Below are 115,343 nucleotides of genomic sequence, written 5' to 3'. Positions count from 1 at the left end.
CGATCGCCCGCGCCTTCGCCACCGGCAGCCCCCTGCTGCTGATGGACGAGCCGCTGGGCGCCCTGGACGCCCAGACCCGCATGCTGATGCAGGAGGAGCTGGTCACGCTGTGGGAGCAGGAGCGCAAGACGGTCCTGATGGTCACCCACGACATCGACGAGGCACTCATCCTGGGGGACCGGGTGATCGTGATGACCCCCCGCCCCGGCCGCCTCAAGGAGGACATCGAGGTGCCGTTCGCCCGCCCCCGCTCGATCGGCGTGGAGTCCACCCCTGAGTTCACCCGCCTGCGCTCCCACATCTGGGAGTCGCTGCGTGAGGACGCCCTGGCCGGCGGCGCCGGTGCGAAGGAGGCCACCGCATGAGTTCCCTGAGTCAACCTCTAGGCCGCGAGAGCGGTGATGTGGTCCGTTTTCTCGGTTCTGCGCCGTTCGTGGGCGGCAGGGTCGTAGCAGGTTCCGTCGCGCCAGCAGGCGTAGATGATCCGCAGCCAGGAACGGGCGAGGATCCGCACGGCGTGGGGGTGTCGTTTGCCTTGTTCGCGGGCGGTGTCGTAGATGTTCCTCGCCCAGGGCGAGGCGTGGCGGGAGTTATCGGCCCAGCGGACGAGGGCTTGGCGAGCTCGCCGGTTGGTGGCGTAGCGGAACAGGCCCGCGCGGGGCTTGCCCGGGGCGGGGGTGGCGGGCACGACGCCGGCCGCGGCGGCGAGCTGGTCCGCGCTGGCGGTGTGCTCCAGCAGGGGGCCGATCTCACCGATGAGCTGGGCGAGGTTGACGGTCCCGACTCGGGGCAAGTCCTTGATCAGCGCTGCCCAGGGATGGGCGGCCAGGGCCGTGTCGATCTGGGCCTCGAGCTCGTCGATCGCGGTCTTCAGGGCGCGGATGACCGCGACCTGAGCACGGACCAGCGCGGTGTTCGTCTCCTCGCCGAGCCTGGAGGCAGGTGCGGGAGCGTCGCGGAGCTTGGCCACCAAAACTGTCGGGTCGTTGCGTCCGGAGTAGTGCTGGCGGGCCAGCCAGTCCCGCATTCTCGCCGGTGCCAGTCGTCTGGCCGTCGCAGGGGCGGGGAAGCGGTCGCAGAACGCCAGGGCGATATCGGAGTCCAGGCGGGCGAAGACCATCCCGGCGCCGGGCCAGTGCTCGGCCAGCAGCGCGGCGAGCTGGTTGGTCGCCGTCACGCGGGCGGTGACCTGGTCCTCACGGGCACGAACGAGTGCCTGCAGCTCAAGAGTGACCTGCTCGGTGGGGCGCAGGGTCCGCAGGCGACGACCGTCGGTGCGGAGGTAGTCGGCGAGCTTGAACGCGTCGCCGGGATCGTCCTTCGCGCGGGCCGCGCCCCAGCGGGGACGAACGGCGTTGAACGCATTGGGGTGGACGGCCACGACTGGATGCCCGGCCGCCAGAATCCGGTCCACGACCAGCCCGCGCGTGGTCTCGATCGCTACCGGCAGCTCAGCTGGCGCGCCGTGGCCCGCGAGGCGAGCGAACGTGGCGCGCAGCCCGTCCTCGCTATGGGGGCAGAGCCAACGGTCGACCGTCTGGCCCTGGCCGTCGATGACAGCGACCGCGTGGGTGGTGTTGCCCCAGTCCCATCCGACAAACATGCATGCACTCCAGGTCTCTCGAAGGAGCACCACTTGGTAGAGGACACCTGCCGGAAGCTCACTGCTCGGCCCTCGAAGGGGCATGTTCCTGATGCCGTTCAGATGGCCTCGGCCCGGCAGGGCTGGCAGAACTCATGCTGGCCGTCGAACGGCACGCACCATAGGCCATGCACCCACCGGGACCGAGTGGTCACGACCCTACCGAACAAGGCCGCACTAAGGATGGTCCCCCAGTGAGCGCCTCCCACGAGCAGGCCCCTGCCCGCACTTCGCAGGCCGATGCCGCCGACGCGACTCTCAGTCGGCGCGAGGAGCGCACGCTGGAGGCCGCGCAGGCCCAGCGCAGGCATGCCCGAGCGCTCAGCACCCGCGATCTCGTCCTGTCCATCAGCGCCCCCATCGTGCTGGTGCTGCTGTGGGAGATCAGTGCCCGTGCCCTCATCATCGACCCGCGCTTCTTCCCGCCCCCCAGCCGGATCCTCACCGCCGGCATCGAGATGGCCCGCAGCGGCGAGCTGTGGATGCACACCGGCCCCACCCTGATGCGCCTGCTGGTGGGCGGGGGACTGGGTGCGATCAGCGGCATCGCCGTCGGACTGCTCATGGGCTCCTCCCGCGCCCTGAACGCAGCGCTGGGGCCGCTGTTCTCCGCGCTGTACCCGCTGCCCAAGATCGCGATCTTCCCGATCCTGCTGATGATCTTCGGTCCCACCGAGCTGCCCAAGATCATCGCCGTGTTCATCACGACGTTCTTCGTCATGCAGATCGCCGCGGTCTCCGGCGTGTGGGCGATCGACAAGAAGCTGCTGGAGGCCGGCACGGCCTACGGCGCCACCGGCTTCGACCGGTTCCGCTTCGTGGTGCTGCCCGGCGCGATGCCCTTCGTGTTCTCCGGGCTGCGCACAGCGACCGGCACCGCCGTGGTGGTGGTGACCGCCGTCGAGTTCACCGGAGCTTCCACCACCGGCCTGGGCTACCTGATCTGGAACTCCTGGCAGCTGTTCCTGCCGGAGAAGCTGTACGTGGGCCTGGTGGTGATCGGCATCATCGGCGCCGTGCTCACCTCGCTCATCGTCCACTCCGAGAAGCTGCTGCTGCCCTGGCGCCGCAGTCACTGACCCCGACCTATCCGCGCACTGCCGCACCCCCATTCCCCGCCCCGATGAAGGAGCACCCCATGCGACGCCGCACCATCCTCTCCCTCCTGCCCGCCGGAGCCGCGGGCCTCACCCTGGCCGCCTGCGGCCGCCGTCACCGGGGACTCCGGCAACGGCGGCGGCAACGGGGGCTCCGACGATGGTGGTGGCGGCGGTGCCGGCGGCACCGTGCGCGTGGGCCACCTGCCCTCGGCCCTGTTCACGCCGCTGTACGTGGCCGACGCCAAGGGCTTCTTCGAGGAGGAGGGCATCACCCTGGAGCTGGTGCCGCTGAAGTCCGGCCAGGACGGCATCCCCATGCTGTCCAACGACCAGCTCGACGTGATGGTCGCCGGCTTCAGCGCCGGCATGTTCAATGCCCTCAACCAGGGCCTGCAGTTCAAGATCGTGGGCTCCATGGGCATCTCCCCGGGCGATCCGAAGAACTCGCCCACCGCTCTGGAGGTGCGCCAGGAGCTGATCGACGACGGCTCCGTCAGCTCCGTCGCGGACCTCGAGGGCCGCAAGATCGCGGTGGCCGGCGGCCCCGGCGCCACCGGCGGCTACCTGCTCGCGGCGATGCTCGAGGAGGGCGGCCTCACCCTGAACGACGTGGAGGTCGTGAACCTCTCCACCCCCGACCAGGAGCCGGCCCTGACCAACGGCTCGGTCGACGCCGCCACCCCGTCGGCCCCCTTCTCCACCTCCATCGAGGAGGCCGGAGTGGGATCCCCGCTCGCTGTGCCCGCGAAGGGCGTGACCGGCACCGGTGTCACCTATTCCGAGACCTTCATCGGATCGGACCTCGCCCAGCCCTTCTTCACCGCTCTCACCAAGGGCGCGCAGGAGCTCTCCGACGACGGCCAGCAGTCCGACGAGGTCTACCAGATCCTCGCCGACACCCTGGGGCAGGACATCGAGGTGCTGAAGGCCTCCCCGATGTACTCCTACCTGCCGGACCTCGCGCCGCAGCCCGACCAGCTGGAGAACATGCAGCAGGTGTGGATCGAGGCCGGGCAGATCACCTCCAGCGAGCCGCTGGACGTGTCCACCATCGTCGATGCGAGCTTCGCCGAGGGCAGCGGCGCCTGAGCGCACCCCCGCTGCTGTGTGAGCTGCGACATCACCGCGAGGCTCGCCGGCCGCGAATATGTCGCTGGATGAACGCGCGCTACCGGCCGGGGAGCACCCGATGATTCACTACCGTGGTGATCACTCTGGACGGCCTCACCAAGGTCTTCCCCGCGCCCAGCGGGGGAGACCCCGTCGTCGCGCTGGGCGGGATCGACCTGCACATCGGGAAGGGATCGATCCACGGCATCGTGGGTCGCTCAGGGGCCGGGAAGTCCACCCTGATCCGCTGCCTGACCGGACTGGAGAAGCCCACCTCGGGCCGCGTGGAGATCGACGGCACGGACATCGCTGCGCTGGAAGGGGCCGCCCTGCGCGCGGCTCGACGCGAAATCGGCATGGTGTTCCAGCAGGCCAACCTGCTGGACTCCCGCACCGCCGCCAAGAACATCGCGCACCCGCTGGAGATCATCGGGATGCCCGCCGCGCGCCGTGCCGAGCGCGTCGCCGAGCTGGTCTCCCTGGTGGGCCTGGAGGGCCGCGAGAACAATCACCCCGCCCAGCTCTCCGGCGGGCAGATCCAGCGGGTGGGCATCGCCCGCGGCCTCGCCGCCGAGCCCAAGGTGCTGCTGTGCGATGAGCCCACCAGCGCCCTGGACCCCTCGACCACCCGGCAGATCCTCCAGCTGATCCGCGACCTGCGCTCACGGCTGGGCATCACGGTCGTGATCATCACGCACGAGATGAGCGTGGTGCGGGAGGTGTGCGACGAGGTGACGCTGCTGGAGAACGGCACGGTGGCGCAGTCCGGGAGCCTGCTGGAGGTGGCCAGCGACCCCACCGGCCCGCTGGCCCCGGAGCTGATCCCCCTGCCTCCGGCCCCCACCGGTGTGGACGACGTGATGGTGGACTGCGACTACGGGGGCAACTCCCGGATGCGCACCACGCAGGACCTCATCGACCTTGCCGCCACCTACGGCACCCGCGCCACCATCGTGGCCGGCACCATCGAGACCATCGCCGGCGTGCAGGTGGGGCGCGTGCAGCTGGCCCTGCACAACCACGACGGCACACCGATCACCAGGCCCGGGCTGCAGCAGTTCCTGACCGATCTGCGCGAGGCCGGCGTGGTGGCGACGGAGGCACGCCGATGACCGAGATACTCACCAACCCGGTGTTCACCACCTGGGACCCGAACTTCAGCCTGTGGTCCAACACCCTGATCACCCTGTACATGACCGCCGGGACGATGCTGCTGAGCGCCCTGGTGGGGGTACCGCTGGGGGTCGCCCTGTTCGAGACCTCCCGCTCGCCCCACGGCCTCACCCGCTGGATCAACCGCGTGGTGGGCTTCGCCGTGAACGTGGGCCGCTCCTTCCCGTTCATCATCCTGATCATCGCCCTGATCCCCGTGACGCGCTTCGTGGTGGGCCGCGTGACCGGCCCCAACGCCGCCATGTTCGCCCTGACCATCTCGGCGATCCCGTTCCTTGCCCGGCTGATCGAGATCAACCTGCAGGAGGTCGCCGCCGGGAAGATCGAGGCGGTGCGGATGATGGGCGCCACCCGCTTCCAGGTGATCCGCCAGGTGCTGCTGCCCGAGGCGTTGCCCGGCATCATCGGGTCCCTCACCACCACCGCGATCGCCGTGATCGGCTACACCGCCATGGCCGGCGCCGTCGGCGGGAAGGGCCTGGGCGACCTCGCCATACGCATGGGCTACCAGAGCTACGACAACGTGGTGATGATCGCGACCGTGGTGATTCTGGTGCTGATCGTGATCGCCCTGCAGAGCGCGGGCACGGCGCTGGCGCGCGCCGTCGACCACCGTGCCGTGAGCCGGTGACGACATGACGGTGCCGACATGAAGCGGTGACCCGACAGGGCCCTGCCCCGCCCGCCCGACCCGCACGCCCCGCCCCCGCACGCTCCGCCCGACCCGCACGCCCTGAGCGCTCCGCTCCTCGAGCAGAGCGCACCCCGACCCCGACACACCCCACACAGGAGGACCCCATGACCCGCATCGACCGCCGTACCCTGTTTGCCTCCTCGGCCGGCCTGGCAGCGCTGACCCTCTCCGCCTGCGGGGCGGGAGGCACCAGCGCCGACGGACCCACGGAGGAGGGCGGCGTCACCACCATCACCATCGGCGCCTCCCCGAAGCCCCACGCCGAGATCCTCCAGTACGTCCAGGACAACCTGGCCGCTGATGCCGGGCTCGAGCTGTCCATCACCCCGTACACCGACTACCAGATCCCCAACCAGGCCCTGAACGACGGCGAGATCGACGCCAACTTCTACCAGACCCCCAACTTCCTCGAGCAGCAGGTCGAGGAGAAGGGCTACGAGTTCCACGCCTTCAAGGGCGTGCACATCGAGCCGATGGGCCTGTACTCCGAGTCGCTGAGCTCGCTGGACGACATCTCCGACGGCGCCGAGGTGGCCGTGGCCAACGACCCCGCCAACACCGGCCGCGGCCTGGCCCTGTTCGAGTCCGCCGGGCTGATCACCCTGACCGAGGGCGTGGACATCGTCTCCGCCACCCCCGCCGACATCGCCGAGAACCCCAAGAACCTGCGCTTCACCACCCTGGAGGCGGCACAGATCCCCCGCTCCCTGGGTGACTTCGCCGTCGGTGCCGTCAACGGCAACTACGCCCTGGAGGCCGGGCTCAACCCGAAGGAGGAGGCCCTGTTCCTCGAGCCGGGGGAGGACAGCCCCTACGCGAACCTCGTGGTGGTGCGCGAGGCCGACAAGGACAACGAGGCCCTGGTGAAGCTCGATGAGCTGCTGCACTCCGAGGAGGTCAAGCAGTTCATCCTGGACACCTACACCGACGGCTCCGTCATCCCCGCCTTCTGACCCGGCCGGACCGGCCTTGACAGCCTGAGCGGCCCGGGCGGGGGAGGGATCCCCGGCCCGGGCCGCTCGTGCTGTGCTCGGATCAGCGCTGCGCTCAGATCAGCGCTGTGCTCAGATCAGCTCACTGGCCCCGATCTGGTCCAGCAGCCACGCGAGCTCGCCGGCCCGCTGCTCGAACTTGCGGTACCGGCCCGAGCGCCCGCCGTGGCCGGCCACCATCTCGCAGCGGAAGACGATCGGCCGTTCAGCCTGGTCGGAGGTGACCGTCTCCCGCAGTCGCGCCACCCACTTGGCGGGCTCCACGAAGAACACCCGGGTGTCGTTCAGCGAGGTGGTGGCGAAGATCGCCGGGTACTGCTCGGCGCGCACGTTCTCGTACGGGGTGTACTCCTTCATGTAGCGGTACACCTCCTCGCTGTCCACCGGGTTGCCCCACTCCTCCCACTCGCCCACCGTCAGCGGCAGCGAGGGGTCCAGGATCGTGGTGAGCGCATCGACGAAGGGAACCCCGGCCAGCACCGCCCGGAAGCGGTGCGGGGCCAGGTTCGCGATCGCACCCATCAGCAGGCCGCCGGCGCTGCGGCCCTCGGCCGCCAGTCGGTCCTCGGCCACCCAGCCCTCGGCCACCAGGTGATCGGCCACGGCCACGAAGTCGGAGAAGGTGTTCTTCTTCTCCAGCAGCTTGCCGTGCTCGTACCAGGCGCGACCCATCTCGCCACCGCCGCGGATGTGGGCGATCGCGATCGCCACCCCGCGGTCCAGCATCGACAGTCGGCTCGCCACGAACGACGGATCCACGCTGGTCTCGTAGCTGCCGTAGCCGTACAGATAGCCGGGGTTCGTGCCGTCCGCGCTCACCTCACGGCGCGCCACCAGGGAGACGGGGATCTGCGTGCCGTCAGCGGCGGTCGCCCACAGGCGCTTCTCCACGTACAGCTCGGGGTCGTAGTTCGGCACCGGGGTGCGGTGCAGGATCGTCGGCTCGGGCTCGTCGTCGGTGCCCACCTCGACCTGCGCGATGGTGACGGGGGTCAGCAGGCTGCCCAGCTCGTAGCGCAGCGTGGTCTGCTCCCAGTCCGGGTTGGCGCTCAGCTCCACCGTGTCCAGCTCGCCGCCGTGCGTGATGGTGCGCGCCGCACCCAGGTCCAGGTCGCCATCGGCACCGCGCGGGATCACCCGCACCCCGGCCAGGCCCTCGCTGCGCAGCTCGAGCGCCACGAACGATGCGAAGGCGTCCGCAGCCAGGATCCGCTCGCCCTCGGCGGCCTCCAGCACGTTCTCCCAGGCCGACGGCTCCTCCAGCGAGGCCACCGCCAGGGCGAACCCCTGGATGCCGTCGTTGTGCACCACCAGCAGGCGGTCCCCGGCATGCTCGATCGAGTAGTCCACGCCGTCGCGGCGACCGGCCGTGGGCCGCGGAGCGGAGGTGGGGTCGTGCAGGTCCAGCAGCCACACCTCCGAGGTGGTGGTGGAGCCCGCCTGGATCACCAGGGTGGAGCCGTCCCGGGAGCGGCCGAAGCCGATCGAGAAGCGCTCGTCGGTCTCCTCGATCACCAGCTCGTCCTGCTCAGCGGGGGTGCCGATGCGGTGGCGCCAGATCTGGTGCTGGCGCCAGGCATCGTCCACCCGGGCGTAGAACAGCCACTTCTGATCGGCGGAGAACGCCAGCCCGTAGCCCACACCGGTCACCGACTCGTCAAGGATCGCGCCGTCGCCCAGGTCCTTGATCCGCACCGTGTACCGCTCGTCGCCGGCGGTGTCCACTGCGTAGGCCAGCAGGTCGTGCTCGGGGGAGGGGACGAAACCGCCCAGCTGGTAGAACTCGGCGCCCTCGGCCTCGGACTGGGCGTCCAGCAGCACCTGCTCGCCCTCGAGCGCGACACCGGGCTCGATCGCGGGCACGCCCCCGGCGCCGCGCGGCAGGTCCGGGTGCTCGGCCACCCGCGTGAAGGCCGGGTAGTCGTGACCGGCGGTGGTGCGGGTGATGTACCACCAGTTGCCGCGGCGCACCGGCACCGACAGGTCCGTCTCCTGCAGATGGCCCACGAACTCCTGGACCAGGGTGCTGCGCAGGCCGTCCAGGTGGGCGGTGCGGGCATCGGCGTAGGCGTTCTCGGCCTCGAGGTGGGCGATCACCTCGGGATCGTTCTTGTCCCGCATCCACTCGTAGGGATCCACCACGGTGTCACCGTGGAAGACACGCTCGGTGGGGCGCTGGGGCGGGCGGGTGCAGCAGGGTCTGGGTGGTCATGGCGCGAGCCTATCCAGCGGATTGCGTCCCCGCCCAACCGATTCCGGAGGGGTGGGAGCACGACGCCGACACGGTGGGACGTGAGCTGACTCGCGCCCGCTGCCATTGCGTTTGAACGGGTGCTGTACCGGCGGTTACGATCGTCGGCGGTAGCGTGTCCGAGCGGCCGAAGGTGCATCACTCGAAATGATGTGTACGGTGACCCCGTACCGCGGGTTCAAATCCCGCCGCTACCGCTCTTGTCCTTAGGACATGAACGCCCCTGGATCTGTGGTCCGGGGGCGTTCTGCATGGTCCTTCCATGGTCCCGTTGCTCACGGCAGGCCGTCGGCGCATGCGGGCCACCATGCGGACGAATGCCGGCCCAGGCCGTCACCGGAAGCCGCCCACCACGCCGGGACTGTCGTAGCCGGACATCCCCGGGGGCAGCGACTGCGGCCCGGTCAGCCCCAGGTGCTCACGGCCGGTGTCGGTGATCTCGAACCAGGCGATCGTGTCCGGGCCCGGTGCGCGGCCGCCGATCGCCGTCCACACGCTTTCGATGTGCTCGATGACCTCGGGCAGGCTCAGCTGCCAGGGGGAGAACCTGCCGTCGGTGACGAACCCGGCCCGCATCTCACCGCGCGCCAGCATGCGTGAGAGCAGGATGGGGCCGCGGCGCTCGAACTCCTCGTCCTCGAGCGCCCCGGCATTGGCCAGCAGCTCCACCACGTGGCCCGGGTGCAGCCAGGTGCCCTCGGCGATCTTCAGCAGGCGCTGCTCGATGCCGCTGGGCTCGGAAGCGGAGAACTCGGCCACCGCCTCCGGGGTCGCGAACACCGGCGGTCCGGGTGGAGCGGCGCAGAGGTGCCCCTTCTCGTCGGCCTCCAGCAGTGCCCGCTGCGGGCCCTCCAGTCGCCAGGGCGTCGCGGTGGTGAGGCGACTCGGCGCCCGTGCCGGCTGAGGACCGGCGCCGCCGCCCTGCAGTGCCAGGCTCAGCGTGCCGTCGGGCAGCATCTCAGCGGTGGCGATCCGCGCACCGATCAGGCGCGGATCGCGCAGGCCGACCGCGTCCTGGTCGAGCAGCTGGATGCGGGAGTGCAGCACCCAGCCGCGGGCGGTCACCGTCCAGGTGCCGCGCGCGGCCACGCGGGTGTGCACGATCGTCTGCCCCGCCAGCACCTCGAGCAGGGGATGGCCCTGGGGTCCAGACCTGCCGGCCATGAAGGGGAGCATGGATCGATTGTGCCGCACCGTGGACAACGCTTCATCCGGGCACGGGCCCGCGGGGCCCACCCCCGCCGACGCTCCCGCGCTCAGCTCTCCCGCACCAGGCGCAGCAGCACCCGCGCCCCGAACCGCACAGCGTCCACGGGGACCCGCTCGTCCACGCCGTGGAACAGCGGCGCGAAGTCCAGATCCGCGGGCAGCTGCAGCGGGGTGAAGCCGTACCCGTCGATGCCCAGCTCCTTGAGCTGCTTGTTGTCCGTACCCGCGCTCAGGCAGTAGGGGAGCACCCGGCAGCCCGGGTCCTCGGCCTCCAGGGAGCGGGTCATCGCATCGATCAGGGGGGACTGGCGCGGGGCGTCCAGGGAGATGCCCACGTGATCGAAGATCACCTCCACGTGCTCCCCGGCCAGCTCCTCCAGCAGCTGCTTGAGGCTGTCCTGGTGGCCGGGCAGGAAGCGGCAGTCGATCGAGGCCTCCGCCACCTGGGGGACCACGTTGCCCTTGTAGCCGGCGTCCAGCATCGTCACGTTGGTGGTGTCCGCGAGGGTGCCGGAGACGAACTGCCTCGCCCCGCCCATCATCGGCAGGAAGGCCCGCAGGTCCTCCTCGTCCCAGCCGATGCCGGTGATCTCGGTGACCCCGTCGTACAGGGCCTGCACCGCTGCGGTCATCTCATCGGGGAACTCGTGCTCGTCGATCGCCACGATCGCGCGGGCCAGGCGCACGATGGGGTTCTCGTCATTGGGCACCGAACCGTGACCTGCACGACCGGTCGCGCGCAGACGACCCCAGGCCAGGCCCTTCTCGGCGGTCTGCACCAGGTAGGCGCGCACGTCCTCACCGCTCGCCTTCTCCGGCAGAGTGATCGAGTACCCGCCCACCTCGCTGATCGACTCGGTGCAGCCCTCGAACAGCTCGGGATGGTGGGCCACCACCCAGCGGCTGCCGTAGACCCCGCCGGCCTCCTCGTCGGCGAAGAAGGCGAACACCAGGTCGCGCGGGGGCTGCTGGCCGGTGCGGGCCAGGTGCCGCGCCAACGCCAGCATCATCCCCACCATGTCCTTCATGTCCACCGCGCCGCGACCGTAGATCATGCCGTCCCGGATCTCGGCGGCGAAGGGATCGACCGACCAGTCCTCCGCGTTGGCCGGCACCACGTCGAGGTGACCGTGGATCACCAGGCCACCGCGCTCCCGGTCCTCCCCGGGCAGGCGCACGAACACGTTGGGGCGGCCCGGGGCGGACTCGTGCACCACCGGCTCCAGGCCCACCTCGCGCAACAGCGCGACCGCGTACTCGGCGGCCTCGGTCTCGCCCTTGCCCCAGGTGGCCGGATCGCCCGTGCCGAAGTTCGTGGTGTCGATGCGGATCAGTTCACGGGTGAAGCGCACCGCCTCGTCCTGCAGGGTGGTCAGCTCGTCAGCGGTGGGTTCGGCGATAGACATGCAGGCATTGTCTCAGGTGAAGGACGCCGTTCCAGGTGAGGGACGACGACGGCGCGGCAACCGCCCCGGGGCAGCTGCCGCGCCGTGCGCGCCGCGGTACGTCGACCAGGTCGATCCGGCCGACAGTGGGCACTGGCCGATCAGGCCTGGGAACCCTCGAAGTGAGCGCGCACGAACCACTGGAACTTCTCCAGCTCGGCCGTCTGGCCGATCAGGAGGTCCTCGGTGATCGGGTCCAGCTCGCCGGCCAGCGTGATGGCCTTGCGGTTGGAGGCGATCACGCCGTCGTACACCGCGTCGATGGCCTTCAGGTGCTCCTGGGTGTCGGCCTTGCCCAGCTCGTAGTCGGACCAGCTGCGGTCCGAGACCAGGCGACCGGGGGTGCCGACGGGGCTGGCGCCCAGCTGGGCGATGCGCTCGGCGAGCTCGTCGGCGTAGCCGCGCACCAGTTCGACCTGCGGGTCCAGCATCTCGTGGACCGCGATGAAGCGGGGGCCCACCACGTTCCAGTGGGCGTGCTTGAGGGTGAGGTGCAGATCGTTCATCGCGTGCAGGCGGTCCTGCAGGGACTCCACCAGGCGCTGGGAGTCCTCGGTGCCGAGACCGGGAACGGTGTATGCGAGGTCGGCCATGTCATCTCCTTGAAGGTCGTCGAACAGGGCTTGCTCGTTGGTGCAACGCTGATCGACCGCGCGATGTTCCTCGCCCGTACCATGGCGCTGTTCTGACGACCACGGGGAGGTTCACGGATGTCCAAGCTCGATGCACTGCGCGGGAAGCTCCCGCGCCGCTCGCCAGGCACCCCGAAGCGCTCCGACCAGGAGCGACGCCCAGCCCGCCGCCGCAATGACCCGGCGGTGCTCGCCGCAGGGGAGGCGCTGGCCGACGCCCGCGAGGTGTTCGGTGACGTGCCGCGCGGAGCCGATGCGGACCAGCTGGTCCGTCGGGCCCGCCGCCTGATGCGCCAGGCCGCGCTGGACGAGTTCGCCCGCGAGGGCGTGAGCCTGGTGCAGCTGCCGCAGCAGTGGGGCCGCGCCGAGCTGCGTCGCGCTGACGTACCCGGCGATGCCGCCTTCCAGTCCTTCGTCAGTGAGGTGCTGGCCGCGATCGACATCGCTCCCAGCCTGCTGGAGCGCGACGACGCCATCGAGCTCACGCGCGCGCCCTCCTCCGCCGACGCCTACGGGCTCTCCCTCGAGGTGGCCGCCGACCTCGCCTCGTTCCTGCTCACTCGGGCCTGGCGGATGGAGCGGGGCGCCCACGCCGCACAGGCCGCCACGGAGCAGGGGGTCGGCTTCGAGGCTGAGCGCGACCGGTCCCTGCCCGGCGAGGAGGAGTACGTCACCGAGCAGGCCGGCCGGATCCGGGAGGAGGTGCGCACCGCGCTCGTGCGCGTGGTGACCGTGCCGCTCGAGCTCAAGGAGGCCGACGACAAGCACCGGCGCATCGAGGAGCGTCGCACCGGCAGGGCCGAGGCGGACGACAGCACCGGAACGCGCCCCCGGGTGAGCGCGGGCACCGGTGGTGGACGCACCTCCACCGGGAAGGCCTGGACCGCAGCGACCTCGAGTGCCGGCGAGGGCTCGACGGGGCCCGCGGACGATGACGGCGGCACCGAGGACGGTGCGCCGCGCCGGGGCATCGCCGAACAGGTCGCCGCACTGAACGGCTTCGCCACCTCCGACACGGGGCGCAAGACCTTCGAGGTCATGCGGACGGTGGGGGAGCGTGCCTTCGACATGTACCAGCAGCGCGAGGCCTCCCGCGAGGACGGCGGCGGCAGCGGGGCCGGCGGCAGCGGTCGGACGAGGAAGCGCCCGCCCAGCAGCTGAGTCGCCGGGCCCCGGTCGTGGGCCGACGCCGTGCGCCGTCAGGCCCCGGACTTCTCCCGCAGCTGCCGCTTGATGCGACCCAGCATCCCGCTCATGCCGCGCAGGCGCAGCGGGCTGACCACTTCGGCCAGGCCCAGCTCGGCGGTGACCTCATCGGGGGTGTCCAGCACCTCGCCCACCGAGCGGCCGTCGAGCGCCTCTGCGAGGATCCCGGCGAACCCGCGCGTGGTGGGGGCCTCCGGTGGGGCGGAGAAGAACAGGTGCGCGGTGGCCTCGCGGCCTGTGCCCTCCACCTCGGTGATCAGGAAGATCGGGGACTGGCACTCCGGTACGGGCTCGAGCAGCTCGGGATGGTCCGCATAGCGCTCCGGCAGCTCCGGCAGGCCCTGGGAGAACTCCAGCAGCAGCTGCAGGCGATCCCGCTCGCCGAGGGCGTGGAAGTCCTCGGCGATCTCGCGGAAGCTCTCGGGGAGGGCATCGGGCCCGGTCGCGGTGGCGTCGGCGCTCATCGGCGCGCGTCCTTCGCGGCAGGCACCTCACCGGGCTCGGTGCCCTGGGCGATCGGCAGGCGCACGCTGTTGCCCCACTCGGTCCAGGAGCCGTCGTAGTTGCGCACGTTCCCGAAGCCCAGCAGGTAGGTGAGCACGAACCAGGTGTGACTGGAGCGCTCACCGATGCGGCAGTAGGCGATCACCGGCTCCGCGTCGTCGAAGGCCAGCTCCTGACGGTAGATCGCCTCGAGCTCCTCGCGGGACTTGAAGCGGCCGTCCTCCTGGGCGGCGCGGGCCCACGGCACCGATCGCGCGGTGGGGATGTGGCCGCCGCGCAGAGTGCCCTCCTGCGGGTAGTCCGGCATGTGGGTGCGCTCGCCGGTGTACTCCTGCGGGGAGCGGACGTCGATCAGCTGCCCGCCCAGGAAGTCCAGCACGTCCTCGCGGTAGGCGCGGATGGGGGCATCATCCCGGTCGACCACGGGATAGCCCTGGCCGTCTGCCGGGGGAGTGATCTCCGGGCGGTCCAGGGTCATCTCGCGGCCCTCGGCCTCCCAGGCGGCGCGGCCGCCGTCCAGCAGGCGCACGTCGGGGTGGCCGAACAGCTCGAACACCCACAGGGCGTAGGCGGCCCACCAGTTGGACTTGTCGCCGTAGACCACCACGGTGGTGTCGCGGGAGATGCCGGAGGCGTCCATCAGCCTCGCGAAACCCTCGCCGTCCACGTAGTCGCGGGTGACGGGGTCGTTGAGATCCAGGTGCCAGTCCACCTTCACGGCGCCGGGGATGTGCCCGGTCTCGTACAGCAGCACGTCCTCGTCGGACTCCACCACCACCAGTTCGCTCGTGCCGACCTTGTCGAGGTTCTCGGTCAGCCAGTCGGTGGTCACCAGCTTCTCCGGGTGGGCGTACTGCTGCAGGGCGGGCGACGGATCAACGGGAACAGTCATGGGGAGCACCTCTCAGGACGGGATCGGATGCCTCCAGTGTGTCACCCGGTGCGGGGGAGGGGGCCAGGCTGTTCGCGCAGCGCGTGAGCAGGTGCGGTCCGTCCCTCGGTGGATCGTTCGCGCGGTACAGCCTCAGTACGCGTAGGCCTCGAAGGTGCGGCGCACCCGGTCCTGCTGGGCCCCGGATGCCAGCAGCACCTGCAGCAGCAGGCGGGCCTTCTGGGGCGGCAGGGCCCCCGCCATCACCGCCCCGTTGGCGATCAGGTCCACCTCGGATCCGGGGTAGTCGTAGTGCCGGGTGGAGGTTCCTCCCGTGGCCACGCGGGTCGCCACCACCACCGGCACTCCGGCGTCGGTGAGGGCTCGCACCCGCGGCACCGCATCGGCGGAGACGTGGCCCATGCCGGCGCCCGCGATCACCAGACCGTCGATCGCCCCGGGGGTCAGACTGTCGAGCAGCGCCAGGTCCTCGCCGATGCCGGAGACGAGGCTCGGCACGCGCGGGAGCGTGGCGGGCAGGGCCCCGCCGATCAGGGCGGTGCGGTCCAGCGGCCGGTACACCAGGCGCAGATCCTCCTCGTCCACCAGGGCCATCGGCCCTGAGGGCTCGGAGGCGAAGGCGTCCACTGAGCGGGAGGAGGTCTTGGTGACCCGGTCTGCCAGGTGCACCATCGCATCGAACACGGCCAGCACGCCCAGGCCGCGGGCCGATGGCGCGGCCGCCGTGCGCACGGCGTCGCGCAGGTTCGCGGGCCCGTCGGCCCCGGGGGCGTTCGCCGGTCGCATCGCACCGGTGAGCACCAGCGGTGCCTCCCGGTCCCAGTAGCGGTTCAGCACGAAGGCCGACTCCTCCAGGGTGTCGGTGCCGTGGGTGAGCACCACCCCGGCCGCGCCGCCGTCGACCGCGGCTCGCGCCAGCTCCAGCACCTCGCGCAGGTGAGCCGCGGTCACCGAGGGTGAGCCGACGTTGGCAACCTCGGTATGCCCCACGGCCACACCGTCGATCAGGGTGCGGGCGAGGTCCGCACCGGTGGAGGCATCAGGCGCGGCCCGCAGGCCGGTGAGGTCCTGGGTCATGAAGATGGTGCCGCCCAGGGACAGCAGCGCCACCCGTGCCCGCGGTGCGGCGGGCGCCGACATCCCCTGGTCGGGCCCTGGTGCCGATGCCCCACCATCGTGGCCCGGCCAGGCTGCCGCGAGCTCGGAGGCGGGGTCGGTGGGGATTCCTGGATCGGGGGACTGCGCGGTCATGCGGCATCCCCGCCGTTCGGGCCCTCGCCGCGGTAGAAGGCCGCAGTGCGCGCGGCGGCCTCGTGCGCCTGATGAGGATCCGCTCCGGCGGCCAGATGGGCCTGCTGCCACAGCTCGCAGGGGGCGGTGACGAACTCGCGGCCCTCGGAGGAGGTCTCGAACCCGGCCATCTCCTGGGTCCAGGAGGTGGCGGGCTGCTGCAGATGGCGGGCCAGTCCCAGCAGAGCGCCGTCCCAGCCGCAGCCGGTGGCGGCGGGGCCGTAGGTGTCCCAGTGCTCGTCGGCCGGCACGTGGTGGCGCAGGGTGAACAGGGACTCGGTGCCGTCGGCCGACGGGGCGATGCGCAGCTCCACGCTGCTGGCATGCGCCTCGAACCCCCAGGCGAGGCGGAGCAGCTCCCGCTCGTGCACCGTGAGGACGGGCCCGTGGACCCCCATCATCGGGATCCGGAACTCCCCGCCCTCGCGCAGCTCACCGTTGACCTCCCCGAAGTACCGCAAGATGCGGGCGGGCTCGGTGAGGGCGGCCCACACCTCGGCGGGTGGGGCATCGAAGGCCTGCGCGAGGATCACGGCGAAGCCCGGGCCGTCCTGCTCGACGGTGCGGGTGACGTCCCTCAGCTGGGTGTCGGTGGTGGCGAGCATGGGGCCACTGTGCCAGGTCCGGCGGGGCTCGTCAGTGGATCCTGTGCAGCATCACGATCACCTCGGCATGCTCCGTGTGCGGGAACATGTCCACATAGCGCGCTGCCACGATCCTCAGCGAGGGCATCACCGCCAGATCTGTGGCCAGGGTGGCCGGATTGCAGCTGGAGTAGACCACCTGCGGGACAGGCGATTCCTGCAGCCAGGACGCGAGCTCCGCACCGATCCCTCGACGGGGCGGGTTCACGATCACCACGTCGGGTGCCCCTGAGTCCGGCACGGCGCCGTTCCCGCCACCGAGGCCCCCCGGGGACGGTTTGGGCCTGCCGTCGGTGCTGCAGCCCGGTGCGCTCTGTCGGCGCGCCCACGCGGTGGCGTCCTCCGCGAGGAACCGCACCTCCAACCCCTCCGCCTGTGCGGCCTCCCGTGCCCCCTCAATGGCCTGTGCGGAGGCCTCCACGCCCGTGACCTCGGCCGAGGGCACGGCGCGTGCCACATGCAGCGCGAAACCGCCCAGCCCGCAGTACAGGTCCCACACCCGCAGGTCATGCGCGGCGTCCGTCGCCGCCTGGGCCCGGCGCGTGGCAGCCTGGGCTCTGCCCGCGGCAGCCCGTTCGTGGCCGACACCGGCGTCCGCGATCCAGGCCGCCGCCTGTCGGTACAGCTCACCGGCCACCTCCGTGTTGGTCTGCAGGAACGACTGCGGTCGGGCCTGCAGCTCCACGTCCCCGGTGCGCACACCGATCGAGGTGCTGCCGGCCAGATGGATCTCCTGCTCGCCCTCGACTGCGGTGGTGTGCGCGGGATGGATGTTGGCACTGACCCCCACCACCGAGGGGTGCGCCTCCAGCAGACGCGGAAGGTGCTCACGGATCCGCGCCCGGGCCTTCTCGCTGCGCAGCACCAAGCGCAGGTAGTGCTCCGCCTCAGGTGTGACGGTGACCAGCACGTTCTTGATCTCGCCGCGTCGACGTGCGACGTCGTACGGCGGGACCTGCGCTCGACGGATCAGCTGCTTCGCGCCCTCCAGCACCTCCTCGACGCCCGGCGGGTACAGCGGGCAGTCCGAGAGGTCCGCAGTGGTGGGCTGGCCGGGCAGCCCCAGAACGGGGGCGGCGGCGGTGCCGGCCACGGCCATCTTGCCGCGGGACCGGAACCCGGCCTCCGGGCCCAGGATCGGTGGTGCCCACGGATCCGCCACCTCGGTGTGCACGAAGGGAGCGAGCAGTTCGCGGATCCGGGCGCTCGCTGTCGCGACCTGACGCTCACGCGGGATGTCCAGGAGCGTGCAGGAGCGGCACTCCCCGGCGTCGAAATGATGGCACTGCACGCGCTGGAGTCTACGGGCGGCCCCGGCTCCTCCCGGGCGAGGCCGGGTCGCCCGGGTGGCCCGGGCGGCCCGGGTGGCCCGGGCGAGGCCAGGAGGTTGGCCTCCTGGGGTCGGGCTGGCCGTCGCCGAGCCGCGTGGTCCTTCTTTCGGGACTGAGAGCCGGGCGCATCTGAGAACCAGAAATGGTTCTGAGGTGCGCCCCGCTCTTAGAGCCAGCACAGGCCACCGGGCAGGCGTCCCGTTTCGCGCCGGGCGGGAGTCGTGCGCCGCACCGGGTGCTTCTGTCGACCATCGGCGGATGCGCAACGGCGCGGAAGATCCACCCCGTCTGCCGGGTGCTGCGACGGCTGATCGACGAGCAGACCGCCGCTGTGGCGGCGGTCTGACGTGGTGGCGGTCCGACGTCGTGGCGTGGTGGCGGGGTGACGGGCTGACCTGGTGGCGGCGTGAAGGTCGGCGCAGCGTCGTCAGGCCGATCAGGACCGCTCTCGTGCGGCGCGCGTGGTGCGGGCCGTGGCCTGCGCGGTCCACGGGTCCTCCGGCCACGGGTGCTTCGGGTAGCGGCCGCGCATCTCCTTGCGCACCTCGCGGTACGGCCCGTCCCAGAAGGACCGCAGGTCATCGGTGACCGCGAGCGGTCTGCGGGCCGGGGACAGCAGGTGGAACAGCACCGGCACCCGATCGCCCGCCAGACGCGGGGTGTCCCCCAGACCGAACAGCTCCTGCAGCTTGACCGCCACCACGGGCCTGCCCGCCTCGTCGTCCGGATCGGGGTAGTCGATCAGTGCGGTGGAGCCCGAGGGCACCGCCAGCCTCTCCGGCGCCAGCTCCTCCAGGCGCGAGGCCTCCGGCCACGGCAGCAGGCCGCGCAGCGCCGCCACCAGGTCGATGCGGTCCAGGGCGCCGCGGGCGGCAGGCAGATGAGGGGCCAGCCACTGCTCCACACCCTCCAGCAGCGATGCCGCATCCATGGCGGGCCAGGGCGCGCCCAGTTCCCGGTGCAGCAGGCCCAGCCGAGCCCGCAGGGCCGTTGCCGCAGGTGTCCACGGCAGCACGTCCAGGCCCTGTCGGCGCACATGGTCCAGCAATGCGGGAGCAGCGTCCTCAGGCGTGGCCGACACCGGGGTGCTCATCAGGGTGATCGCTCCCAGACGACGCTCCTGTCGCACCCGCACGGCGCCGTCCTCGAGGCGGGCGGTGCGCTGCTTGACCAGCAGGGGCTCGCCGATCTTCAGGGCGTCCTCCTCGTCGAGGGGAGCAGCGGTGCGGATCACCGCGCCGGTGCCGTCAGCCGCCCTGCCCTGTGCCCGCTGCACCTCCCACACCGCGATCCACTCGTGCCCCAGCAGACCGCTGCCCTCCGGCAGAGCGGCCCGGGTCCCCGAGGCCAGCAGGTACGACCGTGAGGTGCCCCCGGCGCCGTTGGCTGATCGCTTGGGACCCGTTCCCGTGTGTTGCGCTCCCGTTCCCGTGTGCTGCGCTCCCGCTCCCACGCGGCGGGCGATCCGCTCAGGCCTGCCCAGGGCCAGCACCGCACCGATCAGCCCGGCCTCGTCGGCAGCGGCGAGCAGCGGTGCCGCCTCGCGCCCGTCCCCGCCGCCTCCGGTGTCCCCGCGTGCGATCCGGGACAGACGGTCCGCCTCGCGGCGCCAGCGCCCCGCACCATCGCCGCGGCCCGACCGCAGCTCGCGCAGCAGGCGCGGCAGGTCGGCGCCCACGGGCCGATGATCGTCCGAGACCGCTGCGACCACCTCGGCGACGAACCGGGGCCCGTCGGACCCGGGCAGCACACGCGCGGTGCCCGACCGGGGCTGTGCCTGGCCCCGAAGCGTCCGGGCCCCGTCCAGCAGCGCCCGGGCCTCCCGCACCCCCACGGGCATGCCGGCCACCCGGGTCCCGGAGGCCGTGGGGTGGCCGTCAGCATCCACCAGCCCGAGGGAGAACAGGGTCTGCTCGGCCTGCGCGATCTCCCGCTCCGGGGGTGGGGTCAGCAGCGGCAGACCCTCCCCGCGCGGGGTTCCCCAGCAGGCCAGCCACAGGGCCGCATCGGTGAGGTCGGCGGCGGTGATCTCGGCAGGGGAGTGCGCTGGCATCCGCCCCAGATCGGCCTCCGCATAGGCCCGGACCGCGCGGCCCGGCCCCAGTCGCGCGGCGCGGCCGGCGCGCTGCTGCACCGACGCCTGCGAGGCGCTCACCGTCACCAGGCCCGCCATGTCCCGTTCGCGGTCCCGGCGCACCTCGCGGGAGAGGCCCGCATCGATCACCAGGTGCACGCCCGGTACGGTCAGGGCGCTCTCCGCCACCGCGGTGGAGACCACGATCCGCGGAGGATCCCCCGGGTCACGACCGGAGGTGGCGCGGTCCTGCACCCGGGCGGGCAGACGCCCGTGCAGCGGCAGCACCTCCACCCCGTCCACCAGCGCGCCCAGGCGGGCCACCACCTCGTCCACCTCCCGGGCGCCGGGCAGGAACACCAGGGCGTCGGTGCCCGAAACACGCTGCTGCGCGGCGGCGGTGCGGGCCACGTGGTCCAGGAACTCCCGCGTCACCCCGCGTACGTCCAGGCGGGGCGACGGCGACGGCGCGTAGGCCACGTCCAGCGGGTGCAGCACGCCGGGCACCTCCACCACCGGGGCGCCGCCCAGCAGGGCCGCGACCGCCTGGGCGTCCACGGTGGCCGACATCGCCCCCACCAGCAGGTCCTCCCGCAGCTGGCGCACCTCGGCCAGCATGCCCAGCAGCAGGTCCGTCTCCAGGGACCGCTCGTGCACCTCGTCCAGCACCACCGCCGCCACCCCGGGCAGCTCCGGGTCGGCCAGCAGGCGGCGCAGCAGCACCCCGGGGGTGAGCATCTCGATCCGGGTGTCGGCCGAGACCTGACGCTCGCCGCGCACGGTGAAGCCGACCGGGCCGCCCACGGCCGAGCCGTCCAAGGAGGCGATCCGACGAGCGGCCGCGCGCACTGCGATCCGGCGCGGCTGCGTGACCAGGGTGAGGCCCGGAGTCCCGGTCTCATCGGCAGCGGCGATCACCTCTGCGACCAGTGCCGGCACCAACGTGGTCTTGCCGGTGCCGGGTGGGGCGGTCACCACCAGCGCCCCGCCGCGCGCAGCCTCCACGATGTCGCGGCGGCTGGCGGAGACCGGCGGCCCGGCGCCGATGGCGTCGAGGTCGAAGCGGTGCACAGGGGTCATGCCGGGCCCGAGGCGGCAGGGGCGACGGGCCGCGCGGGGGGTGGGTTCACGGGGCGGCCGTCCGCAGCCACACGGATGCTCGGCGCAGCGGGTCAGTCGATCAGGTCGAACTCGACCTGATCCTGATCGCTGCACACGCTGGTGATGGAGATGGTCCACAGGTCCAGGCCGATGGTCTCCCCGATCGCGGCGTCCTCGACGGGGCGCGGCTCACCCTCACCGATCGTGACCGTCAGCTGCGCCTTGTCGCCCTCGATACCCGTCAGTTCGATGACGGGGACGTCCCCGCCGCGCTCGGGAAGCTCCGGGGTGGCCGGTGCATCGGCGCTCACCAGGTGTGCACCCTCGTGAGTGCACGGCGCGGGGGGCTCGAAGCCCTCCGGGGCCGGGGTCACCTCGATCGGCTCGACCGGTACGGCTGCCGCCGTGCGGCCCCCGCCGTCCGATGGCTCCGTGGCATCCCCGGCACCGCCCTGATCGGGGGCGTCCGCGCCGCCGTCGTCGGAGGCCACTGTGCCGTCGGTCGACGTCGGATCGGGATCCTCGCCGGTGCAGCCGGCAGCCAGCAGGGACACCGCCAGCAGGGCGCCCGCGAGGCGGACGGGTCGGGTGCTTAGGGGGCGGCGCAGGAGTGCCATGGACGGGGACCTCTCGGACGGGGACTGCCTCGCGCGACCGCGAGGAAGGCCAGCGGTGGCGAGTGAGCGGCTCGGGCGAGCGATCGACTCGCACCGCCTACGCTACTGGAAGGCCCGCCGGATCCGACTCCAGGGAATCGAGGTGCACGCCCATGCCGCCACGTCATGAGGGCCCTGGCCCCCGCCCGCCCGGACCTGGCGCCCGCGCATCGGGTCCAGCATCCGGTGCGCCCGGGGCCACGCCCCGTGCGCTCGCCGGGCGCTCCGCACCGGCCTCCCGTGTGCGGCCGGTGGACTACACCGCGGTGCCCGGCCGGCGCCCGCCGGCCGAGCTTGACGCCGCGCCCGGATCCCCGCCGGCCGAGCCGGACGCCGCGCCCGGATCCCCGCCGGCCCCACTGCCGGCATCCCGCACGCGCCCCCGCACCATCGAGCTGCCCCGGCCCCTGCCGGGCCCGCCGCCGGAGGCCGTGCACACCCTGGACGCCGCCGACGAGCGTCCCCTGCGCAGGCCGCTGCGCATCCGGGAGGAGCTGATCCGCACGGTCGGACCGACAGATCTGGACGTCGAGCAGATCGTGCTGGCCGTCGCCGACCCGGAGGAGGCCTGGACCGCCGACGCCGGCACCAGCGACCACTTCCGGCGGGGCGACGCGGTGGTGCAGGTGCGCCGGGCCGACAACACCGTGATCGGCGTGTTCCCCCTGCGCTACGCCCTTGCGGTGCGGCCGCCGGAGTACGAGCCCGCAGCGGACATCGCCGAGGACGCCGCCGGCCCCAGTGCTCGCGGGGGCCGCGGCACCCGACACCCCACCTCGCACCGGGAGCTGATGGCGCGGATGCGGGAGGCCGGCTTCGTGATCGCCCCCGGCTCCACCCACTACAGGGTCTCCCACCCGGACCATCCGGGCCTGTTCGTCCCCCTGGCCTCCACGCCCTCGGACCGCCGGTACACGCGCCACGCGGTCACGCAGATCCGGCGGGTGTTCGGCATCGACCTGCGGCGCTGACGGGCTGCTGGATCAGGGCAAAAAGGTGCCCCGGCTCGTCCCCACGAGCCGGGGCCATCCCTTTCCCCCGCGTCACGGATAGGCGCTGCCCGCCTCCTCCTCAGTCAGCGGTGCGCTCCGGTGACGCGATGGGGAACAGTAGACGCCTCGATCCAGGAAAACCTCTGAGGCGTTGCTGTCCGTTGTCTGGGAGGGACGATGGGGGCGTTTCTCCTGCAGTCCGTGGCCCCCTCACCCCAGCGGCCCGTGGCCTCACTCCCGCGGCGGGCGGTCCTCCATGACGCTCAGCGAGGTGTGCCCGAGCGCCCGCAGCAGCTGCACCAGGCGGTCATAGGCAACCGAGCCCGCGATCGCCCGCATCACCAGGACGTCGTTCGAGGGGCCGGGATCGGGGCCTGGATCGCGGCCGGCCTGTTCGGGTGCCTGAGGCGTGATCTTCATCGCCCTGGGGCGCTTCGGTCGGGTGAAGCTGGGGCCGGACGACGCACCGCCGGAGCACTCCGGCCCGGCCTGGTTCGCGATGCTGTTCGCCGCGGGCATCGGCTCGATCCTCATGTTCTGGGGCGTCGCCGAGCCGGTGAGCCACTTCGGCGACCCGCCGCGCGGCGAGGCGCTGGGCATCGAGCCCGGCACCTGGGAGGCGGCGCGCGAGGCCATGAACTTCACGTACTACCACTTCACCCTGCACACCTGGACGATCTTCGCCCTGCCCGCCCTGTGCTTCGCCTACTTCATCCACAAGCGCAACCTGCCGCCGCGGGTGAGCTCGATCTTCCAGCCCATCCTCGGCAACCGCATCCACGGCCCGATCGGCCAGTTCATCGACGTAGTCGCGATCGTGGGCACCGTGTTCGGCGTCGCTGTCTCGATCGGCCTGGGCACCCTGCAGATCAACGGCGGCCTGAACCAGCTGTGGGGCGTGCCCGAGAGCGCCGGCTGGCAGCTGATCATCATCGGCGTGGTGGTCGGCATCGCCCTGATCTCCGTGAGCCTGGGCCTGGAGAAGGGCATCAAGGTGCTCTCCAACTTCAACATCGCCACCGCCGTGGCGCTGATGATCTTCGTGCTGGTCGCCGGAGGCTCCACGCTGTTCATCCTCAAGGGCACCATCCAGTCATTCGGCAGCTACCTGATGAACCTGCCCGAGCTCGCCCTGTGGAACGACACCTTCGCCGACACCGGCTGGCAGAACACCTGGACCGTCTTCTACTGGGCCTGGACCATCACCTGGTCACCCTTCGTGGGCATCTTCATCGCCCGCATCTCCAAGGGCCGCACCATCCGCCAGTTCGTCTCCGGCGTGCTCGCCGTCCCGGCCGGCTTCTCCGTGATCTGGTTCGGTGTGTTCGGCCTGGCCAGCATCGACATCGAGCTGAACGGCGAGGGCGGCCTGGTCGAGAGGGTGGTCGAGGACGGTGACGTGCCCGGGGCACTGTTCGCGTTCCTGGAGCACTACCCGGCCGCCGGGGCGCTCTCCGTGATCGCGATCATCCTGGTGGCCATCTTCTTCGTGACCTCGGTGGACTCCGCCGCGCTGGTCACCGACACCATGGCCAACGGCCACGAGGACTTCAACCCGCTGGGCCAGCGCATCTTCTGGGCCCTGGCCATCGGCCTGGTCACCGCCACCCTGCTGGTGTTCTCCGGCACCGGTGGGCTGGAAGCGCTGGAGTCCACCATCATCCTGGTGGGCCTGCCCTTCTTCGTCATGGGCTTCTTCCAGATGTACGCCCTGTATCGGGCGCTGCAGGAGGACGCCGGTGAGCTGCCGCAGATGCGCACCCGCGAGTGGAAGAAGGTGCTGCCGCCCGAGGAGTACGAGCGCCGCCAGGACGAGGACGAGCACGACACCACCGCCGTGGTGGTCGAGCCCGAGGCCGCTGGGGACACCCCGACGATGCGGGACCCGTACCTCGAGCACGGCGATCCCAAGAAGCCGCAGGCCGGCACGCTCCCGGCCCGCACCGGCAGCTCCAAGCCTCGCCCCCCCCGCCCCGCCGGACGCTGAGGGCCCGCTCAGGGCCTGCTGGACACCGAACTGCGCTGACCAGCGGGCCCGCCGTGGCGGGCAGCCGAGGAGGGGGTGCGGGGATCGTTCACGCGCGAACCCTACGACCCTAGGCTCATCATGTGAGACTCCGTCTCACAAACTGGTCTCCGGCGCGCTCAGTCCTGCGAGGCGCGCTGCCGGGCGGGCACCGGCCACTCGTGCACGGGCATGCCGGAGTCCACGCCCTCGCGGTACAGCCGCGTCATCGATGCCAGTGCCTCTGCGCGATCAGCCCCGCGCACCTCCAGGGAGGTCACCGTGTCGATCTGCCAGCGGGCACCGTTGCGGCCGGTGCGGGCACGGCCCCGCAGCACCTCGCCGTAGCGCTCCACCACCTCGGCGTCGGCCCCCAGGTCCTGCAGGCCCTCCACCGCCTGGGGGATCAGCTGCTCCAGCAGAAGGTCCGCCACCCGCACCCGGCCGATGCGCGGCCACTTCACGCGGGCCTCCAGGCCCCACCGGGCGCACTGCTGGAACGACTCGTCGGCCTGTTCGAAGCTCATCCGCGACCACAGCGGGCGCCGCTCGTGCATCAGGGTGTGGATCAGTCCGTAGAAGAACGCCGCGTTGGCAGCCATGTCGATCGGCGTCGGTCCCGCGGGCAGCAGGCGGTTCTCCAGCCGCAGGTGCGGCACCTCCGTGCCCGGGTCGTAGATGGGCCGGTTCCAGCGCCACACCGTGCCGTTGTGCAGCATCAGCTCGTGCAGGCGAGGGGAGGCGCCCGCGGTCAGCAACGGCTCCTCGGCCATCGTGCGGGACTCCGGGATCAGTGCCGGGAACAGCCGCACGTTTTCCTCGAACAGGTCGAACATCGAGGTGATCCAGCGCTCCCCGAACCACACCCGCGGTCGCACTCCCTGCGCCGCGTATTCCGGAGGACGGCTGTCCAGGGCCTGCGTGAACGTGGGCACCCGGGTCTCGTGCCACAGGCGCCTGCCCATCAGGTACGGGGAGTTCGCGGCCAGAGCCAGCTGGGGCCCGGCCATCGCCTGGGCGGCGTTCCACCCAGCGGCGAACTGCTCCGGCGGCACCTGCAGGTGCAGCTGCAGCGAGGTGCAGGCGGCCTCCGCGCCGATCGAGTCGAAGGTGGCGTCCAGGCCCTTGCCCTCGCCGTCGATCCGCAGCTGGATCTCCTCGCCGCGGGCCTGCATCACGCTGTTCTCCAGCGCCTCGTAGCGCGCACCCGGAGAGCGCCACTGCGAGTCGGAGAACAGGTCCTCGGTGATGGTGGGCAGGTGGCCGATGGGGATCACCCGCGCGCCGTGCTGCTGCGCGGTGGCATCCGCCCGGGCCAGCAGGGCGGTGAGGTTGTGCTCCAGCTCCCGCAGGCCGCTGCCCACGGGATGGGTGACCGGCAGGTTCACCTCGAGGTTGAAGCGGCCGATCTCATGGACGTACTGCTCGTCGTCGAGATCCTCCAGGATCTCGTCCACCAGCAGGGCCGGGCTCATGTCGGTGATGGAGGCCAGGTTCATCTCCAGCTCCACGCCCACGGTCCCCTCGTCCACGAACTCCGCCGTGTCCAGGAAGGTCTCGAACAGGTCCAGGTTGCGGCGCAGCTCCCGGCGGTACCGGGTGCGCTGGGAGCGGGTGTACTCCTTGGCGGCGATCTCTTGGCCCATGGCTGGTTCCTCCCGCGGTTCAAGGGGGCGGCCCGACGCAGAGCGCCGACCCGCTGCGCACCGAGTCTATGCGTCGACCAGGGCGGGGCGGAGGGCCGAGGCGACCGATCGGACAGCGGTGCGGGCCGCCGGGGCGGGGCCCTGCAGCCAGGGGCTTCCCGCCCGTCGCGGTCCTCCGAACTATGCTTCCGGCGTGGACACGACGACCCTGAACGCCGACGCCGCCTCCACGGACCCCTCAGCGAGCATCCCGCCCACCAAGGCGGTCATCCTCGCGCGTGGGCTCGGGACCAGGATGCGCCGGGCCGACGACAGCGCCCAGCTCGATGAGAAGCAGGCGCAGATGGCCGCCAGCGGGGTCAAGGCGCTGATCGACGTGGGGCGTCCCTTCCTGGACTACGTGATCTCCGTGCTGGCCGATGCCGGCATCACCGAGGTGTGCCTGGTGATCGGCCCCGAGCACGATGCGCTGCGGGAGTACGCGGCCGCCATCAGCGGAGGGCGCGTGCAGGTCACCACCGCCGTGCAGGAGGAGCCGCGCGGCACCGCCGACGCCGTGGCCGCCGCCCGCGAGTTCGCCGGCGCCGACCGCGTGGTGGTGCTGAACTCCGACAACTACTACCCGCTGGAGTCGCTGCGCGCCCTGGTCGCAGCCCCCGGCAACGCCCTGGTCGGCTTCGACCGAGCCGCCTTGGTGGAGCGGTCCAACATCCCCGCCGATCGCATCGCCGCCTTCGCGCTGGTGGCCACCGACGAGGCCGGCCACCTCACCGACATCGTGGAGAAGCCCGACGCGGCCACCCTCACCGCCTACGGGCAGGATGCCCCGGTGTCCATGAACGCCTGGCTGTTCACCCCCGCCGTCTTCGACGCCTGCGACCGGGTGCAGCCCTCCTCCCGCGGCGAGCTGGAGATCATCGACGCGGTGCGCACGCTGGCCTCCGAGGGTCACCCCGTCACCGTGGTGCCCGCCGCCGTGGGCGTGCTGGACATGTCCTCCCGCGGGGACGTGGCCGCCGTGCAGCAGGCCCTGGCCGGTGTCGAGGTCGTGCTGTGAGCGCAGCGCCCGGAACTGCCGGGCTTAGCCACCACGGCCCCGTCGGCGACCCGCAGCCCGCCCGTATCGAACCTGCTGAGCGGGAGGGGGGCGTGCACGACCTGCTGTCCTCCCGGGCTGAGCCCCGCCAGCAGACGGCCTGGTTCGTGCCCGGTCGCATCGAGGTGCTGGGCAAGCACACCGACTACGCGGGCGGCCGCTCCCTGCTGGCCGCCGTGGACCGTGGCCACACCGTCACCGCCCGCCGCCGCGAGGACCGCCTGATCGTCGTGACCTCCGGCGCCGCCGAGGACGAGGTGGTGCTGGACCTGGACGATCCCGGATCGCGACGCGAGGACGACGGCTCCGGGCACTGGGGCGGGTACGTGCGCACCGTGGTGGAGCGACTGGATGCCAACTTCCCCGGGCGACTGGTGGGGGCGGACATCTCCATCCCCTCCACCCTGCCGCTGGCGGCCGGCATGTCCAGCTCCTCGGCCCTGGTGGTGGGGCTGGCCCTGGCCCTGATCGACCTCACCGGCATCGCCGCCGACCCCGCGTTCCGCGCCGCGATCACCACCCCCGAGCAGCTCGGCGAGTACCTGGGCACCGTGGAGAACGGACAGACCTACGGCAGCCTGGGCGGGCATCGCGGCGTGGGCACCTTCGGCGGCAGCGAGGACCACACCGCCATGCTGTGCGGCCGCGCCGACGCGCTGGTGCAGTACTCCTTCTGCCCCGTGCGCCACGAGCGCACCGTCCCGTTCCCGCAGGACCTCGCCCTGGTCGTGGCGGTCTCCGGTGTCGACGCCGCGAAGACCGGCGCCGCCCGCGACGCCTACAACCGGGTGTCCCTGGCCGCCTGGGAGCTGATCGACCGCTGGCGCGTGGACACCGGTCGTCGCGACGACCGGGTGCTGGCCGACGCCCTCGCCTCCGGCCCGGCCGCCCGTGGGCGACTGGTCGAGTACGCGGGAGATGACGCGTACCTGCGCGGTCGCCTCGAGCAGTTCATCGCCGAGTCCGAGCGCCTGGTGCCTGCCGCCGCGATCGCCCTGGAGGAGGGCGACCTGGAGGAGCTGGGCCGCCTGGTGGACGAGTCCCAGCGCGGCGCCGAGGACGGACTGGGCAACCAGGTCCCCGAGACGGTCGACCTCCAGCGCACCGCCCGAGAGCTGGGCGCCCACGCCGCCAGCGCCTTCGGTGCCGGGTTCGGCGGCAGCGTGTGGGCCCTGGTGCCCACCGAGACGGCCGAGCAGTTCGCCCAGCAGTGGCTGGACCTGTACCGCACCCGCCACCCGCATGCCGCCGGCCGCGCCTCCGTGCTGGTCACCCGCCCCGGCTCCTGCGCGCACCGGGTCGACGTGCAGGCCGGCTGAGCCCGCGCAGGGATCGGAATCGAGCGCGGGTGTGCCAGCATGACGGCATGACCTCTCCTGTGCCGCCCTCGTCCCTGTCCTGGCCCACCGGCGCCGCCGTGCTCCCCGTCTCACAGGTGCGCCCCGTGCTGGAACGCCTGGAGTCCCTGGCCCGCACCAACCCGCGCGACCTCACCTGGATCCCGGGCCTGGCGCAGGAGGACGGCGAGATCTCCGCCGATCCGCCCCCCGCCCTCGAGCAGATCGTTGATGAGTTCGGCGGGATCGCGGTGCACGGCCGGCGAGACCTGGACCTGCTGATCGACGAGCGTGGTGACATCGGCCCGTACACGATGCTGGGTGAGGCGACCAGCTACTACCCCCTGTACGAGGGATCGGACGTGGCGGTCGTGCTGACCCTCGATGAGGATGGCGCCCCCGGTGCCGTGTACGGCATCGGCGAGGACCTCGCCCTGCGCCTGGCCGCGCGGGACCTCCCCTCCTACCTGCAGCGCTACGCCGACGCCCTGGAGGCAGCGGTCTCGGGGATCGACGCGCGGCTGCGGGAGCTGTACGACGAGGACGCCCTGGATGATGAGGAGCTGCGGGCCGATGTGGGCGAGCAGCTGCTGGATGCGCAGCTGTACGCCGCGATCCTCGGCATGGGCGAGCAGGACGATGCGGCTGCGGTGCCGCTGCGGCCCCTCGGAGGCGATGCTGCGGCCGATCCGCTGCCAGCCGGCGGCCCCGCGGCCGACGGCTCGGGGGCGGCCGATGGCCATCCTGGCTCAGCCTCCGAGAACGCCCCCGCGGGTGCCGTCGCCGTCGCCGATCTGCGCGGCGCGGCCCCCGGCGCCATGGTGGACGTGATGGACGCCGATCTGCCCGGAGACCCGCTGGGGCAGCAGGTGGAGTGGCGCGACGGCGGCCTGTTGGTCTACGTCGTCGCCGAGTAGCCCCCGCCGCCCGTCCGCTCCCACAGGGCGCGCAGCAGCCTCTCGTCCAGGTCGTCCAGCCGTGAGCGCTCCTCGCGCTCCGGGTGAGGGCCGTGCACCTCGCGGTGCAGCTGCTCCATGCGGCGGTCCAGCTGATCGGCCACGGCGGCCGCATCGGCCAGGCTCTGGGCCAGATGGTCCGGCACCTGCCCGTCGTACTTGTAGTAGATCTTGTGCTCGAGGCTGGCCCAGAAGTCCATCGCGATGGTGCGGATCTGCACCTCCACCGTGGTGGGCACCGGCCCGGTGCTCAAAAACACCGGGATCCGGATGATCGCGTGCAGCGACTTGTACCCGTTGGGCTTGGGCTGGGCGATGTAGTCCTTCACCGTGACCAGCTCGATGTCCGTCTGTGAGACCAGATGCTCCAGCACCGTAAAGGTGTCGGCGATGAAGCTGCAGGTGATCCGCACCCCGCCGATGTCGGTGATCCCCTGCCGGATCGCCTCGGGGGTGAGGTCGATTCCGCGGCGCATCGCCTTGTCCAGAATGCTGGCCGGGGACTTCACCCGTGAGGTCACGTGCTCGATCGGGTTGTAGCGGTGCAGGTGCAGGAACTCCTGCCGGAGGATCTCGATCTTGGTGAGCACCTCGTCCACAGCGAACCCGTACTCCATCTGCATGCGAACGAACTGCTCGCGCAGGCGCTGCAAGCGCGCCAGCGTCTCGGGATCCGGCATGCCGCGGCGCTGGGCGAGAGATGGCGACTGCTGCGGGGTGGACACGGGGCGAACTCCTGGTGACGGCGAGGGCAAGACTTCGCTGACGATGCTCGGGGAATACCTCAGTCTCCCAGCCCCGACCGTGTGTGAGCAGGGCTTTTCATGGACGCCACCTTAGTGTTCGGGTGCGCCATGGGGAGAACTACCCATGGCCGGGCCTTCCCCGGATCCTTACGGTGGAGGCGTCGTTGACAGCGGGCTTGAGGGGACGTGCGATGAGCGGATTTCAGGGTGCTGATACCCAGGCTTTGCAGCGCATGGGCTCGCTGCTCGAGGACCGCTCCTCTTCCCTGGAGGACATGACCGCCCGCCTGGGGGCGCTGATCAACGCGGTGCCGTGGGTGGGCCCGGATGCCATGGCCCTGCGTGCCGATTGGTCCTTCCGCATCCGGCCCCGCCTGATGGACTGCCAGATGCGTCTGCGCGAGGAGGGGCGTTCCCTCCGCGACCATGCCGAGGAACAGGACCGGGCGTCGGACCCGGCCGGTGACGTGGCAGACGGGGGCAGCGGGGCCGATGGTGGTCGATGGGCCGACAGTGGGCGCGGCAATGGCGGCGTGGGTGGACCGGACGGCCTGCTGCGCGCCGCCTCGACCCCGCAGATCACCCTGGCAGCCCTCAGCGTCCCGCTGGATGCTGCATCGCAGGGGGTAGTCCGTGTCGCGGGCGCCATCGGGGACGCCCTCGGCACGGCCGCCGAATCGGCGGTGGAGGGCACCGGCCTGATCACCGGCGCCGTCGGCCGGGCGCGCGCCGTCGCTCAGCAGGTCAGTGACGCCATCGGCACGGACTCCCCGCTGGCCTTCGACGGCACCGGGCTGGTGCTGGAGCCGCCCCGTACCTCGGGCACGATCACCGTGGACGCCGATCACGAGCTGGCACCGGGAAGCGCCGCGAAGCCCTTCGGCCTGGATGCGGACGGCGCCCCGATCGAGCTGGCCCCGAACACGAGGTACGAGGTGGGCGACCACGGCACGTACTACACCGACGGCGACGGCCGCGTGGTGTACGTCGAGGCCACCGGCGGCGGGGGCGCGATGAACCCCAACCTGCGCGAGGTGTTCCCCGATGCGAACTACCACGTCAACGAGAACGTCTTCTACAGCACCGATGAGCTGGGCCGCCTGGACCACATGTACGTGCCCGAGGTGGAGCTGCACCCGGACACCTCCCGCAGCCAGTCCATCCAGTCCAAGATCGCCGAGCGCTTCGACATGACCGCCGACGGCGACACCGAGAGCATCGAGTTCAACGCCGGGCACGCCCTGGCCCGCCAGTTCGGCGGGGTGCGCGAGGAGATCAACTACACCCGCCAGTGGGACGAGGTGAACCAGGCCCGCAGCGGAGTGGACGACAACATCTACGCCTACGAGAGCCTGATGGCCGACGGCATCGAGAAGCACGGCCACCAGTACTCCTATGAGACCCGCTTCAACTGGGGCGATGAGCAGCCACCCGGTGTGGGCCCCGACCAGGGCAGTGCACCCTGGGAGTACGTGCCCGAGAGCTACGACGTGCGCATCACGGAGAACGGCGACGTGATCGCCGATAACACCCTGCCCAACTACCCTGACGGTGCCACCTTCGACGACTGAGCCGAGCCCGTCGGCCACGTCGAACGGACCATGAGTCGATCGGAGACCGAGCCGGTCGCACCGCGAGTCGATCGCACCACGAAGCGAGAGGATCCCGATGACCCAGCCCCAGAACGACTCCTCCCCGATGGAGCGGCAGGGCGAGCTGCTGCGGGATCTCGCGCGCGTGATGCTGACCTCGGTGGACCTCACCGAGCAGTGGCAGCAGCTCACCGTCGCCTTCATCCCGGACGGCGAGGCATGGGCCGGCCGCATCGTGGTCACCGACGCGGACGGCTCCAGCAGCGGCGGCGACGCCCGCTTCGGAACCGATTCGCAGGTGAGCCTGCTGCTGGACGCACTGCAGCAGGCCGCCGCCGATCAGCGCCAGCCCTTCGTCTCCCTGCGCCTGGATGCCGAGCGCACCGGGGAGGACCGCAGCCGGATCGCCCTGGGCTCGAAGCTCAACTACGACACCGATCCGGGCAGCTTCGACGGCCTGGGCGGGGTGGACGAGCAGGTGGCCCGCCACATGGCCGAGCGCTTCGGTGACGACCGCCTGCCCGCATGGGTGCAGGAGAAGCTCCCTCGCCCGTGAGTGCGAGGTCCGCCCCAGCTCGCACGGTCGGCGGGCGGACAGCCATGGGGAGTCCTCCCCATGGCGCAGGTGACCGGCGGGTCCTACGGTGGGACACGTCGTCAGGGGCAGGACAGCGGAGAGATTCAGAGGGGGCAGGCAATGGCAGGGTTCCAGGGGGCGGACACCGAGGCCCTGCGCACGATGGCGCAGATGGTGGTCCGCCGCTCGGATCTGCTGGAGGACCTCTACGGCGGCCTCAAGGTGCTGGTCGAGGACGTCGAATGGGTGGGTGAGGACGCCGACCGCTTCCGTGGCCAGTGGGCCGGCGTCGTGCGCCCCGGCCTGGAGGACTGCTCCCTCGATCTGCGGCGTCGGGCCCGCCTGCTGATCCAGCACGCCGATGAGCAGGACGCGGCCTCCACGATCGACTTCTTCAGCGCCTCCCACGCGTTCCAGGCCGGTGTGGCCGCAGGCGCGGGTCTCGCCGCTGCCCTGGGCGGAGCCCTGGCCGGGGGTGCGGCCGGGGGCCTTGCCGCAGCGCTCTCCGGGGCGGCCCAGGCCCTTCGCGATGCCCTGCTGGGTGACGGCTCCACTCCCGAGCAGCGCGCGCTGGCTGCCCTGCTGGACTCCCCGATGGGCCGCCTCGGCCTGCTCGCCGGGCTGGTCGGAGGCATGATCGGCGGTCCCGTCGGCGCCATGATCGGAAACCTGCTGGCCGGTGCGATGCTCGCCGAGCAGCTGCTGAGCCTGCTGGGGGGCGGGCGTGAGATCGGCGGCATGCTCGGCCTGGAGCCGTTGGACGACATGATGGGCCATGCGGGCCTTGGTGCGGGCGCCCTCGCGGGCATCGGCACCGGGGCGGGCACTGCCGGGGGTGCGGCTGCCGGTGCCGTGGGGGCATCGATCGGCGAGGCCGACGCCGCTGGTGCCGACGGGGCTGCCGGTGGCGGTGAAGGATCCGGGGGCGGCGACTCCGCGGGTTCCGGTGGCGGCTCGGGAGCAGGGGCCTCCGCGGGCGGCTCCGGCGGCGGGTCCGGGTCCGGCGGCGGGTCGGGCTCCGGCGGCGGATCCGAGGCCGGGAGCGGCGGGGCGGATGCCGGTGCCGGTGCGGCCGGGGGCGCTGCCGATGCCGGTGCGGCGGTCGGCGCAGGAACCTTCCTCCATCTCAGCTCGGCGGACGGTGCGGGAGCCTCCGCCGGCTCGATGGTCACCGATCGGATCGGTGCTGCCGTGGGATCGGTGGACGAGCCCGGTTCCCTGTGGGACCAGCTGATGGCCCTGCTGGGCTCCGCGTTCGACTCCGGGGCCGTGCCCGGCTCCCAGGCCGGGGAGGCCATCGGCACCGAGCACCTGGACCGCTGACGCGGGTGGATGACCCTCTCCCCGCGCACCGGTGCGGTTAGCCTGGGGCCAGGCCGCGCCCAGGTCGCGGCCCCCGCCGTGAGCACCACGGAGGGAACCCGACGCGGAGGCCCCCATGACACAGCCCAGCACGCCCGCCCACAGCCCCGTCCTCGTGTGGGTGATGGGAGCGGCCGGGGCGCCGGCCGACGGCTCCGAGCCCTTCCGCCTCGGGAAGGCCGACGAGCCGCAGCTGCTGGTGACGGACCTGGTGGCCACTCGCGGGGACGGCGTGTTCGAGACCATCGGCGTGTTCGACGGCACCCCCGTGAACCTGGACCCCCACCTGCGCCGACTGGCTCGCAGTGCCGAACTGGTGGAGCTGCCCGCCCTGGATCTCACGGTGCTGGCGCAGGCCGTGCAGGCGGCGATCGACGCCCATGCCCCCGTGCCCGAGCTGACGGTGCGGGTGATGGTCACCCGCGGCGTGGAGGGCTCTGGCACTCCCACCGCCTGGATACATGCCCGCACCGCCGAGGACTGGTCCCGCTGCCGTGAGGGCATCGCCGTGGTCACCCTGGACCGGGGGCTGTCCACCCCCGTGCCTCGCCCCAGCCCCTGGCTGCTGCCGGGCGCCAAGACCCTCAGCTACGCCGTCAACATGGCCGCCACCCGTGAGGCGGTGCGCCGCGGCGCCGACGACGTGCTGTTCGTGAGCACCGACGGCTACTGCCTGGAGGGTCCCACCTCCACTCTGCTCGTGCAGCACGGCGACACCTGGACCACCACCCCCGCCGACGCCGGAGTGCTGCCGGGCACCAGCATCGCCTCCGTGTTCGAGGTGCTGCGGGCCGAGGGAGCCACCGTGCGCGAGGAGCTGATGACCCCCGATCAGGTGGCCTCGGCCGACGCTGCCTGGCTGCTGTCCTCCAGTCGTCTGGCCGCGCCCATCGCCCGCCTCGATGACACCCGGCTCACCGTGGATGCCCATCGCACCGCCCAGCTGATCTCCGTGCTGAAGGGGCAGTACCCGGGCTCTCGCTGACAGTGCGGTGCCCGGGTTCTCGCTGACAGTGCGGTGCCCGGGTTCTCGCTGACAGGCCTGCGCCCGGGCTCGGCTCCACCCTCGCCCATGTCGAGCGGCGATGCCCCTGGGGGAGGGGGTCGGGCTCAGGTGGAGGCCAGCAGCTCGCGCGCCAGGTCCACGTCCACCACGGCGGTGTCGATGGTGCCGCTGCGCAGCACCCCGGCCACGCCCGGGGCCTTCTCCGCGCCTGCGGCCACCCCCACCACCTCGGGGATGCGCAGCAGCTCGGAGAACGTCACCGCGAGCACCCGCTGGTCCGTCGGCGCCCCTACCGGGACCCCGTGGGCGTCCACGAACCTGCCGCACACGTCCCCCACGGGCTCCTGCGCGAGGAACGCGGCATGCTCCTGCTCGCTCAGCCCCATCTGCTCCACGATGTGCGGGGAGGAGTGCATGCCCATGGAGCCCATGCCCACCAGTGCCAGCTCCACCTGCGCGGCGGCCTCCAGCACCGAGGCGATGCTCGACTCGCGCCGCAGCGTGCTCACCGTGGTGGCCGCCTCCAGCACCGCCGGCGCGTAGAGCATCTCGGCGCGAGCACCGAACCGGGAGGCCATCACCCGCAGCACTGACTCGCCGGACTCGAACTGGTCCAGCGTGGAGTGCCCGCCCACCAGCGGCAGCACTCGCGGCGCCGGCCGCAGTCGCACCGGTTCCAGCTGCTCGACCACCCGCTGGACCGTCTGTCCCCAGGACAGACCGATCGAGCGCACCTGGGCGGCCCGCTCCGTGATCAGGGCCGACGCCTGCCTGGCCACGGCCTCCAGGCCCGGGGTGCGAGGGGCGGAGACCACGTGGGCCTCACGCAGCGAGTACCGGGCGCTCAGCGCTGCCTCGACCGCGGGATGGTGGCGCGGGGGGCCGTCCGGATCGTTGATGGAGATCTCCACGATGCCGCGCTCGCGTGCCTGGGTGAGGATCCGAGAGACGTTCGAGCGGGACAGCCCCAGCTCCTGCGCCACCTCCGTCTGCGAACGGCCCTGCTCGTAGTAGAGCCGCGCAGCGCGCACGACCAGTGCGGTGTCGCGGGGTGCCGGCATCGGTGCTCCTTCGGGCGAACGGGACTCCAGTATCCCCGTCGGCCCCGCGCGGGTGCCAGAATCGTGCCATCGACCCGGGAGGCCCCATGACCGAGCATCAGCGCCCCAGCGAGAACGCGGATCCGCTGGAGGCCGTGCCCATCCGTGCCGTGCTGCACGCAGTCCAGGGCGAGGACGCGAAGGAGGTCCTCGGGACCATCGCCCGCCACCTGCTGGCCGAGGGCCTGGTGGAGGAGAGCTTCCCGGCAGCGCTGTGGGAGCGCGAGCAGCGCTTCCCCACCGGGCTGCCCACCCGGATCCCCACCGCGATTCCGCACTCCGATGCCGAGCACGTGCGCGTGCGCTGCCTGGCGGTCGCCACCCTGGCCCGGCCCGTGCGTTTCGGCGAGATGGGCGGCCGCGCCGCGGACACCGTCGAGACGCAGCTGCTGGTGCTCCCGCTGGTCACGGATCCCGAGGCGATGGTGCCGGCGCTGCAGCGGATGATGGGCATGCTCACCGACGAGCAGGCCGTCGCGGCGCTGCTCGGCGCAGCCGACGAGGCCGAGCTGCTGCGCCTGGCCGAGCAGCACCTGACCGGACACCCCATCGCATGACGGGCTCCGCCGCGGGAGCACCGGCTCCTCGTCCCGCGCCTGGTTCCGGGCCACGTTCCGGGCCAGGCTCCGCCGCCGGCTCCGGCCCCCGGGTGGCTGTCAAGGCGCTCATCGTGCGGGACGGGCACGTGCTGATGAACCGTGTGGTCACCCCGGACGGAACCGTGCTGCACGGCCCGCCCGGCGGCGGGCAGGAGCACGGCGAGGACCAGGTCGCCGCCCTGGTCCGCGAGTGCCGCGAGGAGATCGGCGCGGAGGTCGAGGTGCACCAGGTCGCCTGCGTGTACGAGGTGCAGTCCGTGAGCCGACTGCGCGACGGTGTGCCCATCCCTCCGTTCCACCAGGTCAACGTGGCCTACTGGTGCGGTCTGGCCGACGGTCAGGAGCCGGGTCCGGGCAGCGACCCGGATCCCGGGCAGGATGGCACGGACTGGCTGCCCATCGGGCACCTCGCCGAGCATGAGGTGCACCCGCCGGGGCTCGCGCAGTGGCTGGAGGCGGACCCGAGCAGCAGGCCCATCGGCCTGGGGGTGCTGCCGCTGTGACCACCGGCGCGGGGCGTGCTCGGTAGTGTGGTGAGTCCCCGGTGCACGTGCCGACCCGATCGACGAGCCCGTCCCCGCTAAGGAGCATCATGACCGCGCAGCCCACCATCGAGTTCCACGACGGCCGCTCCATCCCCCAGCTCGGCTATGGGGTGTGGCAGGTCTCCGACGACACCGCCACCGACGTGGTGCTGAAGGCGATCGAGGCCGGCTACCGCCACATCGACACCGCCCGCGGCTAGGAGAACGAAGCCGGCGTGGGCCGTGCCCTGGCCCGCACCGAGGTGGGCCGCGAGGACCTGTTCATCACCTCCAAGGTCCCCAACCAGGACCAGGGGCGCGAGCAGACGCTGCGCTCCTTCGACGCCACCATGGCCGACCTGGGCCTGGAGGAGCTGGACCTGTACCTCATCCACTGGCCGGCCCCCGCCAGGGGCGAGGCGCTGAACACGTGGAAGGCACTGGTGGAGCTGAAGGAGCAGGGCCGCATCCGCTCCATCGGTGTCTCCAACTTCCGGGTGGAGGACCTCGAGCAGCTGGAGCAGGAGACCGGCGTGGTCCCCGTGCTGAACCAGATCGAGCTGCACCCCTACTTCGCCCAGCTCGAGCTGCGCGAGTACCACGCCTCCAAGAGCATCGCCACCGAGTCCTGGTCGCCGCTGGGCCAGGGCGGCGGTGAGCTGGAGGACCCGGTGATCACCGGCATCGCCGAGGCCCACGGCGCCGAGGTGGGCCAGGTGATGCTGGCCTGGAACCTCGCCCAGGGCAACGTGGTGATCTCCAAGTCCGAGACCCCCGAGCGGATCGTCTCGAACTTCGCCTCCCTCCAGCTGGAGCTCACCCCCGAGGAGGTCGCTGCGATCAACGCCCTGGACAAGGGCGAGCAGGGCCGCCGCGGCGGCCACCCCGCGGAGTTCTCCGGCCACCAGGGGGCCTGAGGCTCGCGGCCGCGCAGGACCCGCACGGGCGCGGGAGGGCGCCCCATCTGCCGGACGGCGGCCGGGGCGCCCGAGGCTCACTCCAGGGTGTCGCCGGTGATGGCGTCGACCGCCCGGATCAGCCCCAGGTTGACATGGCTGATCCCAGTGAGCGAGCGGCAGCGGGTGGTGCGCTTCCGGTACCGGGTGGTGCGCTTCCGGTACCGGGTGGTGCGCTTCCAGTTTGTGGAACGTACCCACCCGTAACCCCGGGAGTGGGGCCGGGGACGACGCTCAGGGGCGACCGGGGTCGACTAGCGCGGCCGTGCCCCTAGCCGATGTGTCCCTCGCCGTGGCCGACAGGTGCGTGCTCGACGCCGCCCACGAACTCCGCCAGGTGCTGGGACATCGCCCGGCGGCTGGGCTCGTGGCAGTACATCATGTCCCCTGCCTCGTAGTACTCCACCCGGATCCGTTCGGCGTAGTCCTGTTGCGGGATCGGCAAGTGGGCCAGCACGTGCTCACTGGCGTGGAACGGGGTGGCGGCGTCGTGGTACCCGTGTGCCACGTACACCCGGGTGTGGGGGGACGTGCGCAGCAGGCGCGCCAGGTCCGAGGCGACCTCCACCGAGCGGCCCTCGAACTCCTTGTAGCTCCACGGGTGAACGCGGCCGCTCATGATCTCGTACACGATGTCGCTGGAGTAACCCAGCTCGGTGCGCAGGTACTGGTTGATGGTGGCGGTGTACGCGGGGGCGAGCTGGTCGATCGACGGATCGGTCTCCGTCGTCGGCGCGTTGCCCGCACCCATGGGGGAGGTGAAGCGGCCGTCGATGCGCCCCGCGATCAGACCCTCCTCGCGCAGCAGCTCCGCCAGGAACGCCATGTGCTCGATGCGAAGGTTTGCCCGCTCCACCCACGCCGGGTCCACCCCGATCAGGGCGCCGATGCGGGCGGCCGCCTCCTGCTTCTGCTCGGGGGAGAGCCTTAGCCCAGCGGCCAGCAGCGCCGGGTACTCCTGCTCGGCGAAGGCCTCGGCCTCATCCACCACGTCCTGCAGCAGACGTCCTTCGTGCTTGCCATGGGCGTGGGCGATCGCCGCGTAGGTAGGCAGGTAGTGCAGGTAGGGGCGGTCGTTGGCGGGATCGAAGCTGATGGTGCCGAAGTCCAGCACCGGGGAGATCAGCGAGACACCCTCCACCGCCACGTAGTAGCGGTCCATCAGCCGGGCCGCCACGGCGGAGGCCCGGGTGGTGCCGTAGGACTCCCCGGCCAGGTGGATGGGGGAGGTCCAGCGGTCGTTGCGGGTCAGCCAGTCCACGACGAAGGAGGCGATCAGGTCGCGGTCCTCGGTCAGGCCGTGGTGGCGGTCCGGCTTCGAGCCGGGGGCGGGCCGCGAGTAGCCGGTGGTCATCGCATCGACCATCACCAGGTCCGCATGGCGCAGCAGCGTCTCGGTGTTGTCCAGCAGGCGGTACGGGGGCGCCACGGGAGCGCCCGCATCGGCCGTGTCCACACGGCGCGGGCCGAACAGGCCCAGGTGCAGCCACACCGTGGAGGCGCCGGGGCCGCCGTTGAAGGCGAACAGCACCGGGCGGGCGGGATCCTGCTCGGTGGCGACATAGCTGACGGAGAACAGCTCCGCATACGCCTTGGCCCGCCCGTACTCGGTGCCCTCCGGCTCCTCACGCAGCACCACGGTGCCGGTGGTGGCGGTGTAGGAGAGGGGGCCGTCCGGCAGCTCGAGTATGTGGGCCGTGGTCACCAGGCGGTCCTCGGGCGCGGTGTCCTTCTGCCCTGCCTCCGCGGTGCCGGCGGACGGGCCGGTACCGCTGCCGGTGAACGTGCTGCCCTCGGCGGCGTCGAGGTCCTCGGGCGTGCTGGGGATGGGCTGGGCGTTCACGCGTGCTCCTTCGCGATGGGGTCTGGGCTCGTTGTCGAGCTTAAGCTCCGGGTCCGGACGTGGGGCCTGCCTCGTGGGCGGAGAGGAAGCGATGAGCGCCACCGACGCCTCCAAGAACGCGCTGGCCGCCGGCAAGGCGACCGGCACCCTCGAGACCGACCGCCCGGGCTCTGGTGCCGCCGGCGCAGGCACGCCCAGGCGCCGCGCCGGTGGGGCCGGCAAGCGCGGGGCCGACGAGCGCTCCGGGGCCCGCGCGGCGGGTCGCAGCCCCGCCACCACGATCATCGTCACCGCGGTGCTGACGATCGTGGCGATCTACTTCCTGGTGCCGGTGTACTGGGTGGTCGTCAACGCCACCAAGACCACCGAGGACCTGTTCGGCACCAGCGGATTCTGGTTCGGCAACGAGTTCCGCCTGGTGGAGAACATCAGCGCGGTGCTCTCTGCCAACGGCGGCATCTTCCCGCGCTGGGCGCTGAACTCCCTGCTGTACTCCGGGGTGGGCTCGCTGCTGGCCACGTACTTCGCGGTCGCCGCCGGGTACGCCCTGGCCAAGTACAGCTTCCCGGGCCGGAAGTTCGTGTACGCCTTCGTGCTGGGCGGGTTGCTGGTGCCCGGCACCGCCACCGCGCTGCCGCTGTTCTTCCTGTTCTCCAGCATGGGGCTGACCAACACCTACTGGTCGGTGCTGATCCCCTCCCTGGTGAGCCCCTTCGGTCTGTTCCTGGCCGCCATCTACGCCGGCGCCGCGGTGCCGGACTCCATGCTGGAGGCCGGTCGGCTCGACGGCGTCAGCGAGATCGGGCTGTTCCACCGGCTGGCGCTGCCGCAGCTCACCCCGGCCGTGGTCACCATCCTGCTGTTCCAGTTCGTGGCCATCTGGAACAACTACTTCCTGCCGCTGGTGATGCTGGCCGACGAGCGCCTCTACCCGATCACCCTGGGTCTGGACAGCTGGAGGGCGCAGACGGACCGCTTGCCGGAGTTCTTCCAGCTCACCACCGGTGGTGCTCTGCTATCGGTGGTCCCGCTGGCGATACTGATCCTGGTGCTGCAGCGCTTCTGGCGCGGCGGCCTCACGGAGGGCTCGGTCAAGGGCTGAGAGCCTGCGGCGCCGATCCGCCAGGGCCGTCACCGAACGTGACCGGCTTGCGACCTGGCAAGGGTGGCGCTGGGCCTGCCCTCCTGCGGCATGCTCGGAGGTTCCGACGGGCCCGGTGAGGTGGGGGAGCCGGACGTGCGCGCCGAGGTGGAGCGTGCCGAGCCCGGGCCCGCCGAGGGCACGGGGCGGGCGGCCGTGCCCTTCACCGCCCGGATGCTGGGCGGGATCGACCGGTCCGAGGTCAACACCGTGTGCTCCCCGCTGTCGGCCCAGATCGTGCTGACCATGGCCGGGATGGGCGCCGCCGGGGACACCCGCGCCCAGATGGAGCAGGTGCTCGGCGGCAGCATGGACGAACTGGCCGAGGCGGCCAACACCCTCTCCTCCGTGCTCGCTGTCGTCGGCGACGAGGAGCGGGAGGCCGACGCGGAGGACGCTCCCGAACCGGCCGTGGCCTCCCTCGTGATCGGGGTGTGGGCGAAGGAGGGCATGGAACTGGAGCAGGCCTATCTCGAGGACCTCACCACAGCACTTACGGCCGGGGTCTCGCCCTGGCCCTGGTGCAGCCCGTGGACGACGTCGGCACTGTGCTCGATGCCTGGGCCGAGGCGGCAGACGGCGTTGGAGCGGACGCTGGTCTCGGAGCAGTGCTGGAGGGCCTGCAGGGACCGGACGTGGTCGACCTGAGCCTCCCTGCCTTCGACATCGAATGGCAGACCTCCCTGGCCGTGCTGCTGCAGGGCCTGGGGATGGAGCTGGCCTTCACCGACGGGGCCGACTTCTCGGGGATCCCCACGCGGGGGCAGCTGCTGATCAGCGACGTGGTGCACAAGGCTGTGATCCCCGTGGACGCGGAGGGCATGGAGGCTGCTGCCGCCACCGCCGTGGGGATGGAGGAGGCCGCCGCTCCGGAGGATCCCAAGAAGCTGGTGCTCGACTCCCCGTTCCTGTTCATCGCCTACGATACCTCGACGCTGGCACCACTGGTGCTGGGTTGGATCGGGGATCCTTCGCAGACCAGGTGAGAACAGAGCATCCCGGCGACTGATCGGACTTCCCGCGCCCGATGGGACCTGCCAGACTGGACCGCGTTATTCGTTTCACAGCGAGGGAGACCACCGATGACCGCCCTGCTCGAACCCACCGCCGACGGCTTCCTGCGCGGAGGTGAGAAGCACCTGGTGATCTCCGGTGCGATCCACTACTTCCGCGTGCACCCCGAGCAGTGGCGCGACCGCCTGCGCCGCCTGGTCGCCATGGGCTGCAACACGGTGGAGACCTACGTGGCCTGGAACCTGCACCAGCCTGATCCGGAGACCACCACCTTCACCGGCATCGCGGACCTGGGCCGCTTTCTGGACATCGCCGGGGAGGAGGGGCTGGATGCGATTGTGCGGCCGGGCCCCTACATCTGCGCCGAGTGGGAGAACGGCGGGTTCCCCGGCTGGATCCTGCGCGACCGCAACCTGCGCCTGCGGGTCAGCGATCCCGACTACCTGGCGCTGGTGGACGCCTGGTTCGACATGCTTATCCCCGTGATCGCCTCCCGGCAGGCCTCCCGCGGAGGCAACGTGGTGATGGTGCAGGTGGAGAACGAGTACGGCAGCTACGGCGACGACCGGCAGTACCTGGCGCACCTGCGCGACGGCCTGCGTGAGCGCGGCATCGACGAACTGCTGGTGACCTCCGACGGGCCCGCCCGCATGTGGCTCACCGGCGGCACCGTCGAGGGAGCGCTGGCCACCGTGAACTTCGGCTCTCGCACCCTGCAGGTGCTGGAGATGGCCGAGCGTGAGCTGCCGGGCCAGCCCCAGATGTGCATGGAGTTCTGGAACGGCTGGTTCGACCACTGGGGCGAGGAGCACCACACCCGCACCGGTGAGACCGCTGCCTCGGAGCTGGCCGACATGCTGGACAACGGCATGAGCGTCAACTTCTACATGGCCCATGGCGGCACCAACTTCGGGATGTCGGCCGGGGCCAACCACCACGGCACCTACGGCCCCACCACCACCAGCTACGACTACGACGCCCCGATCGCCGAGAACGGCCGGCTCACCGAGAAGTTCCGCGCCTTCCGCGAGGTCATCGCGCAGCACCGCCAGCTGCCCGCGCTCGAGGAGCACCTGGCCCAGCTGGGTCTGGACGCCGAGCCCGCGGCCCTGCCCGCCGGCGAGGTCACGATCGACAGGACGGTGGCCCTGCGCGGCACCGAGCGCTTCACCCGCAGTGCCGAGGTGCACCCGAAGCCGCCGTCCTTCGAGGACCTGGGGCTGGAGCGAGGCCTGCTGCGCCTGTCCCGCAAGATCGAGATCACCCGCAACGACGGCGAGGACGGCCCCTCGATCGCGCCGCTGCACCTGTACGACCTGCACGACCGTGCCTGGGTGTACGTGGACGGCATCTACGCCGGCGCCGCCGGTGCCGATGCCGTGCTCGGTGCGGAGGCCGACAAGCAGTTCCCCGCCACCGTGGAGCTCGCCCATCTGGCCGAGCGCCTGCTGCCCGAGGGCGGCCACCGCACCGTGCGGGTGGAGATCCTGGTGGAGAACCTGGGCCGCATCAACTTCGGCCCCAGCCTGGGGGAGCGCAAGGGCATCCTGGGCGGCGTCTGGCAGATCATCCGCTTCCTGAACCACTGGGAAGCGGATCCATGGCCTCTGGAGGACATGGCCGAGGAGCTCGCTGCGCTGGCCTCGGGTGCCGCCGCGGTCGAGCCCGGCGCCGAGGACGACGTGACGCTGCCCGTCCTGGTGCAGGCATCCTTCGAGGCGAGCGAGCAGAAGGACGCCTTCCTGGACGTCTCCGATGCCGGCCACGGCGTCGCCTACGTCAACGGGTTCTGCGTGGGCCGGTACTGGAACGTGGGCCCGCAGCAGTCGCTGTACGTGCCCGCCCCGGTCATCCGCGAGGGGCGCAACGAGGTGCTGCTGCTGGATCTCGAGAAGCAGCCCACGCGCTTGGCGCTGGTCGAGGAGCACATCTTCGGCGGCCGCACGACGGGAAGGTGACCACCGTGAACGACACAGAGCACTCGCACGACCTACGCATCGGCGTCATCGGCTACGGAGCGCGTTCCACGCTCGCAACTCACGCCCACAAGCCAGGCGAGGGTTCCCGCGTGACCGTGGTCGCCGAGCCCACCCAGCGCGGGAAGGACCTCGCCCGCGAGCGCCACGGCGGGGACGTGACGCTGGTGGACGACGTGGACCAGCTGCTGGCCGAGCACGAGGTCGACGCAGTGATGATCCTGGCGCCGGACTACGCGCACGCCGAGATCGCCCTGAAGACCCTGGGGGCCGGCATCGCCACCTTCTCGGAGAAGCCGATGGCGATCCGGGTCGAGGACACCGACGCGATGCTGGTGATGGCCAAGCAGAAGCGGGCCCGCCTGTACGTGGGGCACAACATGCGCCACATGCCGGTGATCCGGCAGATGAAGAAGATCGTGGATTCGGGCCGCATCGGCCGGGTGCGCGCCATCTGGTGCCGCCACTTCGTCGGCGCCGGTGGCGACTTCTACTTCAAGGACTGGCATGCCGAGCGGGCCAAGGCCACCAGCCTGCTGCTGCAGAAGGGCGCGCACGACATCGACGTGATCCACTGGCTGGCCGGCGGCTACACCCGCCGGGTCTCCGGGATCGGCGACCTGGCCGTGTACGGCGACATCACCGATCGCCGCGACAACACCGACCGCCGCATGTGGGACTGGTACGACGCCGAGAACTGGCCGCCCACCGCTCAGAAGGAGATGAACCCCGTCATCGACGTGGAGGACATCTCGATGATCAACATGACCCTGGACAACGGCGTGCTGGCCTCCTACGAGCAGTGCCACTTCACCCCCGACTACTGGCGCAACTACACCGTGATCGGGGACGCCGGCCGCATCGAGAACATGGGCGACGGCGGCGGGGACCAGATCCACATCTGGGAGTCGCGCTACTCCGGCGCCGGCCGGCCTGACGCGGTGGAGGTCATCGACCGCGGCGACGGCGGCCACGGCGGGGCGGATCCGAACCTGGTGGCGGAGTTCCTGCGGTTCGTGCGCGAGGGCGGCGCCACCGACGTCTCCGCGGTCGCGGCCCGCGAGGCCGTGGCCACGGGCGTGCTGGGCGCCGAGTCGATCCGCAACGGCGGCGTGCCCTACGACGTGCCGGCCATCCCGGAGGACGTGCGCGGCTACTTCGACAGCGGGCAGGCCTGAGGCGCGATGCGACCGGTCGGTCCCGTTCCGACCGGATCGTTGCCTTCTCCGGGCGGTTCTGATCGGCTGGTGGACCGCGGCGGTCCCCCAAGGACGGCCGTCACCGATCAGGGCGGAGGCTCCCGATGTCCCACTCGCCGACCAAGCCGACGATGCGATCGCTGTGGCTGGACTCCCATGACCCCCACCGCATCCGCACCGCAGAACTGCCCGCAGACCCGTCCTTCGACGTCGTGGTGGTCGGAGCCGGACTGACCGGCCTGGCCACCGCGCTCATGCTCGCCCACCAGGGCCTGCAGGTCGCCGTGCTGGAGGCCCGCAGCGTGGGCGCGCTCGCCACCGGCAACACCACGGCCAAGCTGTCCCTGCTGCAGGGCACCGTGCTCAGCCAGATCCGCTCCCAGCACGGGCCTGGCGTCACGCGGGCGTACGTGGAGGCTTCACGGGACGGTCAGTCGTGGCTGCTGGACTTCTGCCGCGCACACGACGTCCCGGTCCAGTACCGCCCCGCCACCACGTACGCCACCACGAAGTCCGGGCTGTCCTCCGTGCACTCGGAGCTGGAGGCGGCGCAGGAGGCCGGCCTGGACGCCCGCTTCGAAGGCGGCCTGGAGCTGCCCTTCGAGGTGGCCGGTGCCGCGGTCCTGGAGGACCAGGCCCAGTTCGACCCGATGGACGTGCTGAGCGCGCTCGCCGCCGAGTTCGTCCAGCTGGGCGGCACCCTGGTGGAGGGCGTGCGCGTCACCTCCGTTCCCCGCCGCGGCCCCTTCACCCTGGAGACCACAGCTGGCCAGGTGCGTGCCGGGAAGCTGGTGCTGGCCACTGGTGTGCCCTTCACCGAGCGAGGCGGGTACTCGGTGCGCATGCAGGCCCGCCGCTCCTACGCCCTCACCTTCGAGGTGGGCGACGGCTTCCGTCCCCACGGCATGCACATCAGCGCCGACGACCCGGTGCGCACCCTGCGCTCCGTGCCCCACGATGGCCGCGAGCTGCTGCTGGTGGGCGGCAACGACCACGTCACCGGCCGCACGAGCTCCCCCGCCCAGCAGGTCCTGGACCTGGAGCGATGGACGGAGCAGCACGTGCCCGGTGCCCGCCGCACTCACGCCTGGGCCGCCCAGGACTACCATCCCGCCGGCCACCTGCCCCTGATCGGCCCCCTGCCCGGTTCGGATTCCACCGCGTACGTCGGCACCGGGTACAGCAAGTGGGGGATGACCGGCGCGGTCGCCGCGGCGCTCGCCATCTCGGGCCTGGAGGCCGGGCAGGCGCCGGCCTGGCTGGAACCGCTCGACGGTGCCCGGCCCGGCGTGAAGAGCCTCGGCACGGGCGCGGCCCGCAACGCATCCGTCGGCGCCCACATGGCCTCCGGCTGGGCGCGCGGGGAGCTGCGCGAACTGCCCGAGGTGGAGCCTGCCGACGGCTCCGGGATCGTGGGCCGAAGCGGTGGCAGGCCCGTCGCCCAGTCCACGATCGACGGCGTCACCTGCCGGGTCTCCGGCATCTGCACGCACCTGGGCGGCGTGCTGGCCTGGAACGATGCCGAGAAATCCTGGGACTGCCCCCTGCACGGCTCCCGCTTCGCCCCCGACGGCCAGATCCTCGAAGGGCCCGCCACCAGGCCCCTGGCACCCGTCGATGACGAGCCCGCCTGAGCGCGGGGCTCAAGAAGCCCCTCTACGCTGAGCACATGGCGACTTTGAACACCGTGCGTGCGATTCTCGGCGAGCGACCGCTGCGACGGGTGGCGGCGATCGGCGCAGCTGTCACCGCAGTCCCGCCCCTGACCGCGGCGGCCGCCCTGATCGCCGTGGACGGCGTCAAGAGCCGCTCCCGCAAGGAGCGCGAGGCCCCGCGCCCGGGCACCTTCGAGGCGCAGGTGCAGGACTCCCGGATCACCCTGTACACCTCCGGCTCTGAGGTGTACAACGACATGATCGAGGCGATCGACGGGGCCCGCGAGAGCGTGCTGCTGGAGACCTTCATCTGGAAGGGCGACGAGGTCGGCCAGCGCTTCATCGACGCCATGAACCGCGCCGCCGACCGCGGGGTGGACGTGCGCGTGCTGTACGACGGCTTCGGCAACCTGGTGGTGCCGCGCCGGTTCTACGCAGGCTTCTCGGACAAGGTGCGCGTCAAGCGGCTGCCTGCCATCGCACGCCCGTACTGGAAGGGCCTGCTGCGCCACACCGGCTTCAACCATTCCAAGATCCTGGTGGTCGATGACCACACCGGCTTCATCGGCGGCTACAACATCGGTGACCTCTACGCGCGGCAGTGGCGCGACACCCACATCCGTGAGCAGGGGCCGGCCGTATGGGGGCTGCGCAACTCCATCAAGCGAGCGTGGAACGAGCACGCCGAGGAGGACGACAAGATCCTCTGGATCCCGCCGGACAGCTGGGATCCGGAGGTGCGGGTGGCGGCGAACCTGCCGGTGCAGCTGGTGTACCCCATCCGGCAGCTGTACCTGGCGGCCATCGAGCGGGCCAGCGACCACATCTACATCACCACCCCGTACTTCATCCCCGACCAGCAGATCCTTCACGCCCTCACCCAGGCCGCCCGTCGCGGGGTGGACGTACGTGTGATGGTGCCCGGGAAGTCCAACCACATCGTGGCTGACTTCGCCTCGCGCGGCTTCTACGGGCAGATGCTCGAGGCCGGGGTGACGATCCTGCTGTACGACGCCGCGATGATCCACGCCAAGACGGCCACCATCGACGGCATCTGGTCCACCGTGGGCACCGCCAACATCGACCGCTTGTCCCTCTCGTTCAACTACGAGACCAACGTGGAGATCATCGACGAGGACTTCGCCGCGAACATGGAGACGGTGTTCGAGCGGGACTCCGAGCACTGCGAAGTGCTCACCTCTCCGCGATGGCGCGATCGCCACCGCATGGCGCGCCTGGCCGAGACCGCGCTGATCCCGCTGCGTCCGTTCCTCTGACCCGACGGGGCGGGCAGCGCCTACCGTTCACTGGCCCGTCAGTCATCCGGGTGGCTCATCAGGTGCCGGCCTGGCCATCGGGCAGCCGGGTGATCCGCTAGTTCCGTGCCGCCAGCTTCCAGATCCTGGAAGGTACTCGCCCGTAACCGGGGACAGTCGGGCGCCTCACGTTCCCGCAGGAACGTCAGGTGAGCGCATCCGTCAGAACAGCTCCTGTCGCGTCGGGTCAGACCGAGGCCGCGCCGCCACCGGCTCGCGTGCGGCCCTGCGCTTGGCAACGCCGTCAGCAGGTCGCGGGCCGCCGAGCGCGAGGCCGCCCTGCGCTTGGCAACGCCATCAGCAGGTCGCGTGCCGCCGAGCGCCAGGCCGCCCTGCGCTTGGCAACGCCGTCAGCAGGTCGCGGGCCGCCGAGCGCGAGGCCGCCCTGCGCTTGGCAACGCCGTCAGCAGGTCGCGTGCCGCCGAGCGCCGGGCCGCCCCGTGCATGGCCGCCCCGTCAGCTGGTCGCGTGCCGCCCCGTGCGTGCCAGCACCTGCACCTGACGGGACGCATCTGTGCCCACCTCGACCGGTGGGCCGAAGATTCCCGGCATGTAGGCGTGCTCACCGAAGCCGTCCACAGCGTCGTCGATCGCAGCGAGCTCCTCGTCGCTGAGGTCGACCCGGAGGCCCTGGGAGGTGCCGATGTCCCAGCGGTGCACCAGCAGGTCGAAGCAGTAGAAGCGGGCCCACGTATCCCCGATGGTGGTGGGGCCGACGAAGCCGTCGAAGCGCTCGTCGGCGATCGAGTCGTCGGCCAGCAGCGCATCGACCGCAGCGGCGTGGGCGAGCCACCTCTGGGACGGTTCCTGGTCCACGGCGGAGCCGCTGCTGCCGGCGAGTGCGCCGTCGGGCAGGGGATGGCCGTGGTCCCGCAGGAAGTCGCGCTCGGTGTCGATCACATGGGCGAGCACGTCGCGGGCGGCCCATCCCTCGCAGGGGCTGGGCGCGTCCCAGTCACGCACCTGGGTGATCACGGCCGTGAACGGCTTCTCGTGCTCGCGCCAGGTCTGCTGGATCGAGGTCGGTGGTGCCTGTCCCATGGTGTCCTCCGTGGTTGTGCGGTGACCGGAGCGCAGGTGCCCCGGGGCGTTGCCGCGACTGTAGGCGGGGCCGACGGCGGAGGTCTTGAACTTTTCCGACGGCACCGTCTCGGGGCGGCCTCTATCGTGTGCCCATGGCCAGGCCCGAGGACGACGTGGAGCGGGCGCACCTGCGCGATCCCGCCGATCGCACCTTCGCCATCACCCGGTACGCGCCCGCGCCGCAGCTCACGCCGTGGATCCGCCGGTACTGGGTGCCGGTGTGGGAGGTGCCGGAGGGCGATGCGGCCGTGCAGAAGGTGCTGCAGTACCCGATCTGCCTGGCCATCACCACCCCGGCCTACTCCCGCTTCGCCGGGCCCACGCGCGGCCTGTCCGTGACGGAGCTGCGGGGCCGAGGCTGGGGTTTCGGAGTGATGTTCGCGCCGGCCGCCGGGGCGCGCCTGCTCGACGGGCCGGTCTCCGCCCTCACCGACAGCTGGTGCGGTCTCGACGATGTGGAAGCGCTGCGGGGACTGACCGCCGAGATCACGGCGCTGATGGCAGCGGACCCGTCGGACCCGGAGATCCACGCACGCTGCCAGGAGCAGCTGGAGTCCAGGGTGGCGTCCCTGGGTGCACCCGATGAGGAGTCCCTGCTGGTGAACGCCCTGGTGGAGACGGTGGAGAGCGATCCTGCCGTGGTCTCCGTGGGGCAGCTGTGCGAGAGGTTCGGCATCGGGCAGCGCGCGCTGCAGCGGCTCACCGCACGTCGCCTGGGCCTCAGCCCTGCCTGGCTGATTCGGCGCCGGCGCCTGCACGAGGCGGCCGGCCGCCTGCGTGAGAGGGAAGGGCGCCTGGCCGATGTCGCAGCGGAGCTGGGGTACGCCGACCAGGCCCATTTCTCCCGCGACTTCCGCACCACCACCGGGATGACCCCGGCGCAGTTCGCCGGTCGATTCCGGGATGTGTGAGGCCGGCTCGCCCGGTGGCGACAGGACCGGCCGCTGCGTGGACAGTGCGACGTCGGCGCACCAGTTCGATCGCCGCGCCGATGCTCAGCGCCAGACCGGCACCGATGGCCACGCCCGCCGGCACGCTAGGGAGCGGCGGGCCGGGCGCGGTGCGGGGTTGGCCCTGGGATGCACCGGGGGATGTCCGGAGCCCTCAAGCGGGGGATCAGGCCCGGATGGGCAGCACCCGGTCGATGCCGTCGCGCTTGAACCCGGGCACATCAGGACGGGGATCGCTGCCTTCGACGGCGGTGCTGCTGTGGTCCGCGCCGACTGCGCTGCTGCGGTCCGCCACCTCTGCGCTGGGGCGGTTACCTCCGGATCCGCTCGCGTCCCCACCGCCGACGCGCTCCACGTTGGAGGCCAGGGGGATCTGGTGGGAGGCGCTCTCCAGGATGTGCATCAGGTACCCGGCGGTGTTGGGCAGGGCGATCACATCGCCCACGGCCACACCCTGCGGGAACGCCATGCGCCGACGCAGGATCAGCTCGGCCTCGATGCAGTAGGCGCCCACCAGGAACCCCTCGAACGGGCCCGAGCGCTTCCGGCCGCCGTCCTCGCCGGTGCGCACCAGGATCGGGTCCACCAGGAAGTCGTCGGAGGTGGAGCGGCACTGGGTGCGGTTCATCTCCAGCCCCACCAGGGGCACGCCGTCGCTGGCACTGGTGCGCTGGATGACCCTCGCGAGCGTCATGCCGCAACCGTCCATCATGGAGCGGCCCGGCTCGCAGCGCAACTGCACCCCGCGCTCTCGCAGGGCCTGCCCAGCAGTGACACCCGGGCGGATCTCGTGGCCCAGGAGCCGCTCCAGCCAGGGCCCGCGGATCACCTGCTGGTGGTAGGGGTACACCTGCCGCAGCGGCTCCCCGCGCCAGGTGGGCGGGGCGGTGGGGGCGCCCCCGCCGGCGTCGGGGGCAGCCGCGGGCCGGTCATCGTCGGCCGCGCGAGCACCCCCGCCGGGGCCCGACGCCGAGGCCTGCCGGTCGTGGGCCTGCCAGAAGGCGTCCCACTGCCCGGCATCGTCCAGGTAGCTCATCGGGATGCCGCCGCCGATGTCCACGAACGCGCCGTCCTGGGCCAGGCCGCGCTCGCGCAGCGCGTCGATCAGCTCCAGCGCCTCCCCGAGGGCGGTGGCGCGCGCGATCGGGTCATAGCCGTGCAGGTGGAAGTGCACACCGTCCACCCTCAGCAGGTCGCCCAGGCCGCCGGAGTCGATCAGCTCGAGCCAGCTGCGGGCCGACTCCCCGAAGCGGGTGGGCGGGATCAGATCGCTGGGCTTGGGCGCGAGGCGCAGCGCCACGGGGAACGGCTCGGGGGCATCGGAGGCCCGGTCCGCGGGGCGACCTGGTTCCGCGCTCCGGGCGCCGGTGACCTGCTCGGCGACCCTCCGGGAGGCGGCCACCTCGTCGAGGTTGTCCAGCACCAGCAGTGAGCGGGACTCCAGGGCCAGGCGCAGCACCGGATCGGGCTTGATGGCCGCGGTGACCACCACGTCATGCGGTGGCACACCGGCCTCGAGCACCTGGGCCAGCTCGCGCTCGCTGCCCACGTCGACCCCCAGCCCGGCGCGATGCGCGGCCCGCACCATGCCGAGGGTCTTGTTGGCCTTGCGGGCCACGAAGATCCGCAGGTCCACCCCGGAGGCCCCGGCCACCTCCGTGAGCTCTGCGGCGTTGCGCGGCAGCGCGGAGAAGTCGTGCACGTTCAGCGGGCTCCCGTAGCGCTCCAGCAGCGAACTGCAGGTCGCAGGGTCCGCCAGCAGCTCCTGCATCCACGGCTCCAGACGGGCCGACAGCGGCGGGGTTCCCTGGCATGCCTCGCGCAGGGTGGGTTCCTCGGTCACGGCAGGTCCTCTCACTCGGGGGCGACGGCGGGGGCGGGGGCGGCAGGAGCAGATCCTTCTGCCGGTATGGCAGGAGCAGATCCGTCCGCCGGTACGGCTGGGGAGGCCGCTACGGCGGGAGTGGCCGTTACGGCGGGAGCGGCGTCGTCAGCGCCCGTGATGCGCTCCGCGATCCGCCGGGCCCAGCATCGACCCTCGTGGTGCAGGTGGCGGTTCAGCGAGTCGTGGCCGATGACATGGTCCTCTGTGGGCCGCCCGATCAGCGCGAGCCCGGCCACGGTCCGACCGTCGGGGGCGACCAGTGGCGCGTCATCGCGGCCGACGGGGGAGCCGTCCTCGTCGATCATCGCCCCCCGCCTGCCCGGCCGCACCTGCACCAGGCCGCGGTGCAGCAGCGACCCCGCCAGCTCGTCGGTGAGGTTCAGCAGACCGGGCGGGGTGAGCACCGCGTCGATCACCACGTCGACATCGCCGCCCGACGGTGCGTCGTCGTGCCGGCCGGTGGCAGTGGCGTCATCGTGCCGGGCGGTGGCAGTGGCGTCGGAGCTGTCGGCCACCGGCGCCTCATGGATGCCGGCGCCGTCGATGCCAACCTCACCGTCCATCCAGGACAGGTCCACCGCGCCGGAGTCGATCATCGCCAGCAGCTTGCGGGCGTTGACCAGCGGAGGGCCGAAGGCGAACCGCTCCAGCACCTGGGCGGCCTGCCGGAAGCGCGCCCACTCCTCCTCGGGGGCGTCGCTGCCGCGCAGGCCGGCGGAGATCTGGGAGTAGAGGGTCTGCCACACGCGGCCCAGCGCCCAGGCCGGACCGGGCGAGCGGTGGCCCTGGGCCGTCTCGATGCTGCGACGCAGCGCCGCCTCAGCCCGCCCCGGGCCGCGGGGCAGATCGGGTTCCGCACCGGTGCTCAGCGTGTGTTCGACGGCCGCGCGAGAACCGGCGACGGTGTCGCGCGCATCCCGTCCCGAGGTACTGGCGTGCTTCTTGGGCGCGGATGTCCCCTCGAGCATGGCGGTGGCGGCATTGACCACGATCGCCAGCACCGCGTCCGGCCCCATGCCCTGGCCGGAGGTGAATCGGGCGCGGGCCTGCTCGACGGCGCGCTCGCCGGCCTCGGTCAGGGGTGTTCCCGGGTTCGGCTTCGCATCCAGCAGCAGACCCTGCCGGGTGATCGGCCGGATCACGGTCGGCTCGTGCGGCCCGCGATGGTGCACCAGGCGGGCTGGGACGGCCGCCTCGGTGCCGCCGCTCGCGTCGACCTCGGTGCTCTCGGTGAAGGTGCCGCCGCGGCCCTCGGTGAGGGTCAGGCAGGCGTCGATGAAGGTCAGCGCCCCGCCGCGCACCGCGACCCGGGAACCGGGCGGGACCTGCTCGGCGCTGAGCATCCGCTCAGCGGGCAGCACCGCCGGGACCAGGGGGAGGGGTGAACTCCAGTGGTGCACCAGGGCGCCCCGGTGGCCGGCGGCGTGACCGGTGGCGATCAGCACCTCGTCCACCGGACCGACGTCCGCGGGAGCAGTGTCGGTGGTCAGATGCCAGGCGCTGCCCTCGCGCCGCAGGTCAGTCACCCGGGCCCGGGCGTGCTCCACGCGGGCATGGCGGGAGAGACCGTGGATCATCTGCTGCCAGCGCTGGGCGAGGTACTCGCCGACCACCGCGCGCGGCGGGTACGGCTCGTCGGCCAGCTGCGGGTACGGGCCCTGCACCCAGCTGGGGTACGCGGGGAAGTCGCCGGTGACGGGCTCATCCAGGATCGCCGCGGTCACGTTCAGCCGCAGGTGGTGCGGCTGGCCGGGGTGGTAGGCGGCGCCCGTGCCCGGCACGGTGACAGGATCGATCACCGTCACGGTCAGGCCGGATGCTGCTGACGATTCGGAGGCCGCAGCTCCCGCGTCGTCGGCGGTGGCCGTGGCGGAGCGCGCAGCATTCAGCAGCGCGGTCAGCTCCTCCAGCGCGTACAGCGCCTTCGGTCCGGCACCGACGACGGCGATCCGCAGCGGCGCATCGGCGGCCGGGCGAAGCGGTGTGCCAGCGGCTGCCATGGGCGGTGCAGTGCGGTCGTCGCGAATCGGGCGGGCAGCACCGTCGCTGCGGGCCGGATGGGCGGTGCCGGTCGGGACGGAGGGCTGCTCAGTCACGGCGGGCGGTCCTGCGCAGCTGCTCGATCCCCTCCGCGATCGCGTCCGTGTCGGCGTCGAGGTTCTCCCGCACCCACTGGTCGTCGTACACGGTCTCCAGGTACGGCACACCGCCGTCGTGCACCACGAACACCACGCGGGTGCCGGGCTCGAGGCTGGGGATCAGCCCGCCCAGGGCGTGCACGATGCCGCCGGTGGAGCCCCCGGCCAGGATGCCCTCGCTGCGGGCCAGGTGCCGGGCGCCCACCACGCAGTCCAGGCCCTCCACGCGGATCACCTGATCGGGTTCGACCTGGCGGGACAGCTCGGTGACCACTCCCGCACCCATGCCGGGCAGGGGGCGGGGCGCGGCGGTGCCGCCGAAGAGCACCGAGCCCACCGCGTCGACCGCGATCGCGCGGGTGGTCATGTCGTGGTCGCGGATGTACGCGGAGCAGCCGCCGATGGTTCCGGTGGTGGACACCGCCGCCATCAGCACGTCCACCTGGTGCCCGGTGGCCTCGGCGATCTCCCGCATGGTGCCGTCGTAGTGGGCACGGGGATTGGCGGGATTGCCGTACTGGTACAGGTTCACCGCATCGGGGATCTCCTCCAGCAGCTCCTTGACCCGGTTGAAGCGGGCGGTGAGCAGGTCGCCGGTGGCTGGATCGGGCTCGGAGACCAGGTCGATCTCCCCGCCGAGCGCCTGGATGGTGCGCACGGTGGTGGCGTTGGTACGGGCGTCGACCACGCACACGAACCGCACGTCGTGGGCGTTGCAGGCACGGGCCAGGGCCACGCCCAGGTTCCCGGAGGAGGACTCCACCACGGTGCCGCCGGGGGCCAGTCGCCCGGTCTGCAGGGCGTCGCGCACCATGCCCATCGCCGGCCGGTCCTTGGTGGAGCCGCCCGGGTTCACCGACTCCAGCTTCGCCAGGATCTCCACCCCGGAGTCGGGGAACAGGGAGTCCAGACGGATCAGGGGAGTGTTCCCGATGGCCTCGCTGATCCCGGCCACGATCGCGGGCACTGGGGCCGCGAACCCCGCCGCGGAGACGCCCGGGCCCTCCGGGGCGTTGTCGAGGCCGACGGGGATGTCGGGTCCGCTGGTGGCCGCCTCGGTGGGGGCGGCGGGCGGCCGGTCATCCTCGGGCGTGCTGCTGGTGTGCTCCCGCTGTGGGGAGCCGGTGGTGTGCTCCCGCTGCGGGGAGCCGGAGGTGTGGGTCACCTGGCCACGCTACGACATGCAGGCCCCATGAACGGACGGCCTGCTGTGACCGAATGGTCGAGGGGGCGTGGCACCCGCATCCGGTCCCGAAGGGTGCTGGTGGCCGCCGGAGTGCGCGACGAGCTGCCTGGCATCCCGGGACCGATCGGTCGGGTTCCTGGGTGCCCGTCGCAGGTGCGGAGCCTACGGTCGACGCATCACCGGGCGCGGCCGCCCGACGTCGGCGCGCCCGCTCATCCAGGTGTGGCCCAGGGGCCCGCACCCCGTTCGACCACCCGCTCGACCCGATGGAGGAACCGTGAGCACCGACCAGGACTTCACCCAGCAGGACGTCGTCGAGAAGCTGCGCGGCACCAGCATTGTCATGCTGACCACCGCCCGCGCCGACGGCAAGCTGCTGTCCCATCCCATGACCGTCCAGGACGTCACCGACGATGCCGATGTGTGGCTGTTCGTGGGCCTGCAGGGCGATCAGGCCGACGCCCTGCGCCAGGGCCCCGAGGTGAACCTCAACGTCTCCGAGGCCGGATCCTGGCTGTCCGTGGCCGGCAAGGCCACGTTCGTCGAGGACCGCGCCAAGATCGCCGAGCTGTGGGACGACTCCGCCAAGAGCTACTTCCCCGACGGCGTGGACGATCCGAACCTGGCCCTGGTGCTGGTCACCAGTGAGTCCGCACAGTACTGGGGCCTGCCCGGTGGCAAGGTCGCAGGTGTGGCCCAGATCCTCAAGGCCAAGGTCACCGGCGGGGACACCCCGGGCGGGACCGGCACCACCGAGCTGTGAGCTGTGAGCTGAGGGCCGTGGGCGAGGTGAGTCGACGGTCGTGAGCGCGCTGCGAGCTGAGGGTCGTGGGGGCGCTGCGAGCTGAGGGTCGTGGGTCGGTTCACGATCCGACCCGCCATCTGGAGAATCGACTGTGCCATCTGGGGGCGAATGACGCGCTCATTGGCCCCCAGATGACCAAGTCGAAGTGAGTCCCGGGCACATCCTCCCTGTTCCGTCGGCGCGACTGCCGGGCACATCCGACCGGCTACCGTGACCCCATGCTCGGTCTGCTCACCCTCGACCTCGGCACCTCTGCGGCGAAGGCCGCACTGCTCGACCTCGAGGGGCACCTCCACGGCGCGGCGAGTGCCGCGTACCCCACCTGTCACACCCCGGACGGCGGCACCGAGCAGGACCCGGACCACTGGGTGCGCGCCGCCCGTATCGCGATCACTGAAGTCCTCCCGGCCTGGGTCGAGGTCGCCGCACTGTGCCTGACCGGCCAGATGCAGGACCTGGTCCTCGAGGGCGCACACAGAGATGTGGGTGGCGCGCGGGAGGGTCTGGCTCCCGAGCACGGTGCTGTGCGACCCGCCGTGCTGTACACCGACCTGCGTGCGGGCACCGAGCACGACGAGATCTGCACGGACCTCGCCCGCGACGGCGAGGACTGGGACCGCATCACCGGGAACCTGCAGGACGCCAGCAGCTGCGCCGCGATGTTCCGGCGCCTTGTGCGCCACGAGCCCGAGTCCGTCCGTCGCGCCCGCGGCCTGGTGTTCGGCCCCGCCGGGCACCTCGCGCACGTCCTCGGGGCCGGGCTCCACTGCGACCTGACCACCGCTGCGGCCACCGGACTGCTCGATGCCTGCACCCGCACCTGGTCACCTGCGTTGGCCCGCGCCGCCGGGATCGACCCGGCCCTCCTGCCGTACCTGACCAGTTCCGTCGGGGAGGTCGTGGGCCACACCGACAAGTCCGCCCCCGCCCTGCTGGGTGTGCCCGCCGGTGTTCCGATCGTGCTCGCGCCCGGTGATGCGGGTGCCGCGACGCTGGGGATCACCGGCCTCGCCCCCGGCCAGGACCACGTCTCCCTGGGAACCAGCGGCTGGATCGCGAGCGTTCGACGCGCCGCGCAGGACCGGGCTGCAGCTGGCGGCTCGGACCGGGCCGCGAACGGTGCCTCGAACCTGGCATCGCTCTCGACCTCGAACCCGGCCTCGATCTCGACCTCGGACCCGGCCTCGCACCGGCTCGCCCTCGGCGGCGGCGCTGAGCTGCACATCTCCGCGATCCTCGCCGCTGGGGCAGCTGCGGCCTGGGCGCGGCGCGCCTACCTCTCAGATGCCGACGCGACCGCCGCCGATCAGATGCTCGAGGCCCGTGAACGCGAGCGCGGCCGCGGGCCGACGGGCCTGCTGGTGCTGCCCTCGTTGGGCGGTGAACGGTTCCCCGTGCGGGATGACGTCCTGCGCGGGGCGGTGTTCGGCATCGATGCCACAACCGGTGCGACCGACCTCTACGCCGCGACCCTCGAAGGGGTCGCACTGGCCCTCTCGCACGCGCTCGATCCCGCCAGCGCCGGGCAGCTGCTGCCCGTGGTCGGCGGGGGAGCGGCCTCGGCACCCTGGCGGCGGATCCTGGCCGACGTCACCGGTCGGCCCGTGCTGCACGCCGACGGGTCGGATGCGACCCTGCTCGGTGCTGCGCTCGCGGGTGCCGACGCCCTGGATCTGGACCACGGCATCGTCCCGCTCGCCGAGCAGGGTGGGGACGTGACCGCACCGGACCCGTCGGCGGTTGTCGCCTATGCCGAGCTGCGGCCGGTGCACCGGAGGCTGTACGGGGCGGTCGCCGAGTTCGCCCGAGTGGGCTGAGACCGCGGAGAAATTTGGAGCTCAGCCCTGGCTGGGCACTGCTGGCGCCAGATGCTCGTACACCTCATCCAGGCCGTGACGGTTGCGCAGCTGGACGAGCAGTTGACGGGGGGACTGCGGCGGCCGTTGCCGACGGCTCGCAAGGATCTGGAGTGCGCGAACAGCTTCGGCACGGTGAGCAATCACTGTGTTGGCTGCGAAGTCCTGGGCGGAAAGCACCTCCACCGTGGCCTCCTGAAGTGCGGCGCAACTGGCGAGGCCACTGCGCCGGTCATCGGTGACGATCGCGTCAGCCTTGCCCATGATCGCAGCGTGGGCGACGTGACCGTCGTCTGGATCTCGAAGGTCGTACGGGTAGGTGCCAGACTTCGGAGCGATGATGGTGGATCCGGGGAATGCTTCGTCCATCTGACGCAGCAGCCGTTGCCGGGCATCGTGGTTCGCCGTCAGACCACGTCTCTCGTCGAGACGGCGAAGCACGTACTCGAGTTCCGTGATGATGCCAGTACCCCACAGTGGCGCGAAGCCGTGCTCGGCCGCGATCTGCAACAGGAAGTCCCGTTGCAGATCGGGCACGAGCACACAGGTGTCAAGAACGGCGCGGTACACCTGTCTCAGTGTGCCAGGGGCACCCGACGTTCAGGCCCGGTCCCTAGCCTCGCGAAGGGCCTCAGCGATATCAGCCTGGGTACTCTGGTCGTACTCGGACGATGTGTCGGAGATGAAGTCGGTCCGACGATCGTGGAGGGAATCCCGGTAGCAGAGGACATCCTTCAACCGGAGCTTTCGGCGTTGCTTGCCAGGTATTCGAGCGGGGATCTCACCCGCATCGATGAGCTTCACGACCGTCGGCCGACTGAGCCCGAGGATCTCTGCGGCCTGTTGCGTGGTGACCTCCTGGTCCCTGGCCACGATGCTCACCGACTGGCCGCGCTGTAGAGCGGTCGCGGCCTCTTTCAGGATCGCGAAGAGTTCCGCTGAGAGCTCCACACGGTCATGCTCGTCGGCACCCGTGAGGAAGAACGATGGGGACGGGGCGGTTCCATGCCGCTGTTCGTGTGCGACGACGAAGCTCAGCAGCTTCCCGGAGGCGTCGGCTGCCCGGGGGGTCTCAACGGTGTGGACGCTGGGAATGATGGCTGATTCAGGCATGGAGAGTCCTCGTCGTCCGTGCTGCGTGCGGGTGATCGGCTGTACGTGCGGTCACGATTTCGCGGGATCGCCCGCGAGGTCGAGCGCCTGGGTGTTCTGCCGACCCCTGAACTGCGATACTACACCGGTTGCGAAAGTTACGAAAGCGCTGGTGTGGGTGATCCACGTCGTCTTTGTCCGGCGTCAGTTCCGCACGGTCTCCAGCGCGATCGAGTCCTCGCCGATCTCGGTGCAGGGGAAGGTGGTGTCGGTGACGGTGAACGATTCCCCGACCGAGCATTCGTAGGGATCGGCGTTCAGCTCGACGGTGGCTGGTCCGCCCTCGGTCGATTGGTCCAGATGGATCTTGTCGTGCATGTCCGCGGGCTTCTCGTAGCCGTGGGAGGCATCGAGGGGGCGAGGCAGGTCGTGCAGGCTGTTGCCGGTGATCTCGATGCGGCAGGAGCTGTCCGTGTCGCAGCTGCTCTTGATGGAGCTCGTCTCGCACGCGGCCAGTGGCAGCAGCACGGCGCCGGCCAGAAGTGCGGCGGCAAGGTGGCGCTGTCGTTGAGCCATGCACCCATGGTGGCAAAGTCCAGAGAGCTTGGGGAGGGGGAGAACTCCCCATCCGCAGGGACGGCCCCGGGTGCGGGGAGCCGACCGCCGGACCACCGCCGCCCGGTTAGTGCGCTCAGCGCCGGCCCACGAGCCTGCCCTCAGCGTCGGCCCACGAGCCTGCCCTCTGCGCCGACCCACCAGCCTGCCCTCACCGCCTCCCCACGAGCCTGCGCTCGGCGGCATGGTCCAGCCAGGTGCCCAGCAGAGCACGCAGCGTGGTCGGGGCCTCGGGGTCGTCGTCCACCCGCAGGTCAACGATGCTGGTGAACGGCCAGCTCGCCTCCGGGTCGATGCGGGCCACCATCACGGCGGCGGACTGTCGGCCCCGGATGTCACCACCGGCGTCGTCGGCCGCGATCAGCGCCTGAACCAGGGACAGAGCCAGGCCGTCGCCGGAGCCGGAGGAGCGCACCGTGCGGGTCATCGCCTCCAGCACCTCGGGGCCGGCCAGGCAGTTGCCCAGCGCGATCAGCGAGGGCCGATGGAGGCCGTCGTGGATGTGCACGCCGCTGCCCTCCGAGAGGCCCTCCCAGCCGGCCGCTGCGGCCGTCCCGCCGTGCGAATGGCCCGCCCAGCCGACATTGAGCTCCCCCGTGTGGGCGGCACCGCGACCGGCCAGGTCCAGCACCCCGCACTGGCGCCGCTGTGGCTGGTCATCGGTGGCCAGCGCCGCAGCCAGCGCAGCCTCGGGCGTGGCACCCGGTGCTTCCAGCCCTGACAGCAGTGCCCCGTGCAGTCCGCGGTTGGTGGCGGCCTGACTGATCGAGACGCCACGGGCGGGATCCACGATCATCACGGCGTTGCCCACGGCCAGGGACCGGCTGGCACTGGCCGCCCCGAGCAGGCCGTGCAGCGGGTCGACCACGGCGAGGGAGAACGTCATGGGTCCCTTCCGACGAGCCTGGGAAAGCGATCACGAATACACAACGATCCAGCGCATGCGCTCAATTCTCACCCATCCGGAGGGTGTCCTGGACCACAGTGGGAAGACAGCTCGCGATGCCGCAGCATCTCGTCCCCCGGGGAAGGACCTCTCATGAAGCTCGACCGCCGCACTCTTCTGGCCGCCTCCGGAGTCTCGGGGGCAGCGCTGCTCGCAGCCTGCTCCGGCGGCGGGGAGGACGTCGACCTCGACGGCGGGGGCGCCGGCTCCGACGGCGGCGGGGCCGTCGACGGCGCCGAGCTGATCGCCGCGATCGCCGGTGAGCCGGACCAGCTGGACCCCCACAGCACCACCGCCTACTTCTCCTTCCAGGTGCTGGAGAACATCTTCGACACCCTCGTCGAGCCCGACGAGAACCTGGAGATGGTGGGAGCGCTCGCCGAGGACTGGGAGGTCAGCGACGACCAGCTGACCTACACCTTCACCCTGCGCGAGGGCGTCACCTGGCACGACGGCAGCGAGTTCACCGCCGATGACGTCGTGTACTCCTACAACCGGATCATCGACGAGGAGCTCGCCAACGCCTGGCGCCTGGCCGCCATCGAATCGGTGGAGGCGCCCGACGCCGGCACCGTGGTGATCACCGTGGGCTCACCCACCCCGGACCTGCTGGCCAACCTGGGCAACTTCAAGGGCCTGGCGATCGTCAAGCAGGACAACGTGGACTCCGGCGACATCGTCACCTCGCCGATCGGCACCGGCCCGTTCAAGCTGGCCGACTACACCGCGGGCGACCACATCGCCCTGGAGGCCAACCCGGACTTCTGGGGCGGCGCCCCGGCACTGGGCGGCGTCACCTTCCGGTTCATCTCCGAGGGGTCCACCGCCGTCACCGCCCTGCAGAACTCCGAGGTGCACTGGACGGACTCCTTCGAGCCGCAGCGCGTGGAGCAGATCGAGGGCAACGACGCGCTGGTGCTGGGCCAGGTGCCCTCCAACGACTACTGGTACCTGGCGCTGAACATCGCCAACGCCCCCTGGGACACGGTGGAGGCCCGCCAGGGCATCGCCTACGCCATCGACCGCGAGGCCATCATCCAGGCCTCCACCCAGGGCACGGCCGTGGCCAACCAGCTGGCCATCCCGGAGACCTCCTCCTGGTACCACGAGTACAGCACCTACTCCACCGACCCGGACAAGGCGCAGGAGCTGTTCGACGCCGCCGGTGGCGTGGACGGCACCACCATCCGCTTCATGGCCACCTCGGAGTACCCCGAGACCGTCAGCTCCGCCCAGCTGATCGCTGATCAGCTCTCCCCGTTCGGGATCACCGTGGAGATCTCCACCGTGGACTTCGCGACCTGGCTGGCCGAGCAGAACGCCGGCAACTTCGACATGCTGATGATGGGCTGGCTGGGCAACATCGACCCCTCCGGCTTCTACTACGCCCAGCACCACTCCGAGGGCGCCAACAACCGCCAGAGCTACTCCAACCCCGAGGTGGACCGGCTGCTGGAGGAGGGCGGCGCCGAGCCCGACGAGGCACGCCGCAAGGAGATCTACGCCGAGGCCGCCACGATCATCGCCGACGAGTGCAGCTACATCTACCTGTACAACCCGGCGGTGCTGCAGGCATGGGTGCCGGAGGTCGAGGGCTACGAGGCCCGCGGTGACGCCGCCATCCGCTTCCGCGACACCTCCCTGAACCAGTGACCGCGGCCCGCTCCGCCGGGTCGCGCGCCGCAGCGGGCTCCTCCAGCCGCCTGCCCGGGTGGCTGCGCAACCCCACCGTGCAGTTCGTGCTGCGCCGCCTCGGGTACTCCCTGGTGGTGCTGCTGGGTGTGATCATCGTGGTGTTCACGATGCTGCACCTGGTGCCCGGCGACCCGATCCGGGTGGCCCTGGGGACCCGCTTCACCCAGTCCTCCTACGACGCCCTGCTGGAGCGCTCCGGGCTGGACCGCCCGCTGATCGTGCAGTTCTTCAGCTACCTGGGCGGAGTGTTCACCGGGGACCTCGGGGTGAGCTTCCGCAGCGGCCGCTCGGTCACCGACCTGCTGCTGCAACGCCTGCCGGCCACCGCCTCGCTCGCGGCCGTGGCGATCCTGATCGCCCTGGTGATCGCGATCCCCGCCGGGATCTACTCGGCACTGCGCGAGGGCCGGGCCTCCGATGCGATCGTCCGCGTGACCAGCCAGTTCGGTGTGTCCGTGCCGGACTTCTGGCTGGGCGTGCTGCTGATCATGCTGTTCGCCGCGGTGCTGGGCTGGCTGCCCTCCTACGGGTACACCGCGCTCACCGAGGACCCGCTGGACTGGGCCCGGCACGTGATCCTGCCCGGCGCCACCTCCGGGCTGGTGGCCGCCGCGATCATCACCAGATACGTCAGATCCGCGGTGCTGGAGGTCAAGAGCTCCGGCTACGTGCGCACCGCCCGCTCCAAGGGCCTCGCGCCGCGCACCGTGCTGAGCCGCCACATCGTGCGCAACGCACTGATCCCCATCCTCACCATCACCGGCATCCAGCTGGCCACGATCCTCTCGGGGCTGATGGTGGTGGAGGTGGTGTTCGCCTGGCCGGGCCTGGGCCGGTTGATCTACGACAGCGTCGAGGCCCGCGACTACCCGGTGGTGCAGGGTGGCGTGCTGCTGGTGGCGGCCCTGTTCCTGCTGGTGAACTTCGTGGTCGACGTGCTGTACGCCGTCGTCGACCCCCGGATCCGGCTGTCGTGAGGAGGCTGCGATGAGTCAGAACGACCCGCGTGCCGCCGCAGAGGCGGCCGAGCTGGCCGATCCCGTCGACCCTGCCGCCCAGGGCACTCCGGCCGATCCCGCCGAGCCCGCGAACCCCACGGGCTCGGGTGATCCCGCGGATCCGTCGGCCGACGTCGACGCTCCCACCGAGCAGCGCCGCCCCACCTGGCGGGTGCTGTTCTCCAACCCGGTCACCGTGATCTCGGCCCTGGTGCTGCTGCTGGTGGTGCTGGTGGCGGTGTTCGGCCGCTGGCTGATCCCCTACGGCATCAACTCCACCGACGTGCTGAACTCCCTGCAGGGTCCCAGCGCCGATCACCTCTTCGGCACCGACGATCTCGGCCGCGACGTGTTCAGCCGCGTGATCGCCTCCACCGAGACCTCCCTGCAGGTGGCGCTGATCTCCGTGGCCTTCGCTCTGGGCGTGGGCACCGCGATCGGTGTGACCGCCGGGTACGTGCGGGGCATCGTGGACACGGTGCTGATGCGGCTGGTGGACGTGCTGTTCGCGTTCCCGGTGGTGCTGCTGGCCCTGGTGATCGTGGCGATCCTGGGCACCGGCAAGTGGACCACCATGCTGGCCGTGGGCGTGGTGTACACGCCGATCTTCGCGCGCGTCTCCCGAGCTTCCACCCTGTCGGTGAGCGTGGAGCCGTACGTGCAGGTGTCCCGCACCATGGGCACCGGGCACCTGTTCATCCTCACCCGGCACGTGCTGCCCAACATCATGGCGCCGCTGATCGTGCAGACCTCCGTCTCCCTCGCCTTCGCGATCCTCACCGAGGCCACCCTGTCGTTCCTGGGCATGGGCATCCAGCCGCCGGAGCCGTCCTGGGGGCGGATGATCTTCGATGCGCAGTCGTGGATCGGGCAGGCCTGGTGGATGGCCGTGTTCCCCGGTGCCGCGATCTTCGTGACGGTGCTGGCCTTCAACCTGTTCGGCGATGGCCTGCGCGACGTGATGGACCCCAAGCAGCGCAGCCTGATGGAAGCGAGGATGAAGTGATGAGCGCTTCCCTGCGTGAGTCCGTGCTGGACGTGCGCGACCTGAAGGTGAGCATCGGCCGGCGCACCATTGTGGAGGACATCTCCTTCTCCGTGCAGAAGGGGCAGACGGTGGGCCTGGTGGGGGAGTCCGGCTCCGGCAAGTCGATGACGGTGCTGGCCGCCACCGGGCTGATGGACGCCCCCGCGTCCAGCGCCACCGGCTCCTCCGTGCTCGCGGGGGAGAGAGAGCTGATCGGTGCGACGCAGGCGCAGCTGCGCAAGGTGCACGGCTCCCGCATCGGCTTCGTGTTCCAGGACCCGTCCACCTCGCTGAACCCGCTGCTGACGATCCAGCGGCAGATCACCGAGTCGCTGGAGGCCCACGGCCGCGGCACCCCGAAGGAGGCCCGGCGCCGGGCACTCGAGCTGCTGGAGGCGGTGGGCCTCCCGGACCCGGAGGACCGCCTGCACTCCTTCCCGCATCAGCTCTCCGGTGGTCAGCGCCAGCGCGTGATGATCGCGATCGCCCTGGCGTGCGAGCCGGAGCTGCTGATCGCCGATGAGCCGACGACGGCGCTGGACGTGACCACGGAGCGGCAGATCATCGAGCTGGTGTGGGACCTGCAGGAGCGACTGGGCAGTGCGGTGATCTGGATCAGCCACGACCTGGGCGTGATCGGTCAGGTGGCCGACGACGTCACGGTGCTGCGCCACGGGAACATCGTGGAGCAGGCCCCGGTGCAGGACATCTTCGCCGGCCCCCGCGAGGCGTACACCCGGGAGCTGCTGGACGCGCGCCCGCTGATCGGCGTGGCCGCCCCACCCACCCCGCCGGGGGAATCCCCGGTGTTGCTGGACGTGCAGGACCTCGACGTGAAGTTCCAGGTGCGCACCCCCACCGGATCCCGCACCATCCACGCGGTGGACGACGTGTCCTTCCAGGTGCGCAAGGGGCACACCCTGGGGATCGTGGGGGAGTCCGGCTCCGGCAAGTCCACCATCGCGAATGCCCTCACCGGCCTGGTCGAGCCCGAGGCGGGCACCGCGACCCTCACGGGCACGGACCTGTTCCAGCTGTCCCGCGGAGAGCGGCGGGATGTGCGACGCCGCCTGGCGATGGTGTTCCAGGACCCGTTCTCCTCCCTGAACCCGCGCACCGAGATCGGGACGTCGATCGCGGAGCCGCTGAAGGTGCACCAGCTCGGCGGTAAGGACAAGGCATCGCGGAAGGGGAGGGTGCAGGAGCTGCTGGACTTGGTGCACCTGCCGCGGGACTTCGCCTCCCGCTTCCCGCACGAGCTCTCCGGCGGTCAGCGTCAGCGCGTCTCCGTCGCCCGGGCTCTCGCACTGGAGCCGGACGTAATCATCCTGGATGAGGCCACCAGCGCGCTGGACGTGTCCGTGCAGGCCAAGGTGCTGGACCTGCTGCGGGAGCTGCAGGGCGAGCTGGGGCTCACCTACCTGTTCATCGCGCACGATCTCGCCGTGGTGCAGCAGATGAGCCACGACGTGCTGGTGATGCAGAAGGGCCGCGCCGTGGAGCACCGGGAGGCGTCCGAGCTGTTCGCCGATCCCCGCGAGGACTACACCAAGATGCTGCTGGCCGCGATCCCGCCAGCGGAGCCGCGGGCGGGTAGCCGGGTGTGAGGGACGGTGAGGGCGGCATCTGCCGACCCCCACGCCCACCCCGCTTCCGCTGCAGGATCATCGTGAGGCCACGGTGGCACGGCGAAAGTACCCAACGAAGCGCTAAACAAGCTAATCTGAACCAACTTTAGGTAGTTTGTTGATTCTGTTGGGGGATAGGGATGAAGTCGTTCACCCCGCTGGAGCGAACGCTCGGAGCGGTCCCGGGGACGCTCGTCGGCGACCTGAGAAGCATCGACATCGGGCGGGGGCGCGAGGAGCTCTACGCGAACCAGCTCCCCGAACTGCTCACAGCACTGGCCGCGCGGGCTCGAGTCCAGTCCATCACTGCCTCCTCTGCACTCGAGGGTGTGCTCGTGCCCGACAAGGCCCGCGCTGCCAGGATCATCGATGGATCGGCACGGGGGCTGCGCACCCGCAGCGAACAGGAGTTCGCCGGGTATCGGGCGGCTCTGGACTATCTCTTCGCGGACGACTGGCGTCCGCTCAACCTCGGATTGATCCTGCACCTGCACCGCCTGCTGTTCTCCGAGACGCCCGGTAAGGGTGGGACCTTGAAGACCAGTGACAACCTCGTGGTCGACAGGAACGAGGTCGACTCCCGGAGCATCAGGTTCACCCCCGTGCCTGCCGCCTACACCGCGCAGTACCTGGACGATCTCCTGAACGGGTACCTCGAAGCACGCTCCGCTGATGCTCATCACCCCGTTCTCCTCATCGGCCTGCTCATCCTCGACCTGCTGACGATCCACCCGTTCGACGATGGGAACGGGCGGGTGGCCCGCGTGCTCACCAACGCTCTGCTTGCCGAGGCCGGATACGGGATCGGTCGATACGTTTCACTCGAGCAGCTGATCGCTGAATCCGCCGACGACTACTACGCCTGCCTGCTGGAATCCACCCATGGTTGGCATGACAACGAGCATGACGTCTGGCCCTGGCTCAGGTACTTCGTATCGCTGCTGACCAAGGCGTACAGACGTTTCGAGGAAGGCGCTGCGTCGGATCGCTCGACGGGCAGCAAGCAGGACCGAGTCCGTGAGTTCGTACTGGATCACGCACCGGAGTTCTTCGCGATCGGTGACGTGCGTGCTGCCCTTCCCGGCGTCAGCGATCAGACGATTCGGCTGGTGCTGGATGCATTGCGCAAGGACGGGCGGATCCGTTCGGAAGGAACCGGGCGGGGTGCTCGGTGGCACCGGCTCGGTGGGACCTGAGATCAATCAAGGTGAAACGCTGGATGGGCCGGGCATGATGGGTGCATGCCGAAGAAGAAAGCGCGCCGCCCCTCCCGCAACTCAGCTCAGCACAAACAGACCCGCAAGCGGGATGAGCTCGCGGAGAAGAGGGCGCATCGCGAGCGTCGCCTGCTGCTCGAGCAGTTCGTCTCCTGGCGCATCGCAAGCGTCCCCCGTGGCGCGGCGGAAAACGAGGCCACGCACGTCGAGACGCTGCTGAACCTCAAAGCCGACCAGCTGGGGGTCGTGGACCCGACCTGGTGGTCCTTGGACCTCATCGAGCTGCTGCTGCTCGAAGTGGTGCCCCGCAAGGTCATCCAGCCGCGGGAGCTCGCGATGGAGCAGGGGCCGGCGCTTCAGCAGTTCTTCGACTTCCTTGCCGCCCAAGGACTCTGGCATGAGCGGAGCGACCCGGTGCAGCAAGCCCGGCGGCTGGTCGAAGGGCTCGAGTTCGAGGCGCTCGAGGCGTTGGATGACCCGACGCGACGGTCCCTCTCCGGGAACCTCCTTGCCTATGCCGCAACCCTGGGGGTCACTCCGCAGGAGCCGCAAGCACTCGAGGACTTCTTCGACTGGTACAACACTGCCCTCACCATCGACGAGCGCCGAGCTATCAGCGACACCGGCCGACTGGACGAACCCAGCACGCCGTTCGAACCGGGCATGTCCGGTTCGGGAAGACCGGCAGCTCGAGGGTCGGCGTTCTTCCCACCCTCGCAGGAGGAGAGCGCGTTCTGGCCGGATGACGACGTCATCGGCGGGAAGCTCGATGACGAGCTCGAGGATGCGGAGTTCGACCATGCGCCCTTGTCGTGGCCGTGGTTCCTGCCGGAGGGCATCGACTATCCCGTGAGCGACGAGGAGTGGGAAGCGCTGCGGGACGACCCGGCCGCGTTTGCTGCGCTGTTCGATGAGGTGCCCATGGTGCAGCGGGCGGCCCAGCTGCTTGCCTTCATCGGGGAGAGCCGCCAGGTCACCTCGACCGGTGCATTGCGGCGGGCAGATGTCGACACCCTGATCGAACAGTGGGGGCTCGATCCGGGTCCACGGAAGGTGACTTCCATGTGGGATGTCCCGGAGATCGTTGGTCCGTGGACAGCGCTGGTGGCGGGGGAATGGCTGGACATGGGGCGCACGAAGGTCTATCGGGAGCCTGGCGGGGACCCCGTGCCCGACCGGGAGGACTCACAGGCGTACACCGAGTTCGGAAAGGTCATCATCACCACACTGCTGATGACGATGGTCTTCGACGAGGTCGATGGCCTCCAGGGTGGACCGGACACCTTCACCGCCCTGATGCTCTCGGCTGCTCCTGGTGGTGTCGAGATCCTGCAGGACGTCCCCCCGGGGCTGCTCAGCGGAGACGACGACATCGATGGGGACGTGGAGAGGATCTCCCGGTTGTGGAGGACCCTCAGCGACCTGGAGCAGCTCTCGGATTTCGGACTGTTGCGACGAGAGGACGTAGCCGACGGGGCCAGCACTCGGTACATCGGGAACACGGCGGTGCTGCTGATGGTCAACGCCGTCCTCGCCATGCTGGCAGAGGGCGCGGAGGGGATGTAGATGCGCCCCCAGCAACAGGCGGGATCCTGGCACATAGGACAAGGGGGACGCTGATCCGGCCCGCCTGCAGGAGAAGTACCGGGAACAGCCCTACCAGGGGCCGGACTCCCCGCGGCTGGACTGGGCGGTATAGGCGGTCAGAGAACCTCTACGTCAACGATCTGCAGGGAGGGGGCGTTCGTTCGGCCGCCAATGGAGCTGTAACTCTTGCCACCCTCGATGACTACTGAGAGCTTCACTTCATCGTCTTGGACTACGTCGGAGAGATCGGGGCATTCTGATTCTCCGTCCCCGCTGTATGCAAGGGAGTTGTGTTCGTAGTCGTACTGTTGGGACTGCTTGGGGTGGTGTCATAGCGTCGAAGCAACACTCCCGGTCGGCGGGGGTCTGATCGGTGGAGTGTGCGTGTCGCGCGTCAGACTTAGTGGCAGGGCCGTTATGTAGGTCCTGAAGGAGAGTCAGACATGGGTAGACCACCCTCGATTCCGGCGGAGAAGAAGACCCGGATAGTGCTGAGCGTGCTGGCCGGCGAGATGTCCATCGCCGAAGCGGCACGCAAGGAGAAAGTCAGTGAGCAGTCCATCGGACGGTGGAAGGCCGAGTTCCTGGAAGCCGGCAAGACCGCCCTGGTGGCCGGCAGGTCCGGACCATCCTCCCGAGAGGAACAGCTGGAGGCCGAGGTCGCCGAGCTGACCCAGGCCTTGGGCGAGGCACACCTGGAGGCCAGGGTGTGGAAGAAGTCCGCGGAGGGCCGGCTGGGCCCTTCGAGGACCTCGAGGTGATCCGCGTGGAAGCGGGCATGTCGACCGCGAGGTTCTGCCAGCTCTTCGACATGCCCGAGCGGACCTGGCGCCGCTGGCAGGCCAAGGCCCGCACCGGGACGGCGGTGAAGGGACCGTGGCCGCAACCGGCACGGCAGGCCGCCAGGGAACTGGTGGTCAAGCACGCGCTGGCCCATCCGGCGGGGGGGCATCGGAAGATCTGGGCGATGGTCCGCCACGACGGGCATGTTGTTTCCGAGGCGACCGTGCTGCGAATCCTGCGCGACGAGGGGCTGATTCTGCCCGCGCAGTACCAACGGGAGCGACGGAAGCTGGCCGAGCGGCGCAAGGCCGCGTTCGCCACCGAGCCCTCAGGCCCGAACCAAGTCTGGCAGCTGGACTTCAGCGAGGTCGAGACCACCACCGGAGGGACCTGGCGGCTGGCCGGGTGCTGAAGCGCCCTGGGTTTCGTTCCGTGGTTAGACGGTCGCGGGCGCGGTCGTCGTGGTGTGAGTGTAGGCCGCTTCGACTGCCGCTGGAGTGCGGTAGTCGAGCGCCTCGTGGAGCCGGGTCGTGTTCCACCAGTGGACCCAGCCCATCGTCGCCAACTCGACTTCGCTGACCGAATCCCAGATCCGCTTCGAGTAGATCAGTTCCGTCTTGTAGAGACCGTTCACGGTCTCGGCCAGGGCGTTATCGTAGCTATCGCCAACGGTGCCGACTGATGCTTTCACCCCCGCTGCGATGAGAGCGTCCGAATAGGCCAGTGAGACATACTGACTGCCCCTGTCGGAGTGGTGAACCAATCCGCTATCATTCCTGCTTGCACCAGTGGAAAGAAGTGCGTGCTCCAGTGCGAGCAAAGGTAGAGACTGTGTGTGGAGTGTGGGTGCGACCGCCCAGCCGACGATTCTCCGACTGAAGACATCGGTGATGAATGCGACGTAGCAGAATCCGGCGAGGATCCGGACGTAGGTGATGTCAGCGACCCAGAGCTGCCGCGGACGGTCCGCGGCAAACTTCCGTTCCACAAGGTCGGGGCGCTCATCCGGTCCGGCTCCAGGGCAGGTGGTGACGGGCTTACGGCCTCGCCGGACGCCTTGGAGTCCCGCGATCCTCATCAGTCGTGCCACCTGGTCGCGACCGACGTCCCATCCCGCATGCCGCATCGCGTGCCACATCTTCCGGACCCCGTAGACGCTGTAGTTCTCCTTGTGAATTCGTTTCACCTCCTCCACGAGCATCTCGTCCCGAACGCTGCGCGCGGAAGCATTCCTGTTCTTGGAGGCGCGGTATCCGCGGGAGGTGATGAACCCACATTCTGTCACACCGAGGATGCGGCAGATGGCCTCGACCCCGAACTGTTCGCGATGCATGTCGATGAACGCGATCATTTCGTCGTGGGGCGGTCGAGTTCCGCTGCGAAAAACGCCGAGGCGGCTTTCAGGATCTCGTTCGCGCGTCTCGCCTCGGCGAGTTCTCGCCGGAGCCGGCGGTTCTCCCCCTCGAGCGGCCCCCCCGGGCCGGCTGGTTCGGTGGGGCCGTAGCGGTTGCACCAGATCCGCAGCGTCTCCGTACCGACACCGAGCTGCGGGGCGACCGCACGGATCGATGCTGCACGGGGACCACCCTCGCGTACCTGACGGTCGTAGACCATACGCACGGCACGGTCACGCAGCTCTGGACTGAACTTCTTGGGCATGCTCCGATTCTCCTTGCTGAGACTCGGAACGGAACCCAGGGCGCTTCAGTGCCGGGACTACTGGTCCAAGTACGAGCACCCCTTCCACGTTTCGCCCACCGGGAACCAGCACGACGCGATCGACGCGATCGAGTTGGCCCTGGCCGACTACGAGGCCATGTTCGGTCACCCGCTGGTCGAGGCCTGCCCGGTCGATCCCGAGACCGGTGAGCTGTTGCCCGTGGTGACCATCGTGACGGACAACGGCGGGCCGTTCCGGTCCTTCCGCTTCGAGTCCTTCATCGCCGCCCACCCCGAGCTACACCACGTGCGCACCCGAGTGAAGACCCCGGGGCAGAACGGGTCCCGTGAACGCGGCTTCGGCACGCTGAAGTACGAACGGCTCTACCTGGACGAGATTGACGACGCGATCGTGCTCGCCGAGCGGGCCGAGGACTACCGGATCGAGTACAACGAGCTCCGGCCCCACGAGGCCATCTCATGGAACCGGCCCAAGGAGGTGCACCTGGGCCTGGCCGACCCCACCACCCCGACATTCAAAACCAAGGAAATCCTGCCAACTACTTGACGCGGGACACCGTCCCGAGACGGACGCCGACGGCACGATGACGTACCGCCTTCAGCGGGGACCGCTCGCAGATCTGGCTGCCCGGGCAGCGGACGCCCCCGGCAGGCGCCATTTGATGATCATCGATGAGATCAACCGGGCCAATCTCCCGAAAGTGCTCGGCGAACTGCTGTTCCTGTTCGAGTATCGCGACACCCCGGTGCGAACGCTGTACCGGCCTGATGACCCTTTCGAGCTCTCGAAGGACATCTGGTTCATCGGCACCATGAACACCGCCGACCCTTCCATCGCACTGGTGGATGCAGCTCTCAGGCGCCGGTTCCACTTCATCCCCTTCTTCCCCAACCATGGCCCGATGAAGGGACTGCTGGACCGCTGGTTGAAGAGGGAGGGGGAGGAGGAGTGGGTCGGGGAGCTGGTCGCCCAGGTCAATGCTGAACTCGAGACGGTACTGGGCGGCCCTCATCTGCAACTCGGACCCAGCCACTTCATGAAGCGCGGCCTGGATGAGGCGGCGCTGTGCCGCATCTGGGAGTACGACATCGAACCGTTCATCGAGGACCAGTTCTTCGGCGACCAGGCACGGATCGAGCACTTCCGCTTCCCCCAGGTGATGGCTCGGTTCCGAGAGGTCGCCGGTGAGGCGATCGCCGATCCATCGGCCGACGACGCCCCGCAAGCCTGATCCGCATGCCAGTGCTCGCGGAGTACGAGTCGCAGGAGCTGGAGCTCACGCGCCGTCAAGCGGAGGCGCTGCAGGCGACCGGGGTGGTCGGGGTGTCGCCGGCACCTGGGGCGCGGTGGCGAGTCACCGCGACGTCGCACGTGGGCACGATCGCGGTCGAAGGGGTTCGGTTGCTGATCCGACCGAAGATCCGCCCCGAGAATCTCTTCCTGCTGCTGGAGCCAGGGCTGCCGCCGAGTGCCTGGCGGCAGCAAGCGTTCGAGTACGACGCGACCTCCGACCTGCTGCCCGCGGTGTTCGCTTTCTTCGCCCGAACCGTCGAGACGACCCTGGGGCGCGGAGTGCTGCGGTCCTACGAGGTGGTGAAAGAGCCTCTGATCGCCTTGCGCGGGCGGCTGGACGTCATCGGTCAGTTCCGCCGCGCCGGTGTGCTGACACCGATGGCCTGCACGTACGACGATTTCACCGAGGACATCGTGGAGAACAGGGTGCTGCGCGCGGCCATTCGCCGCGCGCTGCACGTCCCGGCTGTCGCTGCGGCCGACCGGCAAAGGCTCATGCGGCAGCTCGTCGCGCTCGACGCGGTCGCTGATGCCCCTGTTAGGCCCGATACCGTCGACAGCATCCACATCACCCGCCTGAACAAGCACTACGAACCAGCACTGCGGCTCGCGCGCCTCGTGCTTGCGAACATGACTTTGGCCGATGCGGCTGGTGGCACCACGGCCTCCTCCTTCGTGATCGACATGAACGACCTGTTCCAGCGTTTCGTGACCGAGCGGCTGCGGTCGGCGCTGCGGGGAACGCTCGATGTCATCTCGGAACCGAAGGAGCATCTGGGTCTCGGTGGGAAAGTGCCGATGAGGCCCGACCTGGTGTTCCGGCGGCCCAAAGGCGGGATCGTGTATGTGGGGGACCTGAAGTACAAAATCGCGACCGAAGCCCGCGGCCAAACCGGCGACTACTACCAGCTTCTCGCGTACGCCACGGCCATGGATCTACCCGAGGGCATGCTCATCTACTGCAGGCGCCCCGGGGATGAACACGAACGGACCGTGGTCGTCAAGCATGCCGGGAAGCGACTCGTGGTGCGGTCCATCGACCTGACCGGGCCTCCGGAGGCTGTCGAACAGGAGATAGCTGAGCTTGCCGCGCGAATCAGCCGGCGGCGCTGATCGGACCCTCTGTACTCACGGCCCCGCCGGCGGTTCTGTTGGCCAGAAGGAGCTTCACGAGCCGGCCGCTGAAGGTTCTGCGGCGTTCGGAAGTGGGGGTACGGGGGCAGCGTGTTCAGCGCGCCTGAACTTGCCCGCTTCTTCGTCCCAGGTCAACAGGCCGCGGTCGAATGCGCGGTGGTGATTCGCGCACAGGAGTCTCACGTTGCGCATACTGGCTGCACCTCCTTGGCGGTCAGGGACGAGGTGAGCAGCATCCAGCACCTCCACCACGCCCAACCCGCAGAAGTGGCAGGCATGGGGGAAGTGGCGAAGCGCTTCGCGCCGCAGTTGTGCTTGATGCAGCCGGGTTCGAGCCACGCGCTCGATGTAGCGGCGTTCGATCTCGACCTCGTACTCCGACGAAGGGTCCGGTATCGGCTCCGCAAATTCTGGATTCGATGTGAGCAGCGCGCCGAAATAGGGGTTGTGCAAGTCGAGTCGCCGTTGCCGGACTCGCATCGCAGCAGTGGTGCGCACCGCCTGGAGCACGTCCTGGTGGTCGAGGAACTGAAGGAGCTGATCGAGTGACTGCCCGCTGAAGGCCACATCGCCGCTGGAGGACACATCATTCGTATCAGTGGGCTGCACCTCTATCCCTGCCGGGAGTGAGAAGGTGCTCTTGTACTTCCCGGGCAATCGGATGCCCCAGCTCTCGATCGTTCCCGGATCTGAATGGAGCCACACATAGAACAGTTCGGTGTGGCTGCCGTTGACAGTGACGAAACGCTGAAACTCCTTCGGGGCGCTCCATGTGGGAAGTGCGGAGACCGCATAGTCGCTGCTGGAGACAAGATCGGCTGCGCGAAGATATGCACGTAGTAGGGCCAATGCTTGGGCTGCTGCAGGAGCATTGAGAGCGTCATCGTACGAACGGTAGCTCCTCATACCTCCTCGATTGCCTCGAGCGTAGGACCAATGAGCGTTCGGGTACCCGAGATCACGGAGGAGTTCTTGTTCCTGGCTGATCAGATCCTCAGCCGTCCGTACCACCGTGGCAAGCACTTGGTCCACGAGTGCACTTACTCCAGCTGGTGCGCGCCGGCGCCCCTGGGGTGCAACGGGCATCCCAGCATCACGAAGCCGGTCCACAGCCAGCAAGGAGCGTTCCTGTGCTTCGAAGGCACGTATGCCACGCAGGCGCATCCACGTGCGGTCCTGACGTTCAGAGAAGGCGTTGGGATCACCCCAGTACTCGCGATCATCAAGCATGTCAGAGCTGGGGATGCCCGTTCGTATTACCGTGCAGACGTGGGTGATCGCCGAGACCGGCCGCACCTGGTAGAGGAACACGCGATCCCCCGTCTGGAGGTGCGCATTGCGTGCCTCGCTCCAGTCGATCTGGTCTCGATCCATGAAGGCACTGTCAACGTCGAAGGTGGCCGGGTTCGAGGGGACGATCCAGTCGATCATCGCGCACCGCCGGTATGGAGTCCGGGAAGGCTCTCCGTGATCTCGACGGTGCGCACCGACACGGTAACGACCTTTTGGAGCAGGTCAAGGATGTAGCGGGGGTTTCCGTGCTCGATGCCCCACTGGTTGGGGTCGTTGACGATGCCGGAGGCCTTGTCCGTGGTGACCTGGTACTGGCGGATGAGCCATTCGATGGCCGAGCGGGATCCCAGCTGGTATCGGTAGGCAGCCTCGGGGATGCCTGTGACGGTGATGTTGCCGTTCACGATGAGCGAGCCGGGCGCGTCTGCCGCCTTTTGACCGGAGGGGAAACGCATCTTTTGGACGCGGTAGTAGTCCTCCTCGCCGTCCAGTGGCGGGCGCTCCCCGCCTACTACTTCCAGCGGATATGGCTCTGCTTCCTCGTAGTCCGCGTGCAGGTGGAACAGCGCGTGGCCTGCCGCAGTGAAGGCTTCGAACGTCTCTGTGGGAACGTTCGGAATGCGGGGCAGCATCTGCTTGAGCTCCCCGGCGTACCGCTCGCGGTACTCCGGGGAGTGGAGAAGACCGTAGACGAAGAAGAAGACGTCGTCCTTGGTGACGGAGCTGCCGTGGTGCTCGCGGGCAACGGCCAGGATCTCGTCGGTGATGTTGTCGATGCGGCGGTAGCTGTCTACGACGTCTCCTTCAAGATTGAGGTCTAGTTCCCCTTCAACAAGCGGCTCCCACGTGTAGCGGGGGAAGAACTGGCCGGTATCTAGTACATGCAGATCTGGGATGGCTCGGGTGGCAAGCAATGAGAACTCGTGGTGGGAGGAAACTCCGGTCATGCAGAACCCGTAGTTCTCGTGATCCCGCGTAGGGAAGAGCTGTTCAAGCCTGTAGACCATGTCGTTGTAGGCGCGGTCGAAGTAGACGTTTTCGCGCGAGAACGGTCGGTAGAGACCCTCTCGGTATGCCCCATCTCGGTGTTCGATCTTCCGTCCGCGTTCGACGTTGGTCTTGTCTGCACGGTTCCAGGAGAGCTTCGCCGGATCGAGGTCAGGGTTGAACCCGGGGAGCGCAGCTCGGTCGACCTCACTGTTGTAGAAGTCGATTGACCGGCTGACGTTCGCACGCAGGCTGGGTAGGGAGTAGTTGTACACCCACGCATCACGATTGGTCTTCAGCCCACTGGAGTAGGTACGGAAAACGGCGATGGCAGGGTCGATTCCTTTGTTGTCTCCCAGCGTCGGGTATGTCAGGTAGTCCTCATCGCGCTGATTGATCCAGTCGCCGTGGCGGTTCGGCTCGATCGGGCGCCAGGGCACGGTGCCAAGCGTTGCCTCGTTGACGATGGCCAGCTTCTCCTTGGCGGTGAGGTAGTCGCCAATATCGCGGTAGTGGATGGTAGCGGGGCCCCCGTGACCCTTGGTGCGGACCAGGAGGAAGATCGCGACGGTGGTGCGGGCACCCTGCCCGAAGACGTTGTCCTTCTCCTTCCGCCGCAGCTCCCCGGCAGTTCGTGCGTTGCCCCGTAGGTTGAACACGTAGATCGAGCTGAACTCCTCGGTGAGGGTCTTGCGCACTCCCGCGGCGGTGTTGCCCTCGATCCACCCACCGTTGGTGACGAAGCCGACCACCCCTTCCTCGCCCACGCGATCGGCTGCCCATCGGATGGCCCGCATGTACGAGTCGTACAGGCTGTTCTTGTTGGTGGCGTCGGTCCTGGCAGCGAAGGTGTCCCGCACGCGCGCATCGAGAGTGGGGTACTTGATGTTCGCGTTGTCGTCGTTCCCGGAGGTCTGGCCCACCGAGTACGGCGGGTTGCCCACGATCACCTGGATGTCCAGCTTCTTCTGGGCCTCGGCGCGGGAGTTATTCGTGGGGAACACGCGCTCGTCCTGCAGGTCGCCATCCTCGGTGAGCTGGAACGTATCGGTGAGCACGATCCCGCTGAACGGCTCGTACGCCTCCTCCTCGAGCGCCACCCCGTCGGCCTCCGCGGCGAGGTCGTGATAGGTGGTCTCGATGTTGATCGCGGCGATGTAGTACGCGAGCAGCAGGATCTCGTTGGCATGCAGCTCGCTCGCGTACTTACGGGCCAGATCCTCGGGCTTGATCAGGCCGGACTGCAACAGCCGCACGATGAAGGTGCCGGTGCCCGTGAACGGATCCAGCACGTGCACGCCTTCGTCGCTGATGGAGCGGCCGAACTCCTGCTTGAGCACGTCGTCGACGCTGCGGAGGATGAAGTCCACGATTTCCACCGGCGTGTAGCCCACGCCCATCGAATCGGCGGTCTTCGCGAAGGCGCTCTTGAAGAAGCTCTCGTACAGCTCGGTGATGATCTTCTGCTTGCCCTCGGCGTTGTCGATCCCCGCCGCACGCAGACGCACCGACTCGTAGAACGCCTCCAAGGACGCTGCCTCGACGTCCACGTGCATCGCGGTCAGCGCCTGCACCATCCGGTCCATCACCTGCGAGACAGGGTTCGAGGCGGTGAAGGCATAGTCCTCGAAGAGCGCATCGAACACCGGCTTGGTGATCATGTGCTGGGCCAGCATCTCGATCGCCCCGTCACGGCTGATCGATTCGTTCAGGTTCCGCCGCAGCGCATCGAGGAACACGGAGAACTGATTGGCCGCCGCAGTGGAAGGATCATCCACCAAAGCCGTGATACGAGCGATGTGCGCCTGGGCGATCTGCGCGATGTCCTTGGCCCACTGATCCCAGTAGTGGCGCGACCCCACCTTCGTGACCATCTTCGCGTAGATCGCATCGCGCAGGGAATCCATTTGCGACAGACGCAGATCGATCCTGCCCTGGGCCGATTCGCCCGGGGGCGGTGCACCGCCCTCGTCAGAGTTATCCCCACCGAAGCCAACGCCGATCACGTTGACCTTGTCGTCTCGCTTCCGGTTCAGCTCGACCTTGTTGACCATGGCGTCGAACCGCTCGTCATGGGCGCGGAGCGCCTGAAGGACCTCCCAGACCACCCGGAAGTTCTTGTTGTCGTCCAGCGCGCTCTCCGGAGAGGAACCAGCGGGTACCACGACAGGCAGGATGATGTACCCGAACTTCTTGCCCTGGGACAGCCGCATCACGCGCCCCACCGACTGCACCACGTCCACCACGGATTTGCGGGGATTTAGGAACATCACCGCATCCAGGCTCGGCACATCCACGCCCTCGGAGAGGCACCGCGCATTGGTGAGGACCCGGCAGTGGTTCTCCGGCGTCGGTTCCCGCAGCCAGTCCAGATGAGCGTTGCGCTCCATCGCGTTCATGGTGCCGTCGACGTGCTCCACCTCGACCTGCAGCAGATCGTCCACGTCCTCGCCGTCGTGGTTCTCCACGTAGGCGGAGACGACCTCGTTGAACTGCGACTTGACCCGCTTGGAGTCCTTGATGGAGCGGGCGAAGGCGACGGCCCGCTTCATCGGCTGCGCGTCCAAGCCGAAGGAGTGCTCGGCGTCCCCTCGCTTCGCCAGCCCGTTCCAGCAGCCGATCAGGCGGGTCGCGTCATCGAGAGTGAGCTCGCCGTTCTCGGCGAACGCCTCCTGCATCGCCTCGTTCACCGACTCCTGGTTGACCGTGAGGATGAGGACCTTGTAGTCGGTGAGCATCCCCATCGACACGGCATCGCCGAATCCCAGTCGGTACATCTCCGGGCCGAAAGTGTCCTCGTCGTCCATGGAGGCCAGAACGGCCTGCGCGCGACCGGCCTTCGCCTTGGAGGCGTCGTCGTAGATCCGCGGGGTGGCGGTCATGTAGAGGCGCTTGGACGCCTTCAGATAGTTCTCGTCATGCACCCGCACGAAGGGGGACTCGTCCTCCCCGACCAGGGTGGCTCCAGTGGTGCGGTGCGCCTCGTCGCAGATAATCAGGTCGAACGGCGCGAGCCCCGCGATCTTCTGCGCCTGCGCGACCACGTCGATGGACTGGTAGGTAGCGAACACCACGCGCATCCCCTCACCGCCGGTGCGGGACTCGCGCATGCGCTTGGCAAGGGTCTCAGGATCGGTGGTCGCCGGAAGAGCCAGATCCACCACTGAGATCTCCGAGGTGTCCTCGGAGACCCGGCGGGTGCGGGAGGCCTTGCGGTCCGAGCAGACGGCCATCGCCGTCATGCCGGCGGTGGTCTGGTTCGACCACTCCCGCAGGGCCTGCGACAGCAGAGCGATCGACGGCACCAGGAACAGCACACTGCCGGCGGACCCGACGTACTCCTCCGCAAGGCGCAGGGAGGTGAAGGTCTTGCCGGTGCCGCACGCCATGATCAGTCGGCCGCGGTCGTGCTCCCTGAACCCGGCCACCACGTCGTTGATCGCGGTGCGCTGGTACGGGCGCAGATCCGAGCCCTCGGTGAGGGACAGCACCGTCGGGGTGTCCGGGTCGAACGTCGCCCAGTCCACGCGAGACTGCTCGAAATCGTCCAGACCCAGGCGCCGCACCGGGACAGCCTGGTCGCGGACCGCATCCTCCGCGTTCGGACCCCATTTGGTGGTGGTCGAGACGATCAGGCGTTCGGTGAAGCCAATGCGCCCGGACTTCGCCAGGAACGAGTCGATGTCGCCCTTGGTCATGTGATGGGTGGGGGCGTAGAACTTGCACTGGATCGCGGTGCGCCCGCCGTCGCGCCTCTCGGCGACCAGGTCGATACCGGTGTCGTGACCCGTCTTCTCCGGCCAGTCGTCCCACATCCATACCTTGGAGAACTGCTCCGCCCACACAGGGTCGGTCTGCAGGAAGGACTGCACGAAGCGCTCGAACCGCGTGCCCTTGTCCGTCTCGGAGCTCGAGGAGTTGTACATCCGGTCGAGCAGCTTCATCGGCGAGAGCACGGCAGTCATGGTCAGCATTATCGCCCGTCAAGGGAGGGAGCGGGGGCGGAATCGAAGCCAGCTGCTCGCCGTGGCTCGTCGCGGTGCCGATGACCGACGTCAACTTGACCAGGAATCGGATGGAGCCGCCTGGTTTGTCGTACCCCCGGTCTACTGTGGCGCTATCACGGTCACCTCCGGCGAAGAGGCACGAACGCCCGTGAGCCATCCAGCGGTAGCAAGGGAGCCCCCATGACTCAGCATGACGAAGCCGTACGCATCGCAAGGTTGTTCACCGCCGCAGTCGAGAAATCGATGGTGACCAGCAAGCTGGGGAGCGGTGATGATTCGCTCCACAGGAATCACGCGCGTCACGAGGCTGTGGCTCAGTACTTGCTTGACCACATCCTTCGAATCGAAGGCGAGCTCGATCGCCTCCTCCGCATGCTGGAGATCCGTATAGAGCACTACCCCGAGCTGTACTCGGAGTGGAAGGACCCAGCCTCCGGTCGCAGGTTCGACCACGTCGTGGATGACAGATATGACGAGACCGAATGGACGTCGGTCCTGCTCATCGAGGACAAGATCGATGCGCCCCTCGGGGTGGGCCAGCTCCACAACTACTGCAAGTATCTGTCGAACATGGGGCGGGAGACGACGCTCCTCGTTCTGCATCCGATGCGAAACCCACTGTCCGCAGGTAAGGCAGAAGCCGAGACGCTCCGAAAGGAGTTCCCGTCTGTCGCGATTGAGTTCCGCACCTGGTCAGAGCTGGTGCAGGAGATGATCGAGGTCGCTCCAGATCGGCCCGAAGCAGTCCTGTGGCGAGCGCTGAAGGAGTACACCGAGTCGGTCGGAACGGGTGATCTCGAGCTGCTTCCAGACGCGAGCGTTCTCCTGGACCCTGCGGTATCCGGTGAGATCCGGGATGCCTTCCTCAGTGCTCAGGGTGTTGCGGCAAAGTTCAAGGGCGGTAAGTCCGGTCAGCTTCGCTTTTCGCTGCACGGCGGCAATGCAGTGCCCTGGCTGCAGATGGGGATGAGCGACACGAAGAGCGACAGCGTGGGACTCGAGTTCGACCTCGTAGGAAGTGCTGAGCCGCTCCTGGTAGGTGTGAGAGGGCCGAGCGAACCTGAGAGCTACCTGACCTCGGCCAAGATCGGCGTGTTCCGGGACGGCAGGCTCAGTGCTCCCGCACAGGAGAGAGCCGCAGCTCTGAAGGAACTCGACCGGGGGGTCAGGAGCGGGACGATGGAGTTCCCTGATCGCCTGAGCGGGAGACGGGCCGGAGAGCTCCTGAGCCCGGGTGCGCAGGAGGCGCTCTTCCTCCTGGGATCGATCTTCCAGGCGCAGGCACTCAAGAATCCGTACCGCGGTGGGGCACCTGGACGCGGTACCACTGGCTTCAACGAGGGCGCCGGCAACGAACGGATCGGAGCCGTCCTCGCCGCGGGGAACGACAAGGACGCACGCTCCATCCATCTGTTCATAGGCCCGCCGGACGGTGCGCCGTGGGAACGATGCACGGTGTGGATCCGCGAAGACGGCGTCGAACGAGAGATCGAGGTAAGACCGGGCGAGCCGGGTCGCGACTATGTGCTTCGCGTCTGGAGTGCGACACGCGAAGCGCTGCAGGGGCGCTGACTGGGGCCGCGCTCGAGGCAGAAATGCCTGCAACGCTCTGAGCCCCGGACGCGGCCAACGGCGGCTTGACGGACCATTCTGCGGGCGCCGTGGGCTCTGCCTCGGCTCAGGGTCACCTTCCGCGCCCCGCGTCTAGCATGTTGGTCACGACAACTGCGACGGAACCGGATGAGGAGGACGTGCCGTGAGTGTCCACGTGGATGTCGCTCCCACCTTGCTGGACTGGGCCGTGGGGCGTGCAGGCTGGGACGAGGAGACGGCGCAGCGGAGGTTCCCGCACCTCGCCGAGTGGAGGGCCGGGACCCGCAGGCCCACCGTGAAGCAGCTCGAGAAGTTCGCACAAGCCACACATGCGCCGTTCGGGCAGCTTTTCCTCCCAGCCCCACCGAAGGAACCACTCCCGGTGCCCGACATGCGCACCCTGCACGACGCGGCGATCAGTAGGCCATCCGCTGACCTCCTCGACACGATCTACCTGTGCCAGTTGCGCCAGGACTGGTTCCGGGACTACCTACTCGAGAACAGCATGGACCCGGTGCCGTATGTCGGATCCGCGACGACGATGGATGAGCCCGCGATCATCGCGCAGAGGATGTGGGACGTCCTCGGCATCAGTCCTGATGCAGGACCACTCGCTCCGAACTGGGGCAGCGCCTTCAGCCTCCTGTCCGACCGCATCGAGGACAGCGGAACCCTCGTGATGGTCAGCGGCGTGGTCGGATCGAACACCCGCCGCGTGCTGCAGCCTGAAGAGTTCCGCGGCTTCACCTTGGCTGACGACCTGGCCCCCCTGGTCTTCGTCAACGGCGCGGATAGCAAGGCCGCGCAGATCTTCACGCTCCTTCACGAGTTCGCCCATGTGTGGCTAGGAGGAAGCGCACTCTCCGATGCCGTGCCCGGTGCGACGAGTGCGCCTCCGGACGAGCAATGGTGCAACGCCGTCGCCGCAGAGGTGCTGATGCCGCGCGAGACCGTCCGCACCGAGTACATCGGTGACCAATCCGCAGAAGGACTGGATGCCCTCGCTCAGCGATTCACCGTGAGCACTCTCGTCGTGCTGCGTCGACTCGCCGATCTCCGCCTCATCACGAAGGAGCTGTACTACGAGCGATATGAGGAGGAGAAGGCGCGTGTTCTCGCGCTTCTTGCCGAAGCGAAGGAGCAGAAGACGGGTGGCGGAAGCTTCTACAACGTCCAGCCGCGACGGCTCAGCAGACAGTTCGCTCGAGCCGTGATCGCCAGCGCACGCGAGGGTGGGACGAGTTACCGGGACGCGTACAAACTGCTCGGCACGAAGAAGTACAGCACCTTCGAGCAGCTCGCTGAGCGGGTCGGGATCAGCTGATGTACCTCGTCGACGCGAACATCCTGATCGAGGCAAAGAACAGGTACTACGCGTTCGACATCGCGCCGGGGTTCTGGACCTGGCTCGAACAGGGCCACCAGGCAGGAGAGCTGATCAGTATCGATGCCGTTCGCGAAGAGCTCCTTAGCGGTGATGACGAGCTCGCGGACTGGGCGCGGGATCACCCGGGCTTCTTCCTACCAGTCGATCAGCGAACCGCCCAGAACTTCGCTCTGCTCAGCACGTGGGCAGCGAGGCAGGACTATCGGCAGGATGCGTTGAACGCGTTCTCGAGTGACCAAGCTGATTTCCTCCTCATCGCCCATGCCGCCGGGCATGGCGACACCGTTGTCACCAACGAACTGCCCAGTCCGAATGCACGCAAGCGGGTGAAGATCCCGGACGCCTGTGCCGCGATGGGAGTCGAGTATGTCGATATCTTCACGGTGCTGCGGACTACAGGAGCGAAGCTCCACTTGCATGGGGCGGATGGAAGCACGCCCGCGCCTGCGCCCCTGGCACCGACCATTCCAGGGCTCGACTGACATGTGCTCCGGTGGCGAGCAATGAGCCTGCCGCCTCAAGACCGGGTCAGCCCCAAGACGCCGGCGAGACCACGACGCCACCGGCACGGCGAGGGCCACGCGGTGCGCTGAACGCCGGCCAGACCGAACGCGATCACGCCGCAGCCAGCCGGAGCGGTCCCTGACCAGCCCATGGGGCGCACAGCCTTTTCGCTGATGTCCGCATGCGGCACGATGGTCAGATGCCCAAGAAGAAGCACCGCCGCGGCACCCAGCGCTCTCGCCCGCAGCGCGGCCCGTCCCACGCGTTCGAGCGATCCGACAGGCGGATGGAGCGAGATCTGCATGCGCTGCTGGCCCAGTTCGTTCTCTGGCGCCGTGAGGCGGTCTCCACGGATCAGGCCGACGAGGAGGCCGCACATGTGGAGCCGCTGCTGAGGCTGAAGGCCGAGCAGCTCGACAGTGCGGACCCGACCTACTGGACCGAAGAACTGATAGAGGTCCTGCTGACCGAGGTGGTTCCACGCAAGGTGATCCAGCCGCGCGAGATGGTCATGGCGCAGGTGCCTGCCCTGGGCCAGTTCTTCGCGTTCCTCGACGAGCACCAGCGCTGGCATCCCGACGGCATCGACGTGGATCGGGCCCGCAGCGTGCTGGAGGGGCTCGAGTTCTCGGCCCTGGAAGCCGCCGATGACCCCACTGCCCGCTCCTTCACCGGCAACATCCTCGTCCACGCGAGCACGCTGGGGGTCGACCTGAGCACGCCCGAGCTGTTCGACGCCTACATGCAGTGGTACAACACCGCGCTGACCAACACCGAGCGCCACGAGATCTCCGACACCGGGCGCCTGGCGAACCCGTCGATGCCCTTCGAGGCTTCGCACTGGACGGGCTCGGGCAGTGATTTCGGCGGCGGCCCCGATCCTGCCGACGTCCCCGACAAGGAGCCCTGGTTGCCCTGGTTCCTGCCCGACAACTCCACTCTGGAGGAGCCCCTGCTCGCGCTGGAGAGGGCCGAGGACGACATGGAGGAGCTCGCGGCAGCGCACGGCGACGTGAAGCTGGTGCAGCGGGCGGCGCGCCTGCTGGAGTTCCTGGGCAAGGGGCGTCAGGTGACTTCGACGGGAGCGCTGCGCCTGGCCGACGTACGCACCCTCGTCGAGGAGTGGGAGATCGACACCGGCCCCTTCGCGGTCACCTCCATGTGGCAGGTCGACGAGATCGCAGGCCCGTGGAGCGCCCTGATCGCGGGTGGGTGGGTCACGCTGACCAGCACCCGGGCCTACCCCGAGCAGCACGACCACGCGCCGTACGTCCCGGCGTCGGAGGACCCGGAGGCGTTCACGACCTTCGCGCGCGCGGTGATGCTGATGCTGCTGATCACCCTTGTGCAGAACGATCCGGACGAGGGTGGTTTCCGCGGCGGACAGGACACCTTCGCAGCCCTTCTGTTCGCCGCCAGCCCCGACGGACTGACCCTCCCCGACGCGAACAGCATCCTGGCCGAGATGACCAGCCACGACCATCGAGAGCAGCCCGCACGCACGGCGGCCTTCCCTGCTGGCAGCGATCAGATGTGGCGGATGTGGAGGGTCCAGGCCGACCTGATGCACCTGTCGCGATGCGGGCTGCTGCGACAGGACCCGGCGGCGGGTGCTGAGCAGGAGGAGGTCCCGGGCCCGGAGGGGTCGACGTTCCGCAGCAACCTCGCGGTGTTCGCTGTGGTGATTACCGCCGTCGACGCCACGCGTCAGGGCGGGGTCTGACGGGAGATAGCCCGTCGCGTGGCTCCACTGATGGGGGTGCGATGCGAAGATGTGGACAATCGACATGCTTCCGTTGTCGGCTAGCCACGACCCCCGATGCGAACTCAGGCGACCTGGACTCGGGCGTCCCCGGTCACGTACTCGAGCGAGAGCCCGCCGCCGACGGCTTCGAGATACTTACGGATGATTTCGGTCCTCATCCGTTCGTCCGCTTTCGGTGGCGCGTGATGGAGGGGGCCTGGCAACCTGGGCTGAAGGGTGATCCGCCGCGCTGGCCGCAGGGGCCGTGCCGACGGTGCATTCTGTCCACATTCCCAGGAACCAGGTGCCGGGTGAGGTCCGGATGTGGTCGGCTGTTGTGGTCACCATTAACCCGCCCAGAAGGCCACCGGTCCCTTATGCGCTCCTCAGTCATCGCCCGCTCGACGATCGCGGTCGCGTCCGCCTTCCTTGTCCTCAGCGCGTGTGGACCCACCAGCCCGCCGGCTGGGGAGGACGACGCAGACTCGCAAGCGCAGGAGCAAGGGGTGTCGGACAACGGCGGTGACGCCAGCGAGAACGGTGAATCCAGCGAGAACCGTGAATCCAGCGAGAGAAGTGAAACGAGCGAGAACGGTCAATCTGGCGAGAACGATGCTGCGGAAGACTCGTCCGATGAGCAGTCGCCAGGGAAGACGGCAGACGGGGAATGCATCGTCGGTGAGGGCAGCTCTGAGATCCCGTCAGGCGCGCCCGAGGTCGACGAATGGGCCATGGTGGCCGGCACCGCTGCGCCCGTCTCCGAGAGGTACGGCCCGTACGCGCAGGACGGGGACCTCTGGACCTGCTACGAGCACTCAGCGAACGGCGCGCTCTTCGCCAGTGCATATTTCCTCAGTGCCTCGGGACGAGTAGAGGGCGTATCCGCCGAGTGGCTTCCGGAGGGTGACTTCCGTGACGAAGCCATCGCGAGTGAAGAGGAAGGCCTCCAGGATTCCGAAGAGTTGACGGTCACCTTGATCGGCTACCGGTTCCAGACCTACACCGAGGAGTCCGCGATCATCGATCTCGTCGTCGAGGGCGCGCTGCCGGAAGGAACGGCGAATATCTCGATGCGGGTCGCCTTGAAATGGGATCGTGACCGTTGGGTGGCCGATCCCGAGAACTTCGGCGAACAGGGCCACGCCGTCGAGTCGCTTGACGGTTACTCGCCCTGGCGCGGCTGAAGCCGGTATCGGAGTTCTACACGTCCGGCGACACGTTGTAGTTCCCGCGGAACAGGTTCTCGGGGTCGTAGCGCTGCTTGACGTGCTGCAGCCGGCGGTACTTCTCCTCCCCGTAGATCTGGCGGGTGAAGTCCGTGATGGGGCGGGTGTACTCCAGGGCCCGGAAGTTCACGTACTCGCCGCGCTCCGCCAGGCGCTCCATCACCGCGTGGGAGTGCTCGGCCAGATCCCAGCCGCGGGGATCCTCCTCGGATTCCTGCCAGGCGCCGTAGGTGTTCATCCAGAAGCGGGCGGTGCGGTTGGGGAAGGCGGTGGCCTGCTCCGGAACCCGAGCGAACGCGCCGCCCAGGTGATGGATGTCGATCGCGTGCCCGGGGCCGGGGATCCGTTCAGCCACATCCAGCACCGCCCCCAGAGCGTCCTCGTCCATGCGGGTGAAGGCTACGTTGCGCCAGAACCCGTGCGAGCCGACGGGGAAGTGGGCATCCATGGCGCTCTGCCACTGCGGCCACGAGATCGGCCCGGAGGTCTCGTGAGCGGGCGGGGCGGCCCGGCGCAGGCGGTCCAGCATCACCGTCCCCCGTGCCGGGTCCTCACCCACGTACACGCAGCGGATCATCAGGCACGGCTCCTCACCCATGCCGGAGATCTCGGGCATCGCCCGGAAGGTGAGGATCGAGCTGAGCTCATCGGGCAGCTCCCGCGCCCACCGCTCGAACGCGGCCAGCGCGTGCCACCACTGCGATGGCGCATACACCAGGGTCCAGCCCAGCACCGTCTGCGGCAGGCGCACGGCCCGGAACGTGAACGAGGTGACCACACCGAAGTTCCCACCGCCCCCGCGAAGCCCCCAGAACAGGTTCGGGTGCTCCTCGCGGCTGGCCACCAGGTGCTCGCCCTGGGCGGTGACCACCTCGGCCCGCTCCAGGCAGTCCAGCGCCAGACCCGCCCTGCGCGTCAGCCATCCCACGCCTCCACCGAGCGTCAGGCCCGCGACGCCGGGCAGGGACGAGGCGCCCAGGGGGATCGCAAGCCGGTGCGGGGCGGTGGCGGCATCGACGTCGGCCGCGCGGGCCCCCGGCGCGACCGTGACCAGCTGCGTTGCGGGATCGACCACCACCTCCCGCAGATCCCCCAGGTCCAGTACGATCCCGTCGTCCACGGTGCTCAGTCCCGTGATGCTGTGCCCGCCGCCGCGCACCGCCAGTGGGAGGCCCGTCTCCCGGGCGGCCTCCAGCACGATGGGCACATCATCGACAGTGGCCGCGCGGGCGATCGCCAGCGGGTACCGGTCCACCATGCCGTTCCACACCGCGCGCGCCTGGTCGTAACCCGCATCGGGTGGTTCGATCAGCGGGCCGGCCAGGCGCTTGCGCATGCGGGCGAGGGCGGGCTGCGCCTCGGGGACCGGGTGATGGTTCGTCGTCGTTGCCATGGCCATCGCACCTCCCGCACCCCTCATCGGGTGCACGAATGGTGCCATCGACGGTACTCCTGCCCCTGACCAGCCGCAACGGACCAGCGGCCCGCGGCCCGTCTCCGCAGCGGCAGGCCGTGAGCGCACTCAGGCCGTGGACGTGCTCAGGCCGTGAACGCTTTCAGGCCGCAGCCGTCTGCCCGCACACCCCGCACTGCTCGTACTCCTGGCGGCCCCAGCGCCACAGGGGGAGCACGAAGAACAGCGTGAACTGCCGGTAGCTCTTCAGACGCTGCCACTGGGTGGTGTTGCCGCAGCGCGGGCAGGTGCGGGTGGCGCCCGGCCCCTGGTTGTCGGTCTTTCCGGTGACGCCAGCGATGAGCAGCATGCGAGGCTCCGATCAGGAAGGTCGAGCGCGTAGGCCCGGTGGGATGTGGACGGTATCAGCTTGGCAGGCCCCTTACCGGCCGTGGGCCCTGGCACCTCGGCGCGCACCTTGGAACACTGGGGTGATGAGCGCAGACATGCAGTACCGCACCCTGGGCCGCAGCGGCACCGCCGTCTCCGTGCAGACGCTGGGCACCATGACCTTCGGTGCCGAGGCCGACGAGGCCGCCTCGCACGAGATCATCACCGCCTACGTCGAGGCCGGCGGCAACCTCCTGGACACGGCCGACGTGTACAGCGCCGGGGTCAGCGAGGAGATCATCGGCCGCTGGCTGTTCGACCACCCCGACCTGGCCAAGGACGTGGTGCTGGCCACCAAGGCCCGCTTCCCGATGGGCAAGGCGCCCAACGACATGGGCACCTCACGCCGCCACCTGCGCCGCGCCCTGGAGGACTCCCTGCGCCGACTGCAGGTGGACCACATCGACCTGTACCAGATGCACGCCTGGGACGCCCACACCCCGCTCGAGGAGACCCTGGACTTCCTGGACGATGCGATCCACGCGGGGCTGATCTCCTACTACGGTTTCTCCAACTACCTGGGCTGGCAGGTCACCAAGGCCGTGCAGGTGGCCAAGGCCCACAACTGGGCGCTGCCCGTCACCCTGCAGCCGCAGTACAACCTGCTGGTGCGGGACATCGAGCACGAGATCGTGCCCGCCTGCCAGGACGCCGGCCTGGGCCTGCTGCCCTGGTCGCCGCTGGCCGGCGGCTGGCTGAGCGGCAAGTACGAGCGCGATGTGCCGCCGACGGGCGCCACGAGGCTGGGGGAGAACCCCAAGCGCGGCATGGAGGCCTGGCAAGCCCGCAACGACGACGAGCGCACCTGGAACACCCTCGAGGTGGTGCGCGAGATCGCCGAGGCCCACGGGGCAACCGCCTCCCAGGTGGCACTGGCCTGGCTCACCGCCCAGCCTGCCGTCACCTCCGTGATCATCGGTGCCCGCAATCTCGACCAGCTGCACGACAACATGGCCGCCGTCGGCCTCGAGCTGAGCGAGCAGGAGCTGCAGCGCCTCACCGAGGTCAGCGCCCCGCGCGTGGACCCCTACCCCTATGGCGCGGCTGGGGTGCAGCAACGCCACCGCCTGCTGGTGCAGGATCAGTGACCATGGAACAGATCACCGTCGCCGGGCACCCTCACCCCATCCCCGCCTCGCCCGTGGCAGCGAAGCTGCTGCGCGAGCGCCTCGAGGAGACCCGCCAGAAGCGCGGTGCGGAGGCCGCCGAGCAGTTCGAGAAGCTCGTCGGCGAGCGACTCGGCCAGCTGCTGGAGAGCGGAAAGCCCAGCATCGACCTGGGCAACATGCGCGCCGTGGTCACCTACGCCGAGGTCCCGCCCGAGGAGGAGGACAGCTCGGCCCTGGGCCGCACCCTGCGCGGCATCAAGGACAAGCTCGCCCAGCGTGGCGGGCTGCAGGGGTAGCTCTGCGGCACTGAGAGCGGGGCGCGCCTCAGAACCATTTGTGGTTCTCAGGTGGGCGCCGCTCTCAGTCTCCGGAGTGGCGCTTCCGCTGCGCGGCGCTTCTACTGCCGATCGATCCCTCCCGCCGCCATTCAGCCCAGCCCCAGCTCCGCCGGGTCGCAGGGGTCGGCGTCTACCTCGGCGCCCCAGATGCGAACCTGGCCCTGTTCGGTGATCTGCAGGGTGGCGCCGTGCTCGTCGCGGGTCTCCAGCACTTCGCGGGAGCCGTCCTGTGTGGTTCTCGAGGCCTCCTCGAAGCCGTGCTCTGTCAGCACGGGGTTCAACGCATCCAGGCGCTCCTGCCAACCGGTGCTGTCCACCGACGGCAACGACGCCTCGGGAGTCCAGGTGCCAGCGGTGTACTCGCAGGTCCCGCCGCTGTCGGTGACCTTCCGCGTCTCCTCGGCGAGGCTCCACTGGTCGTCGCCGTCGGACAGGACGTCGAAGACTGCCTCTGCTGCACCGTCGTAGTGCGCGACGGCCCCGTCCGCGGCCAGTGGAGCGGAGCTGCCGCACGCAGCCAGCGGGAGCACCGCACAGGCGGCGAGCAGGCCGGTGCGTCGGCTCGTCTGCATCCTCACGGGACCTCCGGGGACGATGGGTACCTCTCCCCATGGTCAGATGCGGCGGGGAGATCTAGGGTCGACGCTACACCGCATGACTTCGCGGCGATCCACCCTTACAACGGCCGTGACCCCGCGGGTGTCGAACTGGTCGACGTCACCGACGCCGGCCCGACGGGCGCGGGCCTGGGCTGAGCTGCTGGCCCTGAGTGAGGGGCTGGCCAGGGTTGGGGGGCTGACCAGAGTTGAGGGGCTGAGGGCTCGCTCGGTTCTGCTGCCACCACAGGGCGGCCTGCACCCGTGAGTCCAGCTGCAGCTTCGCCAGCGCGTGGGACAGGTGGGTCTTCACGGTGGTGATCTCCACGAACAGTTCCGAGGCGATCTGCTGATTGGACAGCCCCTGTGCCACCAGAGCCAACACGTCCTCCTCCCGGCGGGTGAGCGAGGGGACGTGGGCCGACGAGCCCGCGGAGGCCACGGGGACAGCGCCTCCAGCGCGGGCGCCCGCTGCCTCCGCCTCCTCTGCCTGCGGAATTCCTGCCGTGTGGCCACCGCCGCGCAGCGCCGCCACCACGGCCTTCGTCGCAGCCACCGACAGCACCGAATCGCCGCGGTGCACATCCCGCACTGCCTGCAGGATCCGGTCCGGGTCCTCGGTCTTGACCAGGTAGCCGTCGGCACCCGCCGCGAGGGCCCCCAGCACGAACTCGTCCAGGTCGAAACCGGAGATCACCAGCACGTTCGCGCCTGTCTCGCGCAGGCGCGGTGTGATCTCGATGCCCGTGGCGCCGGGCATGCGCACATCGGTGAGCACGACGTCAGGGCGCTGCACCTGGGCGGTGCGCACCGCACTCTCGCCGTCGCTGGCCTGGCCCACCACCTCGATGTCGGGGGCAGAGCTCAGCAGGGCCACCAGGCCGGAGAGCACAGCGGGATGGTCATCGGCCACCACCACGCGGATCGGGGCGGGGGCGGTCATGCGGGAACCTCCTGGTCAGGATGGGCAGCGAGCGCGCCGACGGGACGGGCAGGCAGTCGGGCCTCGACCCGCCAGGTGCCGGGCGAGGCGGGAGGCACGTCGTGGGCGGCCCCGGCATGGGCGGGTGCGGAGTGACCTGGCCCGGGGTGGACGGGCCCGGCATGGGCGGTGCCGCCGACTGCCGCGGCCCGGTGGCCGATCGCGCCGATGCCCAACCCGGTGCCGACGCCCAGTCCGGCGTCGGTCCCGGTGCCCGCCTCGGCCCTGTCGCTGATCCGGTTCTCCAGCACCAGGTGCACCACGGGCGTGGCACCGTCGACACCTGCCGGCGCGCCCACCTCGGCCGGGACGTGTGCCTCCAGTCCTGCCGGTTCGAACGCCACCTGCAGCGAGATCGGGGCCTGCCCGTGGCGCACCGCGTTGGTGACCGCCTCCGAGGCGATCCGCAGCAGCGCAGCCTGCACCGACGGGTCCACCTGCTCCGGATCCGACACCGCCGGGTCGATCCGCGCCGTCAGGCGGGGGTCCCGCCCGCGCAGGCGCGCGGTGAGCGAGCCCCAGTCCAGCGTGGCTTGCGGCAGGGCCCCGGGCTCCTCGGTGGACAGCACCGTGATCATCGACTGCAGGTCCCGCAGGGCCGCCTTCGCCGAATCGCGGGCGGTCAGCAGGGAGTTCTCGCGCGCACCGGCATCCTCCAGCGATGAGGCCAGAGAGGTGTGCAGGGTGACAGCGCTGAGGTGGCCGGCGATCACGTCGTGCAGGTCGTGGGCGATGCGGCGCCTCTCGCCCTCCACTGCGCGGGCCTGACGGGTCTGCGCCAGGTCCTGCTGGGAGCGTGCCAGGGCCGTTGCGGACCTGGCCAGTGCTTCCGCGGTGCGGCGCGCCTCCCGGTGATGGCGCACCTCCCAGCCCCACAGCAGCGGGGTGAGCGTCACCAGCGCGACCACGATCATCACCACGAACACCAGCTCCATCGAGCCGGTCGCCACGGCTGCCACCAGCATCGCCGCCACCGAGGCAGCGATCGCGACGCCCGTGGTGGCCCTTGCCAGTTGCCGTGAACCGTGGATCACCGGCGTGAACAGCGCCTCGAACAGCAGCACGTACGCGGTGATCTGCCCGCCGGCGATTGCTTCGGCCAGGCTCGCCAGCCCCGTGACCACCAGCGTCACCACCGGGGCCCGACGACGCCACAGCGTGGCCGCCGCTGCCACCAGCATCAGCGGCAGCGACACCTCCAGTCCCCACGACTGGGTGAGGAACCCACTGTTGCTGATGCCCGAGAACGCCAGCACCACAGCGAGCAACGCGTATCCGACCGCCACCAGCACGTCGCGCGCCTCGATGCGGGGGCGGGGCGGCCTGCCGGTTGCGGCATGGGCGTCGCGCGGTCCGGCCGTCTCGGGCACTGCGGGGGAGGGCATGCCCAGAGACTACGGCGCGACCAGGGGTGCCGCCGGAGCCGAGACGCTTTCCAGCACCTTCGGATGACGCCCCGGCGCGGCGCCGGCGGAAGCATGGACGGCATGGAATCGACGCTCGACGCTGCGGGCCCCGTGGGCCTGGCCGTGCTGGCCCTGGTGGACGCCACCTCCATGGGCACCCTGGTGATCCCACTGATCCTGCTGGTTGCTGGCGGCGGCGGTGCTCGTCGCGTGGCCGGCCGCACCCTGTTGTACCTGGCCGTGATCGGTGTGTTCTACCTGCTGCTGGGGATCGCGCTGCTGGCCGGTCTGCTGCCGCTGATGGAGCACCTGGGGCACCTGCTGCGCACGCCCGCGGTGATGCTGGTGCTGGCGGTGATCGGGGTGCTGCTGGTGGTCTGGTCCTTCCACATCGACCCCGCCGCCATCCGCAAGCGCGGCGGGGACCCGGAGGCATCGGCCCGGCGCTGGACCCATCGAGTCCGCCAAGCCGCGGGCCGCCCGCTGCTGCTGATCGGCCTGGCCCTGCTGGCCGGAGTGATCGAAGCGGCCTCGATGATCCCGTACCTGGCCGCGATGGGGATCATCGCCGACATGGGCGTGGGGCTCGGCACCGGGGCCCTGATCCTCGTGGGCTACTGCGCGCTGATGATCGCCCCGGCCGCAATACTGGCCGGGGTGCGGGCAGCCCTGGGCGGCAGGGCGGACCGGCTGATGGACCGCCTGCACAGCTGGGCGGTGAAGAACGCCTCCAGTGCCTTCTCCTGGGCGATCGGCATCATTGGCGTGATTATCGTGATCAACACTGCCGGGCCCGCGCTGGACGCGCTCGGGGCGGGGTGACGGGCTGGGCAGCGCACCCGACCGTGTGCGTGGGCCCGGGTGGGCTCCTTCGTGACGCAGTGCACTACGGTGGGCAGTGCCTGGTCGATGCGAGGCCGGGGCTCGCCCCACGTACGAAGGAGTCATGGTGCCCACACGACGCTCCCTGCTGGGTCTGGCCGGGCTGACCGGTGTGGCCGGCCTGGGTGCCCTGACCGGCTGCAGCTCGTCGGAGGCCCAGGTGGATCCGGAACTGGGCCCCATGGCCACCCCGGAGGACTCCGGGACGGTGACCTACCAGATCTGGGACAAGGCGCAGGAGCCGGCGATGCTGGAGATCGTCGATGCGTTCAACCAGCACTATCCGAACATCACGGTCTCGGTGAACACCACCGCGAACGCCAGCTTCTTCGAGATGCTGCGCATCCAGGCGATCGGCGACGAGCTGCCCGACGTGTTCTGGATCAACGGTCCCAACTTCGAGCTGTACGCCTCCGAGGGCATGCTGCAGGACCTCAGCGGCCTGGAGGGCTTCGACCCCGCCCACTACCCCTCGAACCTCAACGAGCTGTACTCCTACCAGGGCGTTCCGTACGCCGTCCCCAAGGACTTCGACACCATCGCGCTGTGGTACAACCGCGAGCTGCTGCACCGCGCTGGCGTGGACGAGCCCACCGAGTCGTGGTCCTGGCAGGAGTACCGCGACGCCTCCGAGATGGTCACCCGGGCGCTCGGCTCCGAGCAGATCTGGGGCAACTCCGCCGGGATATGGCCGCAGGCCTACATCTATCCGCTGGTCATGCAGGCCGGCGGTCAGATCCTGCTGGAGGACAAGACGAAGTCCGGCTACGACACCCCGGAGGCCATCGAGGCGTTCAGCTTCCTGGAGGGCATGGTGGCAGACGGCATCGCACCCGACGTCCGCTACACCACCGAGAACCCTCCGGCGGACCTGTTCAACTCCGGTCGCGCCGCCCTGCACCAGTCCGGCAACTGGGAGGCCGCCGTGTTCAAGGACTCCCCGGTGTTCGAGCAGCTGGGGGTGGCGCCGCTGATGCACGGCAGGACCGAGGGCAACGTGATCCACGGGATCGGGCAGGCCATGAACGTCCGCAGCCGCAACAAGCCGGCCGCCTCCGCGTTCCTGGCGTTCCTGGGTTCGGAGGAGGCGAACCTGATCCAGGCCGCCGCCGGTGCCGCCAACCCCGCGTTCATCGGCACCAACGACGCCTACGTCGAGTCGATCCCCGAGTTCTCCCTGGACATCTTCATCGACGCCGCCGAGACCGCCAACCCTTACCCGGCGTCGAAGAACACCGAGGCCTGGCTGCGGCTGGAGGAGCTGTTCTTCCCCAAGATCGTGATGGGCGAGGTCGAGAGCGGCGCCGAGGAACTGGCCGCGAGGATGAACGAGGTGCTGGCTGATGAGTGAGAGAGCAGCGCAGGCCCCCGTGCCCGACACCGTCACCCCCGGTGGCCAGTTCGCCCGCACGAGCGCCGAGGTCGCCCGCGAGCACGACGCCTCCGAGCCGGACACGGCGCCGCCGCAGCGACGCAGGCGACGGGGGAAGGACGGGGCCTGGCCCTTCGTGTTCCTGGCCCCGCTGATGCTGGGCATCGTCGTGTTCTACTTCTGGCCCATCGTGGCCACGGTGCTGAACTCCTTCTCGACCTTCGGGCCGTTCGGGGGCCGCACCTTCGCGGGCCTGGAGAACTACGCGAAGCTGTTCCAGGACTCCTTCATCCCCCGCGCCATCCTGAACACTGCGATCTACACCGGCATCGTGCTGCTGGGCATCCCGATCGCGGTGGGCATCGCCTCCCTTCTCACGCAGAAGGGGCTTCGGTTCTCCCGCTTCTACCAGATCCTGTTCTTCCTGCCAGCGGTGTCGATGCCGGTGGCGGTGGCACTGGTGTGGCGGATGATCTTCAACAAGGAGTTCGGGATCATCAACTACGCCCTGTCCCTGGTGGGGATCGAGGGGCCGTACTGGGTGACCGCCCCGGGGTGGTCGCTGCTGGCGGTGTCGATCGTGGGGCTGTGGTCCAGCCTGCCGCTGGCGGTGATCATCCTGTCGGCCGGCCTGCAGGGCATCCCGCCGGAGCTGTACGAGGCCGCGCAGCTGGACGGCGCTGGCCCCGCCCGCCAGTTCCGCTCGGTGACAGTCCCGCTGCTCACCCCGAGCATCTTCTTCCTGACCATCATCACCGCGATCAACGGCTTCCAGCTGTTCGACCTGCTGTTCGCGATGATGGGGCAGGCCAACCCCGCCATGGCGGACACGCAGTCGCTGGTGTACCTGTTCTACGCCGAGGCGTTCCGGCAGAACGACCAGGGCTACGCCTCGGTGATCGCGCTGCTGATCCTGCTGATCATCGGCCTGATCACCCTGCTGCAGTTCCGGATGCAGAGGAGGTGGGTCCACTATGAGTGAGACGAATGCGAGCAAGCGGGCGACGACCGCCCCCGTCGCGAGCGAGCAGGCGGCGGCGGGCCGACGGCGGGTGGGCCGACGGCGGGTGGGCCGATGGCCGGCGGGCCGACGGCGGGTGAGCCGGGCAGTGCGCACCGTCGTCGTGACGGCGGTGCCCGCGACGGCCGCACCGGCGGTGGCCGCACCCGCACCGGCGGTGGCCGCACCCGCACCGGCGGTGGCCGCACCCGCCCCCGCTACGGCACCCACGCGGTGCTGCTGATCGGCGGCCTGCTGATGGTGTTCCCGTTCCTGTGGCAGATCAACATGTCGCTGTCCACGCATGCCGAGGTCACCTCGGTGCCGCCCACCTGGCTGCCGGCCGAGCCGCAGTGGGGGAACTACCCGGCCGTGTTCGAGCAGATCCCGTTCCTGAACCAGTTCCTCAACACCGCCGCCGTGACCGTGCTGCGCGTGGTGGGGCAGCTGATCCTGTGCGCCATGGCCGGCTACGCCTTCGCCCGCATGGAGTTCCGCGGCAAGAACGTGCTGTTCGCCCTGGTGCTGTCGATCCTGATGGTGCCGTACCAGATCTATCTCATCCCGCAGTACGGGATCATCCAGGAGCTGGGCTGGCTGAACACGGTGGCTGGTATCGCCGCCCCCGGTATCTTCAGCGCCTTCGGCACCTTCCTGATGCGCCAGCACTTCATGGGCATGCCCCGCTCACTGGAGGAGGCGGCACGCCTGGACGGGGCCTCCCCATGGCAGACGTTCTGGCGGATCATGTTCCCGCTGTCCGGCCCTGCCCTCAGCGCTGTCGCGATCCTCACCGCGCTGGCCTCGTGGAACGACCTCATGTGGCCGCTGATCGTGGCCACCTACGACGACCGCACCACCCTGGCGGTGGGCCTTTCCACCATGCAGGGCCAGTTCACCTCCAACTACCCGGTGATGATGGCCGCCAGCTTCATGGCGATGCTGCCGCTGATGATCCTGTTCATCGTGCTTCAGCGCCGTGTGGTCGAGGGCCTGGCGCACTCCGGTATGAAGGGCTGAGGGCCTGGCGTACTCCGGCATGAAGTGCTGAGGGCCTGCTCAGGCCCGGCCGGGGCCCCATTCGTCGACCCACTGCCGATCTGCACCCGTGCGAGTGGCGGTTTCGCGAGCGAGGTGTGCGCAGTTGGCGTTATCGGAGTCCGATTCCGCCAACTGTGCACGCCTCGAGGTGCTGGGGCGGCCTGTGCACACCTTGAGGTGCTGGCTGTGCACACCTCGAGGTGCTGGGGTGGCGGGCACCCCGCAGGCGCTGCATCGTGCTGATTGTGCGCGCATAAAAGAATCAAAAGCAATCAGCCAGATTGCGGGTGGTGCGCCGATCGAACCTGAGCGATCCCGCGCGGAAGCGCCATGGTCGCGCAGATGAGCGGATATGATTCGTGGACGCAAGACACGGCTGATCCCCGGTGCTGCAGATGCCCGGGGTGGCCCGCGTGTGGCCAAGGACGGCTGCGCAGGATCAGGAGGGCAGGGGATGACGGACCCGGTCGAACCCGAGCCGCACCGGGGCAGGCGTTCCGCCAGAGGGTCCGCGGCTGCCATCAGCGCACCGGACGGGCAGGCACGGGGCGCGGAGTCCACCGGCGCCCGTCGTGTCCGCGGCCGCAGGCGCCGCCTCGACCTGGTGCTCGACCTGATCATCGACCACGGCCACATGAGCGTGGAGGACCTGGTCACCGAGCTCGGCGTCTCCCCGGCCACGGTGCGCCGCGACCTGGACGCACTGGCCGATCAGCAGCTGGTGATCCGCAGCCACGGCGGCGCCTCCGCCAACCCCGACGCCCGCTCCCTGCCGATGCGCTACCGGGCCTCCCGCAACGCGCAGCAGAAGGAGCTGATCGCCGCACGCGCCGTGGACCTCGTGCGGTCGGGCAGCGTGATCGGCCTCAACGGCGGCACCACCACCACCGCCGTCGCCCACGAACTGGCCTCCCGCCAGGAGTTCCGCGACGCCGAACGGCCCACCGTGCTGGTCACCAACGCGGTCAACATCGCCCAGGAGCTGGCCGTTCGCCGCCACCTGCAGCTGGTGGTCACCGGCGGCGTGGTGCGCGAGTCAAGTTACGAACTGGTGGGCAGCTGGGCCGAGCAGCTCCTCGCGCAGATCCGCATCGACACCATGTTCGTGGGCATCAACGCCGTCAACGCCATCGACGGTGCCTCCACGCACGACGAGTCCGAGGCCAACATCAGCGCGCGCCTCATCGACCGCTCCTCCCGCGTGGTGGTGGTGGCCGATTCCAGCAAGGTGGGGGCGGACGCCTTCGCCCGCATCGGTCCCGTGGACGCGATCGACGAGCTGGTCACCGACGACGCCGCTGACCCGGATGCCCTTCAGGCGCTGCGCGAGGCAGGCGTCACCGTGCACGTGGTCGAGACGACGGGGCGCGGCCGATGACCCCGAACGGCCGTACAGGTGCAGGCGGGCGCGGCCCCGCCAACGGGAGCGGCCCCGCCAACGGGCGCGGCCTGGCCAACGGGAGCGGCCTGGCCAACGGGAGCGGCCCCGCCAACGGAGGCGGCCCCGTGCGCGCCACCGTCCCCCTCGCCGACGTCGCCCGCGAGGCCGGGGTCTCGGTGGCCACCGCCTCCTTCGTGCTCTCCGGCCGCAGCGGCAGCCGCTCCTCCGGATCCCCGGAGACCAAGGCCAAGGTGCGCGCCGCTGCCGAGGCACTGCACTATGTGCCCAACCGCACCGCGCAGGCCATGCGCACCGGCCGCGGCGGGGGAGTGGTGCTGGCCCTGGGCACCCTGGCCGATCCGTGGGGCGTGAGCCTGGCCCGCCAGGTGCGCAGCGCTGCCCTCCCGAACGACCTGTCCACCCTGATCCTGGCCGACGAGCGCTGGTACGAGTACCTGCAGGGCGCTTCGGCCGACAGCGCCTTCGTGACCAGCGTGGACTTCGTGGCCGACGGGCCCGAGAAGGTGCGCCGCCTGGCCGAGACCACCAGCACCGGCATCGTCGCCTTCACCACCAGGATGGAGCCGGAGAGCTTCGACGTCATCTCCTCCTCCCCACTGGCCGCGATCCGCTCGGCCTACCAGCGACTACGGGCCCGCCACGGCCGCGTGCACCTGCTGGTCCCGCACCGCTACGACCCCGCCTCCGACGCCCGGATCCCCGCCCGCACCCGCGCCTTCCTCGAGGCCGCAGAGGAGCACGGCGACGGCCCGACACCGGACCTGGTGCACTCCACCCTGCCCGGGCGCCGCGAGACATACCGCTCGAGCCTGGAGTGGCTGCGCGGCGAGAACGCCCCCCACGCGGTGGTCTGCTACACCGGCTATCAGGCCGTCGCCCTGCAGACCGCAGCCCAGAACCTGGGCATCACGATGCCGGAGGAGCTGGAGATCATCGCCATCGGCGACATCCCCGAGGAGGCCCAGTTCTACGGGCCCATCAGCTACTACGGCGTGGCCGACGTGTTCGAGCGGATCTCCCAGGTGGTGGTGGGGCGTGCACTGGACCGCAGTGACCGCCCCGGGCAGCGCCACGTGTTCGAATGGGAGTTCTTCGCCGGGGACAGCACCTGCCAGGAGCCATGATCACGGAAGGAACCATGAGCACCGACATCCGCTCGCACACCTGGACCCTGCCCGGCCTCGAGGTCACCGAGGTGACGCTCCCCGTGCCGCTGGACCACGCCGACCCCGCCTCCGTGCGCCTGGAGCTGTTCGCCCGCATCTACGCCGACCCCGAGGGCACCGACCGCCCCTACCTGGTGTACCTGCAGGGCGGGCCCGGCTCCGAGGCGCCCCGCAGCGTGGGCCCCGACAGCCCGCCCTGGCTCGTCCGTGCCCTGCGCGAGCACCGCGTGATCATGCTGGACCAGCGCGGCACCGGCCGCTCCACGCCCGTCGGCCCCGATGTGGCGCTGCCCGAGGGCGCGATCGACGGGGCCGCCACCCTGCGGGAGGCAACCCCCGCCGAGCAGGCCCAGTACCTCACCCATTTCCGGGCCGACGCGATCGTGGCCGATGCCGAGCTGCTGCGCGAGCACCTGGGCGTGGACACCTGGTCCCTGCTGGGGCAGTCCTTCGGCGGGTTCACCACCCTGCGCTACCTCAGCGCCGCCGCGGCCTCGGTGGAGACCGCCCTGTTCACCGGTGGCATCCCCTCCCTGGGGCCGGACATGGAGTCCGTGTACCGCACCACCTGGGAGGGCATGGCTGCCCGCAGTGAGCGGCACTGGGCCCGCTTCCCCGGCGACCGCGACCGCATGCGCGTGCTGGTGGACCGCGCGGAGGCCGGTCGCCTGCGCCTGCCCGGCGGGCAGCAGGTGGGCGTGGAGCGCCTGCGCCGCATCGGCATGCTGCTGGGACGCTCCCAGGGCCAGGAGCAGCTGCACTACCTGTTGGGCCTGGACCCGGACTCCCCGGCCTTCGCTCACGACCTGGCCGGCGCCCTGCCCTTCGGCGGCCGCAACCCGATCTACGCCGTTATCCACGAGTCCTGCTGGGCCGACGGCACGGTCACGGACTGGGCCGCTGAGCGCGCTATGCCCGGGTCCGTGCGCGAGGACCCGACGCTGCTGGCCGGCGAGCACATGCACCGCGAGCTGTTCACCGAGGACCCGGAGCTGCAGGTCTGGGCCGAGGCCGCCGAGCTGCTGGCCCAGCACCCGTGGCCGCGGCTGTACGACGAGGACGCCCTGCGGGCCGCGGACGTCCCGGGTGCTGCGGCGGTGTACTACGACGACGCCTACGTGCCGCGCGAGTACTCCATGGCCACCGCCGCCCTGCTGCCGCGCCTGCGCACCTGGGTCACCAGCGAGTACGAGCACGGCGGCCTGCGCTCCAGCGGCCAGGTGGTGCTGGACCACCTGCTGGACCTGGCCAAGGGGCGCCGCGAGGCCTGACGGCAACGCCTGACCGCAAGGCCTGACGGCCAGGCCTGACGGCACGGCGTGACGGCAAGGCCTGACGGTCAGCAGGGTCAGGCGTCCGCGGCCAGGCGGAAGCCCTTGTTGCCGCTGGCGTCCTCCACGGCGGAGGCATGGCGGGCCGCCACCCGGTAGCGGTTGCAGTGCGAGTCGTGGCACAGGTACGAGCCGCCGCGGATCACACGCACGTCACCCCTCATCGACGGCGCATGCCCCGCGTCCCAGGTGTCGCTGCACCACTCCCACACGTTGCCCGCCACCTCGTACAAGCCGAAGCCGTTGGGCGGGAAGGACCGCACCGGGGCCGTGCCCAGGTACCCGTCCTCGAGGGTGTTGCGCACCGGGAAGGCGCCCTGCCAGATGTTGCAGCGGTGCTCACCGTCCGGGGTGAGGTCATCGCCCCAGGCGTAGCGAGCCTGGTCGATGCCGCCGCGGGCGGCCTTCTCCCATTCCGCCTCCCGGGGCAGCCGCATCCCGCACCAGGCGGCGAACGCCTCCGCGTCACGCACGGAGACGTGCACCACGGGGTGGTCGGCACGGTCCTCGGCGTCCGAGCCGGGGCCCTCCGGGGCATCCCAGCGAGCGCCGTGCACGGCCCTCCACCACGGTGTGCCCGGGGGCTTGGGCGAGGAGCGGCGCACCTCGGGCTCCAGCAGCGCCCCGAACACGTAGGACCAGCCGAACTCCTCGGTCTCGGTCACGTACCCGGTCTCGTCCACGAATGCTGCGAACTCGGCGTTGGTCACGCAGGTGGGGTCGATGCGGAAGGCGCCCACCTCCACCTCGCGGATCGGCGACTCGGCGTCCATGGGGTTCCGGTCGGAGTCCTCGGTTCCCATCCGGAAGGGACCGGCCTCGATCGGCACAGCGTGCTGGGCGCGGGCGCGCACCTGCTCGGACGGTGCCGCGAAGGCATGCGGGTGCTCGGGACCCCGACGCACGGGAGCGGCCACGGAGGCGCTGTCGGTCCCCTCAGCCGATGCCTGGGAGGCAGCGGTGTCCGGGCCGAGCTGCTCCCTACTGGCGGCACAGCACGTAGGGGACGAGTCATCGGATGTGTGCATAGGGCCAGCGTAGGCCGCTCATGGGCAGGGCTGCGGTGACCTCCCAGGCAGTGCTGGACACCACCGTCGCGGAGTTCCACGAGCTGGACATCGAGGCTACCGGGATGGGTCGCGATCCCGGAGGCCGACGGCTTCGGGGATCGTCGCGCCCCGGTGCGCGTTCAGATGAACCGCACGAAGGCCCGCAGCGGATGCGGGGCCATGTCGTGCGCCTCGGTGAGGCCCCGGGACTCGTAGAAGGCGCGCTGCCCGGGCTCGTCATCGGTGAGCAGCACCAGCTGCCGCACCGCGTCGTAGCGCTGCAGCACGCTGTCCAGCAGCACAGCACCGATGCCTGCCCGCTGATGGGTGGGTGCGACCAGGATGTCCTGGACGTACACGATGGTCTGCCCGTCCGAGACGGTGCGCACCAGCCCAACCAGCTCGCCGGTGCCCGCATCCCGTGCGCACAGGACCAGGTGGGATCCGTGCATCGCACGCACCAGGCGCTCCGGGTCAGCGGTGTAGGTGCTCCAACCCACGGCGTCGTACAGGGCGAGCAGCTCGTTCCCAGCGGGGATCTCGGAGGTGAGGAAAGCAGGCATGCACCCGATTGTGCCCGGTGCGGAGTCCAGGTCGTGCTCGGGGCCGAACCCGCGCGGGCCCTGGGGCTGGAGTGAGGCGAACGGCTGGGCCTGGGGCCAGGCGCCCACGCCGATCCTGCAACGCGTGGCCCGAGGACAACCCGGCCCCGCCCCGACCGTTCGGACCGAGCAGTCCCCGCAGCACCGCACCATGCGTAGGCTCGAAGCATGACCACCACCGCAGCCCACGAGAACGTCGCAACCCGTCGCATCGGATCCCTGACCGTCTCCCCGATCGGCATGGGCGTGATGCCCCTGTCCCAGGGCCGCGGCGACGCCGCCCCGCAGGAGCAGGCCCGCGCCACCGTGCACGCCGCGCTCGACGCCGGCATCACCTTCCTGGACACCGCTGACATCTACGCCCCCTCCTGGGACACCATGGGGCACAACGAGAAGATCGTGGCCGGCGCCCTGAACACCTGGGACGGCGACCGTTCCCAGGTGGTGGTGGCCACCAAGGGCGGCATCACGCGCGGTGAGGGCGAGGCCTGGGGCCGGGACGGCTCCGCCGAGTACCTCCGCTCCGCGCTGGAGAAGTCCCTGAAGAACCTCGAGACCGACGCCATCGACCTCTACTACTGGCACCGCCCGGATCGCTCCATCCGGTACGCCGAGGGCATCGAGACCCTGGCATCGTTCAAGCAGGAGGGCCTGATCAGGGAGATCGGCATCTCCAACGCGAACGTCGAGGAGATCGACGTGGCGATCGAGGTGCTGGGCGAGGGAGGCCTGGCGGCTGTGCAGAACCAGTTCTCGCCCACCTTCTTCCAGACCAGCCGGGAGGAGCTGAAGCACTGCGGTGAGAACGGCATCGCCTTCGTGCCCTGGTCGCCGCTGGGCGGAACGGGCGGCGGGGCCAGCGGTGTGGGGGAGCGGTTCGAGCAGATCACCCGCATCGCCAAGGCGCACGACGTGTCCCCGCAGCAGGTGGTGCTGGCCTGGCAGCTGGGCCTGGGCGAGCACGTGATCCCGATCCCCGGCGCCAGCCGGCCTGAGTCGATCACCGATTCGGCCAAGGCCATGAGCCTGGAGCTGACGGGGGAGGAGTTCCACGAGCTCTGCGGCATCATCGCCTGAGCTCCAGTGCGCCTCGGTCTGATGGGGCGTGCCCCCGCGCGCCATCGCCATCGTGACCTGATCTCTCTCCTGCGCAGCCCCCCACGGATGGGGCATGTGCGCACGCCCGCCGTGAGGACCCCGTGATGAACCCCTTGACCGAGAACCAGATCCGCAGTTCCTTCCTCAACATCAGCAAGGGTGACGCGAAGCGCGCCGTCCTTCCCGACCTCTCACAGATCACGTGGGAGGAGCGGGACTACCTGGGCTGGCAGGATGCTCGCCGTCCACTCCTGCACTACGTCGCCCTCGAGGTCGATGGTGAGCTCGCCTGCCTCCTGCTGCGCGGGAGTTCAACAGTGGCGTCCACGAAGATGCTCTGCGCCTGGTGCCAGGACGTCATCGACGGCGTGCATGCTGCGTCCTTCGTGGCCCCGCTGGCAGGCGAGGCCGGCCGACGCGGGAACTCGATCGGCACCGCCATCTGTGCGGACTTCGGCTGCTCGAGGAACGTGCGACGTGCCCCTACCGCGGGGGAGCTGCGCACGGCAGACCCAGCGCTTCTGGAGTACCACCGCGAGCAGCGGATCGCGGGGCTGCGCGCCCGTTCGGCCGACTTCGTGAGGGCCGTGCAGCGACGCTGAGACGGGGCGCTGCCTGTGACCCGCCGTCGGTCGCGGCTGCTACACCAGAGCGAACACCCGGTCGGCCCGGGCTCGGGTGGCGGCGACGATGCGGGCGTTGGACTCGTCCGGCCCCAGTGCCCAGGCGCGGGCGGCCTGCGGGTCCTTCCCGAACAGCTCGTGGCGTGCGATCAGCCTGTGGTGCCGGAGGTCCTCGGGCGTCTCGACGAACCAGACCTCGTCCAGCAGGGCCCTCACCTGCGCGAAGGGGCCTTCGTCCAGCAGCAGGTAGTTGCCTTCGGTGATCACCAGTGGCACGCCGCCAGGGACGTCGATGGCCCCGGCAATGGGCTGTTCGAGGTCGCGCTCGAACATGGGCGCCCACACCGGCGGGTCGTGCCTTAGGGCGCTGCGCAGCCGCTGCAGCAGGGCCGCGTAGCCGGTGGCGTCGAAGGTGGCCGGGGCGCCCTTGCGGTCGCGCAGGCCCATGCGTTCCAGGGCCGCATCGGCCAGGTGGAAGCCGTCCATCGGCACCACCGCGCAGGACCCGGCGGGCAGGTGGGAGGCGAGCAGTGCCGTGAGGGTGGACTTGCCCGCCCCCGGTGCCCCGGCGATCCCGAGCATCCGGCGGCTCCCGCCGCGCACTGCCTCGTCGAGCAGTACGTGTGCCGCCTGGACGGCCTGCTGAGCTCCCGGTGGGAGGGCCGTGGACGGTGGTGGCTCGGGGATGGCCGCGATGGCCTCGTGCGAGGCAGCAGACGGTGTCGGCCCGGCAGCGGCCTGGGTGGGCTCTCGCGCTGGATCACCGGGCACGGTTGACCTCCAGGTCCACCTCGAGCACCTCTCCGCGCAGAGGCAGGTGGATCAGTACTTGGGCGGGCGGGATCCCGGCGGCGGCGAGGGCCTGCGAGTAGGTGTCCAGCTGGCCCAGGTAGTGCTCGCGCACGTGCCGCACCGGCTCCGGCCCCGGGTAGGTCTTGTGGTCGACCAGCACGATGCGGCCGTCCGGCAGTCGCAGCAGGGTGTCGATCCATCCCTCCATCACCTGATCGTCCTGGTTCCACCAGGTGATGGGCTGCTCGGTGAGCTGCTGGGCTCCTGGGAACCGGTCCTCCAGGAAAGCAGACCAGGCCTCGCCGGCACGCATCAGTGCATCAGAGCCGACGGACCGGGTCACGGCCCAGCGCTCCACCAGGCGCTGCGCGGCCTGCGCGCGCTGCTCAGGGGTGAGGCTGTCCAGCGGCCGCGACAGGTAGGCGTGCATCGCCTCGCCCACGCGCTCCCAGCCGGCCGCGCCCTGGGAGACCAGAGGCGTGCCGATCCGCTGGGGGGCGCCGACGGTGCCCAGCTCCGTGGCCGAGGCCACGCCGGAGGCCTGGAAACGCACGGACCGTGCAGGGGTGATGGACGCAGTCACGTCGGTGCCGGTCAGGGACGGGTGGGTGTCGGGCAGGTCGGTGGCGGCCAGTGGGCTGCGCGCCGAGCCGTAGGCCTCGGCGTCCTCGGGGAGCGTTCCACGGGTGGAGCGCACCACCGCGGGAAGCTGCTCGGCGCCCGCGACCTGGAGGAAGGACTGGCCGAGGGACCACGACAGCAGGGGCCCCGGGCCCGCGGCACCGTCGACGGCGGTCGCCGTGCTGCCGTCGACACCGGCGCCAGTGGTCCCCGTGTCGTCGTCGGCCACGAGGGCGTCGAGTGCGGGCGCGCTGCCCTCCCCGGACAGCACCGTGACATCGGCCGAGCGGGTGAAGGCCACGTACTGCAGGCGACCGGCCTCGTTCCGGTCCTGCCTCAGGCGGTGCTGGGCGTGCGCTGATGCCTCGAGGCCCTCCTGCACCGGCGGGTAGGAATCCAGGAGCTTGGGCCAGTACCGCGCGGAGCGCCCGGCCAGGGGAGCGGTGACGTCCAGCTGCGGGGCCGGGGCGATGAACGATCCCCAGGTGTGGGTGCGCTCGGTGGGCTTCGCCTCGAGCATGACCACCACGCGGGACCACTCGAGCCCCTTCGCCCCGTGCACGGTGCCCACCCACACCGTGTCCGGGGTGCCGGTGAGGTTCGGGCCGCGGTCGGACTCGTCCAGTGCGGCCCGCAGGCCGGTCAGGGTGATGGGACGGGAGTCCATGCGGGCCTGGTCGGCGTACTCGGCGGCCAGGGCGCGCACGGCATCGAGGGTGCGCAGTCGCTGGTCGGGCAGCGACCAGGTGCGGATCTGCTCGGTGAGGTCCAGGGCGTCGACCAGGGCGGCGATCATCTCGACGGGGGTGAGCAGGATGCAGCCCTCCCGCAGGGCATGCAGCCGGGCGAGGCTGGGATCCCTCCACCACTGCTGGAACACCTCCTGGCGCGCCTGGGCATCGGGGGCTGCGGTGAGCTGGGTGAACCAGTCGCGGTGCGCCCGATGGTCGGGCAGCAGGTCCACCAGCTCGGTGAGCGCCAGGGTGTCGCTGAGGTCCAGGGTCACGGCCAGGGCTGCGCGCAGGATCCTGCCCTCGCGGGTGGCGAGGATGCTCGCTCCCTCACCGGAGGCAGGGATGCCGCGCGCGGTGAGCGCCTCGATCACCTGCTCCGCCTGGTGGTTCTTGCGCACCAGCACGGCGATGTCCGAGGGCCCGACACCGGGTTCGGCCAGCAGTTGCATGATGCCGTCGGCCACGGCGGTGGCGTGCTGCGCGAAGGGCTTGCGGCCCGTGCACTCGGGGATCCACGCCTCCAGCCGCCCCGGTGGGTGGCCCTGCGCACGGCGACGGGTGACGGCTTCCTCTGCGGCGGCCAGCGTGACACGTTCGATGGGCATGTGGGGGAAGATGCGCGGGAAGATCGCGTTGACCAGGTCCAGCACCGGTTCCTGGGAGCGCCAGGAATGGGTGAGGTCGGTGATCTCGCCCTTGCCCCATTCGGTTGTGCCGGCCTCCAGCAGCGCCAGCACGTCGAGCATGAGGGAGGGGTCGGCGTCGCGGAAGCCGTAGATGGCCTGCTTGGGGTCTCCCACCCAGATCTTGTCCTCGATGAGCCTGCCCAGCTCGAGGAACAGCTCGAGCTGGACGGGGGAGGTGTCCTGGAACTCGTCGACCGCCAGCAGGCGGAAGCGATCCTTGATGGCCTGTTGAGCCCGTGGACTGCTGCGGATCAGCTCGAGGGTGCGCACCTCCTGATCGACGAAGTCGATCAGCCCCAGATCGTCCTTGTACTTGGCGTAGGCGTCGAGGGACTCCGCGGCGGTGTCCATCACCAGGTGGATCAGCTCCCGCGCATCGGCCTGCAGCACAGGATTGGCCAGTAGCTCGTCGGCGACCTGCTGGGAGATTCCCAGCAGCGCAGCATCCACGGCCTTGGCGTACGCGAAACCAGGGAGCTTCCTGCCCGACTCCTTGGCGGCGGCCCGGGCCTCGGCGACCTGCGCGGGCTTGGCGAGCTTCGCCCATCCCGCCCAGGGGGCGCGTGAGGGATCGGCCAGGTCACGGCGCAGCTGCTCGAGGGGGTCGAGATGCTTGCGGATGGTCGCTGCAGGGCTCTCGGCGGCGGCATCGGCCTCGGCACGAAGGGCCTGCAGAGCACTGTCCAGCCCGGCCAGCCAGGCCTGCCTGCGATCCTGATCGGAAGCGGCCGGTAGTGCTGCGTCCCGGTACTCCTGCCACGAGGCCGCGGCCGCGGCGCGCAGCTGGTCCGCCCCGATGCGGTTGGTGCGGGCCCGGCCGGCGAGGTCTCGCACGTGGGAGCGCCAGGACGGGGTGGCGTTGTAGGGGAGGGCAGGGTCCTCCTCGCCGTCGTGGCCGGTGCGCGCCAGCAGGTCGCCCGAACGGGCACCGGCGGCCGCAGCAGCGTCGTCGATGGCGGCGTTGAACGCGGCCTTCTGCCGGTCGGCGTCCAGCACCTGCACGTCCGGGGAGATCCCGGCGTCCATGGCGAACTCGCGCAGCAGCTGCCCGGCCACCGCGTTGACGGTGCCGATCATGGCGCTGTCGATCCCGGTGGCGGCCTGGGCGTCGCCCACCTCCAGCAGGGTGCGCCGCACCCGGTCGGAGAGCTCGGCGGCGGCCTTGGTGGTGAAGGTGGTGGCGATCAGCTGGGAGGGCTGCAGGCCGCCCTTGATCCGCTCGGCGATGTCGTGGGTGAGGGTGTGGGTCTTGCCGGAGCCGGCGGAGGCGTTGATCAGGGTGAAGGTCATCGGAAGTCTCCCGTCATGCCGCACAGCTGGGCGTACTCGCTGGTGGCGCAGTAGCTGTCGACGGCCACCTGGCCCTCGGAGCGTGCCGCGGCCCGGGCGCCATCCAGTGCCCTCCTGCGCTTGCTGTAGGGGGCGTCCAGCGGCAGGTTCGCGCCATCGAGCAGCGATCGGCGGCCGGCCACGGCCGTGCCCTCGGCGATCTGGTCCAGGGCGGTGGTGACCGAGCGCGTCAGGCGCTCCCAGGAGTCGCGCACGTCCATCGGGGTGCGACGGCGCGGATCCAGCTCGCGGTCCGCGGCGACGAACTCCCCGGCATGCAGCAGGAAGTACCCCACCTGTGCGGGCTCGGCGAGGGACTCGGCCTGGTCGAGGGCCCAGGCGTAGGAGGCCAGCTGCACGGCGTCCCCGGTCTCGTACAGGTCGCCGTAGCGGGTGCGGCTGCGGGACCACTTCAGGTCGATCACCGTGGGGCGCCCGGAGGCATCGCGCAGGTCCAGGTCGCGGCTGCCCACGAACTCGATGGTGCGCGCGCCGCCGGCCAGCGGCAGCGTGAGGGGATGGGAGAAGCGCACCTCGGTGCCGGTGATCCGCAGGCCTGCTCGCGCCGTGCCCGCGAACAGGGTGCGCAGGGACCTCACGGTGCGGTCGTGCACATCGGCTCGCTGCGCCGCGTGGCCGGGAAGGTCCAGCTCGGAGGCGAACTGGGGGACGAGGCGATCGAAGACGGAGGTGATCTCCTCGTCGGTGGGCGGACGGAGCGGCGCGCCACCGACGCCGTCGTCCCACCGCTGCTGCACCAGCTGCTCTACCACGGCGTGCACCAGGGTGCCGATCATCCGGTCCCCGGTGGGCAGGGCGGCGACGTCTGCGGTGCGCACGTCGAGGGCGTGTTGGAGCAGCCAGTGCAGTGGGCACCCCACGAGGGTCTGCGCCGCGGTGAACGACAGGCGCTGTGGGAGCAGATGCGCACCGGTGGCGAACTGTCGGTGCAGGTGCTCCGGCGGTTCCGCCCGGACCAGCCCGGGAACGCGCACTGGCAGTTCGACGCCGCCGAGCGTCCAGGTGCCACCGGTGATCAGTGATTCGGGGCTGTGGCGGTGCGCTCCTGGCCACCCGTCCTGCCTGCGTGCGCTTTCCAGGTGGGCCAGCAGGCCGCTGGGCGGCGGTGGTTTCTCCAGCCGGCGCCCGGGCAGCACCGCGATCACCTGCCCTGCGGTGCGCAGGCCCCGCAGGGCCGCATCGACGTGCAGGCCGGCGAGCTGCTCGGGATCGATCAGGTGGGCGCCTCCCGAGCGCAGCGCCTCACGCTCGGCCTGGTCCCATTGCACGGCGGCCGGGGTCTCACCGCCCTCGGGGGCCCACCACAGCACGGTGCCGCCCGCGGCCGCGACCTGGGCAGGGCGGGTGGTGACCTTCCAGGTCGCCACCTGCGCGCCGGCCAGCGGGGAGCGACCGGACCCGCCGCAGGCGTCGATGATCTGCTGCAGGGTGCGCCGTGAGGCAAAGTGGCCGGATCGAGCATCCCCAGCACGGCCTGCAGGGTGCGCACCTGGGTGAGGGAGGCCAGCAGGTCCCCGTCCCCGCGGGAGACGGCCTGCAGCCGCTGCGACAGCCAGTCCAGCCGGGCCGCGACCGCCGGGGGCTGCAGACGATCCGCGGGGAGCGGGTCTGTGACCAGACGGTGGATCTCCTGGGCGGCCGTCAGTGCCTTCTCCGCGCTGGGGCGGAGATCCGCATCGGCGGCGGCGAGGCGCTCCTCGAGCTCGCCCAGGGCGCGCCGCCAGGCCGGGCCGCCCACGCCGGGCTCCTGCGTGAGCGCCCGCAGCAGGAGCCGACGGGCAGCGGCGGGCACCAGACCGATGGGCTCGGCATCGCCATCGGCCCCCGGGAGCACTCGCAGGTCCAGCAGGGCGGCGAGCTGGTGGACGTCCACCGGCGCGGTGGCGACGTCGAGGTACAGCCCCAGCACCTGGTGGTGGGCACGTGCGGTCGAGGGGGCGACCGCACCCGCCGCGGGCAGCCCGCGGCGCCGCAGTGCCTGATCCAGGATGGTGGTGTCGGCTCCTGCCAGGAGGGTGAGGGATGCACCCCCGGGGGCCTCGGGGGAGTGCGCGGCAGCTGCGGCGGGAGCGGGTGCAGCCGGTGCGGGTGCGGCCGCGTGGGAGGCGGCCAGGTACCGAGCGGCGACGTCGGCGGCGGTCCATTCGTCCTGGCAGACCACCACCTCGAGGTGCGGGCCGGGCGTGGGCTGCGCTGCCGGCGGTGCATGCACCACGACCCCGCTGCGGGCCAGCGCGGCGAACAGCCGGGGCCACAGGCCGGGCAGTGCGGAAGGGTCCTCCTGCGCGGTGACCTGGGTGATGCCCAGCGGCCAGGTGCCGCCGGTGCGCTCCAGCTCCTCCAGCAGGGACAGCAGCTCGACCAGGTCATCAGCGGATGACGGGGAGAGGGTGGCCGGGCGCCCGGCGATGCCCGTGGTGCCGGGCATGCCGACCACCACGGCGTCCTCCACATCGCGCAGCGCGGCCAGCCGCGGTGGCAGTGGGTGGTCCGTGCCCGGAGGGTTCCAACCGGCCTCGACCGCTGCATCCCGCCAGCGCAGCAGCTGACGGGAGGTGCTCCACGGATCCACTGCGAAGGAGCGGGACGGCCAGAACGCCTCGGGTTCGGAAGCGGAATCCAGGTGCTGGTGGATGAGTTGCATGTACTGCGCGATGCGCACGGCCTGGTCCACGGCGGGGCGGGTGAGGCCGAGCCTGGTCTGCAGCAGCTGCACCAGGCCCCGGGGGCCCATCCGCACCTGCCCGTGCGCGGCGTGCCCGGGAGCATCGGCCCAGGCAGCGCCGTCGGCCGTCCATCCGAACTCCATCTGCATTCCTACCGGCCCCTTCCTTCCGGCTGGAGCCGGATGATCCCACCCTAGAGGCGGGCTGTGACCGACGAGGTCCCGCGCCCGTGGATCCGCCCCGTCGTACTCACGGCCGCACGAGGGCGAGAATCCCCGTCACGGCCCTTCGAGCCGCGCCGCCACCGCCACCGGACCCGGTCGTGGCAGGCGGGCCGGCCTCGTCGGGGGCGGGAACGGCATGAGGGGGCGGGGACGGCTTGAGGGGGCGCGGCGGGTGTCAGCGGCCGGCGGGTGCGGGCGACAGGACGGGCGCGGGCGGCAGGGCAGGTGCGGGCGACAGGACGGGCCGGCCCCCGCAGGGACCGGCCCGTGCCGATCGATCAGTTCGCGCTTCCAGGCCGTGCCCACGGCGGGACGTTGCCAGGAGCCGGCGGCTGCGCGGCCTGCTGTGCCTGACGGCGGGCGCTCTCCTCCCGCTGCTGGGCCTCGCGGCGGGCACGGGCTGCACGCTCCTGCTCCTGGCTGCGGCGGCGCTCCTCCGCCCGACGGCGGCCATCGGCATCCGAGGTGTCGGCGTCCGCGTCGGCCTCCTGAGCGGCCTGGGCCTGCAGCATGGCGTTGCGGATCTCATCGCCCATGGTGCCCACGGTGCCCGGGTTGGAGGGGAGGAACAGCACGTTGGAACGGCCGTTGCGGGCCACGTCCTGCATGGTGTCGAAGTACTGCGTCATCAGCAGCAGCTGCTCGGCGGAGTGCTCAATGCCCACCTTGCGCAGCATCTCGTACTGCTCGGCGATGCCCATGGCGTTGGCCTTGCGCTGGGCGGCCACACCCTCACCCTGCAGGCGCTTGGACTCGGCCTCGGCCTCGGCCTGGGTGACGCGCTTGATCTTGTCGGCCTCGGCCAGGGACTGTGCGGCCACGCGGTCGCGCTGGGCGGCGTTGATGGAGTTCATCGAGTCGCGCACGCGCGAGTCGGGGGAGATGTCCTGAACGAGGGTGTTGACGATGTTGAAGCCGAACTCCTGCATGCGGGCGGAGAGGGTCTGCTCCACGGAGCGGGCGATGTCGTCCTTGGACTCGAAGGCGGCGTCCAGCTCCAGGCCCGACAGGGCCGAGCGCACGGTGTCGAACACGTAGGAGCGGATCTGGGCCTCGGGGTTGGAGAGGCGGTAGTACGCATCGACGACCTGCTCCTCCTTGATCACGTACTGCACGGCCACCGGCACGGTGACGAACACGTTGTCCTTGGTCTTGGACTCGATGTTCACCTCCAACTGCTGGATGCGCAGGGAGATCGGGCGGGTGATGTTGTCGATGAACGGCGCCTTGAAGTTCAGGCCGGGCCGGGCCACCCGGCGGAACTTGCCGAAGCGCTCCACGATCACGTTCTCCTGCGTGTGCACGGTGAACATGAGCGAGGTGCGCAGGCCGCCGAACAGCAGGGCTGCAAGGATCGCGAGGCCGACGACGGCGACCACGACGATGACGAGGAAGAGGACGAAGCCGTCCATGAGGGTCCTTTTCTGAGGAGTGAGCGGGTGTGAGCCACGCTATCAAGCGGCGTGCGCCCTGCGGCTCAGGCCAGGAACTCGTCCACCTCGGCGCGCGTGGGGGCGTTCTGGGGGCCGCGGCGGGTCACCGCGATCGCCGCGGCGGCGTTGGCGCGCGTGGCGGCTGACTCCCAGTCGGCGCCCAGGGCCCGTTCGGCCAGCATCACCCCGGTGTGGGTGTCCCCGGCACCGTTGGTGTCCACCGCCTTCTGCGGGAACGCCGGGATGTGCGTGCCCCGGCCGTGGTGGAACACGATGCACCCGCGGGAGCCGTCCCGCACCACCACCACCGCGCGCTGGCCGATGCGCCGCCGCAGCGCCTCCGGGGTGTCCTGCAGGGAATCCAGACCCGTGAACGCGCGCGCCTCATCCGCGTTGGAGGTCCACACGGTGGTGCGCTCCAGCACGCGGTCCTGCACCTCGGTGGGGAAGGACGCGAAGGGCTCCCCGGGATCCAGCACCACCTCGACCCCGCGCGGCACGGTGTCCAGGAACTCCAGCAGCGGCCCCCGGGTGGGCTCGAACAGGGTGTACCCGGAGATGCACAGCAGGTCCCCGGGCTGCGGATCCAGCCGGGCCAGGGATGCGGCGGTGACGGAGCGCTCGGCTCCGTAGACCGTCAGGAAGCTGCGCTCAGCCGTCGGCTCCAGCAGCCCCACGCAGTAGCCGGTGTCGTCGTCGGGACGGGGCTCGTCGGAGACCTGCACGCCCGCCTCATCCAGCACGCTGCGCACCAGGTCGCCGTTGAGGCCGGTGCCGTGCGCGCCGCCGTGGACGGCCTGCGCACCGGTACGGGCGGCGGCCACCAGGATGGTCACCGCGCCCCCGGCGTAGCGCTGCTCGCTGGTGGCGTTGACGTTCCCGCCGCGCGGCGGCAGGGCGGGCACCTCGAGGATCACGTCCACGAGCGCCTGGGCGGTGTGCAGCACGCGAGGCATGCGGCCAGTCTAGGGACCGGGCAGTCGCACCCCGCGGGAGGTGACCATCTCGGCCACCCGCCCCGCGATCGGAAGCAGCCCCATCAGCACGAACAGCACCACCAGGGACGCCATGGTGGCGGTGCCGGGTCCGAAGACCCGCACCGGTGCGAACAGCAGCACCCCCAGCACCGGGGCGGAGATGACACCGGTGCCGGCCAGCAGCGACCAGCCCAGCGGTGCAACGCGCTGCGCGCGCAGGGTGCGCAGCCGGTCCAGACGCACCAGCATCAGGATGTCCAGGGTGAGGGCGGCCATGGCGAGCACGGAGATCAGGGCCAGACCCGCCAGGCTGGTCAGCAGCCAGCCGAAGAACACCTCGGCCCCGTGGAACATGTCCCCGTCGGGCGGCCCTGCCAGTTCGTCGCCCCACACGCCCATCACGATGGTGGCGATGACCGGGACGGTCAGGGAGAGCACCAGAGCGATGCCCACCAGCCCGCTCCACAGCCCCAGCAGCCGGGTGCCGCGCAGCTCATCCCCCAGACGTACCGGGGCAGTGGCGAACCGGGGATCGGGGACCGGCTGCGAGAGCATCAGATGCTCGCCACGGTCTCCACGGCCTGCCGGATGGCGCGTTCGGCGTCCAGCTCGGCGGCCACATCGGCCCCACCCACCACGTGCACGCGGGGGGAGCGGCCGGAGCGCGCCTGCAACAGCTCATCGGCCAAGGAGCGCTCCGATACCTGCCCCGCGCAGATCACCACGGTGTCCACCTCGATCAGCTGCTCCTGGTCACCCTCTCGGACATGCAGCCCCTGCTCATCGATGCCCTGATAGACCACGCCCGTGTGCTGGACGACCCCGGCGCGGCGCAGCTCCGCCCGGTGCACCCAGCCGGTGGTGCGGCCCAGGCCCGCCCCAATTTTGGTGTCCTTGCGCTGCAGCAGGTGCACCACCCGTGCCCGTCGACCGTCGGCCGGCACGTCAAGGGCCGGCTGGTCGGGCTGCGGCACGGCCCCGTCGGAACCGGAACCGGACCCGGCGCCGGGTGCGGAGAGCCGGGGCAGGATGCCGCCGCGGTGGTCGGCCGGATCGGCCACGCCCCAATGCCTCCTCCATGCCTGCGCATCGAGGG

The 115,343-nt window shown here is 70.3% G+C and carries 97 protein-coding genes, 1 tRNA gene, 2 pseudogenes and 1 other annotated feature (1 of these 101 running past the window's edge); of the genes and pseudogenes, 57 read left to right on the top strand and 43 right to left on the bottom strand.

Translation table 11 applies throughout. From position 1 onward, the window contains the following. On the top strand, positions 1-365 hold the 3' end of the coding sequence (locus IOE58_RS06910; RefSeq protein ID WP_193865667.1) for an ABC transporter ATP-binding protein. The gene continues 499 nt to the left of window position 1, outside the view; the window shows 365 of its 864 coding nt (coding positions 500-864); the start codon falls outside the window, past its left edge; it ends in the stop codon at positions 363-365. Positions 366-382: 17 nt separating this feature from the next. On the opposite strand, the gene IOE58_RS06905 is transcribed toward IOE58_RS06910, so the two are convergent. Continuing rightward, the gene (locus IOE58_RS06905; RefSeq protein ID WP_193865666.1) at positions 383-1,603 is read right to left on the bottom strand and encodes an IS110 family RNA-guided transposase; all 1,221 of its coding nucleotides are present in this window, start codon (positions 1,601-1,603) and stop codon (positions 383-385) included. 233 nt (positions 1,604-1,836) lie between these two features. Here IOE58_RS06905 and IOE58_RS06900 point away from each other — a divergent pair, with 233 nt between their 5' ends. From IOE58_RS06900 to IOE58_RS06880, 5 genes are all read left to right on the top strand, one after another. Continuing rightward, the gene (locus IOE58_RS06900; RefSeq protein WP_348981909.1) at positions 1,837-2,721 is read left to right on the top strand and encodes an ABC transporter permease; all 885 of its coding nucleotides are present in this window, start codon (positions 1,837-1,839) and stop codon (positions 2,719-2,721) included. A gap of 213 nt (positions 2,722-2,934) precedes the next feature. Beyond that, positions 2,935-3,831 (top strand): ABC transporter substrate-binding protein, encoded by an 897-nt coding sequence (locus tag IOE58_RS06895; protein ID WP_348981908.1) that lies wholly within the window; start codon positions 2,935-2,937, stop codon positions 3,829-3,831. Between the two features lie 116 nt (positions 3,832-3,947). Beyond that, entirely contained in the window at positions 3,948-4,964 is a 1,017-nt protein-coding gene (locus tag IOE58_RS06890; protein ID WP_193865664.1) for an ATP-binding cassette domain-containing protein, read from the top strand. After that, on the top strand, positions 4,961-5,656 hold the full coding sequence (locus tag IOE58_RS06885; RefSeq protein ID WP_193865663.1) for a methionine ABC transporter permease: 696 nt from the start codon (positions 4,961-4,963) through the stop codon (positions 5,654-5,656). The genes IOE58_RS06890 and IOE58_RS06885 overlap by 4 nt, the downstream gene beginning before the upstream one ends. Before the next feature lie 167 nt (positions 5,657-5,823). Beyond that, the gene (locus IOE58_RS06880; protein WP_193865662.1) at positions 5,824-6,672 is read left to right on the top strand and encodes a MetQ/NlpA family ABC transporter substrate-binding protein; all 849 of its coding nucleotides are present in this window, start codon (positions 5,824-5,826) and stop codon (positions 6,670-6,672) included. Between the two features lie 111 nt (positions 6,673-6,783). Here IOE58_RS06880 and IOE58_RS06875 read toward each other — a convergent pair whose 3' ends face one another. Then, entirely contained in the window at positions 6,784-8,832 is a 2,049-nt protein-coding gene (locus IOE58_RS06875) for a S9 family peptidase (RefSeq protein WP_228019223.1), read from the bottom strand. Positions 8,833-9,071: 239 nt separating this feature from the next. Between IOE58_RS06875 and IOE58_RS06870 the strand changes: the two genes are divergently transcribed. Further along, positions 9,072-9,159: transfer RNA gene (locus tag IOE58_RS06870), tRNA-Ser, on the top strand. A gap of 136 nt (positions 9,160-9,295) precedes the next feature. Here the strand turns inward: IOE58_RS06870 and IOE58_RS06865 are convergent. The 3 genes from IOE58_RS06865 to IOE58_RS06855 form a co-directional block, all read right to left on the bottom strand. Continuing rightward, positions 9,296-10,138 (bottom strand): hypothetical protein, encoded by an 843-nt coding sequence (locus tag IOE58_RS06865; protein WP_193865660.1) that lies wholly within the window; start codon positions 10,136-10,138, stop codon positions 9,296-9,298. Positions 10,139-10,218: 80 nt separating this feature from the next. Then, a complete protein-coding gene (locus tag IOE58_RS06860; RefSeq protein WP_193865659.1) occupies positions 10,219-11,577 on the bottom strand; it encodes a M20/M25/M40 family metallo-hydrolase in 1,359 nt (452 codons plus the stop codon). Positions 11,578-11,717: 140 nt separating this feature from the next. Further along, a complete protein-coding gene (locus IOE58_RS06855) occupies positions 11,718-12,209 on the bottom strand; it encodes a Dps family protein (RefSeq protein ID WP_193865658.1) in 492 nt (163 codons plus the stop codon). 117 nt (positions 12,210-12,326) lie between these two features. Between IOE58_RS06855 and IOE58_RS06850 the strand changes: the two genes are divergently transcribed. Then, a complete protein-coding gene (locus IOE58_RS06850; RefSeq protein WP_193865657.1) occupies positions 12,327-13,409 on the top strand; it encodes a hypothetical protein in 1,083 nt (360 codons plus the stop codon). A gap of 38 nt (positions 13,410-13,447) precedes the next feature. Here IOE58_RS06850 and IOE58_RS06845 read toward each other — a convergent pair whose 3' ends face one another. From IOE58_RS06845 to IOE58_RS06815, 7 genes are all read right to left on the bottom strand, one after another. After that, positions 13,448-13,918: a SufE family protein gene (locus IOE58_RS06845; RefSeq protein ID WP_193865656.1), complete on the bottom strand. Its 471-nt coding sequence runs from the start codon at positions 13,916-13,918 to the stop codon at positions 13,448-13,450. After that, the gene (locus IOE58_RS06840) at positions 13,915-14,850 is read right to left on the bottom strand and encodes a sulfurtransferase (RefSeq protein WP_193865655.1); all 936 of its coding nucleotides are present in this window, start codon (positions 14,848-14,850) and stop codon (positions 13,915-13,917) included. The genes IOE58_RS06845 and IOE58_RS06840 overlap by 4 nt, the downstream gene beginning before the upstream one ends. 132 nt (positions 14,851-14,982) lie before the next feature. Next, complete coding sequence (locus tag IOE58_RS06835) at positions 14,983-16,101, bottom strand: asparaginase (protein WP_193865654.1); 1,119 nt, start codon at positions 16,099-16,101, stop codon at positions 14,983-14,985. Continuing rightward, positions 16,098-16,745 carry an SRPBCC domain-containing protein gene (locus IOE58_RS06830; RefSeq protein WP_193865653.1) on the bottom strand — a complete coding sequence of 216 codons (648 nt, stop codon included), beginning with the start codon at positions 16,743-16,745 and terminating at the stop codon, positions 16,098-16,100. Before IOE58_RS06830 ends, IOE58_RS06835 begins: the two co-directional genes overlap by 4 nt. Before the next feature lie 31 nt (positions 16,746-16,776). After that, positions 16,777-18,075: a methyltransferase domain-containing protein gene (locus IOE58_RS06825; protein WP_193865652.1), complete on the bottom strand. Its 1,299-nt coding sequence runs from the start codon at positions 18,073-18,075 to the stop codon at positions 16,777-16,779. A gap of 476 nt (positions 18,076-18,551) precedes the next feature. Further along, complete coding sequence (locus tag IOE58_RS06820) at positions 18,552-21,269, bottom strand: ATP-dependent RNA helicase (RefSeq protein ID WP_193865651.1); 2,718 nt, start codon at positions 21,267-21,269, stop codon at positions 18,552-18,554. A 92-nt stretch (positions 21,270-21,361) separates the two neighbouring features. Further along, the gene (locus IOE58_RS06815; RefSeq protein WP_193865650.1) at positions 21,362-21,907 is read right to left on the bottom strand and encodes a hypothetical protein; all 546 of its coding nucleotides are present in this window, start codon (positions 21,905-21,907) and stop codon (positions 21,362-21,364) included. 290 nt (positions 21,908-22,197) lie between these two features. Here IOE58_RS06815 and IOE58_RS06810 point away from each other — a divergent pair, with 290 nt between their 5' ends. Continuing rightward, entirely contained in the window at positions 22,198-22,917 is a 720-nt protein-coding gene (locus IOE58_RS06810) for a hypothetical protein (RefSeq protein ID WP_193865649.1), read from the top strand. 252 nt (positions 22,918-23,169) lie between these two features. Here the strand turns inward: IOE58_RS06810 and IOE58_RS06805 are convergent, their stop codons facing one another. Beyond that, a complete protein-coding gene (locus IOE58_RS06805) occupies positions 23,170-23,358 on the bottom strand; it encodes a hypothetical protein (RefSeq protein ID WP_193865648.1) in 189 nt (62 codons plus the stop codon). Here IOE58_RS06805 and IOE58_RS06800 point away from each other — a divergent pair. Then, positions 23,348-24,925 (top strand): BCCT family transporter, encoded by a 1,578-nt coding sequence (locus IOE58_RS06800; protein WP_348981907.1) that lies wholly within the window; start codon positions 23,348-23,350, stop codon positions 24,923-24,925. The genes IOE58_RS06805 and IOE58_RS06800 overlap by 11 nt on opposite strands. Before the next feature lie 158 nt (positions 24,926-25,083). Here IOE58_RS06800 and IOE58_RS06795 read toward each other — a convergent pair whose 3' ends face one another. Next, the gene (locus IOE58_RS06795; RefSeq protein WP_193865647.1) at positions 25,084-26,589 is read right to left on the bottom strand and encodes a glutamate-cysteine ligase family protein; all 1,506 of its coding nucleotides are present in this window, start codon (positions 26,587-26,589) and stop codon (positions 25,084-25,086) included. Positions 26,590-26,782: 193 nt separating this feature from the next. Here IOE58_RS06795 and IOE58_RS06790 point away from each other — a divergent pair, with 193 nt between their 5' ends. From IOE58_RS06790 to IOE58_RS06780, 3 genes are read left to right on the top strand one after another with little or no spacing between them, the layout of a single operon-like run. Then, entirely contained in the window at positions 26,783-27,646 is an 864-nt protein-coding gene (locus tag IOE58_RS06790) for a nucleotidyltransferase family protein (protein ID WP_348981906.1), read from the top strand. Next, on the top strand, positions 27,643-29,004 hold the full coding sequence (locus IOE58_RS06785; RefSeq protein WP_348981905.1) for a galactokinase: 1,362 nt from the start codon (positions 27,643-27,645) through the stop codon (positions 29,002-29,004). Before IOE58_RS06790 ends, IOE58_RS06785 begins: the two co-directional genes overlap by 4 nt. A 47-nt stretch (positions 29,005-29,051) precedes the next feature. Then, positions 29,052-29,939 (top strand): hypothetical protein, encoded by an 888-nt coding sequence (locus IOE58_RS06780; protein WP_193865646.1) that lies wholly within the window; start codon positions 29,052-29,054, stop codon positions 29,937-29,939. Here IOE58_RS06780 and IOE58_RS06775 read toward each other — a convergent pair. Further along, entirely contained in the window at positions 29,921-30,703 is a 783-nt protein-coding gene (locus IOE58_RS06775; protein WP_193865645.1) for a GTP pyrophosphokinase family protein, read from the bottom strand. The genes IOE58_RS06780 and IOE58_RS06775 overlap by 19 nt on opposite strands. A gap of 212 nt (positions 30,704-30,915) precedes the next feature. Here IOE58_RS06775 and IOE58_RS14635 point away from each other — a divergent pair, with 212 nt between their 5' ends. From IOE58_RS14635 to IOE58_RS06755, 4 genes are all read left to right on the top strand, one after another. Then, entirely contained in the window at positions 30,916-32,295 is a 1,380-nt protein-coding gene (locus IOE58_RS14635; protein ID WP_284690638.1) for a DNA/RNA non-specific endonuclease, read from the top strand. A gap of 97 nt (positions 32,296-32,392) precedes the next feature. Then, positions 32,393-32,872, top strand: a complete 480-nt coding sequence (locus tag IOE58_RS06765; RefSeq protein ID WP_193865644.1) for a hypothetical protein — start codon at positions 32,393-32,395, stop codon at positions 32,870-32,872. A 141-nt stretch (positions 32,873-33,013) separates the two neighbouring features. Continuing rightward, positions 33,014-34,216, top strand: coding sequence for a hypothetical protein (locus IOE58_RS06760; protein WP_193865643.1), 1,203 nt, complete (start codon positions 33,014-33,016; stop codon positions 34,214-34,216). Positions 34,217-34,331: 115 nt separating this feature from the next. Beyond that, on the top strand, positions 34,332-35,240 hold the full coding sequence (locus IOE58_RS06755; protein ID WP_193865642.1) for an aminotransferase class IV: 909 nt from the start codon (positions 34,332-34,334) through the stop codon (positions 35,238-35,240). Between the two features lie 125 nt (positions 35,241-35,365). Here IOE58_RS06755 and IOE58_RS06750 read toward each other — a convergent pair whose 3' ends face one another. Further along, entirely contained in the window at positions 35,366-36,322 is a 957-nt protein-coding gene (locus IOE58_RS06750; protein WP_193865641.1) for a sugar-binding transcriptional regulator, read from the bottom strand. Positions 36,323-36,408: 86 nt separating this feature from the next. Between IOE58_RS06750 and IOE58_RS06745 the strand changes: the two genes are divergently transcribed. The 3 genes and pseudogenes from IOE58_RS06745 to IOE58_RS06735 all read left to right on the top strand — a co-directional run bounded on the left by IOE58_RS06745 (position 36,409) and on the right by IOE58_RS06735 (position 38,401). Beyond that, positions 36,409-36,918 carry a PTS sugar transporter subunit IIA gene (locus tag IOE58_RS06745; protein WP_193865640.1) on the top strand — a complete coding sequence of 170 codons (510 nt, stop codon included), beginning with the start codon at positions 36,409-36,411 and terminating at the stop codon, positions 36,916-36,918. A gap of 92 nt (positions 36,919-37,010) precedes the next feature. After that, on the top strand, positions 37,011-37,463 hold the full coding sequence (locus IOE58_RS06740) for an NUDIX domain-containing protein (protein WP_348981904.1): 453 nt from the start codon (positions 37,011-37,013) through the stop codon (positions 37,461-37,463). A gap of 89 nt (positions 37,464-37,552) precedes the next feature. Further along, a pseudogene (locus tag IOE58_RS06735) lies at positions 37,553-38,401 on the top strand (aldo/keto reductase). Between the two features lie 310 nt (positions 38,402-38,711). Here the strand turns inward: IOE58_RS06735 and IOE58_RS06730 are convergent. Further along, a complete protein-coding gene (locus IOE58_RS06730) occupies positions 38,712-40,283 on the bottom strand; it encodes a S10 family peptidase (protein WP_348981903.1) in 1,572 nt (523 codons plus the stop codon). Positions 40,284-40,374: 91 nt separating this feature from the next. Here IOE58_RS06730 and IOE58_RS06725 point away from each other — a divergent pair, with 91 nt between their 5' ends. From IOE58_RS06725 to IOE58_RS06700, 7 genes are all read left to right on the top strand, one after another. Then, positions 40,375-41,385: a carbohydrate ABC transporter permease gene (locus IOE58_RS06725; RefSeq protein ID WP_193865638.1), complete on the top strand. Its 1,011-nt coding sequence runs from the start codon at positions 40,375-40,377 to the stop codon at positions 41,383-41,385. A 90-nt stretch (positions 41,386-41,475) separates the two neighbouring features. Beyond that, a complete protein-coding gene (locus tag IOE58_RS14280) occupies positions 41,476-42,072 on the top strand; it encodes a serpin family protein (protein WP_228019174.1) in 597 nt (198 codons plus the stop codon). Beyond that, the gene (locus tag IOE58_RS14275) at positions 42,060-42,410 is read left to right on the top strand and encodes a serpin family protein (protein WP_348981902.1); all 351 of its coding nucleotides are present in this window, start codon (positions 42,060-42,062) and stop codon (positions 42,408-42,410) included. Before IOE58_RS14280 ends, IOE58_RS14275 begins: the two co-directional genes overlap by 13 nt. A gap of 96 nt (positions 42,411-42,506) precedes the next feature. Further along, entirely contained in the window at positions 42,507-44,396 is a 1,890-nt protein-coding gene (locus IOE58_RS06715; RefSeq protein ID WP_193865637.1) for a glycoside hydrolase family 35 protein, read from the top strand. After that, positions 44,393-45,592 carry a Gfo/Idh/MocA family protein gene (locus IOE58_RS06710; RefSeq protein WP_193865636.1) on the top strand — a complete coding sequence of 400 codons (1,200 nt, stop codon included), beginning with the start codon at positions 44,393-44,395 and terminating at the stop codon, positions 45,590-45,592. Before IOE58_RS06715 ends, IOE58_RS06710 begins: the two co-directional genes overlap by 4 nt. 125 nt (positions 45,593-45,717) lie before the next feature. After that, the gene (locus IOE58_RS06705) at positions 45,718-47,247 is read left to right on the top strand and encodes an FAD-dependent oxidoreductase (RefSeq protein WP_228019173.1); all 1,530 of its coding nucleotides are present in this window, start codon (positions 45,718-45,720) and stop codon (positions 47,245-47,247) included. A gap of 35 nt (positions 47,248-47,282) precedes the next feature. After that, positions 47,283-48,545 (top strand): phospholipase D-like domain-containing protein, encoded by a 1,263-nt coding sequence (locus IOE58_RS06700; RefSeq protein WP_193865635.1) that lies wholly within the window; start codon positions 47,283-47,285, stop codon positions 48,543-48,545. A 495-nt stretch (positions 48,546-49,040) separates the two neighbouring features. Here IOE58_RS06700 and IOE58_RS06695 read toward each other — a convergent pair whose 3' ends face one another. Next, positions 49,041-49,625: a maleylpyruvate isomerase family mycothiol-dependent enzyme gene (locus IOE58_RS06695; RefSeq protein WP_228019171.1), complete on the bottom strand. Its 585-nt coding sequence runs from the start codon at positions 49,623-49,625 to the stop codon at positions 49,041-49,043. A gap of 134 nt (positions 49,626-49,759) precedes the next feature. Between IOE58_RS06695 and IOE58_RS06690 the strand changes: the two genes are divergently transcribed. After that, positions 49,760-50,578 (top strand): helix-turn-helix domain-containing protein, encoded by an 819-nt coding sequence (locus IOE58_RS06690; RefSeq protein WP_193865633.1) that lies wholly within the window; start codon positions 49,760-49,762, stop codon positions 50,576-50,578. A gap of 205 nt (positions 50,579-50,783) precedes the next feature. On the opposite strand, the gene IOE58_RS06685 is transcribed toward IOE58_RS06690, so the two are convergent. Genes IOE58_RS06685 through sbnA form a run of 3 tightly spaced genes read right to left on the bottom strand, consistent with a single transcriptional unit; the run spans position 50,784 to position 55,805 of the window. Continuing rightward, positions 50,784-52,460, bottom strand: coding sequence for a type III PLP-dependent enzyme domain-containing protein (locus IOE58_RS06685; RefSeq protein ID WP_193865632.1), 1,677 nt, complete (start codon positions 52,458-52,460; stop codon positions 50,784-50,786). An 11-nt stretch (positions 52,461-52,471) separates the two neighbouring features. Further along, positions 52,472-54,598 carry an FAD/NAD(P)-binding protein gene (locus IOE58_RS06680; RefSeq protein ID WP_348981900.1) on the bottom strand — a complete coding sequence of 709 codons (2,127 nt, stop codon included), beginning with the start codon at positions 54,596-54,598 and terminating at the stop codon, positions 52,472-52,474. Then, complete coding sequence (gene sbnA, locus IOE58_RS06675) at positions 54,591-55,805, bottom strand: 2,3-diaminopropionate biosynthesis protein SbnA (protein WP_193865631.1); 1,215 nt, start codon at positions 55,803-55,805, stop codon at positions 54,591-54,593. Before sbnA ends, IOE58_RS06680 begins: the two co-directional genes overlap by 8 nt. Before the next feature lie 298 nt (positions 55,806-56,103). On the opposite strand from sbnA, the gene IOE58_RS06670 reads away from it, so the two are divergent. Then, on the top strand, positions 56,104-56,589 hold the full coding sequence (locus IOE58_RS06670; RefSeq protein ID WP_193865630.1) for a pyridoxamine 5'-phosphate oxidase family protein: 486 nt from the start codon (positions 56,104-56,106) through the stop codon (positions 56,587-56,589). 260 nt (positions 56,590-56,849) lie between these two features. After that, positions 56,850-58,448: an FGGY family carbohydrate kinase gene (locus IOE58_RS06665; RefSeq protein WP_193865629.1), complete on the top strand. Its 1,599-nt coding sequence runs from the start codon at positions 56,850-56,852 to the stop codon at positions 58,446-58,448. Positions 58,449-58,469: 21 nt separating this feature from the next. On the opposite strand, the gene IOE58_RS06660 is transcribed toward IOE58_RS06665, so the two are convergent. The 4 genes from IOE58_RS06660 to IOE58_RS06645 all read right to left on the bottom strand — a co-directional run bounded on the left by IOE58_RS06660 (position 58,470) and on the right by IOE58_RS06645 (position 61,080). Further along, positions 58,470-59,057, bottom strand: a complete 588-nt coding sequence (locus IOE58_RS06660; protein WP_193865628.1) for a PIN domain-containing protein — start codon at positions 59,055-59,057, stop codon at positions 58,470-58,472. 30 nt (positions 59,058-59,087) lie between these two features. Next, positions 59,088-59,600 (bottom strand): helix-turn-helix domain-containing protein, encoded by a 513-nt coding sequence (locus tag IOE58_RS06655; RefSeq protein WP_193865627.1) that lies wholly within the window; start codon positions 59,598-59,600, stop codon positions 59,088-59,090. 183 nt (positions 59,601-59,783) lie between these two features. Continuing rightward, entirely contained in the window at positions 59,784-60,155 is a 372-nt protein-coding gene (locus IOE58_RS06650) for a hypothetical protein (RefSeq protein WP_193865626.1), read from the bottom strand. Between the two features lie 190 nt (positions 60,156-60,345). After that, positions 60,346-61,080, bottom strand: a complete 735-nt coding sequence (locus tag IOE58_RS06645) for a DUF1028 domain-containing protein (protein WP_193865625.1) — start codon at positions 61,078-61,080, stop codon at positions 60,346-60,348. A 153-nt stretch (positions 61,081-61,233) separates the two neighbouring features. On the opposite strand from IOE58_RS06645, the gene IOE58_RS06640 reads away from it, so the two are divergent. From IOE58_RS06640 to IOE58_RS06605, 8 genes are all read left to right on the top strand, one after another. After that, positions 61,234-62,793, top strand: coding sequence for an ABC transporter substrate-binding protein (locus tag IOE58_RS06640; RefSeq protein WP_193865624.1), 1,560 nt, complete (start codon positions 61,234-61,236; stop codon positions 62,791-62,793). Continuing rightward, positions 62,790-63,812 carry an ABC transporter permease gene (locus IOE58_RS06635; RefSeq protein WP_348981899.1) on the top strand — a complete coding sequence of 341 codons (1,023 nt, stop codon included), beginning with the start codon at positions 62,790-62,792 and terminating at the stop codon, positions 63,810-63,812. The genes IOE58_RS06640 and IOE58_RS06635 overlap by 4 nt, the downstream gene beginning before the upstream one ends. Before the next feature lie 10 nt (positions 63,813-63,822). Beyond that, positions 63,823-64,839 (top strand): ABC transporter permease, encoded by a 1,017-nt coding sequence (locus tag IOE58_RS06630; protein WP_228019168.1) that lies wholly within the window; start codon positions 63,823-63,825, stop codon positions 64,837-64,839. Next, on the top strand, positions 64,839-66,467 hold the full coding sequence (locus tag IOE58_RS06625) for a dipeptide ABC transporter ATP-binding protein (RefSeq protein WP_193865623.1): 1,629 nt from the start codon (positions 64,839-64,841) through the stop codon (positions 66,465-66,467). The genes IOE58_RS06630 and IOE58_RS06625 overlap by 1 nt, the downstream gene beginning before the upstream one ends. Positions 66,468-66,628: 161 nt before the next feature. After that, a complete protein-coding gene (locus IOE58_RS06620; protein ID WP_193865622.1) occupies positions 66,629-67,684 on the top strand; it encodes a Fic family protein in 1,056 nt (351 codons plus the stop codon). Positions 67,685-67,729: 45 nt separating this feature from the next. After that, positions 67,730-69,271, top strand: a complete 1,542-nt coding sequence (locus IOE58_RS06615) for a hypothetical protein (RefSeq protein ID WP_193865621.1) — start codon at positions 67,730-67,732, stop codon at positions 69,269-69,271. 464 nt (positions 69,272-69,735) lie between these two features. Then, positions 69,736-70,053, top strand: coding sequence for a transposase (locus IOE58_RS06610; RefSeq protein WP_010080477.1), 318 nt, complete (start codon positions 69,736-69,738; stop codon positions 70,051-70,053). Further along, on the top strand, positions 70,050-70,487 hold the full coding sequence (locus IOE58_RS06605; RefSeq protein WP_348981898.1) for an IS3 family transposase: 438 nt from the start codon (positions 70,050-70,052) through the stop codon (positions 70,485-70,487). The genes IOE58_RS06610 and IOE58_RS06605 overlap by 4 nt, the downstream gene beginning before the upstream one ends. 24 nt (positions 70,488-70,511) lie before the next feature. On the opposite strand, the gene IOE58_RS06600 is transcribed toward IOE58_RS06605, so the two are convergent. Further along, positions 70,512-71,734 (bottom strand): IS3 family transposase gene (locus IOE58_RS06600; protein ID WP_193865620.1). Its coding sequence is split into 2 segments (ribosomal slippage): positions 70,512-71,455 and positions 71,455-71,734, totalling 1,224 coding nucleotides; the frame shifts between segments, so codons are not numbered across the junction. Continuing rightward, positions 71,363-71,465: a sequence feature (AL1L pseudoknot), on the bottom strand. It overlaps the preceding gene by 103 nt. Here IOE58_RS06600 and IOE58_RS06595 point away from each other — a divergent pair. The 3 genes from IOE58_RS06595 to IOE58_RS06585 are packed head-to-tail and all read left to right on the top strand — an operon-like array spanning position 71,733 to position 74,162. Beyond that, positions 71,733-72,302, top strand: a complete 570-nt coding sequence (locus IOE58_RS06595) for an integrase core domain-containing protein (protein ID WP_228019167.1) — start codon at positions 71,733-71,735, stop codon at positions 72,300-72,302. The genes IOE58_RS06600 and IOE58_RS06595 overlap by 2 nt on opposite strands. Positions 72,303-72,339: 37 nt before the next feature. Further along, positions 72,340-72,987 (top strand): AAA family ATPase, encoded by a 648-nt coding sequence (locus IOE58_RS06590; RefSeq protein ID WP_228019165.1) that lies wholly within the window; start codon positions 72,340-72,342, stop codon positions 72,985-72,987. 5 nt (positions 72,988-72,992) lie between these two features. Beyond that, complete coding sequence (locus IOE58_RS06585) at positions 72,993-74,162, top strand: McrC family protein (protein WP_193865618.1); 1,170 nt, start codon at positions 72,993-72,995, stop codon at positions 74,160-74,162. 54 nt (positions 74,163-74,216) lie between these two features. Here IOE58_RS06585 and IOE58_RS06580 read toward each other — a convergent pair whose 3' ends face one another. After that, entirely contained in the window at positions 74,217-75,614 is a 1,398-nt protein-coding gene (locus tag IOE58_RS06580) for an HNH endonuclease (protein WP_193865617.1), read from the bottom strand. Further along, entirely contained in the window at positions 75,611-80,428 is a 4,818-nt protein-coding gene (locus tag IOE58_RS06575; RefSeq protein ID WP_228019164.1) for a DEAD/DEAH box helicase, read from the bottom strand. The genes IOE58_RS06580 and IOE58_RS06575 overlap by 4 nt, the downstream gene beginning before the upstream one ends. Positions 80,429-80,650: 222 nt before the next feature. Between IOE58_RS06575 and IOE58_RS06570 the strand changes: the two genes are divergently transcribed. The 5 genes from IOE58_RS06570 (at position 80,651) to IOE58_RS06545 (ending at position 86,882) form a co-directional block, all read left to right on the top strand. After that, positions 80,651-82,042, top strand: a complete 1,392-nt coding sequence (locus tag IOE58_RS06570) for a hypothetical protein (protein WP_193865615.1) — start codon at positions 80,651-80,653, stop codon at positions 82,040-82,042. Positions 82,043-82,358: 316 nt separating this feature from the next. Next, positions 82,359-83,387, top strand: a complete 1,029-nt coding sequence (locus tag IOE58_RS06565) for an ImmA/IrrE family metallo-endopeptidase (protein WP_348981897.1) — start codon at positions 82,359-82,361, stop codon at positions 83,385-83,387. Next, on the top strand, positions 83,387-83,932 hold the full coding sequence (locus tag IOE58_RS06560) for a DUF4411 family protein (RefSeq protein WP_193865613.1): 546 nt from the start codon (positions 83,387-83,389) through the stop codon (positions 83,930-83,932). The genes IOE58_RS06565 and IOE58_RS06560 overlap by 1 nt, the downstream gene beginning before the upstream one ends. 221 nt (positions 83,933-84,153) lie before the next feature. Continuing rightward, on the top strand, positions 84,154-85,677 hold the full coding sequence (locus IOE58_RS06555; protein ID WP_193865612.1) for a hypothetical protein: 1,524 nt from the start codon (positions 84,154-84,156) through the stop codon (positions 85,675-85,677). 527 nt (positions 85,678-86,204) lie between these two features. After that, on the top strand, positions 86,205-86,882 hold the full coding sequence (locus tag IOE58_RS06545) for a DUF8175 domain-containg protein (RefSeq protein ID WP_193865611.1): 678 nt from the start codon (positions 86,205-86,207) through the stop codon (positions 86,880-86,882). Positions 86,883-86,898: 16 nt separating this feature from the next. Here the strand turns inward: IOE58_RS06545 and IOE58_RS06540 are convergent, their stop codons facing one another. Together IOE58_RS06540 and IOE58_RS06535 are read right to left on the bottom strand one after the other, a co-directional pair. Further along, entirely contained in the window at positions 86,899-88,317 is a 1,419-nt protein-coding gene (locus IOE58_RS06540; RefSeq protein ID WP_228019163.1) for an FAD-binding oxidoreductase, read from the bottom strand. Positions 88,318-88,480: 163 nt separating this feature from the next. Further along, positions 88,481-88,687, bottom strand: a complete 207-nt coding sequence (locus tag IOE58_RS06535) for a zinc-ribbon domain-containing protein (protein WP_017824229.1) — start codon at positions 88,685-88,687, stop codon at positions 88,481-88,483. A 136-nt stretch (positions 88,688-88,823) separates the two neighbouring features. On the opposite strand from IOE58_RS06535, the gene IOE58_RS06530 reads away from it, so the two are divergent. Then, positions 88,824-89,855, top strand: a complete 1,032-nt coding sequence (locus tag IOE58_RS06530; RefSeq protein WP_193865732.1) for an aldo/keto reductase — start codon at positions 88,824-88,826, stop codon at positions 89,853-89,855. A gap of 2 nt (positions 89,856-89,857) precedes the next feature. Beyond that, complete coding sequence (locus tag IOE58_RS06525; protein ID WP_193865610.1) at positions 89,858-90,172, top strand: hypothetical protein; 315 nt, start codon at positions 89,858-89,860, stop codon at positions 90,170-90,172. Positions 90,173-90,303: 131 nt separating this feature from the next. Here IOE58_RS06525 and IOE58_RS06520 read toward each other — a convergent pair whose 3' ends face one another. From IOE58_RS06520 to IOE58_RS06510, 3 genes are all read right to left on the bottom strand, one after another. Then, a complete protein-coding gene (locus IOE58_RS06520) occupies positions 90,304-90,792 on the bottom strand; it encodes a hypothetical protein (protein WP_228019162.1) in 489 nt (162 codons plus the stop codon). Positions 90,793-90,931: 139 nt separating this feature from the next. Beyond that, entirely contained in the window at positions 90,932-91,753 is an 822-nt protein-coding gene (locus IOE58_RS06515; RefSeq protein ID WP_193865608.1) for a response regulator, read from the bottom strand. Beyond that, positions 91,750-93,177, bottom strand: coding sequence for a sensor histidine kinase (locus IOE58_RS06510; protein ID WP_228019161.1), 1,428 nt, complete (start codon positions 93,175-93,177; stop codon positions 91,750-91,752). Before IOE58_RS06510 ends, IOE58_RS06515 begins: the two co-directional genes overlap by 4 nt. Before the next feature lie 102 nt (positions 93,178-93,279). Between IOE58_RS06510 and IOE58_RS06505 the strand changes: the two genes are divergently transcribed. The 7 genes from IOE58_RS06505 (at position 93,280) to IOE58_RS06475 (ending at position 101,332) form a co-directional block, all read left to right on the top strand. Continuing rightward, positions 93,280-94,020: a GAP family protein gene (locus tag IOE58_RS06505; protein WP_228019159.1), complete on the top strand. Its 741-nt coding sequence runs from the start codon at positions 93,280-93,282 to the stop codon at positions 94,018-94,020. A gap of 124 nt (positions 94,021-94,144) precedes the next feature. Beyond that, positions 94,145-95,431: an ABC transporter substrate-binding protein gene (locus IOE58_RS06500; RefSeq protein ID WP_193865607.1), complete on the top strand. Its 1,287-nt coding sequence runs from the start codon at positions 94,145-94,147 to the stop codon at positions 95,429-95,431. Beyond that, entirely contained in the window at positions 95,424-96,434 is a 1,011-nt protein-coding gene (locus tag IOE58_RS06495) for a sugar ABC transporter permease (protein WP_193865606.1), read from the top strand. Before IOE58_RS06500 ends, IOE58_RS06495 begins: the two co-directional genes overlap by 8 nt. 93 nt (positions 96,435-96,527) lie before the next feature. Further along, complete coding sequence (locus IOE58_RS06490) at positions 96,528-97,472, top strand: carbohydrate ABC transporter permease (RefSeq protein WP_193865605.1); 945 nt, start codon at positions 96,528-96,530, stop codon at positions 97,470-97,472. Positions 97,473-97,947: 475 nt separating this feature from the next. Further along, positions 97,948-98,871 (top strand): DeoR/GlpR family DNA-binding transcription regulator, encoded by a 924-nt coding sequence (locus IOE58_RS06485; RefSeq protein WP_228019157.1) that lies wholly within the window; start codon positions 97,948-97,950, stop codon positions 98,869-98,871. After that, on the top strand, positions 98,868-100,019 hold the full coding sequence (locus IOE58_RS06480; protein WP_193865604.1) for a LacI family DNA-binding transcriptional regulator: 1,152 nt from the start codon (positions 98,868-98,870) through the stop codon (positions 100,017-100,019). Before IOE58_RS06485 ends, IOE58_RS06480 begins: the two co-directional genes overlap by 4 nt. Positions 100,020-100,033: 14 nt before the next feature. Further along, positions 100,034-101,332: an alpha/beta fold hydrolase gene (locus IOE58_RS06475; protein ID WP_193865603.1), complete on the top strand. Its 1,299-nt coding sequence runs from the start codon at positions 100,034-100,036 to the stop codon at positions 101,330-101,332. 77 nt (positions 101,333-101,409) lie between these two features. Here the strand turns inward: IOE58_RS06475 and IOE58_RS06470 are convergent, their stop codons facing one another. Together IOE58_RS06470 and IOE58_RS06465 are read right to left on the bottom strand one after the other, a co-directional pair. After that, entirely contained in the window at positions 101,410-102,420 is a 1,011-nt protein-coding gene (locus IOE58_RS06470; protein WP_193865602.1) for a formylglycine-generating enzyme family protein, read from the bottom strand. 161 nt (positions 102,421-102,581) lie between these two features. Next, positions 102,582-103,004 (bottom strand): GNAT family N-acetyltransferase, encoded by a 423-nt coding sequence (locus IOE58_RS06465; protein ID WP_193865601.1) that lies wholly within the window; start codon positions 103,002-103,004, stop codon positions 102,582-102,584. Between the two features lie 207 nt (positions 103,005-103,211). Between IOE58_RS06465 and IOE58_RS06460 the strand changes: the two genes are divergently transcribed. Together IOE58_RS06460 and IOE58_RS06455 are read left to right on the top strand one after the other, a co-directional pair. Further along, positions 103,212-104,120 carry an aldo/keto reductase gene (locus IOE58_RS06460; protein ID WP_193865600.1) on the top strand — a complete coding sequence of 303 codons (909 nt, stop codon included), beginning with the start codon at positions 103,212-103,214 and terminating at the stop codon, positions 104,118-104,120. A 125-nt stretch (positions 104,121-104,245) separates the two neighbouring features. After that, a complete protein-coding gene (locus tag IOE58_RS06455; RefSeq protein WP_193865599.1) occupies positions 104,246-104,743 on the top strand; it encodes an FBP domain-containing protein in 498 nt (165 codons plus the stop codon). Between the two features lie 39 nt (positions 104,744-104,782). Here the strand turns inward: IOE58_RS06455 and IOE58_RS06450 are convergent, their stop codons facing one another. The 8 genes and pseudogenes from IOE58_RS06450 to IOE58_RS06420 form a co-directional block, all read right to left on the bottom strand. Then, entirely contained in the window at positions 104,783-105,451 is a 669-nt protein-coding gene (locus tag IOE58_RS06450; protein ID WP_431831695.1) for a nucleoside/nucleotide kinase family protein, read from the bottom strand. A gap of 73 nt (positions 105,452-105,524) precedes the next feature. Further along, entirely contained in the window at positions 105,525-108,887 is a 3,363-nt protein-coding gene (locus tag IOE58_RS06445) for a UvrD-helicase domain-containing protein (protein WP_193865598.1), read from the bottom strand. Then, positions 108,884-109,807, bottom strand: a complete 924-nt coding sequence (locus IOE58_RS14270; RefSeq protein ID WP_348981917.1) for a PD-(D/E)XK nuclease family protein — start codon at positions 109,805-109,807, stop codon at positions 108,884-108,886. The genes IOE58_RS06445 and IOE58_RS14270 overlap by 4 nt, the downstream gene beginning before the upstream one ends. Before the next feature lie 353 nt (positions 109,808-110,160). Further along, on the bottom strand, positions 110,161-111,762 hold the full coding sequence (locus IOE58_RS14265) for a hypothetical protein (protein WP_228019155.1): 1,602 nt from the start codon (positions 111,760-111,762) through the stop codon (positions 110,161-110,163). 353 nt (positions 111,763-112,115) lie between these two features. After that, the gene (locus tag IOE58_RS06435) at positions 112,116-113,249 is read right to left on the bottom strand and encodes an SPFH domain-containing protein (protein ID WP_193865597.1); all 1,134 of its coding nucleotides are present in this window, start codon (positions 113,247-113,249) and stop codon (positions 112,116-112,118) included. 65 nt (positions 113,250-113,314) lie between these two features. After that, entirely contained in the window at positions 113,315-114,226 is a 912-nt protein-coding gene (locus IOE58_RS06430) for a PfkB family carbohydrate kinase (protein ID WP_193865596.1), read from the bottom strand. A gap of 9 nt (positions 114,227-114,235) precedes the next feature. Continuing rightward, the gene (locus tag IOE58_RS06425) at positions 114,236-114,802 is read right to left on the bottom strand and encodes a hypothetical protein (RefSeq protein WP_193865595.1); all 567 of its coding nucleotides are present in this window, start codon (positions 114,800-114,802) and stop codon (positions 114,236-114,238) included. Next, positions 114,802-115,343 (bottom strand): annotated as a pseudogene (locus IOE58_RS06420) (NADPH-dependent 2,4-dienoyl-CoA reductase); the annotation flags it as partial. The pseudogene IOE58_RS06420 and the gene IOE58_RS06425, both read right to left, overlap by 1 nt.

This window comes from Brachybacterium epidermidis (genome assembly GCF_015209585.1).
GTDB lineage: Bacteria > Actinomycetota > Actinomycetes > Actinomycetales > Dermabacteraceae > Brachybacterium > Brachybacterium epidermidis.
This window is presented reverse-complemented; position numbering and strand designations above follow the sequence as displayed.

What these genes read in the sequence shown, in the direction of transcription:
- IOE58_RS06875 (WP_228019223.1), bottom strand. Translation starts at nt 8,832, where the DNA reads ATGCGGGACAAGAACGATCCCGAGGTGATCGCCCACCTCGAGGCCGAG.
- IOE58_RS06505 (WP_228019159.1), top strand. Translation starts at nt 93,280, where the DNA reads ATGGAATCGACGCTCGACGCTGCGGGCCCCGTGGGCCTGGCCGTGCTG.
- IOE58_RS06860 (WP_193865659.1), bottom strand. Translation starts at nt 11,577, where the DNA reads ATGTCTATCGCCGAACCCACCGCTGACGAGCTGACCACCCTGCAGGAC.
- IOE58_RS06465 (WP_193865601.1), bottom strand. Translation starts at nt 103,004, where the DNA reads ATGCCTGCTTTCCTCACCTCCGAGATCCCCGCTGGGAACGAGCTGCTC.
- IOE58_RS06765 (WP_193865644.1), top strand. Translation starts at nt 32,393, where the DNA reads ATGACCCAGCCCCAGAACGACTCCTCCCCGATGGAGCGGCAGGGCGAG.
- IOE58_RS06655 (WP_193865627.1), bottom strand. Translation starts at nt 59,600, where the DNA reads ATGCCTGAATCAGCCATCATTCCCAGCGTCCACACCGTTGAGACCCCC.
- IOE58_RS06835 (WP_193865654.1), bottom strand. Translation starts at nt 16,101, where the DNA reads ATGACCGCGCAGTCCCCCGATCCAGGAATCCCCACCGACCCCGCCTCC.
- IOE58_RS06510 (WP_228019161.1), bottom strand. Translation starts at nt 93,177, where the DNA reads ATGCCCTCCCCCGCAGTGCCCGAGACGGCCGGACCGCGCGACGCCCAT.
- IOE58_RS06855 (WP_193865658.1), bottom strand. Translation starts at nt 12,209, where the DNA reads ATGGCCGACCTCGCATACACCGTTCCCGGTCTCGGCACCGAGGACTCC.
- IOE58_RS06830 (WP_193865653.1), bottom strand. Translation starts at nt 16,745, where the DNA reads ATGCTCGCCACCACCGACACCCAGCTGAGGGACGTCACCCGCACCGTC.
- IOE58_RS06690 (WP_193865633.1), top strand. Translation starts at nt 49,760, where the DNA reads ATGGCCAGGCCCGAGGACGACGTGGAGCGGGCGCACCTGCGCGATCCC.
- IOE58_RS06905 (WP_193865666.1), bottom strand. Translation starts at nt 1,603, where the DNA reads ATGTTTGTCGGATGGGACTGGGGCAACACCACCCACGCGGTCGCTGTC.
- IOE58_RS06805 (WP_193865648.1), bottom strand. Translation starts at nt 23,358, where the DNA reads ATGAAGATCACGCCTCAGGCACCCGAACAGGCCGGCCGCGATCCAGGC.
- IOE58_RS06665 (WP_193865629.1), top strand. Translation starts at nt 56,850, where the DNA reads ATGCTCGGTCTGCTCACCCTCGACCTCGGCACCTCTGCGGCGAAGGCC.
- IOE58_RS06640 (WP_193865624.1), top strand. Translation starts at nt 61,234, where the DNA reads ATGAAGCTCGACCGCCGCACTCTTCTGGCCGCCTCCGGAGTCTCGGGG.
- IOE58_RS06555 (WP_193865612.1), top strand. Translation starts at nt 84,154, where the DNA reads ATGCCCAAGAAGAAGCACCGCCGCGGCACCCAGCGCTCTCGCCCGCAG.
- IOE58_RS06435 (WP_193865597.1), bottom strand. Translation starts at nt 113,249, where the DNA reads ATGGACGGCTTCGTCCTCTTCCTCGTCATCGTCGTGGTCGCCGTCGTC.
- IOE58_RS06445 (WP_193865598.1), bottom strand. Translation starts at nt 108,887, where the DNA reads ATGACCTTCACCCTGATCAACGCCTCCGCCGGCTCCGGCAAGACCCAC.
- IOE58_RS06750 (WP_193865641.1), bottom strand. Translation starts at nt 36,322, where the DNA reads ATGCCGGCACCCCGCGACACCGCACTGGTCGTGCGCGCTGCGCGGCTC.
- IOE58_RS14635 (WP_284690638.1), top strand. Translation starts at nt 30,916, where the DNA reads ATGAGCGGATTTCAGGGTGCTGATACCCAGGCTTTGCAGCGCATGGGC.
- IOE58_RS06585 (WP_193865618.1), top strand. Translation starts at nt 72,993, where the DNA reads ATGCCAGTGCTCGCGGAGTACGAGTCGCAGGAGCTGGAGCTCACGCGC.
- IOE58_RS06530 (WP_193865732.1), top strand. Translation starts at nt 88,824, where the DNA reads ATGCAGTACCGCACCCTGGGCCGCAGCGGCACCGCCGTCTCCGTGCAG.
- IOE58_RS06885 (WP_193865663.1), top strand. Translation starts at nt 4,961, where the DNA reads ATGACCGAGATACTCACCAACCCGGTGTTCACCACCTGGGACCCGAAC.
- IOE58_RS06610 (WP_010080477.1), top strand. Translation starts at nt 69,736, where the DNA reads ATGGGTAGACCACCCTCGATTCCGGCGGAGAAGAAGACCCGGATAGTG.
- IOE58_RS06525 (WP_193865610.1), top strand. Translation starts at nt 89,858, where the DNA reads ATGGAACAGATCACCGTCGCCGGGCACCCTCACCCCATCCCCGCCTCG.
- IOE58_RS06480 (WP_193865604.1), top strand. Translation starts at nt 98,868, where the DNA reads ATGACCCCGAACGGCCGTACAGGTGCAGGCGGGCGCGGCCCCGCCAAC.
- IOE58_RS06575 (WP_228019164.1), bottom strand. Translation starts at nt 80,428, where the DNA reads ATGACTGCCGTGCTCTCGCCGATGAAGCTGCTCGACCGGATGTACAAC.
- IOE58_RS06850 (WP_193865657.1), top strand. Translation starts at nt 12,327, where the DNA reads ATGTCCAAGCTCGATGCACTGCGCGGGAAGCTCCCGCGCCGCTCGCCA.
- IOE58_RS06700 (WP_193865635.1), top strand. Translation starts at nt 47,283, where the DNA reads ATGGCGACTTTGAACACCGTGCGTGCGATTCTCGGCGAGCGACCGCTG.
- IOE58_RS06745 (WP_193865640.1), top strand. Translation starts at nt 36,409, where the DNA reads ATGACCGAGCATCAGCGCCCCAGCGAGAACGCGGATCCGCTGGAGGCC.
- IOE58_RS06865 (WP_193865660.1), bottom strand. Translation starts at nt 10,138, where the DNA reads ATGCTCCCCTTCATGGCCGGCAGGTCTGGACCCCAGGGCCATCCCCTG.
- IOE58_RS14265 (WP_228019155.1), bottom strand. Translation starts at nt 111,762, where the DNA reads ATGCAGATGGAGTTCGGATGGACGGCCGACGGCGCTGCCTGGGCCGAT.
- IOE58_RS06535 (WP_017824229.1), bottom strand. Translation starts at nt 88,687, where the DNA reads ATGCTGCTCATCGCTGGCGTCACCGGAAAGACCGACAACCAGGGGCCG.
- IOE58_RS06460 (WP_193865600.1), top strand. Translation starts at nt 103,212, where the DNA reads ATGACCACCACCGCAGCCCACGAGAACGTCGCAACCCGTCGCATCGGA.
- IOE58_RS06495 (WP_193865606.1), top strand. Translation starts at nt 95,424, where the DNA reads ATGAGTGAGAGAGCAGCGCAGGCCCCCGTGCCCGACACCGTCACCCCC.
- IOE58_RS06500 (WP_193865607.1), top strand. Translation starts at nt 94,145, where the DNA reads ATGGTGCCCACACGACGCTCCCTGCTGGGTCTGGCCGGGCTGACCGGT.
- IOE58_RS06815 (WP_193865650.1), bottom strand. Translation starts at nt 21,907, where the DNA reads ATGGCACTCCTGCGCCGCCCCCTAAGCACCCGACCCGTCCGCCTCGCG.
- IOE58_RS06780 (WP_193865646.1), top strand. Translation starts at nt 29,052, where the DNA reads ATGACCTCTCCTGTGCCGCCCTCGTCCCTGTCCTGGCCCACCGGCGCC.
- IOE58_RS06430 (WP_193865596.1), bottom strand. Translation starts at nt 114,226, where the DNA reads ATGCCTCGCGTGCTGCACACCGCCCAGGCGCTCGTGGACGTGATCCTC.
- IOE58_RS06725 (WP_193865638.1), top strand. Translation starts at nt 40,375, where the DNA reads ATGAGCGCCACCGACGCCTCCAAGAACGCGCTGGCCGCCGGCAAGGCG.
- IOE58_RS06620 (WP_193865622.1), top strand. Translation starts at nt 66,629, where the DNA reads ATGAAGTCGTTCACCCCGCTGGAGCGAACGCTCGGAGCGGTCCCGGGG.
- IOE58_RS06755 (WP_193865642.1), top strand. Translation starts at nt 34,332, where the DNA reads ATGACACAGCCCAGCACGCCCGCCCACAGCCCCGTCCTCGTGTGGGTG.
- IOE58_RS06540 (WP_228019163.1), bottom strand. Translation starts at nt 88,317, where the DNA reads ATGGCAACGACGACGAACCATCACCCGGTCCCCGAGGCGCAGCCCGCC.
- IOE58_RS06840 (WP_193865655.1), bottom strand. Translation starts at nt 14,850, where the DNA reads ATGACTGTTCCCGTTGATCCGTCGCCCGCCCTGCAGCAGTACGCCCAC.
- IOE58_RS06425 (WP_193865595.1), bottom strand. Translation starts at nt 114,802, where the DNA reads ATGCTCTCGCAGCCGGTCCCCGATCCCCGGTTCGCCACTGCCCCGGTA.
- IOE58_RS06795 (WP_193865647.1), bottom strand. Translation starts at nt 26,589, where the DNA reads ATGGGCCAAGAGATCGCCGCCAAGGAGTACACCCGCTCCCAGCGCACC.
- IOE58_RS06645 (WP_193865625.1), bottom strand. Translation starts at nt 61,080, where the DNA reads ATGACGTTCTCCCTCGCCGTGGTCGACCCGCTGCACGGCCTGCTCGGG.
- IOE58_RS06615 (WP_193865621.1), top strand. Translation starts at nt 67,730, where the DNA reads ATGCCGAAGAAGAAAGCGCGCCGCCCCTCCCGCAACTCAGCTCAGCAC.
- IOE58_RS06475 (WP_193865603.1), top strand. Translation starts at nt 100,034, where the DNA reads ATGAGCACCGACATCCGCTCGCACACCTGGACCCTGCCCGGCCTCGAG.
- IOE58_RS06515 (WP_193865608.1), bottom strand. Translation starts at nt 91,753, where the DNA reads ATGACCGCCCCCGCCCCGATCCGCGTGGTGGTGGCCGATGACCATCCC.
- IOE58_RS06880 (WP_193865662.1), top strand. Translation starts at nt 5,824, where the DNA reads ATGACCCGCATCGACCGCCGTACCCTGTTTGCCTCCTCGGCCGGCCTG.
- IOE58_RS06630 (WP_228019168.1), top strand. Translation starts at nt 63,823, where the DNA reads ATGAGTCAGAACGACCCGCGTGCCGCCGCAGAGGCGGCCGAGCTGGCC.
- IOE58_RS06625 (WP_193865623.1), top strand. Translation starts at nt 64,839, where the DNA reads ATGAGCGCTTCCCTGCGTGAGTCCGTGCTGGACGTGCGCGACCTGAAG.
- IOE58_RS06760 (WP_193865643.1), top strand. Translation starts at nt 33,014, where the DNA reads ATGGCAGGGTTCCAGGGGGCGGACACCGAGGCCCTGCGCACGATGGCG.
- IOE58_RS06560 (WP_193865613.1), top strand. Translation starts at nt 83,387, where the DNA reads ATGTACCTCGTCGACGCGAACATCCTGATCGAGGCAAAGAACAGGTAC.
- IOE58_RS06580 (WP_193865617.1), bottom strand. Translation starts at nt 75,614, where the DNA reads ATGATCGACTGGATCGTCCCCTCGAACCCGGCCACCTTCGACGTTGAC.
- IOE58_RS06590 (WP_228019165.1), top strand. Translation starts at nt 72,340, where the DNA reads ATGACGTACCGCCTTCAGCGGGGACCGCTCGCAGATCTGGCTGCCCGG.
- IOE58_RS06820 (WP_193865651.1), bottom strand. Translation starts at nt 21,269, where the DNA reads ATGACCCCTGTGCACCGCTTCGACCTCGACGCCATCGGCGCCGGGCCG.
- IOE58_RS06595 (WP_228019167.1), top strand. Translation starts at nt 71,733, where the DNA reads ATGCTCCGATTCTCCTTGCTGAGACTCGGAACGGAACCCAGGGCGCTT.
- IOE58_RS06490 (WP_193865605.1), top strand. Translation starts at nt 96,528, where the DNA reads ATGGCCGGCGGGCCGACGGCGGGTGAGCCGGGCAGTGCGCACCGTCGT.
- IOE58_RS06845 (WP_193865656.1), bottom strand. Translation starts at nt 13,918, where the DNA reads ATGAGCGCCGACGCCACCGCGACCGGGCCCGATGCCCTCCCCGAGAGC.
- IOE58_RS14280 (WP_228019174.1), top strand. Translation starts at nt 41,476, where the DNA reads ATGCTCGGAGGTTCCGACGGGCCCGGTGAGGTGGGGGAGCCGGACGTG.
- IOE58_RS06650 (WP_193865626.1), bottom strand. Translation starts at nt 60,155, where the DNA reads ATGGCTCAACGACAGCGCCACCTTGCCGCCGCACTTCTGGCCGGCGCC.
- IOE58_RS06715 (WP_193865637.1), top strand. Translation starts at nt 42,507, where the DNA reads ATGACCGCCCTGCTCGAACCCACCGCCGACGGCTTCCTGCGCGGAGGT.
- IOE58_RS06455 (WP_193865599.1), top strand. Translation starts at nt 104,246, where the DNA reads ATGAACCCCTTGACCGAGAACCAGATCCGCAGTTCCTTCCTCAACATC.
- IOE58_RS06695 (WP_228019171.1), bottom strand. Translation starts at nt 49,625, where the DNA reads ATGGGACAGGCACCACCGACCTCGATCCAGCAGACCTGGCGCGAGCAC.
- IOE58_RS06570 (WP_193865615.1), top strand. Translation starts at nt 80,651, where the DNA reads ATGACTCAGCATGACGAAGCCGTACGCATCGCAAGGTTGTTCACCGCC.
- IOE58_RS06705 (WP_228019173.1), top strand. Translation starts at nt 45,718, where the DNA reads ATGTCCCACTCGCCGACCAAGCCGACGATGCGATCGCTGTGGCTGGAC.
- IOE58_RS06470 (WP_193865602.1), bottom strand. Translation starts at nt 102,420, where the DNA reads ATGCACACATCCGATGACTCGTCCCCTACGTGCTGTGCCGCCAGTAGG.
- IOE58_RS06485 (WP_228019157.1), top strand. Translation starts at nt 97,948, where the DNA reads ATGACGGACCCGGTCGAACCCGAGCCGCACCGGGGCAGGCGTTCCGCC.